This window comes from Bradyrhizobium sp. 14AA (assembly GCF_054185205.1).
The window spans coordinates 57,395-172,737 of sequence record NZ_JAVAYM010000008.1 but is presented as its reverse complement, the minus strand read 5'-3'; the positions used below and the strand labels follow the sequence as shown (position 1 = coordinate 172,737).

97 protein-coding genes and 1 pseudogene (2 of these 98 running past the window's edge) are annotated in these 115,343 nt (G+C 64.7%); 55 read left to right on the top strand and 43 right to left on the bottom strand.

The window, feature by feature from the left end; translation table 11 throughout:
- Together RAD15_RS17000 and RAD15_RS16995 are read left to right on the top strand one after the other, a co-directional pair.
- Positions 1-974, top strand: partial view of a carboxylesterase/lipase family protein gene (locus RAD15_RS17000; RefSeq protein ID WP_458179285.1) — the 3' portion only. Its footprint begins 505 nt before the window's first position; only the last 974 of its 1,479 coding nucleotides appear in the window; its start codon lies off the left edge, out of view; the stop codon is at positions 972-974.
- A 24-nt stretch (positions 975-998) separates the two neighbouring features.
- Positions 999-2,663, top strand: a complete 1,665-nt coding sequence (locus RAD15_RS16995; RefSeq protein WP_458179284.1) for a carboxylesterase/lipase family protein — start codon at positions 999-1,001, stop codon at positions 2,661-2,663.
- A 39-nt stretch (positions 2,664-2,702) separates the two neighbouring features.
- Here RAD15_RS16995 and RAD15_RS16990 read toward each other — a convergent pair whose 3' ends face one another.
- Positions 2,703-3,539, bottom strand: coding sequence for a transporter substrate-binding domain-containing protein (locus RAD15_RS16990; protein WP_458179416.1), 837 nt, complete (start codon positions 3,537-3,539; stop codon positions 2,703-2,705).
- Positions 3,540-3,665: 126 nt separating this feature from the next.
- Here RAD15_RS16990 and RAD15_RS16985 point away from each other — a divergent pair, with 126 nt between their 5' ends.
- From RAD15_RS16985 to RAD15_RS16960, 6 genes are all read left to right on the top strand, one after another.
- On the top strand, positions 3,666-4,583 hold the full coding sequence (locus tag RAD15_RS16985; protein WP_458179283.1) for an NAD(P)-dependent oxidoreductase: 918 nt from the start codon (positions 3,666-3,668) through the stop codon (positions 4,581-4,583).
- A gap of 147 nt (positions 4,584-4,730) precedes the next feature.
- Complete coding sequence (locus tag RAD15_RS16980) at positions 4,731-6,392, top strand: thiamine pyrophosphate-binding protein (protein WP_458179281.1); 1,662 nt, start codon at positions 4,731-4,733, stop codon at positions 6,390-6,392.
- A gap of 3 nt (positions 6,393-6,395) precedes the next feature.
- Positions 6,396-7,661 carry an NAD(P)/FAD-dependent oxidoreductase gene (locus tag RAD15_RS16975; RefSeq protein WP_458179280.1) on the top strand — a complete coding sequence of 422 codons (1,266 nt, stop codon included), beginning with the start codon at positions 6,396-6,398 and terminating at the stop codon, positions 7,659-7,661.
- A gap of 9 nt (positions 7,662-7,670) precedes the next feature.
- Complete coding sequence (locus tag RAD15_RS16970; RefSeq protein WP_458179279.1) at positions 7,671-8,414, top strand: aspartate/glutamate racemase family protein; 744 nt, start codon at positions 7,671-7,673, stop codon at positions 8,412-8,414.
- 100 nt (positions 8,415-8,514) lie between these two features.
- Complete coding sequence (locus RAD15_RS16965) at positions 8,515-9,228, top strand: GntR family transcriptional regulator (protein ID WP_458179278.1); 714 nt, start codon at positions 8,515-8,517, stop codon at positions 9,226-9,228.
- 312 nt (positions 9,229-9,540) lie between these two features.
- Complete coding sequence (locus tag RAD15_RS16960) at positions 9,541-10,323, top strand: SDR family NAD(P)-dependent oxidoreductase (RefSeq protein WP_458179277.1); 783 nt, start codon at positions 9,541-9,543, stop codon at positions 10,321-10,323.
- Between the two features lie 184 nt (positions 10,324-10,507).
- Here the strand turns inward: RAD15_RS16960 and RAD15_RS16955 are convergent, their stop codons facing one another.
- From RAD15_RS16955 to RAD15_RS16945, 3 genes are read right to left on the bottom strand one after another with little or no spacing between them, the layout of a single operon-like run.
- The gene (locus RAD15_RS16955) at positions 10,508-11,302 is read right to left on the bottom strand and encodes an IclR family transcriptional regulator (protein WP_458179276.1); all 795 of its coding nucleotides are present in this window, start codon (positions 11,300-11,302) and stop codon (positions 10,508-10,510) included.
- A gap of 18 nt (positions 11,303-11,320) precedes the next feature.
- A complete protein-coding gene (locus tag RAD15_RS16950) occupies positions 11,321-13,054 on the bottom strand; it encodes an FAD-dependent oxidoreductase (RefSeq protein ID WP_458179275.1) in 1,734 nt (577 codons plus the stop codon).
- A 7-nt stretch (positions 13,055-13,061) separates the two neighbouring features.
- Complete coding sequence (locus tag RAD15_RS16945) at positions 13,062-14,276, bottom strand: ABC transporter substrate-binding protein (RefSeq protein ID WP_458179274.1); 1,215 nt, start codon at positions 14,274-14,276, stop codon at positions 13,062-13,064.
- A gap of 372 nt (positions 14,277-14,648) precedes the next feature.
- Between RAD15_RS16945 and RAD15_RS16940 the strand changes: the two genes are divergently transcribed.
- From RAD15_RS16940 to RAD15_RS16900, 9 genes are all read left to right on the top strand, one after another.
- Complete coding sequence (locus RAD15_RS16940) at positions 14,649-15,950, top strand: MFS transporter (protein ID WP_458179273.1); 1,302 nt, start codon at positions 14,649-14,651, stop codon at positions 15,948-15,950.
- 314 nt (positions 15,951-16,264) lie between these two features.
- Complete coding sequence (locus tag RAD15_RS16935; RefSeq protein ID WP_458179272.1) at positions 16,265-17,614, top strand: ABC transporter substrate-binding protein; 1,350 nt, start codon at positions 16,265-16,267, stop codon at positions 17,612-17,614.
- Between the two features lie 77 nt (positions 17,615-17,691).
- Positions 17,692-18,588: an ABC transporter permease gene (locus RAD15_RS16930; RefSeq protein ID WP_458179271.1), complete on the top strand. Its 897-nt coding sequence runs from the start codon at positions 17,692-17,694 to the stop codon at positions 18,586-18,588.
- Complete coding sequence (locus RAD15_RS16925; RefSeq protein WP_458179270.1) at positions 18,585-19,475, top strand: ABC transporter permease; 891 nt, start codon at positions 18,585-18,587, stop codon at positions 19,473-19,475. The genes RAD15_RS16930 and RAD15_RS16925 overlap by 4 nt, the downstream gene beginning before the upstream one ends.
- 18 nt (positions 19,476-19,493) lie before the next feature.
- Positions 19,494-20,600, top strand: coding sequence for an ABC transporter ATP-binding protein (locus RAD15_RS16920; protein WP_458179269.1), 1,107 nt, complete (start codon positions 19,494-19,496; stop codon positions 20,598-20,600).
- 21 nt (positions 20,601-20,621) lie between these two features.
- A complete protein-coding gene (locus tag RAD15_RS16915) occupies positions 20,622-21,113 on the top strand; it encodes a (2Fe-2S)-binding protein (protein ID WP_458179268.1) in 492 nt (163 codons plus the stop codon).
- 2 nt (positions 21,114-21,115) lie between these two features.
- Positions 21,116-23,503 carry a xanthine dehydrogenase family protein molybdopterin-binding subunit gene (locus tag RAD15_RS16910; RefSeq protein ID WP_458179267.1) on the top strand — a complete coding sequence of 796 codons (2,388 nt, stop codon included), beginning with the start codon at positions 21,116-21,118 and terminating at the stop codon, positions 23,501-23,503.
- Positions 23,504-23,514: 11 nt separating this feature from the next.
- The gene (locus RAD15_RS16905; RefSeq protein ID WP_458179266.1) at positions 23,515-24,312 is read left to right on the top strand and encodes an FAD binding domain-containing protein; all 798 of its coding nucleotides are present in this window, start codon (positions 23,515-23,517) and stop codon (positions 24,310-24,312) included.
- Between the two features lie 17 nt (positions 24,313-24,329).
- Positions 24,330-25,820, top strand: a complete 1,491-nt coding sequence (locus RAD15_RS16900) for an amidase (RefSeq protein WP_458179265.1) — start codon at positions 24,330-24,332, stop codon at positions 25,818-25,820.
- A 165-nt stretch (positions 25,821-25,985) separates the two neighbouring features.
- Here RAD15_RS16900 and RAD15_RS16895 read toward each other — a convergent pair whose 3' ends face one another.
- Positions 25,986-26,885, bottom strand: coding sequence for a LysR substrate-binding domain-containing protein (locus RAD15_RS16895; protein ID WP_458179264.1), 900 nt, complete (start codon positions 26,883-26,885; stop codon positions 25,986-25,988).
- A 213-nt stretch (positions 26,886-27,098) separates the two neighbouring features.
- Between RAD15_RS16895 and RAD15_RS16890 the strand changes: the two genes are divergently transcribed.
- The 3 genes from RAD15_RS16890 (at position 27,099) to RAD15_RS16880 (ending at position 28,868) form a co-directional block, all read left to right on the top strand.
- The gene (locus tag RAD15_RS16890; RefSeq protein WP_458179263.1) at positions 27,099-27,896 is read left to right on the top strand and encodes a fumarylacetoacetate hydrolase family protein; all 798 of its coding nucleotides are present in this window, start codon (positions 27,099-27,101) and stop codon (positions 27,894-27,896) included.
- A 44-nt stretch (positions 27,897-27,940) separates the two neighbouring features.
- On the top strand, positions 27,941-28,321 hold the full coding sequence (locus RAD15_RS16885) for a hypothetical protein (RefSeq protein ID WP_458179262.1): 381 nt from the start codon (positions 27,941-27,943) through the stop codon (positions 28,319-28,321).
- A 133-nt stretch (positions 28,322-28,454) separates the two neighbouring features.
- Complete coding sequence (locus tag RAD15_RS16880; RefSeq protein WP_458179261.1) at positions 28,455-28,868, top strand: hypothetical protein; 414 nt, start codon at positions 28,455-28,457, stop codon at positions 28,866-28,868.
- Between the two features lie 10 nt (positions 28,869-28,878).
- Here the strand turns inward: RAD15_RS16880 and RAD15_RS16875 are convergent, their stop codons facing one another.
- The 4 genes and pseudogenes from RAD15_RS16875 to RAD15_RS16860 all read right to left on the bottom strand — a co-directional run bounded on the left by RAD15_RS16875 (position 28,879) and on the right by RAD15_RS16860 (position 32,194).
- Positions 28,879-29,622 (bottom strand): IclR family transcriptional regulator, encoded by a 744-nt coding sequence (locus tag RAD15_RS16875; protein ID WP_458179260.1) that lies wholly within the window; start codon positions 29,620-29,622, stop codon positions 28,879-28,881.
- Between the two features lie 21 nt (positions 29,623-29,643).
- Positions 29,644-30,495 carry an HpcH/HpaI aldolase/citrate lyase family protein gene (locus RAD15_RS16870; protein ID WP_458179259.1) on the bottom strand — a complete coding sequence of 284 codons (852 nt, stop codon included), beginning with the start codon at positions 30,493-30,495 and terminating at the stop codon, positions 29,644-29,646.
- Positions 30,495-30,962 (bottom strand): annotated as a pseudogene (locus RAD15_RS16865) (MaoC family dehydratase); the annotation flags it as partial. The gene RAD15_RS16870 and the pseudogene RAD15_RS16865, both read right to left, overlap by 1 nt.
- Positions 30,963-30,991: 29 nt before the next feature.
- Entirely contained in the window at positions 30,992-32,194 is a 1,203-nt protein-coding gene (locus RAD15_RS16860) for a CaiB/BaiF CoA transferase family protein (protein ID WP_458179258.1), read from the bottom strand.
- Positions 32,195-32,422: 228 nt separating this feature from the next.
- Here RAD15_RS16860 and RAD15_RS16855 point away from each other — a divergent pair, with 228 nt between their 5' ends.
- From RAD15_RS16855 to RAD15_RS16830, 6 genes are read left to right on the top strand one after another with little or no spacing between them, the layout of a single operon-like run.
- The gene (locus RAD15_RS16855; protein WP_458179257.1) at positions 32,423-33,451 is read left to right on the top strand and encodes a TRAP transporter substrate-binding protein; all 1,029 of its coding nucleotides are present in this window, start codon (positions 32,423-32,425) and stop codon (positions 33,449-33,451) included.
- A 28-nt stretch (positions 33,452-33,479) separates the two neighbouring features.
- A complete protein-coding gene (locus RAD15_RS16850; protein WP_110117381.1) occupies positions 33,480-34,034 on the top strand; it encodes a TRAP transporter small permease in 555 nt (184 codons plus the stop codon).
- A gap of 12 nt (positions 34,035-34,046) precedes the next feature.
- Entirely contained in the window at positions 34,047-35,336 is a 1,290-nt protein-coding gene (locus tag RAD15_RS16845) for a TRAP transporter large permease (RefSeq protein WP_458179256.1), read from the top strand.
- A gap of 36 nt (positions 35,337-35,372) precedes the next feature.
- The gene (locus RAD15_RS16840) at positions 35,373-36,539 is read left to right on the top strand and encodes an acyl-CoA dehydrogenase family protein (RefSeq protein ID WP_458179255.1); all 1,167 of its coding nucleotides are present in this window, start codon (positions 35,373-35,375) and stop codon (positions 36,537-36,539) included.
- Positions 36,540-36,563: 24 nt separating this feature from the next.
- Positions 36,564-38,117 carry a class I adenylate-forming enzyme family protein gene (locus tag RAD15_RS16835; RefSeq protein WP_458179254.1) on the top strand — a complete coding sequence of 518 codons (1,554 nt, stop codon included), beginning with the start codon at positions 36,564-36,566 and terminating at the stop codon, positions 38,115-38,117.
- 7 nt (positions 38,118-38,124) lie between these two features.
- A complete protein-coding gene (locus tag RAD15_RS16830; RefSeq protein ID WP_458179253.1) occupies positions 38,125-39,372 on the top strand; it encodes an acetyl-CoA hydrolase/transferase family protein in 1,248 nt (415 codons plus the stop codon).
- Between the two features lie 2 nt (positions 39,373-39,374).
- Here RAD15_RS16830 and RAD15_RS16825 read toward each other — a convergent pair whose 3' ends face one another.
- The 3 genes from RAD15_RS16825 to RAD15_RS16815 form a co-directional block, all read right to left on the bottom strand.
- A complete protein-coding gene (locus RAD15_RS16825; protein WP_458179252.1) occupies positions 39,375-39,911 on the bottom strand; it encodes a hypothetical protein in 537 nt (178 codons plus the stop codon).
- A gap of 13 nt (positions 39,912-39,924) precedes the next feature.
- Positions 39,925-41,244 (bottom strand): hypothetical protein, encoded by a 1,320-nt coding sequence (locus tag RAD15_RS16820; protein WP_458179251.1) that lies wholly within the window; start codon positions 41,242-41,244, stop codon positions 39,925-39,927.
- Between the two features lie 61 nt (positions 41,245-41,305).
- Positions 41,306-43,720 (bottom strand): hypothetical protein, encoded by a 2,415-nt coding sequence (locus tag RAD15_RS16815; protein WP_458179250.1) that lies wholly within the window; start codon positions 43,718-43,720, stop codon positions 41,306-41,308.
- Between the two features lie 513 nt (positions 43,721-44,233).
- Here RAD15_RS16815 and RAD15_RS16810 point away from each other — a divergent pair.
- Positions 44,234-44,932 carry an RNA polymerase sigma factor gene (locus tag RAD15_RS16810; protein WP_458179249.1) on the top strand — a complete coding sequence of 233 codons (699 nt, stop codon included), beginning with the start codon at positions 44,234-44,236 and terminating at the stop codon, positions 44,930-44,932.
- 141 nt (positions 44,933-45,073) lie between these two features.
- A complete protein-coding gene (locus RAD15_RS16805; protein ID WP_458179248.1) occupies positions 45,074-45,898 on the top strand; it encodes a flagellin in 825 nt (274 codons plus the stop codon).
- A 20-nt stretch (positions 45,899-45,918) separates the two neighbouring features.
- On the opposite strand, the gene RAD15_RS16800 is transcribed toward RAD15_RS16805, so the two are convergent.
- Positions 45,919-46,170, bottom strand: coding sequence for a hypothetical protein (locus tag RAD15_RS16800; RefSeq protein WP_458179247.1), 252 nt, complete (start codon positions 46,168-46,170; stop codon positions 45,919-45,921).
- On the opposite strand from RAD15_RS16800, the gene fliD reads away from it, so the two are divergent.
- The 9 genes from fliD (at position 46,109) to RAD15_RS16755 (ending at position 54,390) form a co-directional block, all read left to right on the top strand.
- Positions 46,109-47,680, top strand: coding sequence for a flagellar filament capping protein FliD (gene fliD, locus RAD15_RS16795; protein ID WP_458179246.1), 1,572 nt, complete (start codon positions 46,109-46,111; stop codon positions 47,678-47,680). The genes RAD15_RS16800 and fliD overlap by 62 nt on opposite strands.
- The gene (locus tag RAD15_RS16790; protein ID WP_458179245.1) at positions 47,680-48,108 is read left to right on the top strand and encodes a flagellar export chaperone FliS; all 429 of its coding nucleotides are present in this window, start codon (positions 47,680-47,682) and stop codon (positions 48,106-48,108) included. Before fliD ends, RAD15_RS16790 begins: the two co-directional genes overlap by 1 nt.
- Positions 48,109-48,279: 171 nt before the next feature.
- On the top strand, positions 48,280-48,552 hold the full coding sequence (locus tag RAD15_RS16785) for a hypothetical protein (protein ID WP_458179244.1): 273 nt from the start codon (positions 48,280-48,282) through the stop codon (positions 48,550-48,552).
- 419 nt (positions 48,553-48,971) lie between these two features.
- On the top strand, positions 48,972-49,640 hold the full coding sequence (locus RAD15_RS16780) for a flagellar hook assembly protein FlgD (RefSeq protein ID WP_458179243.1): 669 nt from the start codon (positions 48,972-48,974) through the stop codon (positions 49,638-49,640).
- Positions 49,641-49,672: 32 nt separating this feature from the next.
- The gene (flgE, locus tag RAD15_RS16775) at positions 49,673-50,938 is read left to right on the top strand and encodes a flagellar hook protein FlgE (RefSeq protein WP_458179242.1); all 1,266 of its coding nucleotides are present in this window, start codon (positions 49,673-49,675) and stop codon (positions 50,936-50,938) included.
- Positions 50,939-50,941: 3 nt separating this feature from the next.
- A complete protein-coding gene (locus tag RAD15_RS16770; protein WP_458179241.1) occupies positions 50,942-51,202 on the top strand; it encodes a hypothetical protein in 261 nt (86 codons plus the stop codon).
- Between the two features lie 12 nt (positions 51,203-51,214).
- Positions 51,215-51,673: a flagellar protein FlgN gene (locus RAD15_RS16765; RefSeq protein ID WP_458179240.1), complete on the top strand. Its 459-nt coding sequence runs from the start codon at positions 51,215-51,217 to the stop codon at positions 51,671-51,673.
- Positions 51,674-51,690: 17 nt separating this feature from the next.
- Positions 51,691-53,466 (top strand): flagellar hook-associated protein FlgK, encoded by a 1,776-nt coding sequence (flgK, locus tag RAD15_RS16760; protein WP_458179239.1) that lies wholly within the window; start codon positions 51,691-51,693, stop codon positions 53,464-53,466.
- Positions 53,467-53,478: 12 nt separating this feature from the next.
- A complete protein-coding gene (locus RAD15_RS16755) occupies positions 53,479-54,390 on the top strand; it encodes a flagellin (RefSeq protein WP_458179238.1) in 912 nt (303 codons plus the stop codon).
- A gap of 7 nt (positions 54,391-54,397) precedes the next feature.
- Here RAD15_RS16755 and RAD15_RS16750 read toward each other — a convergent pair whose 3' ends face one another.
- From RAD15_RS16750 to RAD15_RS16740, 3 genes are all read right to left on the bottom strand, one after another.
- Complete coding sequence (locus RAD15_RS16750; RefSeq protein ID WP_458179237.1) at positions 54,398-55,972, bottom strand: AMP-binding protein; 1,575 nt, start codon at positions 55,970-55,972, stop codon at positions 54,398-54,400.
- Positions 55,973-56,005: 33 nt separating this feature from the next.
- Positions 56,006-56,641 (bottom strand): uracil phosphoribosyltransferase, encoded by a 636-nt coding sequence (gene upp, locus RAD15_RS16745; RefSeq protein WP_458179236.1) that lies wholly within the window; start codon positions 56,639-56,641, stop codon positions 56,006-56,008.
- A 70-nt stretch (positions 56,642-56,711) separates the two neighbouring features.
- Positions 56,712-57,452 (bottom strand): crotonase/enoyl-CoA hydratase family protein, encoded by a 741-nt coding sequence (locus tag RAD15_RS16740; protein WP_458179235.1) that lies wholly within the window; start codon positions 57,450-57,452, stop codon positions 56,712-56,714.
- An 88-nt stretch (positions 57,453-57,540) separates the two neighbouring features.
- Here RAD15_RS16740 and RAD15_RS16735 point away from each other — a divergent pair, with 88 nt between their 5' ends.
- Positions 57,541-58,122, top strand: coding sequence for a TetR/AcrR family transcriptional regulator (locus RAD15_RS16735; protein ID WP_458179234.1), 582 nt, complete (start codon positions 57,541-57,543; stop codon positions 58,120-58,122).
- Here RAD15_RS16735 and RAD15_RS16730 read toward each other — a convergent pair.
- From RAD15_RS16730 to RAD15_RS16720, 3 genes are read right to left on the bottom strand one after another with little or no spacing between them, the layout of a single operon-like run.
- Positions 58,119-58,250, bottom strand: a complete 132-nt coding sequence (locus RAD15_RS16730; protein WP_458179233.1) for a hypothetical protein — start codon at positions 58,248-58,250, stop codon at positions 58,119-58,121. The genes RAD15_RS16735 and RAD15_RS16730 overlap by 4 nt on opposite strands.
- A gap of 6 nt (positions 58,251-58,256) precedes the next feature.
- Positions 58,257-58,448: a hypothetical protein gene (locus tag RAD15_RS16725; RefSeq protein WP_458179232.1), complete on the bottom strand. Its 192-nt coding sequence runs from the start codon at positions 58,446-58,448 to the stop codon at positions 58,257-58,259.
- A 27-nt stretch (positions 58,449-58,475) separates the two neighbouring features.
- Entirely contained in the window at positions 58,476-58,940 is a 465-nt protein-coding gene (locus RAD15_RS16720; protein WP_458179415.1) for a hypothetical protein, read from the bottom strand.
- Between the two features lie 599 nt (positions 58,941-59,539).
- On the opposite strand from RAD15_RS16720, the gene RAD15_RS16715 reads away from it, so the two are divergent.
- The 6 genes from RAD15_RS16715 to RAD15_RS16690 all read left to right on the top strand — a co-directional run bounded on the left by RAD15_RS16715 (position 59,540) and on the right by RAD15_RS16690 (position 67,692).
- The gene (locus tag RAD15_RS16715; protein WP_049823729.1) at positions 59,540-59,629 is read left to right on the top strand and encodes a K(+)-transporting ATPase subunit F; all 90 of its coding nucleotides are present in this window, start codon (positions 59,540-59,542) and stop codon (positions 59,627-59,629) included.
- 112 nt (positions 59,630-59,741) lie between these two features.
- Positions 59,742-61,445, top strand: coding sequence for a potassium-transporting ATPase subunit KdpA (gene kdpA, locus RAD15_RS16710; protein ID WP_458179231.1), 1,704 nt, complete (start codon positions 59,742-59,744; stop codon positions 61,443-61,445).
- Between the two features lie 18 nt (positions 61,446-61,463).
- Entirely contained in the window at positions 61,464-63,578 is a 2,115-nt protein-coding gene (kdpB, locus tag RAD15_RS16705; RefSeq protein ID WP_458179230.1) for a potassium-transporting ATPase subunit KdpB, read from the top strand.
- 58 nt (positions 63,579-63,636) lie between these two features.
- A complete protein-coding gene (locus tag RAD15_RS16700; protein ID WP_458179229.1) occupies positions 63,637-64,242 on the top strand; it encodes a K(+)-transporting ATPase subunit C in 606 nt (201 codons plus the stop codon).
- A gap of 40 nt (positions 64,243-64,282) precedes the next feature.
- A complete protein-coding gene (locus RAD15_RS16695; RefSeq protein ID WP_458179228.1) occupies positions 64,283-67,006 on the top strand; it encodes a DUF4118 domain-containing protein in 2,724 nt (907 codons plus the stop codon).
- Complete coding sequence (locus tag RAD15_RS16690; RefSeq protein ID WP_458179227.1) at positions 67,003-67,692, top strand: response regulator; 690 nt, start codon at positions 67,003-67,005, stop codon at positions 67,690-67,692. The genes RAD15_RS16695 and RAD15_RS16690 overlap by 4 nt, the downstream gene beginning before the upstream one ends.
- A 130-nt stretch (positions 67,693-67,822) precedes the next feature.
- Here RAD15_RS16690 and ku read toward each other — a convergent pair whose 3' ends face one another.
- On the bottom strand, positions 67,823-68,710 hold the full coding sequence (gene ku / locus RAD15_RS16685; RefSeq protein ID WP_458179226.1) for a non-homologous end joining protein Ku: 888 nt from the start codon (positions 68,708-68,710) through the stop codon (positions 67,823-67,825).
- A gap of 119 nt (positions 68,711-68,829) precedes the next feature.
- On the opposite strand from ku, the gene ligD reads away from it, so the two are divergent.
- A complete protein-coding gene (gene ligD / locus RAD15_RS16680) occupies positions 68,830-71,502 on the top strand; it encodes a DNA ligase D (protein ID WP_458179225.1) in 2,673 nt (890 codons plus the stop codon).
- Between the two features lie 122 nt (positions 71,503-71,624).
- Here the strand turns inward: ligD and RAD15_RS16675 are convergent, their stop codons facing one another.
- A complete protein-coding gene (locus RAD15_RS16675; protein ID WP_007595743.1) occupies positions 71,625-71,789 on the bottom strand; it encodes a DUF3309 family protein in 165 nt (54 codons plus the stop codon).
- A gap of 179 nt (positions 71,790-71,968) precedes the next feature.
- On the opposite strand from RAD15_RS16675, the gene RAD15_RS16670 reads away from it, so the two are divergent.
- A complete protein-coding gene (locus RAD15_RS16670) occupies positions 71,969-72,283 on the top strand; it encodes a polyhydroxyalkanoic acid system family protein (protein WP_458179224.1) in 315 nt (104 codons plus the stop codon).
- A 3-nt stretch (positions 72,284-72,286) separates the two neighbouring features.
- Here the strand turns inward: RAD15_RS16670 and treY are convergent, their stop codons facing one another.
- The 6 genes from treY to RAD15_RS16640 are packed head-to-tail and all read right to left on the bottom strand — an operon-like array spanning position 72,287 to position 86,299.
- Positions 72,287-75,073 (bottom strand): malto-oligosyltrehalose synthase, encoded by a 2,787-nt coding sequence (treY, locus tag RAD15_RS16665; RefSeq protein ID WP_458179223.1) that lies wholly within the window; start codon positions 75,071-75,073, stop codon positions 72,287-72,289.
- Position 75,074: 1 nt separating this feature from the next.
- Positions 75,075-76,829 carry a malto-oligosyltrehalose trehalohydrolase gene (gene treZ / locus RAD15_RS16660; protein WP_458179222.1) on the bottom strand — a complete coding sequence of 585 codons (1,755 nt, stop codon included), beginning with the start codon at positions 76,827-76,829 and terminating at the stop codon, positions 75,075-75,077.
- Positions 76,826-78,904, bottom strand: a complete 2,079-nt coding sequence (gene glgX, locus RAD15_RS16655; RefSeq protein ID WP_458179221.1) for a glycogen debranching protein GlgX — start codon at positions 78,902-78,904, stop codon at positions 76,826-76,828. Before glgX ends, treZ begins: the two co-directional genes overlap by 4 nt.
- A 3-nt stretch (positions 78,905-78,907) precedes the next feature.
- Positions 78,908-81,055 (bottom strand): 1,4-alpha-glucan branching protein GlgB, encoded by a 2,148-nt coding sequence (glgB, locus tag RAD15_RS16650; RefSeq protein ID WP_458179220.1) that lies wholly within the window; start codon positions 81,053-81,055, stop codon positions 78,908-78,910.
- Positions 81,048-84,341, bottom strand: a complete 3,294-nt coding sequence (gene treS / locus RAD15_RS16645) for a maltose alpha-D-glucosyltransferase (RefSeq protein WP_458179219.1) — start codon at positions 84,339-84,341, stop codon at positions 81,048-81,050. Before treS ends, glgB begins: the two co-directional genes overlap by 8 nt.
- Positions 84,342-84,352: 11 nt before the next feature.
- Positions 84,353-86,299, bottom strand: a complete 1,947-nt coding sequence (locus RAD15_RS16640) for a maltotransferase domain-containing protein (protein ID WP_458179218.1) — start codon at positions 86,297-86,299, stop codon at positions 84,353-84,355.
- A 204-nt stretch (positions 86,300-86,503) separates the two neighbouring features.
- Here RAD15_RS16640 and malQ point away from each other — a divergent pair, with 204 nt between their 5' ends.
- A complete protein-coding gene (gene malQ / locus RAD15_RS16635) occupies positions 86,504-88,465 on the top strand; it encodes a 4-alpha-glucanotransferase (RefSeq protein ID WP_458179217.1) in 1,962 nt (653 codons plus the stop codon).
- A 29-nt stretch (positions 88,466-88,494) separates the two neighbouring features.
- Positions 88,495-90,294 (top strand): glycoside hydrolase family 15 protein, encoded by a 1,800-nt coding sequence (locus tag RAD15_RS16630; protein WP_458179216.1) that lies wholly within the window; start codon positions 88,495-88,497, stop codon positions 90,292-90,294.
- 4 nt (positions 90,295-90,298) lie between these two features.
- Here the strand turns inward: RAD15_RS16630 and RAD15_RS16625 are convergent, their stop codons facing one another.
- Genes RAD15_RS16625 through RAD15_RS16600 form a run of 6 tightly spaced genes read right to left on the bottom strand, consistent with a single transcriptional unit; the run spans position 90,299 to position 97,800 of the window.
- On the bottom strand, positions 90,299-91,111 hold the full coding sequence (locus RAD15_RS16625; RefSeq protein ID WP_458179215.1) for an HAD family hydrolase: 813 nt from the start codon (positions 91,109-91,111) through the stop codon (positions 90,299-90,301).
- Between the two features lie 21 nt (positions 91,112-91,132).
- Positions 91,133-91,663 carry a gluconokinase gene (locus RAD15_RS16620; protein WP_458179214.1) on the bottom strand — a complete coding sequence of 177 codons (531 nt, stop codon included), beginning with the start codon at positions 91,661-91,663 and terminating at the stop codon, positions 91,133-91,135.
- Positions 91,650-92,399, bottom strand: coding sequence for a 6-phosphogluconolactonase (pgl, locus tag RAD15_RS16615; protein WP_458179213.1), 750 nt, complete (start codon positions 92,397-92,399; stop codon positions 91,650-91,652). Before pgl ends, RAD15_RS16620 begins: the two co-directional genes overlap by 14 nt.
- Positions 92,399-93,910 (bottom strand): glucose-6-phosphate dehydrogenase, encoded by a 1,512-nt coding sequence (zwf, locus tag RAD15_RS16610; protein ID WP_458179212.1) that lies wholly within the window; start codon positions 93,908-93,910, stop codon positions 92,399-92,401. The genes pgl and zwf overlap by 1 nt, the downstream gene beginning before the upstream one ends.
- A 28-nt stretch (positions 93,911-93,938) precedes the next feature.
- Positions 93,939-94,937, bottom strand: a complete 999-nt coding sequence (gene gnd, locus RAD15_RS16605; protein ID WP_458179211.1) for a phosphogluconate dehydrogenase (NAD(+)-dependent, decarboxylating) — start codon at positions 94,935-94,937, stop codon at positions 93,939-93,941.
- Positions 94,938-94,950: 13 nt separating this feature from the next.
- A complete protein-coding gene (locus RAD15_RS16600) occupies positions 94,951-97,800 on the bottom strand; it encodes a bifunctional transaldolase/phosoglucose isomerase (protein WP_458179210.1) in 2,850 nt (949 codons plus the stop codon).
- A 300-nt stretch (positions 97,801-98,100) separates the two neighbouring features.
- Between RAD15_RS16600 and RAD15_RS16595 the strand changes: the two genes are divergently transcribed.
- The 4 genes from RAD15_RS16595 (at position 98,101) to RAD15_RS16580 (ending at position 103,840) form a co-directional block, all read left to right on the top strand.
- Complete coding sequence (locus tag RAD15_RS16595; protein ID WP_458179209.1) at positions 98,101-98,754, top strand: STM3941 family protein; 654 nt, start codon at positions 98,101-98,103, stop codon at positions 98,752-98,754.
- 298 nt (positions 98,755-99,052) lie between these two features.
- Positions 99,053-100,996, top strand: coding sequence for a PrkA family serine protein kinase (locus tag RAD15_RS16590; protein WP_458179208.1), 1,944 nt, complete (start codon positions 99,053-99,055; stop codon positions 100,994-100,996).
- A gap of 31 nt (positions 100,997-101,027) precedes the next feature.
- On the top strand, positions 101,028-102,305 hold the full coding sequence (locus RAD15_RS16585; RefSeq protein ID WP_458179414.1) for a YeaH/YhbH family protein: 1,278 nt from the start codon (positions 101,028-101,030) through the stop codon (positions 102,303-102,305).
- Complete coding sequence (locus RAD15_RS16580) at positions 102,302-103,840, top strand: SpoVR family protein (RefSeq protein WP_458179207.1); 1,539 nt, start codon at positions 102,302-102,304, stop codon at positions 103,838-103,840. The genes RAD15_RS16585 and RAD15_RS16580 overlap by 4 nt, the downstream gene beginning before the upstream one ends.
- 265 nt (positions 103,841-104,105) lie before the next feature.
- Here RAD15_RS16580 and RAD15_RS16575 read toward each other — a convergent pair whose 3' ends face one another.
- The 6 genes from RAD15_RS16575 to RAD15_RS16550 all read right to left on the bottom strand — a co-directional run bounded on the left by RAD15_RS16575 (position 104,106) and on the right by RAD15_RS16550 (position 106,925).
- Entirely contained in the window at positions 104,106-104,549 is a 444-nt protein-coding gene (locus RAD15_RS16575) for a DUF1801 domain-containing protein (RefSeq protein WP_458179206.1), read from the bottom strand.
- 13 nt (positions 104,550-104,562) lie between these two features.
- Entirely contained in the window at positions 104,563-104,766 is a 204-nt protein-coding gene (locus RAD15_RS16570; protein ID WP_458179205.1) for a hypothetical protein, read from the bottom strand.
- Positions 104,767-104,813: 47 nt separating this feature from the next.
- Positions 104,814-105,245, bottom strand: coding sequence for an SRPBCC family protein (locus RAD15_RS16565; RefSeq protein WP_458179204.1), 432 nt, complete (start codon positions 105,243-105,245; stop codon positions 104,814-104,816).
- The gene (locus RAD15_RS16560; protein WP_458179203.1) at positions 105,242-105,565 is read right to left on the bottom strand and encodes an ArsR/SmtB family transcription factor; all 324 of its coding nucleotides are present in this window, start codon (positions 105,563-105,565) and stop codon (positions 105,242-105,244) included. The genes RAD15_RS16565 and RAD15_RS16560 overlap by 4 nt, the downstream gene beginning before the upstream one ends.
- A 258-nt stretch (positions 105,566-105,823) precedes the next feature.
- Positions 105,824-106,273 (bottom strand): DsrE family protein, encoded by a 450-nt coding sequence (locus RAD15_RS16555; protein WP_458179202.1) that lies wholly within the window; start codon positions 106,271-106,273, stop codon positions 105,824-105,826.
- Positions 106,274-106,301: 28 nt separating this feature from the next.
- Positions 106,302-106,925 (bottom strand): hypothetical protein, encoded by a 624-nt coding sequence (locus RAD15_RS16550; protein WP_458179201.1) that lies wholly within the window; start codon positions 106,923-106,925, stop codon positions 106,302-106,304.
- A 207-nt stretch (positions 106,926-107,132) separates the two neighbouring features.
- Here RAD15_RS16550 and RAD15_RS16545 point away from each other — a divergent pair, with 207 nt between their 5' ends.
- The 3 genes from RAD15_RS16545 (at position 107,133) to RAD15_RS16535 (ending at position 110,033) form a co-directional block, all read left to right on the top strand.
- Positions 107,133-107,702: an STM3941 family protein gene (locus RAD15_RS16545; RefSeq protein ID WP_458179200.1), complete on the top strand. Its 570-nt coding sequence runs from the start codon at positions 107,133-107,135 to the stop codon at positions 107,700-107,702.
- A 307-nt stretch (positions 107,703-108,009) separates the two neighbouring features.
- Positions 108,010-109,572, top strand: coding sequence for an SUMF1/EgtB/PvdO family nonheme iron enzyme (locus tag RAD15_RS16540; RefSeq protein ID WP_458179199.1), 1,563 nt, complete (start codon positions 108,010-108,012; stop codon positions 109,570-109,572).
- Between the two features lie 17 nt (positions 109,573-109,589).
- Entirely contained in the window at positions 109,590-110,033 is a 444-nt protein-coding gene (locus RAD15_RS16535; protein WP_458179198.1) for a DUF4399 domain-containing protein, read from the top strand.
- Here the strand turns inward: RAD15_RS16535 and RAD15_RS16530 are convergent, their stop codons facing one another.
- From RAD15_RS16530 to RAD15_RS16515, 4 genes are all read right to left on the bottom strand, one after another.
- Entirely contained in the window at positions 110,034-111,089 is a 1,056-nt protein-coding gene (locus RAD15_RS16530; protein ID WP_183244867.1) for a 2-oxoacid:ferredoxin oxidoreductase subunit beta, read from the bottom strand.
- Positions 111,086-112,933 (bottom strand): 2-oxoacid:acceptor oxidoreductase subunit alpha, encoded by a 1,848-nt coding sequence (locus tag RAD15_RS16525; protein ID WP_458179197.1) that lies wholly within the window; start codon positions 112,931-112,933, stop codon positions 111,086-111,088. Before RAD15_RS16525 ends, RAD15_RS16530 begins: the two co-directional genes overlap by 4 nt.
- Entirely contained in the window at positions 112,903-114,702 is a 1,800-nt protein-coding gene (locus RAD15_RS16520) for an FAD-dependent oxidoreductase (protein ID WP_458179196.1), read from the bottom strand. Before RAD15_RS16520 ends, RAD15_RS16525 begins: the two co-directional genes overlap by 31 nt.
- A gap of 351 nt (positions 114,703-115,053) precedes the next feature.
- On the bottom strand, positions 115,054-115,343 hold the 3' portion of the coding sequence (locus RAD15_RS16515; RefSeq protein WP_458179195.1) for a hypothetical protein. 388 nt of this gene lie beyond the right edge of the window; only the last 290 of its 678 coding nucleotides appear in the window; its start codon lies beyond the right edge, outside the window; its stop codon occupies positions 115,054-115,056.

Below are 115,343 nucleotides of genomic sequence, written 5' to 3'. Positions count from 1 at the left end.
TCACGCTGTCGGGCCAGTCGGCCGGCGCCTCCATGGTGATCGCGCTTGCAACCCTGCCTGAAGCCAGAGGCAAATTCATCCGCGCCCTCGCCCTGAGTGCACCCGGGCGCAACATCATGCGCGCGGATCACGCCGACGAGGTCGCGCGCCGCGTGCTCGACGAGCTCGAGCTGGCGCGCGATCCCGGCGCGATCGCTTCCGTGCCTCTACCAGACCTCTTCGCGGCGGTGGAGCGCGTCGGACGGAGGCTCGCGGACGAGACTGAGTCGGGCACCGTGTTCGGGCCGGTGCTCGACGGCACCGTGATCCCGCGCGAGCCGCGCGATGTCTTTGCCGACGGCGGTTTGCGCGACATTCCGCTCTGGCTCGGCTCCTGCCGCGACGAGATGGCGCTGTTCCTGAAGAGCACGCCGCCGGCGGCGATGATCCGCACCACCGAGCGTCAGGTGCGCGCGGCATTCGGCGATGTCGGCTGGGAACGCCTGCTGTCCTGTTACCGCGCCACGGCGCGCACCGATGAAGATCCGTACGAGGCGCTGCTCTCGGATGCGTTCTGGCACCGCCCGATGGCCGATCTGGCGCGGCTTCATGCTGCCGCTGGCGGCGCGGTTTGGCTGAGTCGGTTCGACCATCGTCCGTCGCTTGAGCCGTTCCTGTCGCAAGGGCCGACCCATGGCGCCGACAATGCCTGCCTCTGGGCGCATCTGCCCGACTTCATCGATCGCCCGATCCTGAAACGGAAGGGCGGACCGATGACGCCTGCCGATATCGACGTCGCGGCGCGCTTTCAGGCCAATGTGCTGCGCTTCGTCACGACCGGCATGCCCGATATCGCGGAAGCCTGGCCAGGGTTTGAACCGGGCCAGGAGCCTCTCGCAATCCTCAGTCAGCCGTTTCATATTGTGCCGCTCAACGACGGCGCGCGCCTCCGGATGTGGGCGGAACTGACCGCCCGTCCCGAAGCGGTCGTCTGACAAGAAAAGCAAAGGGGAGATCAGATGAGCGTTTCGGACAGCGGGCGCGCGCTCTCGCGCACGGTTCTTGCGATGGCTTCAATTCTCTCTTTGCTGGCCGTCGTGCCGTCGGCGGCGCAGATCGTCGCGACGCCGGTCCCCGAAGACCCCGTCAGCATCGATAGCGGTGCGATCTCCGGCAGGGTGCTGGCGTCCGGCGTGAAGGCTTACTCCGGGATTCCCTTTGCCGCGCCGCCGCTCGGAGACCTCCGCTGGCGCGAACCGCAGAAGGTCGAGGCCTGGAACGGCGTCTATCACGCCGACCGGCTGGCGCCCGAGTGCATTCAGGTGCTGCGCCGGCACAATCTCAACCACTATTTCGGCGAGGAAGCGACCAGCGAGAATTGCCTCTATCTGAACGTCTGGGCGAGCCGGGACGCGAAATCGGGCGCTAAGCTGCCGGTGGTGGTCTGGATCTACGGCGGCGGCTTCACGCTCGGCTCCAGCGGCATGGCGATGTATGACGGCGAAGCCGTTGCGAAGAAAGGCACGATCTTCGTCAGCTTCAATTACCGCGTCGGCATTTTGGGCAATCTCGCCCATCCCGAGCTGACCGCGGAATCGCCGCACCATGCCTCCGGCAATTACGGCTTGATGGACCAGATCGCCGCGCTGCAATGGATCAAGCGCAACATCGCGCTATTCGGCGGCGACCCCGACAACGTCACCATCACCGGGCAGTCTGCGGGCGCCATGTCGGTGTCCGCGCTCGAAGCAAGTCCGCTGGCGAAAGGCCTGTTCAATCGCGGTTTCGCGATGAGTCTCAGCATGTTCGACAGCCGTTTCAAATTCCCGGCGCTGCCGGCGGCTGAGAAGATCGGCCTCGAGGTGCAGTCGGCACTGGGCGCGTCCTCGCTCGCCGAGATGCGGTTGATCCAGGCCGACAAGGTTTTGGCGATCCAGAAGGATTGCCAGCTTGGATGTGCCGGCACGATCGCCGTCACGCCGGATATCGACGGCTACGTCCTACCCGACACCGTGCCGAACATTTTTGCGGCAGGCAAACAAAACGACGTCGCGACGGTCGCGGGTTTCACCAGCGACGAAAGTTCGAATGATCTACGCACCGCTGGAAATCTCGAAGCCTATCTCGCCGCTGCAAAGAAGCTCTATGGTGACCAGGCCGATCGCTTCCTCGCGCTCTATCCGGCGAAGACCGACGACGAGGCCAAGGCGATGGGCCTGCTCGCCGCGCGTGAGGGCCTCGTCGAAGCCGGCACGCGCAACTGGGCCATGGCGCAGACAAAGACCGGCAAGGCACCGTTCTACATGTACATGTTCTCCCGCGTGCACCCCTTCGCGAAGGACGTCCAGTTCTTCGACAGTCCACAGAAGATCGGTGCCTATCACACCTCCGACGTGCCTTACTGGTTCGGAACCCAGGACGCCTTCGACAAGTTCCGTACCACGCGGCTCTGGACCGAGTTCGACCGCGCCTTGTCCGATCGGATGATGGACACGCTGGTCGCATTCGCGAAGACCGGAAATCCGGCGACATCGGCGACGCCGTGGCCGCAATGGAATCAGGGCGCGCAGAACTATGTCGAGTTCGGCGACGAATCCGGTGTTCGCGAGGAGAGCCGCGCGCGTCTGGATTTCCACACACCGGCGAACGTCACGCCCTCGACGCCGCGCGTGTCGCGTGATTGAACGTGTCCTAAAGCTCGCCGTGCAGCCAGAGCGCGGGGGTCAGAACTGGATCTCGGGAGGTATATCGTCCGCACCGAGGCCAACGGCCTCAAAACCCTTCAGCATCCATTCGCGGGTCTGGCCCAGCGCACGGTTATAGTCGGCCCAGGCGCTGAGGAAATCCTTGTAGCGACGATCGCCTTCGGCGCGGATGCCCAGATTGGTCGGCAGCGTCAGCAGCGGGCGGGGGACTGCGAGCTCGCCGAGCGTCGGGTTCTTCTTCAAGGTCGCGACCGAAAGCACGGCAAGCGAAATGTTGCAGTCCGCCCGTCCGGTGGACACGGCGAGGATCGCCTCGTTCCGCTCCTTGAAGCCGAGGATCGTTGCCTTTGAGCAATAGCGGCGCGCGATGGTCTCATGCGTGGAGCCGATGTCGACGGCGATCTTGACCTCGGGCTTGTTGAGCTCGGCCCAGGTCTGCGGCTTGGCAAAACCCTTCTTGGTGATGACGGTGAAGGAGTGCACCAGGATGGGCGAGGAGAAGTCGATGACCAGCGCGCGCTCGGGCGTCGGATTGACGGCGAAGGCAAGATCGATCTTCTCGGCCTGAAGATCCAGGATCTGGTTGCCCCAGGTTGATTCCAGCGGCTCGACCTTGGCGCCGAGCTTGCCGGCGATGTCGTTCGCCATGTCGATGCAGGCGCCCGACCATTGATTGGTCGTGAGGTCCTTGTGGAAATAGGGATCCTGGCCGGCGATGACGGCGATCCGCAGCACACCGCTCTTTTTGATGCGGTCGAGCGTGGAGCTCGGCGCGGTGTCGGCTTTGGCCGAGGTGGCTGCGGCCATCGCAGCACCGGCGAGGGCGACAGTGGTGAGTGCGTCCCTGCGATTCATGGCAGTTCCCATGGCAGTTCTCCTGGGCAGTCGCTTTTTAGACATTCAAACCCGGCGTCTGGACTATTTCTGTATTCAGACTAAAATGCAATACGGTATTTTAGATTGGACAGGACAGACAAGCACGTGCGCGCTCTCTTCGTCGACGCCAACGACACCCTTGCCGCGGTGACTGAAAAGCTGCTGCGCTCCCAGGACCTCCCGGTCGGCATCAACCGCAACCCCTCCATCAAGCCCGACGATTTGCCCGGCCTGCTCGGTGACGCCGAGATCATGATCGTCGATCATACCGCGGTGCCGACGGCGATTGCCACCAAATGCGCTGCCCTGAAGCACGTCGTCTTCCTCGGCACCGGTGCGCGCAGCTACATGGATCCGGAAGAGCTTGGCCAGCGCGGTATCTCCGTTCACACTATCAAGGGCTATGGCGACACCGCGGTCGCCGAATGCGCGATCGCGCTGATGTGGGCTTCCGCCAAGAGCTTTGGCGAGATGGACCGCGGCATGCGCGAGGGCAACTGGCTGCGTCGCGACGCGATGCAGCTCACCGGCAAGACGCTCGGCCTGATCGGCTTCGGCGGCATCGCCGCGGAAGCCGCGCGCATGGCCGCGGGCTGTGGCATGAAGGTGATCGCCTGGAACAGGTCGCCGAAGACGCATCCGGGTGTCGAGTTCGTCTCGCTGGAGAAACTGCTCGCGGAGAGCCATGTCGTTTCGCTGCATCTGCTCCTCAATGACGAGACCAAGGGTTTCCTGTCGCGCGAGCGCATCGCGATGATGCGCAAGGGCAGCATCCTGATCAACACCGCGCGCGGCGCGGTCGTCGACGAGGACGCGATGCTGGACGCGCTGCGCTCGGGTCACATCGCCCATGCCGGCCTCGACGTCTTCACCGTCGAGCCGCTGCCACCGGGCCATCCGCTGACAAAGCTGCCGAACGTGACACTGTCGGCGCATTCGGCGTTCCGCACGCCGGAGGCAAGCGACAACCTCATCGGCGCGGCGCTCGATCATTGCCGCCGCATCATCGCGAATGGGCGGTAGTGCAAACAGCAGGGGCGGGCATGTCGCCTGCGCAGGGTACGCAAAGCCTTTCGATCTTGCGCGCCCTGTCGGCCTGTCCTACGCCACCTCCGAACAAAATTTGCGCGAAGCCATGAAGCGCATCGCCGAAGCCTCGAGGGAGCCGTCATGACCATTCGCAACACCCGCACCGGGGGCCAGATCCTGATCGATCAGCTCGTCGCCCAAGGCGTCGAGCGCGTCACCTGCGTGCCGGGCGAGAGCTATCTGGCGGCCCTCGATGCGCTGCATGACAGCCCGATCGACGTCATGATCTGCCGCGCCGAGGGCGGCGCCGCGATGATGGCGGAAGCCTATGGCAAGCTCACGGGCCGGCCCGGAATCTGCTTCGTCACCCGCGGCCCCGGCGCGACCAATGCCAGCCACGGTGTCCACATCGCGATGCAGGATTCGACGCCGATGATCCTGTTCGTCGGCCAGGTCGACACCGGCATGCGCGAGCGCGAGGCGTTCCAGGAGCTCGACTACAAGGCGGTGTTCGGCACCATGGCGAAATGGGCGGTCGAGATCGATCGCCCCGACCGGATTCCGGAACTCGTCGCGCGCGCCTTCCGCGTCGCCATGCAGGGCCGGCCCGGTCCCGTGGTGATCTCGCTGCCGGAGAACATGCTGACGGAAACCGCCGCCGTTGCCGATGCGATGCGCATCGAGCCGGCGGTGAGCTGGCCGGCGCCCGCTGACATCGAGCGTGTCGGCGCCATGCTCGCGAGCGCCAAGGCGCCGCTCGTCATCCTCGGCGGCTCGCGCTGGACCGATGAGGCGACCAAAAGCATCGCGCGCTTTGCCGAGCGCTTCGACCTGCCGGTCGCAACCTCGTTCCGCCGGGCCTCGCTGATCGACGCCGATCATTCGCATTACGCCGGCGATCTCGGCATCGGGCCGAGCCCGGGCCTGAAGGCGCGCATCGATAACGCTGACGTCATTCTGCTGATCGGCGGCCGCATGTCGGAGATGCCGTCCTCGTCCTACACGCTGTTCGACATTCCGACCCCGCAGCAGAAGCTGATCCATGTGCATCCCGGCTCCGAAGAGCTCGGCCGCGTCTATCAGCCGGCGCTGGCGATCCAGGCGACGCCGGCTGCGTTCGCCGCCGCCGTCGAGACGCTGAAACCGGCCGGGTCGGTTGCCTGGAAGGGCGAGGCCGCCAAGGCGCATGCCGATTACCTCGCCTGGACCGAGAAGGCGCGCGAGCTGCCGGGCACGTTCCAGTACGGCCAGGTGATGACCTGGTTGCGCGACCGGCTGCCGAAGGACGCGATCGTCTGCAACGGCGCCGGCAACTATGCCGGCTGGATCCATCGCCATCACCGCTTCCACAGCTTTGCTGCCCAGCTCGCGCCGACCTCGGGCTCGATGGGCTATGGCGTACCGGCAGCGGTGCTCGCCAAGCGGCAATATCCGGATCGCACCGTCGTCGCCTTTGCCGGCGACGGCTGCTTCCTGATGAATGGCCAGGAATTCGCGACCGCCGTGCAATATGACGCACCGCTCGTCGTCATCGTCGTCGACAATTCGCAATACGGCACCATCCGCATGCACCAGGAGCGCGACTATCCCGGTCGCGTCGTCGGCACCCAGCTGAAGAACCCGGATTTTGCGATGTACGCAAAAGCGTTCGGCGGTCATGGCGAGCGCGTCGAGCGCACGGAGGAGTTCGCGCCGGCCTTCGAGCGCGCGCTGGCCTCGGGCAAGCCGTCGATCCTCCACTGCATCATCGATTCCAGGGCGATCTCGGTCGGCAAGGATTTCGCTCCCGCGGTGAAGGCGTAAGCGATGCCCGCCGGCCGCCACGTCGCGATCATCGGCGCCGGCGCGGTCGGCGTGATCAGCGCCATCGAGGCGCTGCGCGAGGGCCATCGCGTCACGCTGATCGATCCTGGCGAGCCCGGTGGCGAGCAGGCGGCGAGCTACGGCAATGCCGGCTGGCTCTCCTCGCATTCGGTGATCCCGCCGGCCGAGCCGGGCATCTGGAAGAAGGTGCCGTTCTATCTCATGGATCCGCTCGGGCCGCTCGCGATCCGCTGGTCCTATTTGCCGAAGGCGTTGCCCTGGCTGATCAAGTACCTGCTTTCGGGCTGGACCGAGGCGCGGGTCGAGACAACCGCCTTTGCGCTGCGCGATCTCCTGAAGGACGCGCCGCTGCTGCACAGGAAGCTTGCGGAAGAGGCCGGTGTGCCCGAACTGATCGAGCGCAACGGCGTGATGCATGCCTTTCCGTCGCGCGGCAATTTCGACAACGATCTCGGCTGGCGCCTGCGCAAGAAGGTCGGCGTCGAATGGCTGGAGCTCGACGCCGACGAGATGCGTCAGCGCGAGCCGGATTTGCATCCGCGCTACACCTTTGGCGTGATGGTGGAAGAGGCCGGGCGCTGCCGCGACCCCGGCGCCTATGTTGCAGCGCTTGCGCAACATGCTTTCGCAAACGGCGCCAAGCTGGTGCGGGCCAAGGCGACAGGCCTCAAGCTCTCCGGCAACAAGCTCGTTGCCGTCCTCACCGAGACCGGCGAGATCCCTTGCGATGCCGCGGTGGTTGCCGCGGGGGCGCGGTCGAAGCAGCTCACCGCATCGGTCGGCGATCCGCTGCCGCTCGAGACCGAGCGCGGCTATCACGTCATGATCGAGAAGCCTGAATCAGGCCCGCGCAGCTCGATCATGGCGTCCGACGCCAAGATGGTGGTGAACTGGACCGACAAGGGCCTGCGCGCAGCCGGTACGGTCGAGATCGCCGGCCTCGAAGCCGAGCCGAACTGGAAGCGCGCCGAGATTTTGCGCAATAACCTCCTCAGCATGTTCCCGAAACTGCCGAAGGACATTCCAGCCTCGCGCATCAAGACCTGGTTCGGCCATCGCCCGAGCATGCCTGACGGACGTCCCTGCATCGGCTACGCACGCGCCTCGCGCGACATCGTCTATGCCTTCGGCCACGGCCATGTCGGCCTGGTCGGCTCGGCCCGCACCGGCCGTCTCGTCGCCCAGCTGCTGAGCGGCAAGACGCCGGAGATTCCGCTCACCCCGTTCGCGCCCGATCGTTTCCTCTGAGATCGCACCATGACCCATCCAGCCAATTCGCCCTCCCGCATCGCCCGTGGCGGCAAGGCCATCTATGGCGCGCCGCTCGGCATTCTGATGCTGGAGGCGCGCTTTCCGCGCATTCCGGGTGACATGGGCAACGGCACCACCTGGCCTTTCCCGGTGCTCTATCGCGTGGTGAGCGGGGCCTCGCCGGAGAAGGTGGTGCTGAAGGGCGCGGCCGGGCTGCTGCCTGATTTCATCGACGCGGCCAAGGACCTGGTGCGGCTGGGCGCCGAGGCCATCACCACCAATTGCGGCTTCCTCTCGCTGTTTCAGAAGGAGATAGCGGCCGCCGTCGGCGTTCCCGTCGCGACGTCGTCGCTGATGCAGGTGCCGTGGGTGCAGGCCACCTTGCCGCCGGGCAAGCGGGTCGGTCTCGTCACGGTGTCGGGCTCGACCCTGACGCCGGCCCATCTCGAAGGCGCCGGCGTGCCGCTGGACACGCCGCTGGTCGGCACCGAGAACGGCAAGGAGTTTTTCCGCGTCTTGATCAAGGCCGAGAAGGACGACATGGACATTGCGCAGGCCGAACGTGACGTCGTCGAGGCCGGCAAGACGCTGGTCGCGAAAAACCCTGATGTCGGCGCTATCGTGCTGGAATGCACCAACATGCCGCCCTACGCGGCGGCGCTTCAGGCCGAGGTAGGCTTGCCGGTCTACGACATCTATTCCATGATCACGTGGTTTCATGCTGGACTGCGCCCGCGCGTCTTTGCTTGATTCCGGTCGTCGCAAAGTCTTGAACAATCTCTGATAGCTCTGTCGTCTGCATTGCCTTCGTCCCCGCAGCCCCGGTATATTCGGCTGTGTTCGAGCATGAATGCAGCATATGAAGAGCAACGTGGAACTGGCTTCCGATAGCATCGTCGATCGTGTCTATGAGCAGCTCAAGGCGATGGCCGTGAGCTATGAATTCAAGCCGGGCGAACGGCTCAACGAGGGCGAGCTGGCAAAGCGCCTCGGCGTCAGCCGCACGCCGCTGCGCGAAGCGCTCAACCGCCTCAACACCGAGGGCTTCCTGCGCTTCACGCCGGGCAAGGGCTTTTTCTGCCGCGAGCTCGACGCGCACGAGATCTTCGATCTCTATGAGCTGCGCAAGTCGATCGAGGTCGCCTCGGTCCGCCTCGCCGTCAAGCGCGCCAAGGATGAAGACATCGACGCGCTGCTCAAATTCCTCGAAGCCACCGGCCCCGATCCCGGCGAGCGCTCCTCGGTGGAACTGGTCGAGCTCGACGAGACCTTCCACGAGCGGCTGATGAGGATGTCCGACAATGCCGAGATGCTGCGCGTGCTCCGCAACGTCAACGCCCGCATCCGCTTCGTGCGCTGGATCGACATGGACCGCATCAACCGCTCCAACACCCAGGCCGAGCACCGTGCCGTCGTCGAAGGCCTGATGGCGCGCGACGAAGAGGCTTGCGTCTCGGTGCTGGAGAAGCATATCGACCGCCGCCTCGACCGCATCACCGCGGCGATCAAGGAAGGCTACGCGCAGATCTATATGCCGGCCGCGGTGAGATCCGCGGCGAACTAAGTTAGCCTGAGCGACGGTGCCCTTCCTTCTCCCCTTGTGGGAGAAGGTGGCGCGAAGCGCCGGATGAGGGGTATCTCTCCGCACATACGGATGCGCATGAGTGCGCGGAGACAGACCCCTCACCCAAGTGAACTCGGGTCTCCCTGCGGAGATGCCCTCTCCCACAAGGGGAGAGGGCGCAGCAACGTGCATCGCGCCGACGCGGTCTTTATCAAATGCTGGTTCCGTGCTCATCTCCGCTTCGCGGTGGCCTAAGTCGGAGTCCTCACCCGGCGTGGAGTCCGCCGCGAAGAGCCATTCTGGAGTTGGACCATGAAACTATCCGGTAAGGTCGCCGCCATCACTGGCGCGGCGCGCGGCATCGGCAAGGCCTGCGCGAAGAGATTTCTGGACGACGGTGTCAAGGTCGTCATTTCGGATGTCGATGCCGAGGGCCTCGCCGCGACGGCCGCCGAACTGGGGCGGCCGGACGCCCTGCGCACTGTCGTCGGCAATGTCGCAAAACGCGCTGATGTCGATCAGTTCGTCGCCACCGCCGTGAAAGAGTTCGGCCGGCTCGACATCATGGTCAACAATGCCGGCGTCGCCCGCAATCGGGACATCCTCGAGATTTCCGAAGAGGAATTCGATGAAATCATCGGCATCAATCTGAAGGGCGCATTCTTCGGCGTGCAGGCGGCGGCGAAGCAGATGATTGCGCAAGGCAGCGGCGGCGGGGTCATCATCAACATGTCCTCGGTGAACGCGCTGCTGGCAATCCCGGCGCTTGCGACCTACGCGATGTCCAAGGGCGGCATGAAGCAACTGACCTCGGTTGCGGCTGTTGCGCTGGCCCCTCACAACATCCGCGTGGTCGCGGTCGGGCCCGGCACGATCCTGACCGACATGGTGGCCTCCTCCATCTACACCTCCGAGGACGCGCGCAAGACCGTGCTGTCGCGCACGCCAGCTGGCCGCGGCGGCGAGCCGAGCGAGGTCGCCTCCGTCGTCGCATTCCTCGCCAGCGACGATGCGTCCTATATCACCGGGCAGACGATCTATCCGGATGGCGGCCGGCTGATCCTGAACTACACGGTACCGGTGAAGGAGAATTAGGGGAACGAAGCAGCCGCCCCGTTTTCGATGTCGTCCTGGCCTAGTGCGCAATTGCGCACGGGGAGCCAGAACCGTTACCACAAGACGTGGTTTGACGAAGACTCGTGGTTGCCAGCTTGGTCGACAATTTCCGCCTGGGGTAATGGGTCCTGGCTTTCGCCAGGACGACTCGGGGAAATAGCTCTCACTCCGCCGCAACCGTCATCCCGTAACCCAGCCGCTTCGAAATGCCGCCGGCGCAGTCGCTTAAGGCATGTGCGATCGGGCTGTCCCAGCGGGCATCGAACGTCCCCTCCGGCCCCATCGCGGTGATGACCAGCGCGACATGGCCGGAATGGTCGAACACCGGCGCCGAGAACGCATTGACGCCGGGCAGGGGATCGCCGAGCGCGCGGGCGAGGCCGTGCTTGCGGACCTCCGTGAGCATGTCCGCAACCTTCGTACCCTTCACCGCGCGCTTCGGATTGTAGCCGACGCCGTGACGATCGAGGCCACTTTCGAGCGCGGCATTGATGGTCTTCTCCGGCAGGAAGGCTGCAAAGGCGCGCCCCGTCGCCGTCTCCAGCAGTGCCATCACCGAGCCGGCGCGCATCACGATGTGAACGGGCTGGGCCGGCTCTTCGAGCTGCACCACGGTCGGGCCGTGCGTGCCCCAGACCGCAAGCGAGACCGCATGTCCGATCTGGCTCGCCAGCGCTGCGATCTTCGGCCTTGCGATGCGCACACCGGAGAGGCGGCGCAGGCTGATCAGGCCGAGCTCCAGCGCCAGCGCGCCGATCTCGTAGCGGCCGGTGGTCTCGTCCTGCTCGATCAGCCCGATGCGCGAGAAGCTGGCGAGATAAGGATGCGCCTTGGCCGGCGTCATGCCGGCCTCGCGCGCGAGATCGCGCAGCATCATCGGCTCGCCGCATCTGGCGAGCGCGCGGAGCAATTCTCCGCCGACCTCGATCGACTGGATGCCGCGGCTTTCTCTCTTCATGCGCCTCCTGGCGTTAGGCTATGCCGCGTCGCGCTTGGCGGCGCTGTCGGCGAGATGGCGGCCGGCAATGTAGCCGAAGGTCAGCGCCGGCCCAAGCGTGATGCCGGCGCCGGGATAATTGCCGCCCATGATGCTCGCCATATCGTTGCCGGCGGCATAGAGCCCGGGGATGACCCGGCCCTCGGCATCGAGCGCGCGCGCGTTGTCGTCGGTGACGATGCCGGCATAGGTGCCGAGATCGCCGACCACCATCTTGACGGCGTAGAACGGGCCGTTCTCGATCGGTCCGACACAAGGGTTGGGACCGTGCAGCGCGTCGCCCTGGTAGCGGTTATAGGCCTTCGAGCCCTTGCCGAAGGCGGCGTCCTGCCCTTGCGGCGCCGTCGCATTGAATTGCCTGACGGTCTCGACGAAGGCATGGGCATCGATCCCTGCCTTCGCCGCCAGCGCCTCCAGCGTGTCGCCGCGCATGAGATAGCCGGTATTGAGGTGATGGCCCGTCGGCATCGGGAAAGGCGGCACGCAGCCGAGACCGTACTTCCGGAGCGTCTTGTGATCGCAGACGAGATAGGCAGCAATTTCTTCGCCGGGCTTTGACGCCTTGACCATGGCCTGGATGAAGTCGTGATAGGAATTGCCTTCATTGGCAAAGCGCCTGCCGTCGCGCATCACCGCGATCACGCCCGGTTTGGCGCGGTCGATGAAATGCGGCATCACGCCCTTCGAGCCGTCCTTGCGCGTGGTCAGCGACACCGGCACCCAGGCGGCGGCGTTCGGCAGTCGATCCTCGACATGCCCGCCGGCGCTTTCGGCAAGGCGCAAGCCGTCGCCGGTGTTGCCGGTGGGGCCGGGCGAATAATGCTCGTTGCCGGTCGGCGCATGCGGAAACATTTTCTTGCGCCGCTCGATATCGTGCGGGAAGCCGCCGCAGGCGAGCACGACGCCCTGGCGCGCACGGACGCGCACCTCGCGGCCCTCACGCGAAACCACCGCACCGGTGACGGCGCCATTCTCGATCGTCAGCTCGCGCACCGGCGAGGATAGCCACATCGGAATCTTGAGATCGAGCGCGGATTTTGCGAGCCGCCCCGCGAGCGCATTGCCGTTGGTCAGGGTCATGCCGCGGCCGTAGCGCAGCACGTCCATGAGGTGGCGCGACAGGCGTTTTGCGACATAGACCGCCGACGTCACCGACTTCGTCGCGCGCATGAAATGGACGATGTCCTTGCCGGATCCGAGCATCATGCCGAACACGGTCAGCTCGGGCAGGGGCATTCCGAGCGTCTTGATGTGGTCGCCGAGCTCGCGGCCGTCGAACGGGCGCGCCACCATGGAGTGGCCACCCTGGGTGCCGCCGGGCGCCTCGGCGTGGTAGTCCGGGAAGACCAGCGGCATGTCGAAGCGCAGCGCTGTCCTGGTGGTGAAGAAATCGACCGCCTCGGGGCCGGCGCTCAAAAATGCGTCGACGCGCGCGGCGTCGTAATTGTTGCCGGCTTCATGCCGCAGATAGGTGCGGGCCTGCTCCGGCGTCTCCGTGATGCCGTAGGCCCGCGCCAGCGATGTCCCGGGAATCCACAGCCAGCCGCCGGAGCGCGCGGTGGTGCCGCCGAAGCGCGGTTCCTTCTCGACGATCAGCACGTCGAGGCCGCGGGAGCGCGCGGTGATCGCGGCCGACATGCCGGAGGCGCCCGATCCGGCCACGAGCACATCGCACTCGTAAGTCTCAATTGCGGTGTGCTCGATGCCGGTCATGCGGGCCTCACTTCTTCAAGAGCGGACATTTGGACTCGGAGACCGGGCGGAAGGCGTCCTCGCCCTTCACGGTCTTGACGATGTCGAGATAGTCCCAGGGTTCCTTGGACTGTTCAGGTGACTTGACCTTGGCCAGATACATGTCGCGGATGACGCGGCCGTCCTCGCGCAACTTGCCACCATGGACGAATGTATCCTCGATCGGCAACTCGCGCATCTTGGCCATCACCTTGGCCGGATCGTCGGTGCCGGCAGCCTTGATCCCTTTCAGATAATGCAACACCGAGCCGTAGACGCCGGTGTGGATCATGGTCGGCATCACCTTGGTGCGCTCGTAGAATTTCCTGGACCAGGCGCGGGTCGCCTCGTCCATGGCCCAGTACGCCGCCGTCGTCATGTAGGTGCCCTGCGCGGCCTTGAGGCCGACCGCGTGCACGTCGGTGTCGAACATCAGGAGGCCAACGAGCTTCTGGCCGCCCTGGACCAGGCCGAACTCGCCGGACTGCTTGATCGCATTGTCGGTGTCCTGGCCGGCATTGGCGAAGGCGACCACGTCGGCTTTCGAGCTCTGTGCCTGCAGCGCGAAGGAGGAGAAGTCCGCGGTGTTGGTCGGGTGCTTCACGCCGCCGAGCACCTTGCCGCCCATCTCGTTGATGAAGCGCGTGGCGTCCTTCTCGAGCTGCTGGCCGAAGGCATAGTCGGCGGTGATGAAGTACCAGGACTTTCCGCCTTCCTTGATCACGGCGGAGGCCGTCACCTTCGACAGCGCGTAGGTGTCGTAGGTGAAGTGCACGGTGTTGGGGCTGCACAGCTCGTCGGTCAGCGAGCTCGCGCCGGGGCCGGAGAGCAGGGCGATCTTGTTGCGCTCGCGCACCATGTTGTGCACGGCAATGGCGATGCCGGAATTGGGAATGTCGACGACGGCGTCGACCTTGCCGTTGTCGAACCAGCCGCGCACGATCTGCACGCCGACATCGGTCTTCATCTGGTGGTCGGCGCTGATGATCTCGATCGGCTTGCCGAGCACGGTCGGCCCGAATTCCTCGACCGCCATTTTCGCGGCCTCGACCGAGCCCGGCCCACTGTTGTCGCGGCCCCAGCTCGACAGATCCGTCAACACGCCGATCCGGACCGCGTCGTCGGAGACTTGCGCGGTGGCAGCATTGGTCATGGCAGCCGAAGTCGTGGCCGCGAGCATGGCGCAGGCCAAAAGCCCTCTCATCGTCGTTCCCTCTCTTTTTATGAGCCGTCTGATACGGCCGGTTATTTCTGGCGGGAAGTTAGATATTAGCTAATTAGTTTGTCAATAACGAATGTCAGTGGAGGACCGGGTTCCGCCATTGCGGCGACGACGTTGCGAAGATGTGTGCGCAACTGTCGCCACCCCCGTCATTGCGAGCGCAGCGAAGCAATCCAGAGCCTTTCCACGGAGGCAGTCTGGATTGCTTCGTCGCAAGAGCTCCTTGCAATGACGGGTGTTGCGACACCCGCGCACAAAATCCCGCGTTGTTATCTTGTGAGAGCCATCACTCCCGCAGGTTGCAACCCTCCACGCGATTGGCCATGATGCCCTCCGGAATCTTTGGGGCATGGCATGACGGCAGCAACGGCGGTCTCTGCTTCGGCGGAGAAATCGACCACGGCGCATGTGGTGTGGGCGAGTGCGCTCGGCACTGCGATCGAATGGTACGACTTCCTGATCTACGGCACGGCGGCGGCGCTGGTGCTCAACAAGCTGTTCTTTCCGAGCTTCGATCCCTTCGTCGGCACGCTGGCAGCGTTCTCGACCTATGCGGTCGGCTTCGTCGCCCGGCCCATTGGCGGCGCGATCATCGGGCATTATGGCGACCGGCTCGGCCGCAAGAAGATGCTGGTCATGACCATGATCGCGATGGGGCTCGGCACTTTCCTGATCGGCTGCCTGCCGACCTACAGCCAGATCGGCGTCTGGGCGCCCATCTTCCTGGTCATCCTGCGCTTCATCCAGGGCATCGGGCTCGGGGGCGAATGGAGCGGCGCGGTCGTCATGGTGGTCGAGCACGCCGGCAACCGCCGCGGCTTCTACGGCAGCCTGGTGCAGATCGGATTTCCCGTCGGTGTCGCCGCCTCCACCGGCATCTTCGGCCTGATGACGCAGCTGCCCGAGGCAGACTTCCTGAGCTGGGGCTGGCGAGTGCCGTTCCTGATCAGCATCCTGCTCGTCGGCGTCGGCTTCATCGTGCGGCTCAAGCTTGCGGAGACGCCGCACTTCAAGGAAGTCGTCGAGCGGAAAGAAGTGCTGGCACAGCCGGTGCTGGAAGTGCTGCGCCGCGACTGGCGCAGCTTTCTGCTGGCGATCGGCATCACGGTGTCGGAAGTCGGTCTCGCTTATCTCCTCACCGTCTTCACCGTGGTCTATGCCACGACAAAGCTCGGCCTGCCGCGGCAGGTGATCCTGAATGCGGTGGTCTATGCCGCGGTCGTCGAGTTCGCGACGCTGCCGCTCGCCGGTTGGCTCTCCGATATCTTTGGCCGCAAGGCGCTGTATCTCGCCGGCGGCGTGTTCTCGGTCGCGCTGGCGTTTCCGCTGTTCTGGTTCCTCGACACAAAAGAACCGGCGCTGATCACGCTCGCGCTCGTCGTCACGATGACGCTGACGCACGCATTGCTGTTCGGCCCGAAGGCTGCGTTCATGCCCGAGCTGTTCCGCACCCAGGTGCGCTACAGCGGCGCGTCGCTGGGGGCCAATGTCGCAGCCGCGCTCAGCGGCGGCTTCTCGCCGCTGATCGCAACCGCGCTGCTCGCCTGGGCCGGCTCGTACTGGGCGGTGTCGGTCTACATCATCGCGCTCTCGATCATCACGATCATCGCCACGCTGATCGCGCCGGAGACGGCACGGGACACGCTGAAGTCCTGAGAAATTCGGCGGCGCGCTGCCTTCGCAGGCGCGCCACCGTTGCAGCAATCCGCATCGCAACCTGATCATGCTGCTGCACGAACGCGCCCGCGCGGTCCGGCGCATAGCCTTGTATGCACGTCCTGATGCCTTCTTATGCGGGCTGCCGAAAGCAAATGCAGTGGCCCGATCCATTAGCCGCGTTTATGCAGCGAATTTTTACTTCCAATTTTACTTCACAGAATCTCAGCCATAGCCTCGCGCGCAACTGATCACACCCGCAGCCGGTCAATGGCGATCGGTGCGAGCGTTCATCGTAACCAGCGAGGGTTGCCATGTCTGATGGTGCTAAGGGGACGTCCACTTCCGATCCGGCGGGAACGGAAGCGGGACCTGCGAAAAAGCTGAGCCGGCGCACGCTGTTGAAGGGGGCGGCCGCGGTTGCGGGCGCTGCCGCAGGGGCGGATGCGATCGGCGGGTTCCCGACCATCTGGGCGCAGGAAATCAAGGACATCGAGCTTCGCCATGTCGGCGTGTCCTATTCGGTGGTGAAGGCGATCGGCGACCAGGCCGCCAAGGATCTCGGCTTCAAGGTGACGATGCAGAACCTCGACACTTCCGCGGCCATCAATCGCTTCATAAGCCAGCCTAATACGGTCGATATCGCCGATCTCGAGGGCTGGCAGGCCAAGCTGGCGGCGAAGCGCGGCGTGATCCAGGGCATCGAGGTCAAGAAAATCAAGGAGTTCGACAACATCCTGCCGATCTTCACCAAGGGCGAGATCGACGGTCACAAGATTCCGCGCCAGGGCATTTCGCCCTATGAGGCCATGTACATCGCAAAGCCCGACGCCACCGATCTCAACGATGGCGTCACCGACTGGGCGACCTTCCTGCCGCAGGTCTACAACGCCGATTCCATCGGCTATCGCCCCGACCTCGTCGGCCACGAGGTGACCGAGTGGAAGGATTTGATCGATCCCAAGTTCAAGGGCAAGGCCGCGATCCTCGACGTGCCCGCGATCGGCATCATGGACGCTGCGCTCTGCTTCGAAAGTGCCGGCCTGATCAAGTACGGCAACAAGGGCAACATGACCAAGGAGGAGATCGACTTCACCTGCAACAAGCTGATCGAGCTGAAGAAGCAGGGCCAGTTCCGCGCGACCTGGACCACCTTCGACCAGTCGGTGCAGCTGATGGCGGCGGGCGAAGTGGTGATCCAGTCGATGTGGTCGCCGGCGGTCGCGGCGGTGCGGGTGAAGGAGATCCCGTGCGTCTATGCGCCCGTCAACGTCAAGAACGGCAAGGAAGGCTATCGCGGCTGGTGCAACGGCATGGGCCTGATGAAGCATCTCTCCGGCAAGAAGCTCGACGCCGCCTACGAATATCTCAACTGGTACCTGTCGGGTTGGCAGGGCGGCTTCGTCGCGCGCTACGGCTATTACAGCCCAGTGCCGTCGACCGCGAAGAAATTCCTGACGCCGGCCGAATGGGTGTTCTGGTACGAGGGCCAGCCCGCGCCGGAGGTGGTCAACGATCCCTATGGCGTGCCGATGGAGAAGGCCGGCACCAAGCGTGACGGCGGCTCGTTCCTCGACCGCGTCAAGAACATCTCGTGCTGGAACACGCTGATGGACGAGGCCGCCTACATGAACAAGCGCTGGAACGACTTCAAGGTGGCCTGAAACCTGCTTTCCCTGACGACAGGCGCCGGCGCGGCGACGCGCCGGCGGGTGAGACCGAGTTCGAGGCGTTTGCCGACATGCAGCCAAGTCCAAGCCCAAGCCCAGCTCAAATTTCATCGCGCGCCAATCTCGCCGGCTGGCTCTACGTCTCGCCGCTGGTCCTGGTGCTCGTGCCGTTCTTCGTGGCGCCGATCCTGGTCGTGCTGGCGGCCAGCTTCTTCGCCACCGACGGCTTTGGCGGGCTGACGCCGGGCTTCACGCTGGCAAGCTACGTCGAGGTGCTGCACTCGGCGCTGACGCTGAAACTGTATCTGGCGACGATCAAGTTCACGGTGCTGACGTGGATGTTCACGCTCATCATCGGCTTCTTCGTCGCCTACTTCCTGGTGTTCCACGTCCGCAACCAGCTGCTGGCGATCGGCTTGTTCCTGCTCTGCACGGTGCCGTTCTGGACCTCGAACATCATCCGGATGATTTCCTGGATCCCGCTGCTCGGCAAGGAAGGCCTGATCAACCAGGTGCTGCTAGCGCTCGGCGCGATCCGCCAGCCGCTGGAAGTGCTGCTGTTCTCCGACCTCGCGGTGGTCATCGCCTATGTCCACCAGCTCACGATCTTCATGATCGTGCCGATCTTCAACTCCATGGCGCGGATCGACAAGAAGCTGATCGAGGCCGCGATCGACGCCGGCGCCAGCCGGTTCGACATCATGCGCCTGATCGTGGTGCCGATGTCCAAGAGCGGCATCGCGCTCGGCACCATCTTCGTGGTCTCGATCGTGATGGGCGATTTCTTCGTGGTGAAGGTGATGTCCGGCGGCGGCTCGGCCTCGGTGGTGAGCGCGTTCTACGAAGACGTCGGCGTGCTGCAATATCCGACCGCGGCGGCGAGCGCCGTGCTGCTGACGCTGGTGCTGGTCGCGATCGTCTCGCTGATCCTGCGCACCGTCGACATCCGGCAGGAGATCACGCGATGAGCGCGGTTCTCGCCGACATGCCCGAAACGGCCGCGCCCGCGACGACCAAGGCGATCGCGCCGAGCCGCGGGCAGCGGCCCTGGACGTTCTACGTGCTGGCGACGCTGTTCTCGCTTTACGTGATCGCGCTCTACGGCCCGATGTTCTGCATCTACATCCTGTCGTTCCAGGACATCCGCGGCGGCCTCGTCTTCCCGATGAAGGGCCAGTCGCTGCACTGGTTCGTCGATCTCTTCACCCAGGTGCGAACCGGCGACGTCAAAGGGTCGTTCGACCGCTCGATCAAGCTCGCCGTGATCGTCACCATCATCACGGTGGTGGTGTCGTTCCTCGCCGGCCTCGGTTTCCGCAAGCGCTTTCGCGGCGACACGGTCGTCTTCTACACGATGATCGGCAGCCTGGTCGCGCCGGGCCTCGTGCTCGGCCTCGGCACCGGCCTGCTGTTCCAGGCGCTCGGGCTGAACGCGAGCTGGTACACTTCGGCGCTCGGCGCCCAGCTGTCCTGGACCCTGCCGTTCGGCGTGCTGGTGATGTTCGCGGTGATGTCGCGCTTCGACCACGTCTGGGAGGAGGCGGCCCACGATCTCGGGGCCAGCCGCTGGCAGTCGATCCGGCTGGTGATGATCCCGGTGCTCGCACCCGGTCTCGTCGCGGTCGCGCTGTTCGGGTTCACGCTCTCCTACGACGAATTCGCGCGCAGCCTGCAGACCGCGGGCTCGCTGAACACGCTGCCGCTGGAGATCTGGAGCATGACGCTGAACGTCACCTCGCCCTCGCTCTACGCGCTGGGCACCGTGACCACCATCGTCTCCTTCATCGTCATCGGCGCGAGCCTCGGCAGCATCGTGCTGATCCAGAAGAAGCGCGGCAGCCGGGTCAAGGGTTGAGCAAGGGTTGATTTCGGAATGAAAAGCGATCGCGGCGATATCGAACTGGCAGGCGTCTGCAAGAGCTTTGACGGCGTCACAAATGTGGTCGACGGCGTCAACCTCAGGATCGCCGACGGCGCCTATTGCTGCTTCATCGGCCCCTCCGGCTGCGGCAAGACCACGATCCTGCGCATGATCGCCGGTCATGAGGATCCGACTGCGGGCGAGATTATCATCGGCGGTCAGAATGTCGTCGGGCTCGCTCCGGTGCAGCGGCGCACTGCGATGATGTTCCAGTCCTACGCGCTGTTCCCGCATCTGACCGTGCGCGACAACATCGCCTTTGCGCTGCGCGTCCGCGGCATGTCCAAGGCGGACCGGCTGCGGGCAGCCGATGCCATGATCGAAAAGGTCCGGCTGACGCAATTCGCCGACCGCCTGCCGGCGCAACTCTCCGGCGGCCAGCAGCAACGCGTTGCGCTGGCGCGTGCGGCGATCACCGAGCCGCGCGTGCTGCTGCTCGACGAGCCGCTGTCCGCGCTCGACGAGCAGCTCCGCGTCCAGATGCGCCAGGAGCTCAGGCGGATGCAGCAGGAGCTTGGTATCACCTTCATCCACGTCACCCACACCCAGCTCGAGGCGATCGCACTCGCGGACCTCGTGGTGGTGATGGAGCAGGGCAGGATCAAGCAGGCCGGGGCGGCGCGCGATGTCTATGCCCATCCGCATGATCGTTACGTTGCCGAGTTCATGGGTGGGCAGAACGTGCTGTCGGGCCGGGTCGAGAAGGTCAATGGGGCGAGCTTTACACTCGGACAGGCCGCGCCTGATGGCATCGAGGTGCCGATTCAGGCTCGCCCGACCGTCAGCGTCGGGGACAAGGTCGATATCGCCGTGCGCCGCGATGACGTTGCGCTAGTGAGGCCAGGAAGGGAGCTGCCGCCGGGCTGCTCCACATCGCTGCCCAGCCGCGTGCTCGCGATCGAATATCAGGGCTATTTCGTCAAGGTCATGCTCGACGCCGTGTCCGATGACGAGTTCGTCGCCTATGTGCCGGAAAAGACCTTCTTCGCAGATCCCTTCACCGTCGGCGATGTCGTGATGGCCACATGGGCCACCGGCAGCGCCCTTCCGCTCGCCTAAAGACCCGTCGCGCACAGGAGTATGACCGTGCAGATATCCTTCACACTCAACGGCCGGCCAACCACCGTGGACGTCGAACCGGCGACGCTGGTCGCCGAGTTGCTGCGCGAGCAGCTCAACCTCACGGGCACCCACATCGGCTGCGACACCAGCCAGTGCGGCGCCTGCGTGGTGCATCTCAACGGCCTGCCCGTGAAGAGCTGCACGCTGCTGGCGCCCGCGCTCGACGGCGCAAGCCTGCTCACGATCGAAGGACTGCAGGGCGCGCCCGGCTCGAACCAGATGCATCCGATGCAGGAAGCGTTCCGCGAGCATCACGGCCTGCAATGCGGCTTCTGTACGCCCGGCATGCTGATGACCGCGGTGGCGCTGGCTACCGAGAAGCCTGATCTGACCGAGGCCGATGTCCGTCACGGCCTCGAAGGCAACATCTGCCGCTGCACCGGCTACCAGAATATCGTCATCTCGGTGATGGCAGGCGCGGCCGCCATGAACGCCGCCAAGGGAGAGTGACCATGGGCAATGTGATCGGCATCGGCGCCGCGCCGAAGCGGAAAGAGGACCAGCGCTTCCTCACCGGTCGCGGCAACTACGTCTCCGACATCAAGCGTCCGGGCATGACGGCCGGCGTATTCGTGCGCTCGCCGCACGGCCACGCCGTGTTGCGTGGTGTCGACAAGAGCGCGGCGCTGGCGGCGCCCGGCGTCATCGCGGTCCTGACCGGGGATGACGTCGCCGACGATGGACTGGGTTCGCTGCCCTGCGGCTGGGGCATCACGGACGCCAAGGGCGTGCCGATGAAGGAGCCGCCGTTCCCGATGCTGGCGCAGGACAAGGTGCGCTTCGTCGGCGACATGGTGGCCTTCGTCGTCGCGGAGACACCGGAGCAGGCCAATGCCGCGGCCGAGCTGCTGAAGGTCGATTACGAGGTGCTGCCGTCGGTCGTCGGCGTGCTCGAAGCCGTCAGGCCGGATGCACCGCAATTGTTCGACGATGTGCCGAACAACATCTGCTGCGACTGGGAGCTCGGCGACAAGGCCGCGGTCGAGACCGCGTTCCGGAAAGCCGCGCACGTCGCAAAGTTGAGCCTCGTCAACAACCGCCTGATCGGCAATCCCATGGAGCCGCGCGCGGCGATCGCGGAATACGAGCCCGGCACCGATCGTTTCACGCTGTGGACCACCAGCCAGTTTCCCCACGTCGTGCGCTTCCTGATGGGTGCGTTGGTGCTGAACATTCCCCAGCACAAGCTGCGTGTGGTTGCCCCCGATGTCGGTGGCGGCTTTGGCGTCAAGCAGTTCCACTACGGCGAAGAGGCTGTGATCACCTGGGCGGCCAAGCGCGTGATGCGGCCGGTGAAATGGGTGGCGAGCCGCTCGGAAGGCTACGTCTCGGATCGCCACGGCCGCGATCACGTCACCGAGGCCGAGCTCGCGCTCGACGAGACCGGGAAATTCCTCGCCTTCCGCGTCAACACGCTCGCCAACATGGGCGGCTATCTCTCGACCTTCGGGCCGAACATCCCGACCAATCTCTATGGTCCCTTGCTCGGCGGCGTCTACACGACGCCCGCGATCTACTGCAATGTGAAGGTGGTCTTCACCAATACCGTGCCGGTCGACGCCTATCGCGGCGCGGGCCGGCCCGAGGCGACCTTCGTGCTGGAGCGCATCGTCGACGTCGCGGCCAGCGAGATGGGCATCGACCGCGTCGAGCTTCGCCGCCGCAACATGATCCCCAAGGAGGCCTACCCGTATCAGACGCCGGTGCTGGTGCAGTACGATTCCGGCGATCCCATGGGATGCCTGGACGGCGCGCTGGTCGCGGCCGACGTCAAGAATTTCGGTGTTCGCAAGGCGGCTTCGGCGAGCAAGGGCAAATTTCGCGGCCTCGGCTATTCGACCTATGTCGAGGCCTGCGGCCTTGCGCCCTCGCGCTTCGCCGGACGGCTCGGTGCGCGCGGCGGTCTCTATGAGAGCGCCACGGTGCGCGTGCATCCGACCGGCCAGGTGACGGTCATGATCGGCACCCACAATCACGGCCAGGGCCACGAGACGACGTTTGCGCAGATCGTCTCGGACAAGCTCGGGGTCGCCTTCGAGAATGTCGACATCGTGTTCGGCGATACCGACCGCGTGCAGTTCGGCATGGGCACTTATGGATCGCGCTCCCTGGTGGTCGGCGGCGCGGCGCTGTCGAAGGCGACCGACAAGGTCATCGTCAAGGGCAAGAAGATCGCGGCCCATCTGCTCGAAGCGGCCGAGGTCGATATCCAGTTCGAGGCCGGCAAGTTTTCCGTCGCGGGTACGGACCGCTCCAAGACCTTCGAGGAGATCGCAGGCGCGGCGTACGTGCCACATGACTATCCGCTCGAAGTGCTGGAGCCGGGGCTGGAAGAGCAGGCCTATTACGACCCCGTCAACTTCACCTATCCGGGCGGCTGCCACATCGCGGAGGTCGAGGTCGATCCGGAGACCGGCACCGTGACGCTGGTCAACTACACTGCGGTCGACGACGTCGGCACCGTCATCAACCCGATGATCGTCGAGGGCCAGCTGCATGGCGGCATCGTGCAGGGGGTTGGTCAGGCGCTGTTCGAGAACGCGGTCTACGATGAAGGCTCGGGCCAGCTGCTGTCGGGGTCGCTGATGGATTACTGCATGCCGCGCGCCGATCATCTGCCGATGATGAAGGTCGCGACCCACTCGACGCTGTGCACGCACACGCCGATGGGCGTGAAGGGGTGCGGCGAGGTCGGCACCATCGGCTCGCCTGCCGCGGTCATCAACGCGGTGGTCGATGCGCTGTCGCATCTCGGCGTCACCCATGTCGACATGCCGGCCACGCCGAACCGGATCTGGCGCCTGCTCCAGAACGCGTCGCTGCCGGTCGCCGCGGAATAGGGAGGACAACAATGAAACCGTTTGCCTATCACCAGCCAAATCAGATTCCCGATGCCGCGAAGCTCCTGACCTCGATCGAGGACAGCAAGCTCGTCGCCGGCGGCATGACGTTGATCCCGACGCTGAAGCAGAGGCTCGCCAGCCCGGTCGCACTGGTTGACCTGTCGAAGCTCGGAAACCTCAAGGGCATCACCGACGATGGCGCGACGATCACCATCGGCGCGATGACGCCGCATGCCGTGGTGGCGGCCTCGAAGCTGGTGCAGGCAAAAATCCCCGGGCTCGCGGCGCTGGCCTCGATGATCGGCGACCCCGCCGTGCGCAGCCGCGGCACCATCGGCGGCTCCGTTGCGAATAACGACCCAGCGGCGGATTATCCCGCCGGCGTACTCGGCCTTGGTGCCACCGTTATCACCAGTACGCGCGAGATCGCGGCCGACAAGTTCTTCCTCGGCCTGTTCGAGACCGCGCTTGAGGTCGGCGAGATCATCACGGCGATCCGCTTTCCCGTCCCGCTCAAGACGGGCTATGCCAAGTTCAAGGCGCCGGCGTCGCGCTACGCGCTGGTCGGCGTGTTCGTCGCGAAATTCGCCGATGGCGTCCGCGTCGTCGTAACCGGCGCGGGACCCGGTGTGTTCCGCGTGCCGCCGATGGAGGCGGCGCTGTGGGGCAATTTCGATCCATCCGCGATCGCCGCGATCAGGATCGACACCGACGGTCTCACCTCCGATATCCATGCCGAAGCCGACTACCGCGCGCATCTCGTCACCGTGATGGCCAAGCGCGCCGTCGACGCGGCGCTCAGCTAGCTCTTTTAGGTTTGATGATGACTGATGGTTCCGGCCGAACGGCCTTCCCGCCGGCGCCGACTGGCCTTGGCGCGCTCTCTGCAACCGAGATCATGGCCGGCTACCGGCGCAAGGCATTCACGCCACGCGATGTCGTCGACGATACCATCGCCGCGCTTGAGGCGACGAACGAGGCCTGCAACGCGGTGGTGACGCCGATGTACGAGCAGGCGAGGGTAGAGGCCGATCGTCTCACCAGGGAGATGCGTGCGGGCGAAGCCAAGGGGCCGCTCGCCGGGGTGCCCGTCACGATCAAGGATCTCGTCTTCGTCGCGGGCGTGCCGGCCTATGGCGGCTCGCCGATGAACAAGGCCTTTGTGCCCGACGTCGACGCTGCCGTGGTGTCCGCGTTGAAGGCATCAGGCGCGATCATCACCTGCAAGACCACGACTTGCGAGTCCGGCTACAAGCTGACGGCCGACAGCCCCGTCACCGGTACCACGCGCAATCCCTGGAATCCCGGCCGGACCAGCGGCGGCTCGAGCGGCGGTGCGGCGGCCGGCGTGGCCGCGGGCTGCGGCCCGATCGCGATCGGCACCGACGGCGTCGGCTCGATCCGCGTGCCCTCGTCGTTCTGCGGCGTGTTCGGGCTCAAGCCGACCTTCGGCCTCGTGCCGCGTTCGCCAGGTTTCTCGCCGCCGTCCTGGGCCTCGCTCGCCCATACTGGGCCGATCACGCGCACCGTTGCGGACGCCGCGCTGACACTGGAGATCATCGCTGCTTACGATCTGCGCGATGCCGCAAGCCTTCCCGTGTCCGCGCGCCGCTTCAATACGGATGCAGGGCGCCTGGACGGCATTCGTATCGGCGCCAGCGCCGATCTCGGCTATGCCGCCGTCAGCCCTGACGTGTGCGCCGCCTTTGGCAAGGCGCTGGCCATTCTCGATTCCTGCGGCGCGCAGGTCACCATGGACGGCCCGGGCCTCGATCCTGGAATCCTCGAGCATACGCTGAAGCCGATTGCCTTCACCGAACAGGCGGCCGCGGTCGCGACCAAGACCATCGCCGATCTCGCAGGCTCCGAAGCGGACTATCGCGACGTCGTCAGCGCCGGTCGTCACTACAGCGGCACGGACTATATCGAAGCGAGTTACCGCCGTGGCCAGGCGCGCAGTGCCTTCGTCAAACTGTTCGAACGCGTCGATGCGCTGGTGACGCCGACCGTCGCGGTAACCGCGTTCGAAGCCGGACAGCTCGGCGTCGACACGATCGATGGCCGCAAGGTCGATCCGCATCTTGGCTGGTCGCCGTTCACCTGGCCGATCAACCTCGCCGGCCTTCCGGCCGCGACGCTGCCCTGCGGCTTCGATCGCGACGGCATGCCGATCGGGCTTCAGATCATCGCGCCCTGGCTCGACGAGCCGACGATCTTCCGCATCGCCGCGGCGTTCGAGCAGGCGCAGCCCTGGGCGAAGTTCTGGCCGCAGCTGGCGTTACGTGAGGGGAGTGGAGGGCGCGCCAAGGGGTGAAGCGGCCATCATGCAATAGTGCCGGTGTTTTGCCCGACGTGTCAAATCCCTCGAGCGTGATCCGGAATCGTGCGTAGCGGTTCTCGGAAGAATCGCGCGAAAAAATCCCTTTGCTGACAAGGCCATCTCTACTGTGCATGGGGTTGTTTTCGAGTTCGTGTGGGCCTAGCCCAGCTCGATCGGTGCGCCGCGGCCGCTCAGCTCTTCGTCGAGGCGCAGATAATGCGCGAGATAGTCGTGCAGCGCGGTGGCGGCCTTCGAGGTGGCGCCGCTCGATTTGTAAAGCAGCAGCTCGATCTTCGGCAGCGGCGGCAGGCCTTCGTTCGGTCCGATCTCGCGCATCGCCGGCACCAGCGCGCTGCGGCCGAGCACGGTGACGGCCATGCCGGCGAAGGCGGCGGCTTGCAGGCCGCCGACACTTTCGCTGACGCAGGCGATGCGCCAGCGCAGGTTTGCGCGCTCCAGCGTGTCGATGGCGTAGTCGCGATAGATGTTGCCGGGCGGCAGGAGTGCGAGCGGGATCGGGCGCTCCTGGTGCGCGGCGGATTGCTCGCCGGTCATCCACACCAGCTGCTCGCGCCGCACCACCTGGCCGCCGGTGAAATCGTTCATGCGGGTGACGAGCGCGATGTCGACATCGCCGCGTTTGACGAGGCCTACAAGCGGGGTCGACAGCGCGCAATTGAGCTCGACCTGCACGCGCGGAAACGATTTCCGAAACACGCTGAGGATCTGCGGCAGCATGAAGGCCGCATAGAGGTCGGGCGTGCCGAGCACCACCTGGCCTTCGATCTCCTGCGAGGCCAGTTGCGAGATCAACTCGTCATGCAACCTCAGGATGGATTTGGCATAGGTGAGAACGGTGGTGCCGTCCTCGGTCAGCGTCAGCCTGCGGCCGGCGTGCTCGAACAATTGCTTGCCGGTCAGCTCTTCCAGCCGCTGCAATTGCAGGGTGATCGCCGGCTGGGTGCGGCCCAGCCGTCGCGCGGTCTCGGTGATGCTGCCGGTCTCCACCACCGAGATCAGCGACCGGAGCATGCGGATGTCGAGACTGATGAGGTTCATGCGGCGTCCATGTCGCCCAGAATTTATGCAAGTTCCATGCTAGGGGCTGGCGAACCGGCTTGGAAGGCTCAGCCGCAGGGCGCCCTGTTCTCATCAATAAGACGACGTCGCGCCGCGCCCGTCCAGCGTTGCTGGCATACGGAATATCGATTATCAGCCGGTACGGCGTGCATGAAGCTGCCTAAGGAAGCCGAAAAAGGGGAGCCCCATAACATGAAGAAAACCTCACCAACGCGACGGGACCTGCTTGCGACTGCCGCGGCGGCAACCGCAGCTTCCATCGCCGAAGTTGCGCCGGCCGCAGCGCAAGCCGGGCCGAAGCCGATTTTCGCGGTGCCGATGGTCGCGATCCCCATTGTCGGCGAAACCCAGGTATTTCAGGTCCGCCGCATCTACTGCATCGGGCGCAACTACGCCGCGCACGCGATCGAGCGCGGTTCGGACCCGAACCGCGAGCCGCCGTTCTTCTTCCAGAAGCCGACTGACGCGATCCAGAACGTCGCGATCGGCGCGGTCGCCGATCATCCCTATCCGTCGCTGACCAAGAATTATCATCACGAGGTCGAGCTGGTCGCCGCGCTGAAATCCGGCGGCACCAACATCCCGGCCGAGAAGGCGCTGGAGCATGTCTATGGCTACGCGCTCGGTCTCGACATGACCCGGCGCGATCTCCAGAACGGCATGGCCGCGGAGAAGAAGCCCTGGGAGATCGGCAAGAGCTTTGACCATGCCGCGGTGATCGGACCGATCCACCCGGCCAGCAAGACCGGGCATTTCGAGAAGGGTGCGATCTCGCTCGCGATCAATGGCACCGTCAAGCAGAGCTCGGATCTCAGCAAGATGATCTGGAGCGTCGCCGAGCAGATCGCAAAGCTCTCGGAAGCGTTCGAGCTGAAGGCCGGCGACATCATCTATTCCGGCACGCCGGAGAATGTCGGCCCCGTGGTGAAGGGCGACGTGCTGCTGTGCAAGCTCGATGGCCTGCCCGACATATCGATCAAGATTGTGTAGCGGCGGCAGCTTTCTTTACCTCTCCCCGTAAGAACGTCGCCTATATGAGTGGCTATCTCGTGCGTGCCGGTTCGGACATCCGCGCCGTTGCGGACGTCGATCGCGCCGGAATGCGCGTCGGTTGCATCGAGGGGACGTCGACGTCTCTGAAGCCCGACGAGGCGGCCGAGTTGATTGGCAAGGGCGAGCTCGATGCGCTCGCGATGGGGATGGGCGCCCTGGAAGATCTCTCGCGAAAACTGCCGGGAACGAAGGTGCTGGATGCGGTGATCCAGTCGACCGGGGTTGTCGTGGTCGTACCCAGGGGAAGACTCGGGCAAAAGTCTGGGCGGCACATTTCCTGGATGAAGCCAAGGCTGACGGCACGGTACGTCGCGCGCTCGACCGCAACGGGTTCACCGGCGACAAGGTCGCGCCTTAGTTGAGCCGGGCGGCTTCCGCTGGACTGCGCCCTTATATTGCCGGAGTTCCATCGGCGATTGCCCCGTGTTGGGCAACGAACAAACGTCCTGCGGCCATATTTGGGTAAGAGTGATCTCCCCTGAGGGAGGCGCTCTGATGAACAAAGCTCTGATCACTGCCGTCGTGATGCTGGTTGGCGTGCCCGCGAGCGCCGTCGCGCAGGAGCGCGCTGGCGCTGCGGCGATAGGAGCCGTGTCGGGCGCCGTGGTGCTGGGTCCGATCGGTGCCGTTGCGGGCGCGGTGGTCGGCTATACCGCTGGACCTGCCATCGCCCGGTCCTGGGGCGTGAGAGAGCGGCGCTCGGCGCGACATCGGCAGCCGCCGCGTCGCGAGGCGTATCGCGCAGCCGGCGCACCGCCGCGCACGCGCCAGGCGATGGATGCCAACGGTCAGATGAGAGCCGCCAGCAATCCGCCGCCGGCTCAAGCTGCGCCTGCGGTGCAGCCCGTTCAAGCAGCTCCCGCGGAGCCGGAGCAGACTTCGGCGCCGCCCATTCAAGGATTTGAATGAGGCCTCGGCTTCAGGCTGCGGACGTCTTTGGCCGCAGCCGGTCGACGGACCGCGCGATCAGTGCGGCCACCTCCGGCACCTTCGGCCCAATCCGAAACTCCGGCCCCGCGACGACGACGGAAAGCCTGCGATCGCCGATCGGCAGCGGAATCGCGGCACCGGCGAGGTCGCGGCTGTAATCTGCAAAACTCTGGCAATAGCCACGCGAGATCGAGTTGCGCAGCTCGGTCTCGACGGCGTCGATGCTGATCGGCGTCGACGGGCCGTACTGCTTGAACTCGATCTTGCGATAGACGGAGTCGCGCTCCTCCTGCGAGTATTGCAGCAGCAGCGCGCGGCCGCTCGCGGTGGCGTGGATCGGCACGCGGTGGCCGATGGTCGCGAAATAGCGGATCGCCGCCTGGGACTCGACGACATCGATGAACACCGCCATCACGCCGGCGGGCGCCACGATGGACGCCGTCTCGCCGGTCTCGGCGGAGAGATCGGAGATCAGCTGATGCGTCCAGGGCGGCAGCGGCTCGACCTCCGAGATCATCCGCGCCATCGCCAGCCACCGCGGCGTCGGATAGAATCCGGCGCGCGGGCGCGGCTCATAGAGATAGCCCTTCTCCGACAGCGTCGCGAGCAGGTTGAAGGTCGACGAGCGCGGCCAGCCGAAATGATCGGCGATCTCCGCAAGCGTCGCCGGCTTCCTCGTTTGCGCGAAGAATTCCATGATCTCCAGGACGTTTGCGGCTTGGCGAACGATCATGGCGAAGCTTTTCGTCCTTATCTAGGGTTGACCCAGAATTTTCTTCGCGGCGCGAAGATGCGGCTTGTCGATCATCTGGCCGTCGAGCCGCAGCGTGCCGGAATTGGGATTGGCCGCGAACGCCGCGATGACCTTTTCCGCCCAAGCGCGCTCGGCGTCCGTCGGCGCGAACGCCGCATTGACGACGTCGACGTGTTTGGGATGGATCAGTGCCTTCGCCGAAAAGCCGTCGCGCCGCGCCGCGCGCGTTTCCTGCTCGAGGCCCGTGAGATTGTCGATGTCGGTGTAGACGGTGTCGATCGGTGCAACCTCCGCCGCCGCCGCTGCCATCAGGCAGAGGTCGCGCGCGAGACGATAGGGGCTGTGGAAGACACCGCCCGATGATTTTTCGGTGGCGCCGAGCGATGCCGAGAGATCCTCGGCACCCCACATCAAGCCGGCGAGGCGAGGGGAGCAGCCCTTGTAGCTGCCGAGTCCGAAGATCGAGCTTGCCGTTTCCGTGGCAACGCAGACGATACGCGTCGCGCCGACCGTGATACCGGCCGCAGCCTCAAGCGCTTCAAGCCAGGTTGCGACCTGCCGCACGTCGTCACCGCCTTGCGATTTCGGCAGCACGATGCCGTCGGGCTTTCCGGGCATGACCGCGGCGAGATCGGCGAGCGTCATGCCGGTGTCGAGCGCGTTGACGCGGACATAGAGCTGATGCGGACCGGGCCGGCCCTTCAGCATCGCAAGCGTGAGCCCGCGCGCCTCTTGCTTCTTCTCGGTGACGACGGAATCTTCGAGGTCGATGATCAGCGCGTCGGCCTTGCCTTCGCTCGCCTTCTCGAATTTGCGGGGGGAATCGCCCGGCACGAACAGCATCGAACGCATCAGACCGGCCTCTTGTGCATCATCGCCATGCGGCGGCATTTTCCTACGATCTCGTCGTTCTGGTTCAAGGCGTGGTGCTCGAACTCGACGATGCCCGCCTTGGGGCGCGATTTGGATTCCCTCAACGAAAGCACCTTCGTCGTCGCCCGCAAGGTGTCGCCATGGAAGACCGGCTTTGGAAAAGTCACGTCGGTCATGCCGAGATTGGCGACGGTGGTCCCCATGGTCGTATCATAGACCGTCATGCCGATCATGATGCCGAGGGTGTAAAGGCTGTTGAAAATGCGCTGGCCGAACTCGGTCTTTTCCGAGAAATGCGCGTCGATATGCAGCGGCTGCGGATTGAGCGTCAGCAGGCTGAACATGGTGTTGTCCATCTCCGTGACGGTCCGGGTCAGCGGATGCCTGAACTCCTGGCCCACGGAAAAGTCCTCGAAATAAAGTCCGGCCATCGCGGTTTCCTCCCTGTATTGGTGCGATTTGGCCCGCGCTGCCGTTAAGGGGGCGCGGCCAGATGAACTGCTTTTTGCTCTGCGAGTTGCTCGATCTCGTCCGCCGAGAAGCCGGCCTCGCGCAGAATGTCGCGGCCGTGCTCGCCGAGCGTCGGTGCGGGCCCGGCGGCTTCCGGCTGGGTCGCGCTCCAGGTCGAGGGCACGCGCATCTGGCGAATGCGGCCTTCCACGGGGTGTTCCACCGTTTGGAAGAAGCCGACCGCCTCGAGATGCGGATCCTCCAGGATCGTCTCCAACGTATGCATCGGCATCACCGGAATGTCGGCGCGCTCCAGCAGTTCGCGCCATACTGCGGTGGTACGCGTTGCGAAGATGTGGCCGATCTCCTCGTAGATCTCGTCGATGTGCTTGGTGCGCGCGGCGTGGTTGGCAAAGCGCGGCTGCTGCAAAAACTCCGGCCGCCCGATCGCCTCGAAAAAGCTGCGCCAGTGCTTGTCGTTGTAGATGAGGACACAGAGATAGCCATCGCTGGTCTTGTAGGGGCGGCGATAGCGCGAGAGCAGGCGGGCGTAGCCGCCATGGTCGAGCGGCGGATCGTAGGTGAGGCCGCCCAGATGATCGACCAGCACGAACTCCGCCATGGATTCGAACATCGGCACGTCGATGCGCTGGCCCACACCTGTGCGCTGCTGGTACATCAATCCGCCCATGATGGCGTTGACCATCATCAGGCCGACGATGCGGTCGGCGATCGTGACCGGAACGTAGCGCGGTGTGCCGTCGCCGGCCGCCGCGAGCAGCGTCGGAATGGTTGCGGCGCCCTGGATCAGATCGTCGTAAGCGGGCTTTGCGGCGTAGGGACCGGACTGGCCGTAGCCGAACGCGCCGACATAGACGAGGGCGGGATTGATTGCGGCAAGCGTCTCGTAGTCGAGGCCGAGCCGCGCCATCGCCTGCGGGCGCACGTTGTAGACGAGCGCGTTGGCGCGCTTGGCGAGCCGCAGCAGCGTGTCGCGCCCTTCGGGATTCTTGAGATCCAGGACGATGCTGCGCTTGCCGCGATTGGCATTGAGGAACATCCCGCCCATGCCGGGCGTGCGGCCGGGACCGATCTGGCGAACGATGTCGCCCTCGGGGCTTTCGACCTTGATGACGTCGGCGCCCATGTCCGCCAGCACCTGGGTGCCGTAGGGGCCCATCAGCACCGAGGTCAGGTCGAGGATGGTGACGCCGGCGAGTGGTCCCATGGGGCCTCGTGGGATGAATTCATATACGTGGAGTTAGAGTTCAGAAAATGGCGGTGTCAATTCGACGCTTCCGCCTTTGCGCGCATAGCTGCATACATAGTTCATATACTTGACATATAAATTCACATATATGTACATTTTCCTCAAGCAAGAATTGGAGTGAGGGCCGGACGGTGCTGCAGCGATTGGCTGCCGCCTTCGGCGTGGGGACGCGTCAAGGAGAACGAAATGAAGAAGAATTGGGTCTGGGCCGCAGCCGCGCTCGCTCTCACGCTGCCCGTCTCGACGATGTCGGCGCAGGCGCTCGAGCTGAAAGTCGCCGATAGCTTCCCCGCCGGTCACTATCTCGTCCGCCTGATGCTCAAGCCCTGGATGGACGACGTCACCAAGCGCACCAACGGTGCGGTGACCTTCACCTATTATCCGAACCAGCAGATCGGCAAGGCAGCGGACATGCTGCGGCTGACGCAGTCCGGCGTGGTCGATATCGGCTACATCGGGCCGTCCTACGTGTCCGACAAGATGCCGCTGTCGGAAGTCGCGCAATTGCCGGGCGCGTTCGAGACCGCCTGCCAGGGCACGCTGGCCTATTGGAAGACCGCGCGCGAGGGTCTGCTGGCCAAGCAGGAATACGCGCCCAACAAGATCAAGCTGCTGATCGCAGTGGTGCTGCCGCCCTATCAGGTGTGGACCGCCAAGCAAAAGGTCGAGACGACCAAGGACATGGGTGGCCTGAAGCTGCGTACCACGGGCGGTGCGCAGGACCTGACGCTGCGCGCGCTGAGCGCCGTGCCTGTGCGCATGGCCGCGCCCGATGCCTATGAATCGCTGTCGCGCGGTACCATGGACGGGCTGCTGTTCCCGATGGAAAGCGTCGTGGCCTACGGTCTGGAAAAACTCGTCAAGCACGCGACAGAAGGCGTCAGCTTCGGCAGCTTCATCGTCGCCTATTCGATCAACCAGTCGGTCTGGGACAAGCTGCCCGAGGACGTCAGGAAGGCCATGAATGAGGCCTCCGACGCAATCGAGCCGACGGCCTGCGCCCAGGTCGACAAGGAAACCGAGGCGACCAAGAAGCACCTTCAGGACCAGGGCGTCAGCTTTGATCCGCTGCCCGAAGCCACGCGCGCCGAGATGAAGGACAAGCTCAAGGGCGTCGGCCAGGAATGGGCCACCGGCCTCGACAGCCGCGGCAAGCAGGCTACCGCCGCACTGAAGGAATTCGAAGGTCTGCTCGCCGCCGGCGGCACGAAGTAATCCGACATTCCAGAGGGAGGCACGAGACGTGATCAAGAGGGCAGGAGATGTGCTCGGCGCGCTGGAGCGCGCGCTGACGGTGATCGCGGTGGTGTTCCTGTTCGTGATCATGCTGCTGGTCGTGACCGACGTGTTCATGCGCTACGCGCTGAACCGTCCGTTCGCCTTCACCTACGATCTGATCGGGCTTTATCTGCTGGCCGGCGTGTTCTTCTTCACGCTGTCGGACGGCTTGCGCGAGCATGCGCATGTCGGGGTCGACATTCTGCTGTCGCGCTTCTCGCCGGCGGGGCGGCGGCTGTCCGAGATCATCACAGCGCTGGCCGGCCTGTTCGTGTTCGTCCTGATCTGCAAGGTCGGATTCGAGCGCGCGCTGGAGAACTACGAGCAGCACGACGTGCTGGCGGGCGCGATTGCCTGGCCGACCTGGATCTCGGCGGCCCTGGTGCCGTTCGGCTGCGGCGTGCTGGTGCTGCGGCTGGCGCTTCAACTCGTCGGCAATGTGCTGAGCCTCGTCAGCGGCCGCGACCTCTATCCGCTGCCGCCGGTGACCGGCGTCGGTGAAGCCAGAAGCTTCGAGTAACGGCAGGCATCCATGACACCTTTCATCGTTCTCGCCCTGCTGTTCGGCCTGCTTGCGCTCGGCACGCCCGTCGGTTTCGCCATGGCCTTCTCCGGCTCGGTCGGCCTCGTCATGGTCGGCGGCTGGGGCACGCTGTTCGGCATCTTGCAAACCGCGCCGCTCTCGACCGTCTCGTCCTACGAGTTGATCACCATCCCGATGTTCCTCTTGATGGCGGACCTCGTGCTGCTCTCGGGCGTCGCGGATGATCTGTTCAAGACGGCCTCGGCTTGGGTCGGCCGCATTCCCGGCGGCCTCGGCATGGCAACGGCACTGGCCGGCGCCGGCTTTGGCGCGATCTGCGGCACCTCGACGGCGTCAGCCGCGACGCTGTCCTCGACCAGCCTGCCGGCGATGATCCGCCAGGGCTATGAGCCGAAGATGGCCGCCGGCGTCGTTGCGATCTCCGGCACGCTGTCGATGCTGCTGCCGACCAGCGTCGCGCTCGTCATCTTCGGCCTGCTGGCGGAGGTGAATATCGGCAAGCTCCTGATCAGCGGCATCATCCCCGCGATCCTCGTCACCATCACCATCATGGCCACCATCTATTTCCTGGTCTGGCAGGATCCCTCACGCGCGCCGGCCGCAAAATCGGTGCCGTGGCGAGAAAAATTCGCGCTGCTGTGGCAGGTCTCGCCGATGGTGGTGCTGTTCTCGATCGTGACAGGCACGATCTATCTCGGCGTCGCGACGCCGACGGAAGCCTCCGCCTTCGGCGCGTTCGGCGCCTTCCTGCTCGCGATCGTCAAGGGCAAGATCACGCCGTCCTCGCTCTACCACACGCTGCTGCGCGCCTGCCACGGCACCTGCATGATCATCATGATCCTGGTCGGCGCTTCGATCTTCGGCTATTTCTTCACGCTCACGCATGTGACGCAGGATCTCGTCGCCTGGATCGGCTCGCTGCCGGCCTCGCGCTGGGTGATCATCACGCTGATCCTGTGCGGCTACATCGTGCTCGGCTCCTTCATGGACCAGATCGCGATCCTGGTGCTGACCGTGCCGATCGTGCTGCCGCTGATCAAGACGCTCGGCTTCGATCCGATCTGGTTCGGCGTCATCAAGATCGTCACCGCCGAAGTCGGCATGATCACGCCGCCGGTCGGGCTGAACTGCTTCATCGTCGCCCGCTACGCCAAGCGGCCGGTCGCGGAGGTATTTCACGGCACCTTCCCGCACTTCATCGCGCACCTGATCGCGATTGCGATTCTGGTGGCGTTTCCGTCTATCATCCTCTGGCTGCCCTCGCAGATGGGGCGCTAGGATCGGAGCTCGGCTCCCAATAAGGAGATCAAGAACATGGATTTCGCGCTCACCGATCAGCAGGAAGCCATTCGCGACGCCATCGCAAAGATCTGCGAAGGCTTTCCCGACGCCTATTGGCTGAAGAAGGACCACGACGGCGGCTTCCCGCATGATTTTCACAAGGCGCTCGCCGACGCCGGCTGGCTCGGCATCTGCGTGCCGGAGGCCTATGGCGGCTCCGGGCTCGGCATCACCGAAGCTGCGATCATGATGCGCACCATCGCGGAATCCGGTGCCGGCATGTCGGGCGCCTCCGCAGTGCATATCAACGTGTTCGGTCTCAATCCGGTGGTCGTGTTCGGCACCGAGGAGCAGCGCAAGCGCATGCTGCCGCCGATGGTCGAGGGCCGCGAGAAGGCGTGCTTCGCGGTCACCGAGCCCAACACCGGCCTCAACACCACGCAGCTCAAGACCCGCGCGGTCGCCAAGAACGACCGCTACATCGTCAACGGCCAGAAGGTGTGGATCTCGACCGCGCAGGTCGCGCACAAGATCCTGCTGCTCGCGCGCACCACGCCGCTGGAGGAGGTGCGCTCGCCCACCCACGGTCTCAGCCTGTTCTACACCGATTTCGACCGCAACAAGATCAAGGTCCACGAGATCGAGAAGATGGGCCGCAAGATCGTCGATTCCAACGAGCTGTTCTTCGAGGACTTTGAAATTCCGATGGAGGACCGGATCGGCGAGGAAGGCAAAGGCTTCCAGTACATCCTTGAAGGCATGAATCCGGAGCGAATTCTCATCGCGGCCGAGGCGGTCGGTTTGGGAAAACTCGCGCTGTCGCGGGCGACCGAATACGCCAAGACGCGCGTGGTGTTCAACCGCCCGATCGGCAAGAACCAGGGCATCCAGCATCCCCTCGCGGTGAACTGGGTCGAGCTCGAAGCGGCCTGGCTGATGGTGATGCAGGCCGCCTGGCAATACGACAAGGGCTTGCCGTGCGGGGCCGGCGCGAATGCCGCAAAGTATTTCGCAGGCGAAGCAGGGTATCACGCCTGCGAGCAGGCGGTGATGACCCATGGCGGCTTCGGCTACGCAAAGGAGTTCCATGTCGAGCGTTATTTGCGCGAAGTCCTGATCCCGCGCATCGCGCCGGTCAGCCCGCAGCTCGCGCTCAGTTTCATTGCGGAAAAGGTGCTGGGACTGGCGAAGTCGTACTAGCCTCAGCCCTCGGGGAGGATCGCCATGAACCTCGCTCATCATCTCCTGCGTGCTGCCAAAGTCGACGCCTCGGCGCCGGCGCTGTTCAAGGGGCTGACGCCGGTCGCGGACTACGGCCAGCTCGCCGCGACGACGGCGTCGCTCGCCGCAGCGCTGCAGCAGCGCTTGGGTCTTGCCAGGGGCGACCGCGTCGCGCTGCTGATGAAGAACGTGCCGGATTACGTCGCCTGCCTCTATGCCTGCTGGCACGCCGGGCTGGTCGCCGTTCCCATCAACGCAAAGCTGCACCCGCGTGAGGTCGCGTTCATTCTCGACAATTCGGGGGCCGCGGTCGTGTTCGTGACTGAAGACATGGCAAGTGTGGCCTCGGAAGCGCTGACGCTGAGTACGGTCAAGCCGCGGATCGTCGAGATCGGCTCGGCGGAGCACCGCGGCCTGGAGAGAGCTGAAGGTATCGCCATCGCCGACGTCGTGGCCACCGACCCGGCTTGGATCTTCTACACCAGCGGCACAACCGGCAGGCCCAAGGGCGCGGTGCTGAGCCATCGCAATCTGCTTGCGATGTCGCTGAACTATCTCGCCGAGATCAATCCGATGGCGCCGGGCGAAGCCTTGCTGCACGCGGCGCCGATGTCGCACGGTTCCGGCCTCTACATGGTCCCGCACGTGCTCGGCATGGGCGCACAGATCATTCCGGAAAGCGGCCGCTTCGAGCCGGACGAGATCCTGGAACTGACGGCCAAGCGCGAAAACATCTCCTTCTTCGCCGCGCCGACCATGGTGCGGCGCCTGACGGTTGCGGCGGAAGCTTCCGGCGCGACGGCACCGGGGCTCAAGACCATCATCTATGGCGGCGGCCCCATGTATGTCGCCGATTGCAAGGCCGCGCTCGCGGTGTTCGGGCCGAAGCTGGCGCAGATCTATGGTCAGGGCGAGACGCCGATGACCATCACTTACTTGCCGAAATCCATGCATGTCGACGCCGGCCATCCGCGTCACGAGGAGCGTCTGGCCTCGGTCGGCATCGCGCAGGGCATCGTGCAGGTGCGCACCGTGGATGAAGCGGGACGGGACGTTGCGCCGGACGAGATCGGCGAGATCATCGTGCGCGGCGACACCGTGATGTCCGGCTACTGGCAGAACCCGGACGCCACCGCGACCACGCTCCGCGACGGCTGGCTTTACACGGGTGACATGGGCGCGTTCGACGCCGACGGCTTCCTGACCCTGAAGGACCGCTCCAAGGACGTCATCATCTCCGGCGGCACCAACATCTACCCGCGCGAGGTCGAAGAAGTGCTGTTGCGACATGAGGCCGTTGCCGAAGTCTCGGTGATCGGCCGGCCGCATCCGGAATGGGGCGAGGAAGTCGTGGCGGTTGTCGTTCCCGTGGCGGGCAGGGCGGTCTCGCGCGACGAGCTCGACCAGATGTGCAATGCCTGGATCGCGCGTTTCAAGCGGCCGAAGCATTACTACGTCACGGGCGAGCTGCCGAAGAACAGCTACGGCAAGATCGTGAAGACGGAGCTTCGCACGCTGCTGGCTGAGTCCTCCGCGCGCCTCAAGCCGATGGACTGAAGCGGCGATGGCCGGGCATGCGGCGCCGATCGATTTTTCTGGCCTGATCCGGGACGGCGATCTTGTCGTGTGCGGGCAGGCGACGGCCGAACCGGTCACGCTGACAGGCGCGCTGATGGCGCAAGCCGGGCATCTGCCTCCGTTCCGTATGATGGTCGGGCCGGTCTTCTCGGACACATTCCCCGTGGCCTGCGCTCCCACCGTGTCGTTCCAGAGCTATGGCGTGATCGGCAATGCGCGGCGGCTTGCGAAGGCCGGGCGGCTCGATGTGATCCCGAGCAATTACAGCGCCTTCTGTGCTGACTTCGCAGCGGGCCGCCACAGGGCCGATGTCGTTCTGGTGCAGCTTGCGGAGTCCGAGGGAAGGCTCAGTGCCAGCCTCTCCAACGACTATGTCATCGATGCCGCCCGCGGTGCACGCCTCGTCATCGCGGAGATCAATCCGGACGCACCGTTTACGTTCGGGGCTGAATGGCCGGAGGATGTGCCGATCCATCTGCGCGTAGCGGCGCGCCGACCGCCGGTCGAACTGGCGTCGACGCCGCTCGATGACATCTCGCGTCGTATCGCGGGGCATGCGGCGAGCCTGATCGCCGACGGCAGCACGCTCCAGTTCGGCGTGGGACGGATTCCGGACGCGATCCTCTCCTCGCTGTCGCATGCACGCGATCTCGGCATCCATTCCGGCCTGATCAACGACGCTGTGGTCGATCTGATCGAGCGCGGGGCGGTGACGAATGCGGAGAAGGGGATCGATCCCGGAGTCACGGTCACCAACCAGGTGATCGGGACGCAGCGCCTCTATCGCTTCGTCCACGAGAACAAGGCGGTCGCGGTGCGGCCGACCTCCTACACGCACGGCCAAGGCGTGATGGCGCGGATCAACAGGCTGGTCGCGATCAATTCGGCGCTCCAGGTCGGGCTCGACGGCAGCGTGAACGCCGAGACGCTGAACGGCGTCGCGATCGGTGCGATCGGCGGGCAGCTCGATTTCGTGCGCGGCGCCAACGCGTCGCCCGGGGGCAGGGCGATCATCGCGCTGCCGGCGACGGCATCCGACGGGACCAGCCGGATCGTCGCTGACGTCGAGACGGTGACGACGCCCCGCGCCGATGTGGATGCCATCGTCACCGAATGGGGCGTCGCGGAGCTGCGCGGCTGCGGCCTTGCCGAGCGTGCGTGCCGTATGATCGCGATCGCTGCGCCAGAGCACCGCGATGCTCTGTGGGCACGGTGCCGCGGCTCCTCCGGCTAGCCTCAGTGCATCATCGCAAGCGTCGGACGCTGGCTCTCGCCGGAACCGATGATCCCGGGAAGATCAGTCGCCTCGCCCGCGATCATGCCCGACATCTGCCAGAACAGGTGCGCAAGCCGGGAGAACACCTGCCGCTCGCGCTCGGCCGCAACCGTGCCGTCAGGGATCGTCACGGTTTCCAGGCCGACCACTTTCTTGAAGTCCGGCCAGATCGTCATCGACTGCGCAATGACGGAATAGCAGCGCGGATCGTCATCGCTCTCATCGGGCGCCGACGGAAGGCCCGGATACTGAACCGGCGCCGCGAAAAACTTGTAGGCGCCATAGCCGAGCTGGAGCAGGAATTTTTCGGAGACGGCGACGTCGGCGGCAAAGGAGACCAGACGCGCCTCGCTCAGCACGTCCGGGTCGATCGCGCTGAGGTCGGATGCGCGCAGCGCCGAGCAGAAGGACAGATCGGGATTGTGTTCCCGGAGCAGATTGGCGAGGGGCTGCTGCTGTTGCACGGTGTCGGTGAGCAGGATGATGGTCTTGAGCATCGTGTGATATCCGTCAGGGGAAAAGGTGTCGCGCGGTCATCACCGCATCGTCGGTGGCGTGGGCGGCAAAGAAATCGTTGGCGATGCGCTGTCCCGGCGCGATCTCCAGGATGCGGTAGCGTGCCTGCGCTGCGGCTTCACGTGCGGCGCCGACGTCGTCCTGCCAGGCGCAGAGCGACAGCTCGAGCCGACCGTATCCGCCGCAATCAGCGGCATAGGCACCGGTCACCGCTTCCACCGTCGCGGCCACTGCACCCGCGTCGCTGGCGGAGACGTCGCGCAGGATCACGGCGATGCCGTTGCCGGTCTCTGCTTTCGAGGTCATCACCATGAAGGCGTCGCGGGCGCCGGTGCGGCCGGCACGGCGGGCCGTGCGCACGATGCTTGCGAAGCCGAGATCGGGGCCGAGCTCCAGCGTCGTCGTCTGCTGGTCGTGCAGGATCGTGGCGCGCATCGCGCCGAGATCGCCCTTCAGCGCGTGATAGGACCGCGGCAGCCACACGGTGTCGAGCGGCACCTGCGACGACGTCAGGCTCCAGGCCTGATCGAGCAGATAGCCCTCCCAGATTGCGGGATAGGAGGCAGCAAACTGCTGCCAGGCGCGGAGCAGTATCTCCGCGGCCCTGGTGCGGCCGAGATAGAGCGTGCGTGCCGACATCTCCCAGCGATTCCATTTGTGGAGGGCGACGTCGCAACCGAGGAAGGACGGCAGCAGCGGGGCTTCGCGCAGGCTCGCGCCGGCCTCGAGGAACAGCAGCGGCTCGCGATATTTGTTCCACATCCGCATCATGAACTCCGCCTTCTCGAAGCAAAGGATGCGGTCATCAAATTCGGTCTCGATCGACTCGATATGGCAAGCGAGGCCAAACCGCTCCAGCGAATGCCGCAAGGCGTGGGCCGCGGTCGGATCGTCGGCGCGCGGATGGCAGGAGACGATCCGCGGCCGGGTCACGGATGCGTCGGCGGCGGTGAGGAATTTCGACCAGCCGATGCCGCCCCACCACATTTCGTGCGGGCCGTCCGCGCCGCAGGGGCCGACGGTTCCGAATTCGGTCAGCTTGGACTTGAGGAAATCGAAGCCGGGATTCTCGCTTGCCGGAATGACGACGGCGCAGCCGGGCGTGAGCGAGCGATAGAACAGCTCGGCCGCCGCGCCGCTCGGTGGCTCCCTGAGGATGACGACGCCGTTCCGCCTGATGTCGCTGACACCGTCGAGCGCCGGCGCACCGTACTGGCTGACCAGCCAGCCCAGGCGGTCGTGCTGAGCCCGGGCGAGCCGGATGCCGCCTGTTAGCAGCAGCCGATCAAGATTCGCGTGCGTCTCGTCCGTCAATTCCGTGCCCCTCGTGCCAACCCCTTGGACTTCAACGGTCGGGGCGGCGCGATCAGGCGCACTATTTGGGGCCGGATCTGAGCGGCGTGATCGCGACGGAGTAGACCGCAATGTCCTGCGTCATCGGAGCGGCCGGGATCAGGAGGCAGCCGTCCTCGGTTTCAGCGCGATAATGGCTGCCGGTCCGCTGCAGACCGGCGAAGATCAGGCTGTCATCCGCAAGGCCGGTGACGTCCTGGTTCTCGGCGGCGTCGCGAAGGTCATCGCCCTGCTGCACGGTCACGCCGTGAAGGAGGCCCTCAGGCGCGAATTTCGCAAGCGGCAGCGCGATCGTGGCGACCGCCATGCTCCGCGACAGGGGAATGCGCAGGCGCAGCTCGCCGAGGCCATTGCGATAAACGGTGACCGGTTCCAGCGTCGCATCGCCGCCGGCATGGAACAGTCCGACCTGAACAGGGCCGCAGGGCCGTTCCTCGAAGACGTCGGCGGGCAGGCGGTTGGCGCCGAACAGCACATAGAGATAGCCGTGGGACGGCGACAGGCCGGCAAAACTGCCGGCGAGCCACATCGGCGGCGCGGCGGCGGTGCAGGCAGCCGAGAGCCCACGGGCGGTGATCTGGTCGCGCACGAATCGTTCGTCGCGCAACGGCGCGAGCGCGTGGGTGCCGAGATTGACATCGTGCTTCAATGTGCCGAGCAGCGCCAGCTCGTCATGGTCAGGCAGCAGCAGAAGACGCGCCAGCGTCGCCGCACACCAGCGCGCGGCGACATCGGGCGCAGCATAGGGAGCAAGGTCATAGTCGAGCGCAACGCCGTCCGCGCTCTCTGCGAAAGCCAGCGCGCCGGACTGGATCTCCGCGGCCAGAGCCAGCTGCTCCGCAGGACGTGGATTGATCTCGCGCAGCACGCCGCCGCCGTCGTAGTCCCGCACCGAGCCGTCGGCGGAGCAGCAGGCCTGCTCCAGCAGCGCGACGTTGCGGATCAGCATGCGCTTGACATGGGGCGTGACCACCAGGTCGGAGACGAAGCCTGCCGCGCTGTCCTGCTCGGCTATGTCGTCGAAGGCGTCGTCCAGCGACATCAGATAGGCGCCGTGGAGGCGAATCTTGATGCCTTCCAGGTCGAAGACGCGGCGCAGCGCCTTCTGCACGCTGCCGGAATAGCCGAGATCGGCGAGGACGAGGTCGGTACAGTCGTCGAAGCCGGGGATGGCATGGCGCAGATAAGCCAGCAGCCGGGCGCGCAAGCCTGCGCCGAGTTCGACGATTTCGGCCGGGTCCATCAGTCCGGGAAGCGCCTCGGCGAGCGCTTCGCCGGGGACGATGCCGCCGGGAAAGCCGGCAAAGAAGGTCGCGACCTTTGGCGGCATGATCTTCACCATGTCGCCAAAGGTCGGTGCGTCGATCTTGAAGACCTTGCTGAGGAGATCGACCAGCGGCTGCATCGTGTCGGCCGAGGCGATCAGGCTGACGCGGCGGTTGATCTCGATATAGGCCGCCGTCCCGCCGTGCAGGTCCCGCCAGATCCGGTGCGACAGGAAGCCGTCGCGGCCGAGAAAGCCAAGGGCGACCTGCCGGCCGGGGCCTGCAATTTCTTCGCAACGCCTCGCCACGAAGGCGTCGAATGCCGCCATCACCGGGCCGAGCACGGTCAGTCCCAAATGGAAGGCAGGAGACTTCTCGGCGCTGCGCGCGGCGACCACGCGCCGCAAGGTGCGCGCGCCGCGATCGAGCCGCGACGGTGCGCCGTGGCAGAGCAACTCGTATAGTGCGGTCTCGCGCTGAAATTTCGATGCCAACTGCGCAGTCGCCTGCGGATAGTAACGCGGCCGAATGCCGTGGCGCCGCGCGCCGGTGATGTCGGCGCGCTCATTGTCGCCGACGTGAAAGGAGGTCGCGGCGTCGATGCCCTGCTCGGAGAGATATTTGGCGAAGAGTGCTTCGCTCTTGCTGCTGCCATGGTCGCAGGACGCGTAGAGGAAGTCCCATGTCAGCCCGGGACGGCAGGCCCGCAGCAGCCGCGCCAGCCGGTCGGAATCCCAATACGTATCGGAGATGAATCCGACACGATGGCCGGCCCGATTCATGTCCAGATATTGCCGAAGCATGTCCGCGTTGGCGCGGCACAGCTCGAGCTCCGCCGAGAATTCCGATTCGACCAGGCGGCTCAGATCACGGCGTGTGAGACCGAACAGGTTGAACGGAAAATAGGAATAGATCTCGTCGATGTGAACTTCGCTCGAGCCGCGCTTGTCCTTCGCGGTCCTGCGCGCTCTCGCTTCGGCCTGGATTCGATGTTGAACGAAACTCACAGAAACATTCGGACAAGTTTTTGAAATGCCAGATAGCTCGTAAGTCCTTTCAAATACGCCATCCGGCGTCGTGCACGCGCGAAGCAGAAATGTATCGAAAACATCGAAAGACCAAGCGGAAACAATTCGCGTCCGGCGTTCCGCATCGGCCGTTGTGATCGTCATGCTGCAATTTCCCGTCCACCAGCATGATTAACGTGCGCATGCGCGGAGTCAGGCGCCACGGATGCGAAAAAAGTTCACGCGCGATTCAAAATCGCGTTCGTCGCGACTGACAGATTCAAAAAAATCGCTAGGTTCGAAAAAGGTGATTCGGAAAAAATTGCCGGGTGCGGAAGTCGTCTCGCGTTCATTCACACTCGGAAACAATCGCTTCTCGACGTGCTGCGCGCGCGTCGCGCTCGATCACCTAGTGCCGCGTAATGTCAGCGTTTTCCCACGACTGCATCTGTTCAGGATGGATGATCCGCCATGGCGCGAGACGATGTGATGATTGCAGGCGTGAGGCGCGAGATGATCGCGCGGTCGGCAATTATTGCCCGACACCCGGCAAAAACGACCGGCTAACATCTTGAAAAATAACAAAAATTCTTCGCCTGGATTGTTTTGGCCCCGCGTTCAACGCCTGGAAGCCGTGTGGCATGTGCGCACCCGGCATTGCGGGTTGGAGGTTGCGGGATGAGTTACGCTGCTGATGTCTGGGCTCCCGCCGAGACCGAGATCACGACGACGGTGCCGGTCGATGCGATCGTGCCGGTGACGCCGTCGGTGCCGCTCGCGCCGGACAGCACGCCTGTTGCCGCCGAAATCGTCTACGATGAGGACAGCGAGCTCCTCGACAGGCTCGCTGCCAACGACGAGGCGGCGTTCCGCATGCTGGTCGAGCGCCACATCGACCGCGCCTACGCGATTGCGCTGCGCATCGTCGGCAATGCCGCCGACGCCGAGGACGTGGTGCAGGACACCATGCTCAAGATCTGGAGCCATCGCGGGCGCTGGCAGCACGGCCGCGCCAAATTCTCGACTTGGCTCTACCGCGTCATCTCCAACCGCTGCATCGACCTGCGCCGCAAGCCGCGCAACGAGAATGTCGAGACCGTGCCGGAGGTCGCCGACGCCCAGCCCGGCGCGGTCGAGATCATCGAGCGCAACGAGTTGAACGACATGCTGGAGCTCGCGATGCAGCGCCTGCCCGAGCAGCAGCGCATCGCGGTGATCCTGTCGTACCACGAGAACATGAGCAACGGCGAGATCGCCCAGGTGATGGACACCACGGTGGCCGCGGTCGAGTCCCTGCTCAAGCGCGGACGCCAGCAGCTGCGCCAGCTGCTGCGCAAGCACGAACGCGACATCCGCACCGCGTTTACCGACTGCTAACCATAAATTTGGCCTCGCGAAAATTTTCGCGCCTGATCTCTCTGCGCTCCGACGTTTGAGCGAACGGACGGGGCTGCGGTCCGCGTCGTCAATCGTCTTCAACGATGCGGCACGCCATGCCCATCAGCACAGGAGCTTCCGATGCCTGCAATCAATACCAACACCGCCGCGAACTCCGCGGTGCGCTACCTGAACATCAATTCGGCGCAGGAGAGCAGCTCGCTCGCGAAACTGTCGAGCGGCTCGCGCATCACCTCGGCGTCGGACGACGCCGCCGGCCTCGCCATCTCCACCCGCATCTCCTCGGACGTCACCACGCTCCAGCAGGCTGCGACCAACGCCTCGCAGGCGACCGCGATCCTCCAGACCGCCGATGGCGGCGCCTCGAACATCTCCGACATCCTGGCGCGCATGAAGTCGCTGGCCTCCGAGTCCGCCTCGGGCACCACGACCGATTCCAGCCGCGCCTACATCAACTCGGAATTCACGCAGCTCACGAGCGAAATCGATTCGATCGCCAGCGGCACGCGCTATTCCAGCCAGAGCTTGCTCGACGGCACCAGCGTGTTCTCCTCCGGCGTCTCGGTCCTGGTCGGCTCCTCCGGCTCTGACACCATCACCATCACCCTGACTAGCCTCAAAGCATCCTCGCTCGGCGTCTCCTCGCTCGACGTGAGCTCGCTGTCGGACGCGACCTCGGCGCTGACCGCGCTGGATACCGCGATCGACACCGTTTCGGCCGCCCGCGCCAGCATCGGTGCCCAGGAATCGCGCTTCAACTTCTCGTCGGACTCGATCTCGACCCAGACCCAGAACCTCCAGTCCGCGAACTCGGCGATCAAGGACGTCGACATCGCATCCGAGCAGGCCAAGCTGTCCTCCGCCGAGGTGAAGACCCAGGCGGCGGTGTCGGCCGAATCCGCGGCGAACCAGATGCCGCAATATCTGCTCAAGCTGCTCGGCTAAGGCACTGGCCTCAACGACCGTCATCCCGGGCCGGCGTGGGGCCGGCCCGGTCCACCTCGCGATGGATCGGGCAGCAAAGTGACCAGCGTCAGTTCGAGCACCAGCAGCACGTCGACGGCCAGCTCGACATCGTCGAGCAGCTCCTCGGTCACCACGACCGGGACCACCACGTCGACCAGCGTCGATTGGAGCGCGCTGATCACCGCGGCGGTGAACGCCAAGCTGGTCCAGGCGACCACGATCTCGACCACGATCACCAACAACGAAGCCAAGGTCTCCGCCTACGAGACGCTTCAGACCGATCTTTCCACGCTGTCGAGCGGCCTGTCGTCGCTTGCAACCTCCGTCATCAATTCACTGGCGACCAACGCCTTTGCTACCCGCGCTGCAACCATCAGCACGACCGGCGACGTGAGTGCGTCTTCCGCGCTGTCGATGTCGGTCAGCAATGGCGCCGCGACCGGCGACCACACGCTGACGATCAGCCAGATCGCGACCGCGCAGAAGGTGGTCGGCACCTCGCAGTCGAGCCAGACCGACGAACTCGGCTATTCCGGCGTGTTTTCGATCGGCCTCGAGGGCGGCACCACGTCCGACGTCACCATCACCAGCACGATGTCGCTCCAGGACGTCGTCGACAGCATCAACGCCCAGACCTCGACCACCAACGTCCAGGCCTCGATCGTGCAGGTGTCGAGCGGGTCCTACGAGATGGTGCTGACCGGGACCGAGGACGCCGCCGACATCACCTATTCCAGCACCTCCGGCGACGACATCCTGAACAAGCTCGGCGTGACCGACAGTACCGGCGCCTTCGCCGACGTCCTTCAGACGTCGCAGGCGGCCATCTTCGCCCTCGACGGCATCTCGATGACCCGGGATACCAACGACATCACCGACGTGCTCACCGGCGTGACGTTCAACCTGCTCCAGGCCACGCCTGACGGGGCGACGGTGAACATCAGCATCGAGCCCGACACCAGCCAGATCGAGACGGCGGTCGAGAACCTCGTCACCAACTACAACACGTTTCGCGATGCCGTGATCGCGCAGCAGGCGACCGGATCGGACGGCACGGCGGATTCGAGCGCGGTGCTGTTCGGCGACGGCACCATGCGCGACATCATGGACGCGCTCCAGAACGCCATGAACAGCACCGTCGGCGGTCTCACCATGGCCGACCTCGGCCTGTCCTTCAACGAGAAGAACGAGCTCGAGCTGGATACCTCGACGCTGTCCGAGATCCTCAGCACGAATCTGAGCGGCGTCACCACGCTCCTGTCGGCGCAGACCAAGACGTCGTCGAGCCAGCTCACCGTCGTCAACACGGGAACGTCGCCGCAATCCTTCACGCTGGACCTCACGGTGGATTCCGACGGCAATCTCTCCTCCGCCTCGGTCGGCGGCGATTCCTCGCTGTTCACGGTGAGCGGCACGACGATCATCGGCGCTGCCGGAACCGCCTATGCCGGCATGGCCTTCACCTATTCGGGCTCGACCTCGCAGTCGATCACGGTGACGTCGACCTCGGGAATCGCCACGCAGCTCTACCAGCTCTCCAAGACCTACTCGTCGAGCTCGGGCGCGTTGCAGACGCTGATCACCAATCTGACCGATCGCGACAACGAGCTTCAGCAGAAGGTCGACGACGTCGAGAGCGCCGCGTCCGCCTATCAGACCCAGCTCCAGACGCAATACGCAAGCTACCAGGCCGCGATCGAGAGCGCCAACAACACGCTCACCTATCTCAAGGCCCTGCTCAACTCCAGCTCGAGTGATTGATGATGCATAATCCGATGGCGTACATGGCCAACCAAGCCTATCGGGGCGCCGCCACCAGCGTGCCGCCGCTCAAGGCGATCTCGATGCTGCTCGGCGGGGCGATCACCTTTCTCCAGAAGTCGCTGGCCGCGCAGGAAGCACGGCGCTTCGAGGAGGGGCATGAATATCTGATGAAGGCGACCGCGATCCTGCGCGGGCTCAGCCACAATCTCGATTTCACCAAGGGCGGCGCGGTGGCGGAGCGGCTGTTCCGGACCTACAACAGTCTCATCCTGGCGAGCCACAAGGCGTTCGGCCGGCCGCATGCCCGCGCGAGCTTCGGGCGCATCGTCGCAGCGCTCACTGAGCTGCGGGAAGCCTGGGAGCATGTCGATGCCACAGTGCGCGGCGGCAAGGCCGCGCCGGCCGATTCGACCCGCAAGGGCTGACGACGCCCGCCTCTCCGCGCCGCGGGAAGGGGAGACGTGAAGGCGGCCGGCCGTTTCGGCCGCTTTCCGTAATGCTGCGGGCGGTTTTGGCGCCTCAGTCCGCCGAAATCCGGTTTCCGCGACGCCTGCAATGCTTTATGACGGGCCTGACCGAGGCGGGATCGGCGGGCGATGGACGTCACCGAGTTTGAGGAACTGATCGATCGGCTGGGCGAGGATCTCTCCCTCTGGCCCGACGACCGACGTTTGCCCGCCGAAGAGTTGCTGGCACGATCGCCTGCCGCGCAAGCCCTGCTCGACGAAGCGCGCGCCTTACGTCATGCGCTCGCAGCGCCACCGGTCCGCGCGCCTGCGGGCCTCGCCGATCGTATCGTTGCTGCTGCTGCGAAAATGAAGAGCGACACCGCCGAGCCTCGCACCGAAGGCGAGACGGCGGGGAGCTGAGCGGCTTTTCTGATATCGGCCACGAGACGCCGTCATGCCCGGGCTTGTCCCGGGCATCCACGTTCTTCGTGCCGCGCGGCGAGGCGTGGATGGCCGGGACATAGGCGCGCGGGAGCGACGCCGTCCTTCAGACGGCTATGCCCGGCCATGACGCTGTGGAGGCGTCGGCGCCCGCAATGCTCGCCTCATGCGCGGTGACTTTGCCGCACGCGAAGCGAGAGAGTGCAGCTCGATCGCCACGACAGATCAACCTGATATCTCGCATCCCCTAACGCTCACGCGGCAGTTTTTGCCGTGTCGAAAGCTGCTTTCGCGCGCGTGAATTGCCGCCTGAATCCGCACGCCCACCCGTTTCATCAGCACACAGATTTCAAGCGCCGCCAACCGACGCCGGCAGCGCAGGAAAGCCGGAGTTTCTGATGACCGTATCCGCCACGAGTTCTGCAACGACTGCGACCACGACGACATCGTCATCGTCGAGCACGTCGTCCAGCTCGACGCTGACATCCAGCGATTTCCTGACCCTGCTGGTCAGCGAGCTCCAGAACCAGAATCCGCTGGATGCAACCTCGACCACCGACCTCGTCAATCAGCTCACCTCCTACGCCAATTTCACCTCGCAGCAGTCGATCAACTCCAATCTGAATTCGCTTGCGAGCTCGTTCTCGAGTCTGGTGACGCTCAACTCGGTCAACTATATCGGCCACACCGTCGAGGCGAAGTCCGACACGTCGACCTTGAGCAACGGCTCGGCGACGTTCGGCTACACGCTGTCCTCGGCGGCCTCGAACGTGTCGATCAGCATCTCGGATTCTTCCGGCAATGTTGTCTACACCGGTACCGGAACCGGCAATTCCGGCTCAAACAGCTTCACCTGGGACGGTAAGGACTCCAGCGGCACCCAGCTCTCCGACGGCGGCCAGTACACCATCTCGGTGACTGCGACGAACTCCGCCGGCAATTCGGTCCTCAGCTACACGACCGTCACCGGCACGGTGACCGGCATCGACACCTCGACCTCCACGCCATCGCTCACGGTGAACGGCGTCGCTGTCAGCGCCGCCAACATCCTCGGCGTGACGTCCTGATCTCAACGCCCTGATTTCCTCGGAGTTTCATCATGAGTCTCACCGGTGCATTGTCTTCGGCAATCTCGGCGCTCAACGCCCAGAGCCAGTCTTTGTCGATGATCAGCGACAACATCGCCAATTCCGACACGACCGGCTACAAGACGACGTCGGGGATGTTCGACGCGCTCGTGACCGCGTCGAGCAACACCACATCCTATGCGTCGGGCGGCGTCACCATCTCGGGCCGCGCCAACATCACCCAGCAGGGCCTGCTCGCCGCGACCTCCAACGCCACCGACGTCGCGATCCAGGGCACGGGCTTCTTCGTGGTGACCAGCGCCGCGTCGGGGGGCATCACGTCCTACACCCGCAACGGCGCCTTCACGATCAACAATGCCGGCTATCTCGAGAACAACGGCAGCTATCTCGAGGGCTGGCGCACTGACGCGGACGGCAATGTCATCGGCAGCGAGTCGGCCAGCAACCTTTCGGCCATCAACACCCAGGTCGCCTCGACCAGCGGCAGCGCCACCACCAAGACCACGATCGCGGCCAACCTGCCGTCGGATGCCGCGACCGGCGACACCTATACCAGCTCGATGACGGTGTACGACTCTCTCGGTGCTGCAAACACGATGCAGATCACCTGGAGCAAGACCGGCACCAACACCTGGAGCGCGAGCTTTGCCAATCCAACCTCGTCGTCGGACACCACGACCGCAACAGGCACGGCCTCCGGCACGATCGACATCACCTTCAACAGCGACGGCTCGCTGGCCAGCACCAGTCCGGACCCGGCAACCGTCTCGATCACCGGCTGGACCGACGGCGCAGCCGACAGCACCGTCACCATGGACCTCGGCACGGTCGGCGGGACCGATGGCCTGACGCAATATGCCTCCGGCGAGACGACGCCTTCGGTCAACGTCACCAGCGTTGATTCCGATGGCTTGTCCTACGGCAAGCTCTCCAGCATCTCGATCGGCAAGAACGGCGTTGTCGACGCCACCTATTCCAACGGCGAGACCATTGCGATCTACAAGATCGCGGTGGCGACGTTCGCCGATCCCAATGGTCTCTCCGCGGCCAGCGACGGTCTCTACTCGGCGACCGTGACGTCGGGGAACGCCTCCTTGCAGGCTTCCGGCGAGAACGGTGCGGGCACGATCTACGGCAGCGAGCTGGAATCCTCGACCACCGACACCTCCAGCCAGTTCTCGAGCATGATCTCGGCGCAGCAGGCCTATTCCGCCGCGTCCCAGGTCATCTCCACCGTCAACAAGATGTACGACACCCTGATCTCGGCGATGAGGTGAGCGATGCCCGGTGAAAGAACGAGTGCCGCCGGAGAGGCACTGCTGCGCCGGCTCAAGCGGCTGACGGCACGGGCCGCGACCGCCAGGAGCAGCGACCGCAAGCAATTGCTCGCATTGCTGGACGATGTCGAGACGACCCGGCGTGGTCTCCTGCGGGAATGCGCGGAGATCGAGGGTGAGATGAGGCAGGCAACCGTCAGGGCGACCGCGATCGGCGCTTATTTGCGCAATTCGCAGACGGGCCGCGGCAAACGGCATAACTAGAAGGCGATGAACATGACTGCAGCCCAAGCCAAGACGACGAACGCCGCAGGTGGCGACGCCCGGATCAAGTCGCTGATCACGCTGATCGACACGCTGACCGCATTGGTGGCGGAGGAGAATGCCGAACTCGCCAAGGGGTTGCCGGCCTCGCGCCTGAAGCAGGTGGACGAGAAGAACCGGCTGGCGGAAATTTTCGAGAGCATAGTCGCCGAGTGCGCGGCAGGCTCGACCAGCCTGCACGTTCGGGACCGGCTCCTGCGCGAGCAGCTGATGGAGCGGATCCTGAAGCTGCGTGTGGCGATGGACGAGAATCTGGTTCGGCTGCGCGCGGCGATCGAGGCCAGCAACCGCCGGATCGAGGCCGTCATGCAGGCGATCCGCGAGCAGATCGCGGCGGTGTCGCCTTATGGCGCGTCCGGTCGCGTCGCCGCCGGCCGCGCCGTTTCCAGCGGCACCAGCCGCAGCGCCTGACCAACGAGGAGCCGCCCGTGTCGCTCGATATCGCACGATCGATCGCCTTCAGCGGACTGTCGTCGACGTCCGTGCAGATCAGCGTGACGTCGTCGAACATCTCGAACGCCGACACCACGGGCTATACCAAGAAGACCGCGGACCAGTCGAGCAGCGTCACCAATGGCGTCGGCACCGGCGTCACGGTGACGGGCATCACCTCGACGGTCGACAAGCTGCTGCTGAAATCGCTGATCTCGGCGACCTCCGACCTCGGCTCGGCCGACACGGCCAACACCTATCTGACGTCGCTCGAGAAGCTCTACGGATCGACCAGCAGCACCGACGATTCGTCGACCGGAACCTCGCTTGCCAACAGCATTGCCTCGCTGGAATCGGCATTGTCGTCGCTGGCGAGCACGCCCAGCAGTGCCTCGCTGCAATCCAACGTCGTCAGCGCGCTCGACGACGTCGCGAGCCAGTTGCGCGAGACCTCGAGCGGCATCCAGAAGCTCCGTTCCGATGCTGATCAGGACATCGCGTCCTCGATCGACGACGTCAATACGGACCTGCAGCAGATCGCGGACCTGAACGCCCAGATCAAGCAGACGGCGGCGGCGGGCCAGTCGACCGCGGACCTGGAGGACCAGCGCAACACCGCGCTCCAGGACCTCGCGTCCAAGATGAACATCAGCTATTTCACGGCGTCGAACGGCGACCTCCAGATCTACACCAAGTCCGGCCAGGCGCTGGTCGACAGCTCCGCGCACACGATCAGCTATACTGCCGCGGCCAATGTGACGGCGGCGACGACCTACACGGCCGGTTCCTCGTCGAGCGGTTTCAGCGCGATCACCGTAAACGGCGTCGACATCACCTCGCAGATATCAGGCGGCGACATCGGCGCGCTCATCACGCTCCGCGACACGACGCTGCCGTCGGCGCAGTCTCAGCTCGATCAACTCGCCCAGCAGCTCGCATCGGCGATGAACAGCGTCTCGAACAGCGCCTCCGCAGTGCCGGCGCCGACGAGTCTCACCGGTACGACCAGCGTCACCAGCAGCACGGCGCTCTCCGCCACCGGCACGGTGCGTCTTGCCGTGACCGACCAGAGCGGCGATCTGGTCTCCTACGGCGATCTCGATCTGTCGTCCTATGCCACCGTCGGTGATCTCGTCACCGCCATCAACGGCATCTCCGGATTGTCGGCCTCGGTCGATGCGGACGGCCATCTCTCTGTCACGGCGACCGGTTCGGGCAACGGCGTTGCCGTCAACGAGATGACGAGCTCGGTGGGCAGCTCGAGCGAAGGGTTTTCGGACTATTTCGGCCTGAACGACCTTGTGACCGGTACGAGCGCGGCGGACATCGCGGTCAACAGCAAGATCCTGTCGGGCACGAACGAGCTACAGCTCGCGACGCTGGATTCCTCGTCCAGCCTGACGGTGGGCAGCACCGTGCTGTCGTCGGGATCCGCTACCGTGGTCAACGCCTTCTACGATGCGCTGACGGACTCCCGGACCTTCGCCTCCACCGGGGGCCTCGCGGCCACCACCGGCTCTCTTGCCGATTATGCCTCGGCCATCGTTTCGGATGTCGCAAGCAAGGCGTCCCAGGCCTCGACGAGCTACACTGCCAAGGAGACGACGCAATCGACCTACGCGAGCTCGCTGTCGTCGCAGTCCGGCGTCAACCTCGACGAGGAATCCGCCAAGCTCAGCACGCTCCAGAACAAATATTCCGCGGCGTCCGCGTTGATCCAGGCCATCAACTCCATGTACTCGGCGCTGCTCACCGCCGTGCAGTCGACCTAAGAGGGGCAGGCCATGGTAGCGATGCGTGTGGCGACCTTCGCGCAGTCGAACAAGATGATCGCCGATGCGATGCGCGTCGAGACGGTCATGGCCAACAAGCAGATCCAGGAATCCTCGGGTGTCATCTCGACCGATTTCGGCGGCTATGGTGCGGATGCCCAGCATGTCGTCAACCTCCAGGTCTCGGTGACGCGCGCGCAATCCTACATCGATGCGGCAACCCTCGCCGACAGCAAGGTCCAGGTGATGTATTCGGCCGTCGGCTCGATGACCGACATCCTCACGCAGCTCCGCTCCCAGCTCAGCGCCGCCTCGACCGGCAGTTCGACCGAGTCAAATGCCGTGATCTCGACCGCGCAGCAGGTGCTGGAGGAGATGGGCTCGCTCATGAACACGCAATATGACGGCCAGTATGTCTTCGCCGGCGGCAAGACCGACACGGCGCCGGTCGATCTCACCAGCTTCTCGTCCGGTACCGGCTCCACCACGACGGCCGATACCAGCTACTACAACGGGGACGACGAGATCGCTTCGGTGCGCGTGGCCTCGGACGAGACGGTGTCGTACGGCGTTACCGCCGACAATTCGGCGTTCGAGGAGGTGATGCGGGTGCTGAAGTTCGTCGCCAACAGCACCTCGCTGTCGTCCTCGGACATCACCAGCGCGCTCGATCTCGCCAGCACCGCGCTCGACGACACCGCGGCCGTGCAGGCAAAACTCTCCAGCGCGGCGTCGTCGATCGAGACAGCAAGCTCCCGCCAGACCGACTACAAGAGCTATGCCGAGAGCCTGTCGAACGACCTCACCGGCGTCGATGTCGCGGCGATCACGGCGCAGCTCTCGACCTACCAGGCGCAGCTCACCGCATCCTATTCGGCGCTTGCCAAGATCCTGAGCATGAATCTCGCGAGCTACCTGAAATAGGCGGAGCCTATTCGGCGGCGATCCGCTCCATCGCCGTGGCGCGAAGCCTGGCACGCTGGATCTTGACGCCGTTGGCGCTGTCGGTGACAGGGAAGGCGTCCACGACATAGATCCGGGCCGGCACCTTGTAGCCGGCGAGCCGCTCGCGCAGGCGCGCGGCCAGCTCGTCCTGTCGTGGCGGCTCGCCGACGGGGATCACGAAGGCGACGCAGCGCGCCTGGCCCTTCAGATCGACGGCAACCACCTGTGCATCGGCAACACCTGCGCAAGACTTGAGTTCGTCCTCGATCTCGCCGGGCGCGACCAGAAAGCCGCCGAGCCGCATGGCATCGCCCGCACGGGTCTCGTAGACGAAGGAGCCGTCGCCGCGCAGGCGGCCGATGTCGCCGGTGCGGAAGAAGCCATCCGCGGTGATGGCATCGCGCGTCGCGTCCGGATTGTTGAAGTAGCCGAGGAAGCACGACGGTGTGCTGATCTCGATCTCGCCGGAGACGCCTTGGGCCGCAAGCTCGCCGGTTTCGGTGTCGCGCACGCGCACATTTGCCACCGGCGACATCGGCCAGCCACCGCCTTCGATGCGGTCGGCGAAGGCGTCGGTGGTTCGGGCGATCGAGAACAGCGCCTGCACCTCGCTCGAACCGTAGAGGCCGAACAGCGGCAGGCCGCGCGTCTCGGCCTCCGCGGCCAGTTCACGCCAGCCCGGTTGGAACGCGGCGAAGCCGCAGATCTCGAGATGCGGGAACGGGCGTGGGGCACTGGTGAGGGCGAGGATACGCCGGAACATCTCGTCAGAGCCAAAGGAGTGCGTGATCTTGCGCTCGCTGAGAATTTCCAGCGCAGGCGCCGCTTCGAAGGCGTCGAGCACATGGACGGTCGCGCCCGCCGCGATGAAGCCGAGCAGGCTGGTCATGCCGAAGGTACCGCAGAACGGCAGCATGGCCAGCAGCGAATGACGCTGCGGCGAGAGTTTCAGCGCCTTGGCGACGGAGGCGGCATGCGTGGCCAGCGTCCGCTGCGAATGCGCGACGAGTTTTGGTCCCTTGGTCGTGCCCGATGTCGTGTAGAGCAGGACCGGCAGGTCGATCTCGCCCTGGTCCATCGGGGCTGGGGGACAGGGCTTCTCGAAGGCATCAAAGCGCACGCACGGCCATTGGGCTGGGATCGCGTCGGCCCCAACCACCGCGAGCTTCTGCATCGCAGGCACCTCGTCCCTGGGCACGCCAGCAAGAATGGCGGCAAAATCGATCGAGCGGAACACGGCCTCGACGACCATCAGCTTCGCGCCGGACACTTTGAGCAGATGCGCGACGTCCGCGCTGCGGTAGCGGGTATTGACGGCGGCGACGATCGCCCCACACCGGCCAGCGGCGAACAGCAGCGCGATCCATTCGATCCGGTTGATGAGCCAGACCGCAACCACATCGCCCTTGCCGATGCCTTGCGCGGCGAGCCAGGCGGCGGTCTGCTCGATCTTCGCAGAAAACTCCGCGCGCGAGACCGGCGTGCCGTCGAACACGAAGGCAGGATCGGTGGCGGTGTCGCCCCGGATCAGCGATTGCAGCGAGAATTCGTCGGTCGGCATGGCAACCGGAGTAACCCGATCGCGCGAACCTGTCTACTTGGTGCCGAACATCCGGTCGCCGGCGTCGCCCAGGCCCGGCACGATGTAGCCGTGGTCGTTGAGCCGCTCGTCGATCGCAGCGGTCCAGACCGGCACGTCGGGATGCTCGTTCTCGAACTGCGCGATACCCTCGGGCGCGGCCAGAAGGCACACGAAGCGGATGTCGCGGGCGCCGCGGGCCTTGAGCAGGGATGCGCCCGCACAGGCCGAGTTGCCGGTCGCCAGCATTGGATCCATCAGGATGACGGTGCGGTCGGACAGGTCCTGCGGCGCCTTGAAGTAATATTCCACGGCCTGCAACGTCTCGGGGTCGCGGTAGAGCCCGATATGGGCGATGCGCGCCGAAGGCATTAGCGCCAGCATGCCGTCGAGGAAGCCGACGCCGGCGCGCAGGATCGGTGCCAGCGTGAGCTTCTTGCCGGCGATCTTCGGCGCCTGCATCGCCGCGATCGGCGTTTCGATCTCGACCAGCTCCAGCGGCAGATCGCGCGTCACCTCGTAGCCGAGCAGCATCCCGATCTCGTTCAGGATCTCGCGAAAGCTCTTGGTCGAGCGATCCTTCTCCCGCATCAGGGAGAGCTTGTGCTGGACCAGGGGGTGGGCGACGACGTGGACGTTGCTGGTGCTCATGAAACCGCTCTACACGGTTCCGCGAAATTGCGCCAGATCGGACCGGTCTTTTCCGTGGGGTTACGCGGCCTCAACCGGGCATTGCGACCGCGCTGCGCGCCCGGTTGCTCGCCTCATAGGCAGCCATGGTCAATTCACGGTCGATTGCCGCTCGCATGGCGTCCATGGCTGGCCGGCGCAGGCGCTTCTTTGCGGTCGCATGCGATGGCTTGTGGATGGCGCGTAACGCGGCGACGATCTCCGCAAGGGTGCCGTCGATGGCTTCCGGCGCAACCAAGCGATCGAGGAAACCGGCGGTCAGTGCGTCCTCGGACCCGTACATCTCACCCAGCGTGGCGGTGCGGCTGAGCCAGGCCGGATGCACGCGGCTGCGTGCGAGCTCGATGGCAAAGCTCGGCGGCGCGATGCCGATCGCGACCTCGTTCAGCCCCATGCGATGCGGCCCTCGCGCGCCCAGCCTGACATCGCAGGCGAGCAGCAGGAACGTTCCCATCGGGAAAGCGTGGCCCTCCATCACGCCGATGATCGGATGCGGAAACAACATCAGCCGCAGCGCAAGCTCCGCGCCGGCCCGCACCATGTCGAGGCTCCTGGCGGCATCGCCCGATGCGAACACCTTCAGATCGAAGCCGGCCGAGAAGATTCCCGGTCGTGCCGAGCGCAGCACCACGATCTCCGCCTCCTGCTCGGCCCGGTCGAAGGCGGCGCCGATCTCGGCCAGCATCGCAGTCGACATCACGTTGACCTTGCCGTCGTCGAGCTCGATCCGTGCGACGCCGTCATTCAGCTCGTAGGTCACTCGCTTTGGCATCCTGTCTCTCCCTGCCGTTGTGATGCCTTGACTGTCGGAGGCTGATGTAGACCAATCAATATAGTTTTTCTGACCGGGGAGGGGCGCCATGCCGGCCGTGCCAAAACACCGCCAGCCGATCATCAACGCGGCGGTGACCCTATTCCGCCGCCAGGGATATTCACGCACCGGCCTCAACGACATCGTCGACGTCAGCGGCGCGCCGAAGGGCTCGCTCTACCACTACTTTCCGGACGGAAAATCCTCGATCGCGGTGGCCGCGGTCGAAGAGGCAGGCCGTCGCGTGGCCGATACCGTCGCCAAGCTCGCCGGCGAGTGCGCTTCGACCGGCGAACTCCTGCGCGCGCATGCAAGGCTGCTGGCGGGCTGGATGCAGGGCTCCGGCTTTCGCAATGGCTGCCCGATCACCACGGTGCTGCTCGAACTTGCGCCGCGCGAGCGCGCGGTCACCGACGCCGGTCGCAAGGCCTATGCAGCGCGGATATCGCTGCTGCGCGACAAGCTGCTCGCCGATGGTTTTGCCCGGCCGCGGGCGGAGGCGCTGGCCGTGCTCTGCACCTCGGCGCTCCAGGGCGCGCTGATTCAGGCCCGCGTCGAGCGTAGCGGCCGGCCGATCGAGGTCACGGCGGCGGAACTGGCGCGGCTGATCGAGGCGGAAGCGAGCAGCTAGACGCCGAGGCCGCGCGCCACGAGCGTGATCACGAGCGTCAGGATACCGCCCCAGATCAGGCTCAGCGTCATGGTCAGGATGGTCACGGTGACCGCCTGCTCCAGATTTGCCTTGAAGGGCATGGTCATGATGCCTCAGGCGTGAAGATGCCAGACATAGATCGCGGTTCTCAGCGCGATGAGCACGGTGAGCACGCTGCCCATCGAGAGCAGGGTCAGCGCGCTCACGGCGAGGCGCTTCAGCCGGACCTTGCGCGCCGTCGACATCCGCGCCGGGCGTTCCTTCCACAGAACGGGCTGCTCAAAACCGTGTGTCAGCATCGACATTGTCTGGTGTTCCTTTGCTAAATGGGTCTAATCGATATTGTCGCAGGCGAGCGGTTCGTAGAGCGGATCCGCGCAGCGAACGGAAGGAACGCTCGGCCGCGCCATGTCCACGGCCAGGGCCTGGACCTCGATGAAGGCCGACAACAGAGCCGTTGCGAGATCGGCGTGGCGCGCCTCGGTCGCGGCGTCCAGCCAGTCCGGCAGCTCACGCTCGCGCGAGAGTGCGCAATGCCACTCGCCTTCGTCATAGGCGATGCGACGGACCTGCCACATCGGCAGCTCGAGCTCCAGCAGCGCCAGCGCAGCATCGGCCCAGGCCTCGACGTCGATCAGGCGCATAATGCGTGCGGTGCGTGCGCTTTGGCCGAGCGAGGGAATGCGCCGGCAAACGTGGGCGATGATGTCGAGCATCAACGGCCGTGTCATCGCTTGCGCGTTGCGCAGGCGCTCGCCGAACGAGGATGGATCGCAGTGTCCGAGTGCGGCGGTAATGTCAGGCCTCCTGGAATTGGCGTCGGTCAGACGGCCGGCCGCACCAAGATGGCCAAAGCGGCATTTGAAAACGAGATGAGGAAGAGGCGCGAGATATAGGGATTTCATAAGTGTGGAATGGGACGGGTCCGCGCTGGTGGAAGGCTCGGTCTCTTCCATTCTCCGCTGTCGTCCCGGCGAAGGCCGGGACCCATAGCCACGCAAGATGGTTTGGCGAAGATTCTTCGCTACGAGCTTCCCGTCGCAACTACTTCCTGGGGGTATGGGTCCCGGCCTTCGCCGGGACGACGCCGACTGCGCGAGCACCACCCTCCGCCTTTATGAGATTCCTATAACGTCGCCATAGCCCTCATCTCGAAAACCTATGGCCATGATGGCACTTCAGCACGGTCAAAAGTCCCGGCTGGCGCCCGTGGAAATGCCGTTGCGTTTCCTTCACGAGCCCTCGCCGGGTTCCTGAGAAACGGTTGCGCCGGACATGAGGGCGCAACGAGGAGCATCGCCATGATGGACATTCTGATGCTGGCGCTGGGCATCGGCTTCTTCGCCCTCGCGATCGGCTACACCTACGCCTGCGAACGGCTGTGACGGAGCGGATCATGATCTTCGATTACGCACTCGCCGGTGCCGTCTCGTTCGGCCTGCTGGCCTATCTCACCTACGCGCTGCTGCGGCCCGAGCGGTTCTGACCCGTGCTGCTGCTCCTTGAATTGCTGTTCGCCGACGCCGTGCTCGTCGCGGGCCTGCTTGCGCTGCTCCTGCCGCTTTTGCGCCGGACCCAAAGCCTGAAGGGTTAATGCCATGACTATGATCGGTTGGCTCCAGATCATTCTTTTCTGTGTCATCATCGTCGCGCTGACCAAGCCGCTCGGCTGGTACATGACGCGCGTGTTCAACGGCGAGCGGACCTTCCTGTCGCCGGTGCTGCGCCCCATCGAGGCCGGCATCTACTGGTTCTCCGGCGTCGACGAGAAGCGCGAGCAGCATTGGCTGACCTATACGGTCGCGATGCTGCTGTTCCATGTCGGCGGCTTCCTGATCATCTACGGCGTAATGCGGCTCCAGGCCGTGCTGCCGTTCAATCCGGCCGGGCAGGGCGCGGTCGCGGAAGATCTCTCCTTCAACACCGCGATCTCCTTCATCACCAACACCAACTGGCAGAATTACGGCGGCGAGAGCACGCTGTCATATCTCGTCCAGATGCTCGGCCTGACGCACCAGAACTTCCTGTCGGCCGCCACCGGCATCGCGCTGGCGGTCGCGCTGATCCGCGGCTTCTCGCGCGCTTCGGTGCGAACCGTCGGCAATTTCTGGGTCGATGTCACCCGCACCACGCTCTACGTTCTGCTGCCGATCTGCGTCGTCTACACGCTGTTCCTGGTCTCCCAGGGCATGCCGCAGACGTTGGGCGACTACGTCGAGGCGACCACGCTCGAAGGCGCCAAGCAGACCATCGCGGTCGGCCCGGTGGCCTCGCAAGTGGCGATCAAGATGCTCGGCACCAATGGCGGCGGCTTCTTCAACGCCAATGCGGCGCATCCCTTCGAGAACCCGACCGCACTGTCCAATTTCGTGCAGATGCTCTCGATCTTCGCGCTCGGCGCAGCGCTGACCAACGTGTTCGGCCGCATGGTCGGCAACCAGCGCCAGGGCTGGGCGATCCTGGCGGTGATGGGCGTCCTGTTCGTCGCCGGTGTCGCCGTCACCTACTGGGCGGAAGCGAACGGCACCTCGACGCTCCACGCTCTGGGCCTGACCGGCGGCAACATGGAAGGCAAGGAGGTCCGCTTCGGCATCGTCGCGTCCTCGCTGTTCGCGGTCATTACCACTGCCGCTTCCTGCGGCGCGGTCAACGCCATGCATGACAGCTTCACCGCGCTCGGCGGCATGATCCCGCTGATCAACATCGAGCTCGGCGAGATCATCGTCGGCGGCGTCGGCGCCGGCATGTACGGCATGCTGCTGTTCGTCATCCTCGCCATCTTCGTCGCGGGGCTGATGGTCGGCCGCACCCCGGAATATGTCGGCAAGAAGATCGAGGCGCGCGAGGTCAAGATGGCGATGCTGGCCATCCTGGTGCTGCCGCTGATGATCCTCGGCTGGACCGCCGTCGGCGTGGTCTATCCGGCGGCGGTCGCCTCGATGGCGAATGCCGGACCGCACGGCTTCACCGAGGTGCTCTACGCCTTCACCTCGGCGACCGGCAACAACGGCTCAGCCTTCGCAGGGCTCACCGGCAATACCTTCTTCTACAATCTCACGCTCGCATCGGCGATGTTCGTCGGCCGCTTCTTCATGATCGTTCCGGCGATGGCGATCGCGGGCTCGCTCGCCGCCAAGAAATCGATCCCGCCGTCGGCAGGCACTTTCCCGACCACGGGCGGGCTGTTCGTCGGCCTCGTCGTCGGTGTGATCCTGATCATGGGCGGCCTGACCTTCTTCCCGGCGCTCGCACTCGGCCCGATCGTCGAACATCTGGCGATGAACGCCGGAAACCTCTTCTGATTGTCTGGAGTGACCTCCATGGATACGATGAAACTGCAAAAACGTGCCCCGATGTCGGCGATGCTCGATCCCAAGATCGTGGTGCCCGCGATCCGCGCCTCCTTCGCCAAGCTCGACCCGCGGCTGATGGTGAAGAACCCCGTGATGTTCGTGGTCGAGGTCGTGGCCGCGCTGACCACCGTGATCTTCCTGCGTGATGTCCTTACGGGAGGTTCTGGCCTCGGCTTCACCTTCCAGATCATCCTCTGGCTCTGGTTCACGGTGCTGTTCGCCAATTTCGCCGAAGCGGTCGCCGAAGGCCGCGGCAAGGCGCAGGCTGAATCACTGCGTAAGACCCGTACCGAAAGCCAGGCCAAGCTTCTGACCGGCGCCGGTCAGGCCTTCAAGCTGGTCCCGGGCACGAGCCTCAAGGTCGGCGACATCGTGCTGGTCGAGGCCGGTGACACCATTCCCTCCGACGGCGAGGTGATCGAGGGCGTGGCTTCGGTCAACGAGGCGGCCATCACCGGTGAATCCGCGCCTGTGATCCGTGAATCCGGCGGCGACCGTTCCGCCGTGACCGGCGGCACGCAGGTGTTGTCCGACTGGATCCGCGTCCGCATCACGGCAGCGCAAGGCTCGACCTTCATCGATCGCATGATCAAGCTGGTCGAGGGCGCCGAGCGGCAGAAGACGCCGAACGAGATCGCACTCAACATCCTGCTCGCCGGCCTCACCATCATCTTCGTGTTCGCCACCGTCACCATCCCGAGCTATGCGGCCTATGCCGGCGGCTCGATCTCGGTGGTCGTGCTGGTTGCGCTGTTCGTGACGCTGATCCCGACCACGATCGGCGCACTGTTGTCGGCGATCGGCATTGCCGGCATGGACCGCCTGGTGCGCTTCAACGTGCTGGCGATGTCCGGTCGCGCCGTCGAGGCCGCCGGCGACGTCGACACGCTGCTGCTGGACAAGACCGGCACGATCACGCTCGGCAACCGGCAGGCGACCGCCTTCCGCCCCGTGCGCGGCGTGACCGAGCAGGAACTGGCCGACGCGGCCCAGCTCGCCTCGCTCGCGGACGAAACTCCGGAAGGCCGCTCCATCGTCGTGCTGGCGAAGGAGAAATACGGCATTCGCGGCCGCGACATGGCCGAGCTCGGTGCGACCTTCATTCCGTTCACGGCGCAGACCCGCATGAGCGGTGTCGATGCCGGCGGCTCCTCGGTGCGCAAGGGCGCGGTCGACGCCATGCTGAATTATGTCGGGGGCGGTGCGCTGTTGGCCGTTGCCTCAGGCAACACCGCGCGTGCCATCCAGCCCGCCGGGCTCTCGGACATCGGCCGTGAGATCCAGACCATTGCCGATGAGATTTCGAAGGCCGGCGGCACGCCGCTGGCCGTTGCCAGGGACGGCAAGCTGCTCGGCGTCATCCAGCTCAAGGACATCGTCAAGGGCGGCATCCGCGAGCGTTTTGCCGAGCTGCGCCGCATGGGCATCCGCACCATCATGATCACCGGCGACAACCCGATGACGGCCGCCGCGATCGCCGCGGAAGCCGGCGTCGACGACTTTCTGGCGCAGGCAACCCCCGAGGACAAACTCAAGCTGATCCGCGACGAGCAGGCCAAGGGCAAGCTGGTCGCCATGTGCGGCGACGGCACCAACGACGCGCCGGCGCTGGCGCAGGCCGACGTCGGCGTCGCCATGAACACCGGCACGCAGGCGGCCCGCGAGGCCGGCAACATGGTCGACCTCGATTCCAACCCGACCAAGCTGATCGAGGTGGTCGAGATCGGCAAGCAGCTCCTGATGACGCGCGGCGCGCTGACGACGTTCTCGATCGCCAACGACGTCGCCAAGTATTTCGCGATCATCCCGGCGATGTTCCTGGCGTTCTACCCCCAGCTCAACGTGCTCAACGTCATGAACCTGTCGAGCCCGCAGAGCGCCATCCTGTCGGCGATCATCTTCAACGCGCTTGTTATCATCGCGTTGATTCCGCTGGCGCTGAAGGGCGTTGCCTACCGCGCGGTGGGTGCCGGCGCGCTGCTCCGCCGTAACCTCCTGATCTACGGTCTCGGCGGCATCGTCATTCCCTTCATCGGCATCAAGGCGATCGACCTCGTCGTCACCGCCTTGCACCTGGCTTGAACCGTCGGCGCGCGGCGCAACACGCCGGGCGCAACGACGAAGACTTAGGAGACCTAACATGCTCAGAGAAATCCGCCCCGCCATCGTTCTCCTTCTGGTGCTCACCGCCATCACGGGCCTCGCCTATCCGCTGGCGATGACGGCCATCGCCGGCACGCTGTTCCCCGCGAAGGCGCAGGGCAGCCTGATCGAGAAGGACGGCAAGGTGATCGGCTCCGCCCTGATCGGCCAGGAGTTCAAGGACGACAAATATTTCCACGGCCGCCCCTCGGCGACGCTCGCACCCGACCCCAATGACTCGACCAAGACGGTTTCGGCGCCCTACAACGCCGCCAATTCGGGCGGCTCCAATCTCGGCCCGACCAGCAAGGCGCTGGCCGACCGGCTGAAGGAAGATGTGGACAAGCTCAAGGGTGAAAATCCGAACGCGGCCGTGCCGGTCGATCTGGTGACGACGTCGGCCAGCGGCCTCGATCCCGACATCTCGCCTGAAGCGGCACAATTCCAGGTGCCGCGCGTGGCCAAGGCCCGGAATATGCCGGAGGACGCCGTGAGGCAGATCGTGGCGTCCAGCGTCGAAGGCCGTTGGCTCGGCCTGCTCGGCGAACCCAGGGTCAACGTATTGACGCTGAATCTCGCGCTGGATCGCGCCGCCGCGAAGTAGTGGTCTAGGCTCCCGGCGCGCAGACGATTATATTGGCAACATGGTCCGAGAGCGCCGCGATTCCGAACAACGTCCGTCTCCCGAGGCGCTGCTGGAAGCTGCGCGCCGGGAGGAGAGTGCGAGCGGCAAGCTGAAGATCTTCGTCGGCGCCGCTCCCGGCGTCGGCAAGACCTACGAGATGCTCCAGAGCGCCCATGCCAGGCGCAAGGCCGGCATCGATGTCGTGGTCGGCTTCGTCGAGACCCATGGCCGCGCCGAGACCGAGGCGCTGGTGCGCGACCTCGAAGTGATCCCGCGCAAGCGGCTGGATTACCGCGGCCAGACCGTCGAGGAGATGGACCTTGATGCCGTGATCGCGCGGCGGCCGCAGATCGCGCTGGTCGACGAGCTCGCCCACACCAACGCCGCAGGCAGCCGCCATCCGAAACGCTATCTCGACGTCGAGGAGCTGCTGTCCCACGGCATCGACGTCTACACCGCCGTCAACATCCAGCACATCGAGAGCCTGAACGACGTCGTCGCCCAGATCACCCATGTGCGGGTGCGCGAGACCGTGCCGGATTCGGTGTTCGACCGCGCCGACGCCATCGAGCTGATCGACCTCACGCCCGACGACCTGATCCAGCGGCTGAGGGAGGGCAAGGTCTACGTCCCCAAGCAGGCCGAGCGGGCGCTGGAGCATTATTTCTCCCCGGGCAATCTGACTGCGCTGCGCGAGCTTGCGCTGCGACGTACGGCCGAACGGGTCGACGAGCAGCTCCTCCATCACATGCAGGCGAACGCCATCGCGGGGCCCTGGGCCGCGGGCGAGCGCATCCTCGTCTGCGTCAGCGAGGAGCCGCGCGCGGCCGGCCTCGTGCGCTACACCAAGCGGCTGGCCGACCGGCTGCATGCGCCGTTCACCGCGATGTCGATCGAGACGCGGCGATCCCTGCAATTGTCCGACGAGGAGCGCGACCGGCTGGCCGATACGCTGCGGCTCGCCGAATCGCTGGGCGGCGAGGCGCTGACGATTCCCGCCGTCGGCCGCCGCATCGCCGACGACGTCGTCAATTTCGCGCAAGGCAACAACGTCACCCAGATCGTGATCGGCAAGTCGACACGCTCGCGCTGGTTCGAGATGACGCGCGGCTCGGTCGTGCACGACCTGGTGCGCCGTGCCGGCAACATCACGGTTCATGTCATCGCCGGCGACGACTTGCCCGGAGAAGCGGCGCCGAAGACGGCGGTGCAGACCGCCGCGCGGTCGGAGCCGTTCAATCCGCTGCCCTACCTGAAGGCGCTCGGGATCGTCTTGATCGGTCTGGGTGCCGCCGTATTGCTCCAGCCGCGGTTTGGAATCGAGAATGTCGATCTCGTGCTGTTGACGGCGGTGGTCGCGGTCGCCGTGCGGTATGGATTGTGGCCGTCATTGCTTGCGAGCATCGCAGCCTCGCTGGCCTACAACTTCTTCTTCCTTCCGCCGGTCTATACTTTCACAATCACCGATCCGACCAACGTTGCGGCGTTCTTCTTCTTCATGCTGATCGCTATACTGGTCTCCAACGTTGCGGCGCGCGTGCGCACGCAGGCGGATGCCGCCATCGGCCGGATCAGGATGACCGAGCAGCTCTACGCCTTCAGCCGCAAGCTCGCCGGCACCGCTACGCTGGACGACGTGCTGTGGGCGACGGCGTACCAGATCGCGTTGATGCTGAAAGTCCGGGTGGTGCTGCTGCTGCCGGAAGAAGGCCTGCTCACGGTCAAATCGGGCTATCCGCCCGAAGATGACCTCGACCAGGCTGATCTTGCCGCGGCCAACTGGGCCTGGAGCAACGATCGCCCCGCGGGCCGCGGTTCGGACACGCTGCCGGGGGCGAAGCGCCTGTTCCTGCCGATGCGCACCGGTCGGGGTCCGATCGGGGTCATCGGCATCGACAACGACCGCACCGGCCCGCTGCTGACGCCGGACCAGCGCCGGCTGCTGGACGCGCTGGTCGACCAGGGCGCGCTCGCGATCGAGCGCGTGCTGCTGGTCGAGGACATGGACCGCGTCAAGCGCACCGTCGAATCCGAGCGGCTCCGCTCGGCGCTCCTGACCTCGATCTCGCATGATTTGAAGACGCCGCTCGCCTCCGTGCTGGGCGCGGCCTCGACCATGCGCGATCTCGCCGGCGCGCTCTCCGACACCGAGAAGCGCGACCTGCTCGCTACCGTGATCGACGAGTCCGAGCGGCTCAACCGCTTCATCGCCAATCTGCTCGACATGACCAAGCTCGAATCCGGCGCGATCGTACCCAACACGGCGCTGCACGATCTCGGCGAGATCGTCGGCAGCGCGCTCCGCCGCGCGAGCAAGATCCTCACGGCCCACAAGGTCGAGCTGGTGCTGGCAGCCGATCTGCCGATGCTCCAGCTGGACGCCGTGCTGTTCGAGCAGGTGCTGTTCAACCTGCTCGACAATGCCGCCAAATACTCGCCGCCCGTCACCACGGTCTCGATCCGCAGCCGGCGCGAGAGCGATCATGTGGTGCTTCAGGTCGCGGACGAGGGTGACGGCATCCCGCCCGACGAGCTCGAGAGCGTGTTCGACAAGTTTTACCGCGCGCAGAAAGGCGATCACGTCCGTCCCGGCACCGGGCTCGGGCTCGCCATCTCCCGCGGTTTTGTCGAGGCCATGCGCGGGTCGATCTCCGCCGCCAACCGCAGCGACCGGAGCGGGGCGATCCTCACCGTCCGTCTGCCCGTTCCGGCCCAGACCCACGCATTGGATACCGCCGCATGAGCGCTGCCGCGATCAAGGTCCTGGTCATCGACGACGAGCCGCCGATCCGCAAATTGTTGCGGATGGGATTGACGACGCAGGGCTATGAGATCCTGGAGGCGTCGAACGGCAAGACCGCTCTGGAGAAGCTCGTCGAAGAGCCCGCGCTGATCATCCTCGATCTCGGCCTGCCCGACATCCAGGGCCATGAGCTGCTGCGCACCATCCGTGCGCGCAACGAGAGCGTGCCGATCGTGGTGCTGTCGAGCCGGGGCGACGAGGCCGGCAAGGTGCAGGCGCTCGATCTCGGCGCAGACGACTACCTGACCAAGCCGTTCGGCATGGACGAGCTTTTGGCCCGCTTGCGCGCGGCGCTGCGGCACCAGCTTCAGGTGCAGGGCGAGCGCCCGATATTCCGCACCGGCGATCTCTCCGTCGATCTCGTGCGCCGCATCGTCAAGCTCGGCGAGCGTGACGTGAAGCTGTCGCCGAAGGAATATGATCTGCTGCGCGTGCTGGTGCAGCACGCCGGCAAGGTGCTGACCCACAGATTCCTGCTCAAGGAGCTCTGGGACGAATTGACCGATGCGCAATACTTGCGCGTCTATGTCCGTCAGCTCCGCCAGAAGATCGAATCCGATCCCGAGCGGCCGCAATATGTGCTGACCGAGACGGGGATCGGCTACAGGCTGAAGGCGGGGGATTGACTTCTACAGACCTATAGGGTGGGCAAAGGCGCAAAGCGCCATGCCCACCATTTCGGTCGCGGTGCGCACGGTGGTGGGCACGCTCCGCTTTGCCCACCCTACGATATCGAATACTAGGCAGGCAGCCTCTTCAGCTCGCCTTCCGGTGTCGCGCCGTCGATCGGTGCGTCTTCTTCGCCGCCCGCTGCCGTCCGGTCGCCCGCCGCGCATGGGACTTCGCCGCCGTCTTCTTCCCGCCGCCGCGTCCCTTCAGGCTCTGCTTCAGCGCATCCATCAGGCTGACGACGTTGCTCGGCCGTTCCTCCGGCTCCGGCAGCTCGATCTTCTTGCCGCTCGCCTTGCGCTTCACCAATGCCTTCAGCGCGGTCTCGTACTCGTCCTTGAACTTGCCGGGATCGAAATGCGCCGCCTTGGTATGCAGGATGTGGCCGGCAAGCTCGACCATGTCCCTGGTGATCTTCGGGCTCTTGATGTCGTCGAAGAACTGGTCTTCGTCGCGCAGCTCGTAAGGGTAGCGCAGCGTCGTACCGAGCAGGCCCTTGCCGAGCGGCTCGATCGCCATGATGTGCTCGCGGTTGGTGAGCACGATCCTGGCGAGCGCCACGCGCTCCTGGTCCTTCATGGCGTCACGGATCACCGCGAAGGCGTCGATCGCGGCCTTGCCGTCGGGCGCGATGTAATAGGGGTGGTTGAGATAGCGCTGGTCGATTTCCTCGCTCGGCACGAAGCTTTCTATGTCGATGGTGTGGTTGCTCTCGATCTGGACCGCATCGAGCTCTTCCGGTTCGATCTCGACATATTTGCCCTTGCGCAACTCGTAGCCGCGCCCCTTCTGGTCGCTCTCGACCACGTCGCCGGTCTCGGAATCGATCATCTGTTGCTTGAGCCGGTTCCCGGTCTCGCGGTTGATCAGATGAAACCGCGTCTTCTCGGCCGCTGTGGTCGCGGGATAGAGCACGACCGGGCAGCTGACCAGCGACAGTTTCAACGTTCCTTTCCAATAGGCACGCGGGGCCATTCCATTCTCCAGCGTTTTCAAGACGTTTTGGAACCCCAACCTCGCGATCGGGTTTTGGTTCCGGATGGGACTTTGGCCGTGTTAGGCTTCCAACGCGATTAGAGAATGCGGGACCGGTCGTGCTGCGAAAACTCTTGACCTATCGACAGAAGCGGGATTTCGAAATCACGCCGGAGCCGTCGGGAAAGACGGAAGTGGCGCCGTCGAAGCAGCGGCGTTTCGTGATCCAGAAGCATGATGCCACCCGGCTACACTACGACTTCCGCCTCGAATTCGACGGCGTCTTCAAGTCCTGGGCGGTAACGAAGGGTCCTTCGCTCGATCCGCACGACAAGCGCTTGGCGGTCGAGGTCGAGGACCACCCGCTCGACTACGGCGATTTCGAAGGCACGATTCCGGAAGGGCAATATGGCGGCGGCACGGTGATGCTGTGGGATCGCGGTACCTGGGAATCGGAAGATCCGGAAGCCGGCTTCAAGAGAGGCGATCTGAAGTTCACCCTGCATGGTGACAAGCTACATGGAAGCTGGGTGCTGGTGCGAATGCGCAACGACCGCACCGGCGGCAAGCGCACCAACTGGCTGCTGATCAAGCATCGCGACGACTATGCCAGCGAGAGGGAGGACGTTCTCAGCGAGGACAAATCGGTCGCCTCCGGCCGCGCGATGGATCAGATCGCCGAAGGCAAGGGCCGCGCACCAAAACCCTTCATGTTGGCGAAGGGCGCCAAGACCAAGGCCGATGCGGTCTGGCAGTCCAACCGCGCGGAGGAGACGAAAGGGCGCACCGTCAAGCCGGCGCCGCGCGCAGCGTTGAAAGGCAGCGCGACTGCAAAGAGCAGGGTCACGAAGAAGAAGGCAACGACGGCGACGAAGGCCAGCAAGGTTTCTGAAATGCCGGACTTCGTGGCGCCGCAGCTCTGCACGCCGGTCGAGCGCCCGCCGGGCGGGGACGGTTGGTGCCATGAGATCAAGTTCGACGGCTATCGTGTGCAGCTGCGCGTCGAGAACGGCGAGGCGACGCTGAAAACGCGCAAGGGTCTCGACTGGACTGAGAAGTTCGCGAGTATCGCGAAGGAGGCAGTGTCGCTGCCGGACGTGATGATCGACGGAGAGATCGTCGCGCTCGACCACAACGGGGCGCCGAATTTCTCCTCGCTCCAGGCAGCGCTGTCGGACGGCAAGACCGAAGATTTGATCTTCTTCGCCTTCGACTTGCTGTTCGCCGAGGGCCTCGACTATCGCCGCCTGCCGCTCCGCGAGCGCAAGGAACGGCTGAATGCGTTGCTGAAGGCGCGCAAGAAGACGAGCCAAGTCCGCTATGTCGAGCATTTCGAGAGCGGCGGCGATGCGGTGCTGCAATCGGCCTGCAAGCTCGAGCTCGAAGGCGTGGTCTCGAAGAAGCTCGATGCGCCGTACCGGTCGGGGCGCACCGAGAGTTGGACCAAGGCAAAGTGCCGCGCGGGCCATGAGGTCGTGATCGGCGGCTGGAAGACCACCAACGGCAAATTCCGCTCGCTGATGGCCGGCGTGCATCGCGGCGATCATCTCGCCTTCGTCGGCATGGTCGGCACCGGATTTGGCGCCGACAAGGTCAAGCGCATCATGCCGTCCCTGAAGGCCATGGAGGCCAAGGAAAGCCCCTTCGGCGGCAAGAACGCTCCGAAGAAGACCCGCGACGTGCACTGGCTGAAGCCGGAGCTCGTCGCCGAGATCGAGTTCGCAGGCTTCACCGCCGACGGCAATATCCGCCAGGCCGCCTTCAAGGGCCTGCGACAGGACAAGCCGGCCGAGGAGGTCGAGGCGGAGACGCCGGCGGCTACCAGGCTGGCCGAGCCGTCGCCTAGGACGCGCGCCAAGCCGAAGGCCGCCAAGCGGAAGGACGCAGGCACGGCCGAAGTGATGGGCGTCGTCATCTCGAAGCCGGACAAGGCGCTGTGGCCGGATGGCGGTGACGGCGTGACGAAACTCGATCTCGCCCGCTATTTCGAGGCGATCGGTGCCTGGATGATCGGGCATATCAAGGGCCGTCCCTGCTCGATCCTGCGCGCGCCTGACGGCATCGGCGGCGAGAAGTTCTTCCAGCGTCATGCCATGCAGGGCACGTCGAACCTGCTCGAACTCGCCAAGGTCTCCGGCGATCGCAAGCCTTACTTGCAGATCGACCGCGTCGAGGGGCTTGCCGCGGTCGCGCAGATCGGCGGCGTCGAGCTGCATCCCTGGAATTGCGCGCCTGATGCCTATGACACGCCGGGCCGGCTGGTGTTCGATCTCGACCCGGCACCGGATGTCGATTTCGCCGATGTCGTCGAGGCGGCCAAGGAGATGCGGCAACGCCTCACTGACGTCGGCATGGAGAGCTTTTGCAAGACCACCGGCGGCAAGGGCCTGCACGTGGTGGTGCCGCTGCTCTGCGGTGCACGCGACAAGGTGAGCTGGAAGGAAGCCAAGGCGTTCGCGCAAGGCATCTGCCAGTGGATGGCCGACGACGATCCCGAGCGTTACCTGCTCAACATGTCCAAGAAGCTGCGCAACGGGAAGATCTTTCTCGACTATCTGCGCAACGATCGCATGTCGACGGCGGTCGCTCCGCTGTCGCCGCGTGCGCGGGATGGCGCCACCGTGTCGATGCCGTTGACCTGGGCGCAGGTGAAGAGTGATCTCGATCCGAAGCGGTACACCGTGCGGACGGTGCCGGGCCTTTTGCCGCGATCGAAGGCGTGGGAGGACTATGACGATGCGGCGGCGTCGATCAAGGCTGCGATGAAGAAACTTGCGGGGAAAATGAAGTAGGGTGGGTTAGCCGAAGGCGTAACCCACCTCTTTGGTTTCCGCAAACACAGAAGTGGTGGGTTACGCTCGCGGAGCGCGCGTCGCGCGACCGCGCGCTAACCCACCCTACGCAGTTGTGCTTGCTAGATCCGTCCCAGTAGCAACAAGATCAGCAGGATGACGATGACGAGCCCGAGGCCGCCGCCGCCGTAATAGCCGGTGCCGTAGAACGGACCGCCGCCGATGCCGCTGAAGCCGCCGAGCAGGGCGATGACCAGAATGATCAAAATGATCGTACCGATTGACATGCGAATCTCCTCAGCCCTTTGTTGAAAGGGTCGTTGCACCTGTCCCGTTGTGCGAGGGCAACTTGCCGCAGGTTTTAAAGTTCCGGTTTTGAAACGGGGCGACAAGTCCCAGTTGCATGGAACCTTTGCCCGTCCGACCGGCATGATTATGTGAGGACCAACCAACACGGGGCAGGACCATGTCAGCACCGCTTGTCGTTTCCATTCCGCATCGTCTCGGCCGCGAGGAGGCGGTGCGCCGGCTGAAGACCGGACTCGGACGTGCCGCGGCCAGCATTCCCGTGATGCAGGTCGAGGAGGAGCGCTGGAGCGGCGACAGCATGAATTTCCGGATCCGCGCGCTCGGGCAGATCGCGACGGGGCAGGTCGACGTTGCCGACGATCATGTCAAGGTGGAGGTGGTGCTGCCCTGGCTGTTGCAGCGCTTTGCCGAGATGGCGCAGGCCACCATCCGCAAGCGCGGGCAATTGCTGCTGACCAAGGACGGGAAATAGCTCTCAGGCGCGCACGCGCTGACGCGCCGGCCTGACGGCGCCTGCTATGCTTGCCTCGATGACCGCAGCAGGAAAATCACGGAAAGCCTGTGCCAGCGGCCATTCGTTGCCCGCAAGGCCGGGCGCGGTGTAGCCGGTGATATCGACGGTTGCGTCGAAGCTCTCCAGCGCCGGCCATTCCCGGCCCGCCTGGGTGAACGGTGCAAATTGGCGTCCGACCACGACGATTGCTGCGGTCCGGCCATGGCGGCGGGCAAAGGCAACGACATGGTCGGAATGCGCGCCCCGCACGTCCAGCGGCCGGTAGTCGCCCAGCGCGAAGACGTCGGCAAGCTCATTGCGGAGCTTGAGAAGGTGTCGCGTCCACGCCAGCTTGAGCTGGCCATCCGGCCAGGACGTCGTCAGGCCGTTCCAATCCGGACTGTCGAGCGCGTCCAGCGCCGCTTGCCGCGTGGTAAAATCGACGGGGCGGCGATTGTCGGGATCGACCAGCGAGAGGTCCCAGAATTCGGTGCCCTGGTAGAAGTCGGGAACGCCCGGCAACGTTGCCTTGAGCGTGAGTTGACTCAGCGCGTTCAGCGCGCCGAGCAGCGCGACGCGGCGTGCCAGGGTTTGCAGCGCGTCCAAAAATTCGCCGGACAGCGCGGGATCGAGGATCTTTGCGATGAAGCTCTGGACGCCGTTCTCATACGCTTCGTGCGGATTGAGCCAGCTCGTCTCTTCCTTGCCCTCGCGCGCGGCCTTCAGCGCATAGGCCTGGATGCGCTCGACGAAGCCGGCATCGAGCGGCCCCTGGAGCGGCCAAACCCCGAGCAAGGTCTGGTAGAGCATGTATTCGAACGTGGCCGAGGGCGCGCGCAGATTGCCGCTGAGTGCGAGGTGCGGCGCGTTCAGCACCTTCCAGCGCGCCACCGCACTGGTCCATTCGCCGGTGATCTCGCTGAGCGCTGCGATGCGCGTGCGGGCGTCCTCGCCGCGCTTGGTGTCGTGGGTCGCCGTCGCCGTCATCCCTTGCGGCCACTCCTTGGCCCGGGCCTGCATGGCCTCGTGGAAGGCGGGAATGGTGAGGCCGCGGCTTGCGGGGTCGCCGCCGACCTCGTTCAGCGCGAGCAGCCGGTGGAATTGATAGAACGCGGTGTCCTCCAGCGACTTCGCCATCACCGGTCCGGTGAACTGCTGCACTTTCAGCGCGAAGCGGCGCACGCGCGGGACGCTGTGCGGAGGACGTCCGGGCTTGAGCAGGTCCATGGTGAGCGCGTCGCGCAGGAAGTCGAAAATGCCTTCGTCCGCGGCGAACCATTCCGCGCGGGCGCGCGCGATGGTGTCGTCGATCAGCTTGCGGTCGTGTGCCGTCGGCGCGCTCGTCGTCAGGTAGGTGCGGTACACCGGAAAATGCAGCACATAGAGCTCGAGCGCCTGCCGCAGGCTGTCGGCGGAGAAATCGCGCGTCGAATAGTGACCGTTGGCGATGCGCGCGAGCAGGCGCGTCAGCACCGTGAATTCGCTTGTGAGCAGCGTCTCCAGCACGCGCCGCTTGGCGTCCTTGACATACGGTGCGAGCCGCGGCGGCCGGTTGCTGATCTGCCGCCAGGTCTCGTCCAGCGCCTCCAGTCCCCTGGCATCGCCCAGAACCTGGGTGATGACGTTCATCCACTCATAGCCGGTGGTGCCCTGAACGCCGGCGAAGTGCGGCAGGCGTTCGTGCTCGCACAGGATCTTCTCGATCACCGTATAGAACGGTTTTGTGTTGCCTTGCGCGTCGCGCACCAGCCGGCGCAGCCGCTGGCAATATTGTGCGGGATCACGCAGGCCGTCGATGTGATCGAGGCGGATGCCGTGCAGCCTGCCGTCGGCGACGAGCTGCTTCACCAGCCGGTGCGTCGCCGCAAATGTGCCGGGATCCTCGACGCGCAGGCCTGCGAGCCCGTTGACGTCGAAGAAGCGGCGATAATTGATGTCGCTGGAAGCGAGTCGCCAGTGCCCGAGCTTGTAGTGCTGGCGCTCCAGCAGATGATGCAGCGCCAGCGTCTGTGCGGGACGATCTTTTGCCGCACGATAGGCAGCGAGGCCGCGCTCGATGATGCCGGCGCTGCCGGCGATCTCCTTGAGCTCGGCCTTGAAGGCGGGGGCTTCCTTGCGGTTGGGGCGACGCAATCCCGTGTAGCGTGCCGCGAGCGACAGCAGGTGCTTGCCGGCCTCGGTCTCGGCGGCGTCCGCCTCCTTCACGGCCATGCGCAGCATTTCGCCGTAGCGCTCGGGCGCGACGGGCAGGCGATGCTCGAAGTACCAGGCGGAAAAGCTGCCTTCGTCGGGATCGTAGCGCAGCTCGATCTCGCCGCGCTCCAGCGCCTCGCCATAGGGCGCGCCGAGGATCGGAAGCAGCACGCCGCCGCGGGCGCGGTAGGCCAGTTGATCCCAGTCGATGTCGAAGGAAACCGCATGCGGTGAGGCCTGGCCCCACTCCAGCACGTCGAGCCACCAGGGATTGTCGGCAAAATGCACGCCGACATGGTTCGGCACGAAATCGATGATGAGACCGATATCGTGCTCGGTCAGCGCCTCATTCAGCCGGGCAAAGCCGGCCTCGCCGCCAAGCTCGGGATTGAACTGGCTGTGATCGACGGTGTCGTAGCCATGCGTCGAGCCCTTGCGCGCCTTCATCACCGGCGAGGCATAGAGATGCGTGATCCCGAGCGACTTGAGATAAGGCACGACCGCCGCGGCCTTGTCGAAGTCGAAATCCGCGGTGAGCTGAAGCCGGTAAGTCGCAACGGGAATGGCGGGAGGCATGCTAACCTCCGAGGCGCCAGACCACCGACCAGGGCGAAAGCCGGCCGCCGGTCTCGCGGCCCCAGATCAGCGTGCCCGCAGCGTCGCTGGAATGCGCGACGTCATTGTCCGAGAGATTGGCGGTCAGGCGCAGAATCATGCCGTCTCCCATCCGCCATAGCGCGGTGAGCAGGCCGCTGTCAGCCGCCTCGGCCTTGCCGAAGGTCGCGCCTTTCAGGCGGGGCATGATGTCCTTGCGGCGACGCGTGAGCAGGTCGCGCACCAGCGCGAGTCTGGTATCCTGCGCGGGCGTGCGGCCGGACCAGTCGAGTACGGCCGATTGCAGCGTTCCGGGATCGAGCGGGTCGGGCACCTCGTCGCCGTATTTCTCGTAAGCCCAGGCATATTCCTGCTTGCGCCCCTTGCGCACGGCATCGGCAAGCCGGCCCTGGAAATCGCAGAAGAAGGGGAAAGGCACGGTCGAGCCCCATTCCTCGCCCTGAAACAGCATCGGCACCATCGGGGCGAGCAGCGTTACGGCGAGTGCGGCCTCGATCTGCTGCGGCGATGCCAGGCTTTCGAGCCGGTCGCCCAGCGGACGGTTGCCGATCTGATCGTGGTTCTGGAGAAAATTGACGAAGGTCGCGGGCGGCAGCTCGCCGCTCGGCTCGCCGCGCGGCTTCTTGCCCCAGAACTCCGAAATCTCGCCCTGATAGACGAAGCCGGAGGCGAGCGCGCGTGCCAGGTCCATGCGCGGCGTCTGGTAGTCGCCATAGTAGCCCGCGAGCTCACCGGTCAGCATCACGTGCCAGACGTGGTGATAGTCGTCGTTCCACTGCGCGCGATATCTGCCGTTCGGCGGCTCCTGCGCGGCATCGAGCAGGCTGGCGCGATTGTCGCCGTTCTCCAGCACGAGATGGATGTGGCGTCCCGTTGCCTTGGCGAGCTCGCCCGCGGCGACGCTGAGGTCCTGCAGCATCGATTGCTCGCCGGGAATCGCCATGATGTGGTTGGCGGCGTCGAGCCTCAGGCCGTCGAAGCGGTAGTCGCCGAGCCAGGACAGCGCGTTCTCGACCGCGAACGCGCGCACCTGCGGCACGCGATAATCGATCGCGCTGCCCCAGGGCGTGTGCGCGTCGGTGAAGAAGGCTGGCGCATAACGGCCGAGGTAATTCCCTTCGGGGCCGAAATGATTGTAGACGACGTCGAGAAACACCATCAGCCCGCGCAGATGGGCCTCGTCGATCAGCGTCTTCAGGTCTTCGGGCCGGCCATAGGCGCTGTCGGGCGCGTACCACAGCACGCCGTCATAGCCCCAGCCGCGGCGCCCCGCGAAATCGGCCAGCGGCATCAATTCCAGCGCGGTGATTCCGGTCGCTGCGAGATGATCGAGCTTGTCGATCATGGCGCGATAGGTGCCCTCGGCAGTGAAGGTGCCGACATGGGTTTCGATCAGCACGGTCTCTTCCCAGGGACGGCCGCGCCAATTGCGCGCGCGCCAGGCGAAGGCGTCGTGATCGATCACCTCGCTCGGGCCGAACACGTCATCGGGCTGGAAGGCCGAGGCCGGATCGGGCACGTCGATCTCGTCGTCGATCCTGAACTTGTAGGGACTGCCGGCGGGCAGGCCGAAAATTTCCGCGACGTACCAGCCGTCCTGCCGGCGTTGCATCGCATGTCTTCGGTCGAGCAGGAGGTCGACACGGCGCGCGGCGGGCGCCCACAGGCGGAACGACACCCCATCCTTCGTCGGCTTCGCCCCGAAGGATGGCCTCATAGCGCCCCCGCGAAGGCGAGCACGGAGCGCGGCGGTGCCTTGCTGTCGCTTCCGGGCGGGAAGTCGACCGTGTTCAGCTTGGCATCGGTCGTGTTCAGGATCTGCTGCCAGCTGTTGTATTCGGTCATTTTGGGCAATTTGAATGCGATCTCTTCGGGGGCGGCGTTCAGTACGATAAAGATCGCAGCCCCGCCCGGTTCCATCGGTCCCATCACATAGGAGAGAAACCGCCCATCCGGGAATGTCCAGTCGTTCTCCGTCATCTCGTTGCCTTCAGGCGTCAGCCACAGCGCGCCGTAGGAGAGGCCATCCGCAGGCCCTCCGTCGAGCCAGCGATGGCTGCGAAGCTGCGAGAACCTTCGGCGGATGTCGGCGAGACCTGAGACGAAATCGACCATGTCGTCGCCTTCCTTGCCGAGATTGTCCCAGCCGATCCAACCGATCTCGTTGTCCTGGCAATAGGCGTTGTTGTTGCCGGATTGCGAGTTGCCGACCTCGTCGCCGGCGAGAAGCAGCGGAACGCCCTGCGCCAGCATCAGGCAGGCCAGCACGTTCTTGCGAAGCTGACGGCGCAGGCTGATGATTTGCGGATCGTCGCTCGGCCCCTCGACACCGCAATTGTTGCTGTGGTTGTCGTTGGAGCCGTCGCGATTGTCTTCGCCGTTGGCCTCGTTGTGCTTCTCGTTGTAGCTGAAGAGGTCGGCGAGCGTGAAGCCGTCGTGGACGGTGATGTGGTTGATGCTGGCGCGCGGTCGCCGTCCGTCGTGGTTGAACAAATCGGAGGACGCCGTCATGCGGCTGGAGATGTCGCCGATCAGGCTGCCTTCACCACTCCAGTAGCGGCGCATGGCGCTGCGATAGCGGTCGTTCCATTCCGACCATTGCGACGGGAATGCGCCGACCTGGTAGCCGCCGAGGCCGAGATCCCAGGGCTCGGCGACGAGCTTGACGCTCGCCAGTACCGGATCCTGCCGGATCGCGGTCAGGAACGAGATGCCGCGATCAAAGCCGTTCGGGCCGCGCGCCAGCGTGGTGGCGAGGTCGAAGCGGAAGCCGTCGACGTGGCAGACCTCGACCCAGTAGCGCAAGGAATCCATCACCATCTGCAGCACGCGCGGATGGGTCAGGTTCACCGACGAGCCGCAGCCGGTGAAGTCGTCGTAGTAGCGCGGGTTCTCGCGGTTCAGCCAGTAATAGGAGGCGTTGTCGATGCCGCGGTAGCACAGCGTCGGGCCGAGGTGATTGCCTTCGGCTGTGTGGTTGTAGACGACGTCGAGCATCACTTCGATGCCGGCATCGTGCAGGCGTGCGACCGTGGTACGGAAGGAATCGAGCGCGTTGTCCTGGGCATAGCGCGGCTCGGGCGCGAAGAACGACAGCGAGTTGTAACCCCAATAATTGGCGAGCTTCTTCTCCACCAATATGCGGTCATCGACGAAGCTGTGGATCGGCAGCAGTTCGACCGTGGTGACGCCGAGCTTCTTCAAATGCTCGATCATCGCCGGCGAGGACAGGCCACCGTAGGTGCCGCGCAGGTTGGGCGGCACGTCGTCGCGCTTCTGCGTCAGGCCCTTGACGTGGGCCTCGTAGATGATCGTGTCTTCCCAGGGGATGTTCGGGCGGATCTCGCGACGCCCCCAGTTGAAGGTCTCGTCGACCACGACGGCCTTGGGCATGCCGCGCGCGTTGTCGCGCCGGTCGAAGGAGAGATCCTCGCGCGGGCTTCCGGTGCGATAGGCGAAATGCGCATCGCTCCAGACCAGCCGCCCGGCGAGCCGTTTGGCATAGGGGTCGAGCAGCAGCTTGTTGGCGTTGAAGCGGTGGCCTTGCTCGGGCTCGTAGGGGCCGTGCACCCGGAAGCCGTAGAGCTGGCCGGGCGAGACGTCGTTGAGATAGCCGTGCCAGACGTCCTCGGTTCTTTCAGGTAGCTCGACGCGTTCCAGTTCGCGGCGTCCTTGCATGTCGAACAGGCAGAGCTCGACCTTATGCGCGTTGGCGGAGAACAGCGCGAAATTGGTGCCGCGTCCGTCCCAGCTTGCGCCGAGGCGTGCGGGCGATCCAGCAGTCAGGCGCATCGGTCAGCTTTCCGGAACGAGAAAGATCGCGGCGAGCGGCGGAATGGTGAGGCGTAGCTCGGGCGTCTTGCCGTCAACGGCATGAACCTCACCGATGTTCCCGACGTCGCTGCCGCCGTAATGGGCGGAGTCCGAATTGAGAACTTCCTTCCACTTGCCGGCAAAGGGTACGCGAACGCGATAGTTGCGATAGACGTTGGGTGAGAAATTGACGATCACCAGGCAGCGTGCACGCTCGTCAAATCCCTTGCGCAGCCAGGCGAACACGTTGCGGTTGGCGTCGTCCGTGATCAGCCACTCGAAACCGGCCTGGTCGCAATCCATCTGGTGCAGCGCCGGCACCGCGCGATAGAGCCGGTTGAGGTCGCGGATCAGGGACTGGACGCCGGAATGGACCTTGTATTCGAGCAGGTGCCAGTCGAGCGACTGGTCGTGATTCCATTCGCGGCTCTGCGCGATTTCTCCGCCCATGAACAGCAGTTTCTTGCCGGGGTGACCGAACATGAAGCTGTAATAGGCGCGCAGATTCGCAAAGCGCTGCCACTCGTCGCCGGGCATGCGGCCGAGGATCGAGCGCTTGCCGTGCACGACCTCGTCATGCGACAGCGGCAGGATGAAGTTTTCCGAGAACGCGTAGTGCAGGCCGAACAGGATCTCGCCGTGATGGTGCTTGCGGTGAACAGGATCCTTGCTGATGTAGTTCAGCGTGTCGTGCATCCATCCCATGTTCCACTTGTAGCCGAAGCCGAGTCCGCCGAATTCGACCGGGCGTGAGACCTGCGGCCAGGCGGTGGATTCTTCGGCAGCCGTGGTCGCCTGTGGGAAGCGGGCGAAGACCTCGGTGTTGAAGCGGCGCAGGAAGTTGATCGCCTCGATGTTCTCGCGGCCGCCATACTGGTTCGGGATCCAGGCCCCGGGCGGCCGGCTGTAGTCGAGATAGAGCATGGACGCCACGGCATCGACGCGCAGCCCGTCGATCGCGTAGCGCTCCATCCAGAACAGCGCGTTCGACACCAGGAAGTTCGTCACTTCGGTGCGGCCGTAATTGTAGATCAGCGTGCCCCAGTCGAGATGGCGGCCCTGCAGCGGGTTGGCGTGCTCGTACAGCGCCGTGCCGTCAAAGCTGCCGAGCCCGTGCGGGTCGTCGGGGAAGTGACCGGGCACCCAGTCGAGCAGCACGCCGATGCCTTCGCGATGGCAGGCATCGATCAGCGCGGCGAAATCCTCAGGGCTCCCGAAACGGCTGGTCGGCGCGTAGAGGCCGGTCGGCTGATAGCCCCATGAGCCGTCGAACGGATGCTCGCTCACCGGCAGGAATTCGAGATGGGTGAAGCCCATGTCGCGGGCATAGGCCGGCAGCTGCTCGGCGAGTTCGCGATAGGTCAGCCATTCATCGCCGTTCTTGCGCCGCCACGAGCCGAGATGAACCTCGTAGATCGACATCGGTGCCGACAGCGCGTTGATGCCGTCCGGCGCCGGGCGAGGGCGCGGCAGATGCGCCTCGTCGAACACGATGGACGCCGTCTTCGGCCGTACCTCGCTCGCAAACGCCAGCGGATCGGACTTCAGCGGGAGCAGATGGCCATGCGGGCCGACGATCTCGAACTTGTAGTGATCCCCTCGCTTCGCATGCGGAATGAACAATTCCCAATATCCGGCACCGCGCACCCGCATCGGATGGCGCCGCCCGTCCCAGAAATTGAAATCGCCGACCACGGAGGCGCGCCGCGCGTTCGGTGCCAGCATCACGAAGCCGATACCGTCGATGCCGTCGAGCGTCATCGGATGCGCGCCGAGCTTGTCGTAGAGGCGCTGATGGGTGCCTTCGCCGAGCAGATAGAGGTCGAAATCGGTCAGGATCGGCGGAAAGCGATAGGCGTCCTCGAACTCGACGACGTCGTTGCCGAATTTCGCGCGCAGCTGGTAGTGCTTCGAGCCGTTCGGCAGGGCGCCGATGAACAGGCCGGAATCGTGGACGCGGTCGAGCGCAGCCACTTCGCCATGTTCGCCGATCGCCTCGACATTGGAGGCCTCGGGCAGGAAGGCGCGCACCACGCTCTTGCCGCCCTCGGGATGCAGCCCGAGATAGTGGAAGGGGTCGGAGTGGCGGCCCTCGATGATCGCATAGGCCTCGGCAGGAAGTTTAGGCATGGGCTTCGCTCTCGGCACTGGACAGAATGCGAAGCAGTCCGGTCAGCGGCGCATGGAGCCCCTCGGGCCGGTGGGACAGCTCGTACTCTACTTCGTCGAACGCTTGATCAAGCAGGAAAAACCTTAACAGGCCTGCCGCAGATTGCGGATCTTCCGGCCAGAGCCGCCGATCGGACATGGCTTCGCGATAGGCTGTGAGGAACGTTGCGGTGGCTCGCTCGCGCCATTCGTCGAGCGCTGCCGTCAGCCGGCCCTGCTCGTCGGCGCCGCCCGAGAGCGCCCGGTTGAGCGCCGCGTTAACCGAAAGATCAATCGAGCGGAGCAGGCCGGCGACATCGCGCGCGGCAGGCAGCTTGCGCCGCTTGTCGGCCAGCGGCAGACGCGGATCGCCGTCGAGGTCGATGATGAAGATGTCGTCCTTCACGATCAGAGTTTGCCCGAGGCGGAAGTCGCCATGATGACGGATGTTCAGCCCGCCGATCCCGGAAGGCAATAGTGCATTCAGGTGGTCGGGCAGGGTTGCGCGCAGCGCGGTGAGCCGGTCGACCAGCGGCCGGTCCGCCTCCCGCAGCCCGTCCCGGCTATCGGCCAGCCGCTGGAGAACCCGCTCGGCACGCGCCCTGAGGTCGGAAACCCCGTGCTCGACGTGTGCGGCGCTGATCGGCTCCGGGGCGAGATCGTCCGGCTTGGCCGCGGCCAGAGCGACATGCAGCTCGGCGAGCCGCCGGCCGATCTGCGCGATGAAATGCAAATACGGTGCCTGCTCCTGGGTCCCGCGGGGCGTTTCGCCGGCCGACAGGACGCGCTGCTCGTCGATGTAGCGGTCGAGGTAGCCCGTGGTCACCGCCCAGCCGTCGCCCTGGTTCTCGACATAGGCGTGCAGCACGCCGAGCGCGCTGCGCCGGTTGCCCTCGACCAGCTCGACGCTGCCGAGCAGCGCCGGTGTATTGGCGAAGCGGGCGATTTCGGTGAGGTAGTTGCCGATCTCGATCTCGGGACTGATGCCGCTTTCGAGCTGGCGATAGATCTTGGCGACGTACTGATTGTCGACCAGCGCGGTGCTGTTCGACTGCTCGACCGCGCGGATTCGCTCGGGCTCCTTGATGGGGTAGTCGGCGAAGCGGCTGGTGGCCTTGAACTCGAGCCGCAGATTGTTCTCTTCCACCACCAGGTTCTGCGACAGGTTGCGCAGGAACAGGCCGATGAAAATCTGGTCGGTCGCGACGTCGAGCAGCGTGCCTTCGCGCGCACCCTGACGCACGGCGGCGAGCGCCTTCGGGTTGAAGCGTTCGCGATCGAAGCGCACCCATTCGATCTGCATCGGCAGCACGAAGCGCGCGGCGACGTCCTGCTGCGCCGTCTCGAAGAACGCGATCCACGGCCTGTTGTCGCCGATGTCGCAGAACGGCACCGCCGAGGTCAGCGTGGCTTCGATGTGCTTGGGATTGTGCTCGGGATACCAGCGTGTCCGCGACAGGAAGCCCGGCAGCACGTCGCGTTCGAACACGCCGCGCTCGCGCGCGAGCGACACCCAGTTCGAATTGACCGGCACCACCAGCGTCTCGAATTCCGGCACCGCGCGCGGTGTCACCGGCTCGGACTTGTCGCGCTCGGTGAGCTGGAACCAGTAGAAGCCGTAGGGCCCGAGCGTGATCATGTAGGGCAGTTCGCCGATCGGCGGAAAACGCGTGCGGCCGAGCATCTCCTGCGGGATGCGGTCCTTCCAGGGCGACAGGTCGAGCTCGGTCGCTTGCGCCGCGCGCGAGAGATTGGCGACGCACAGGATCACCTCGTCGCGGTATTGCCGGACATAGGCCAGCACGGCGCGGTTGGCCGGGCGGATGAAGGTCATGGTGCCGCGGCCGAAGGCCAGCGTCGACTTGCGCACCGAGATCAGGCGCTTGGTGGCGCTGAGCAGCGAGGACAGGCTGCGCGACTGCGCCTCCACGTTCACGGATTCGTAGCCGTAGACGGGGTCCATGATCAGCGGCGCGTAGAGACGGGCCGGGTCGCAGCGCGAGAAGCCGCCGTTGCGGTCCGGGCTCCACTGCATCGGCGTGCGGACGCCGTTGCGGTCGCCGAGATAGATGTTGTCGCCCATGCCGATCTCGTCGCCGTAATAGATGATCGGCGTGCCCGGGAAGGACAGCAGCAGCGAGTTCATCAGCTCGATCTTGCGGCGGTCATTGTCCATCAGCGGCGCGAGGCGCCGGCGGATGCCGACGTTGATGCGCGCGCGGGGATCGTTGGCGTAGGTGGTCCAGAGATAGTCGCGCTCGACGTCGGTGACCATTTCGAGCGTCAGCTCGTCATGATTGCGCAGGAACAGCGCCCACTGGCAGCTCGCCGGGATGTCCGGCGTCTGGCGCAGGATGTCGGTGATCGGGAAGCGGTCCTCCTGCGCGATCGCCATGTAGATGCGCGGCATCAGCGGGAAGTGATAGGCCATGTGGCACTCGTCGCCACGGCCGAAATATTCCTGCACGTCCTCCGGCCATTGATTGGCCTCGGCCAGCAGCAGCTTGCCCTTGGAATAGGAATCCAGCTCCTGGCGCAGCCGCTTGATGATCGCATGCGTCTCGGGAAGGTTCTCGTTCGAGGTGCCCTCGCGTTCGCAGAGATAGGGAATCGCGTCGAGCCGGAAGCCGTCGACGCCGGCATCGAGCCAGCGCTTCATCACCTGGATGAGTGCGCTGACCACGCGCGGATTGTCGAAATTCAGATCCGGCTGGTGCGAGAAGAAACGGTGCCAGTAGAAGGCGCCGGCCTCGTGGTCCCAGGTCCAGTTCGACTTCTCCGTGTCGGTGAAGATGATTCGCGTGCCCTGGTACTTCTGGTCGGTGTCGCTCCAGACATACCAGTTGCGGGCGCTGGAGCCCGGATGGCTGCGCCGCGCGCGCTTGAACCATTTGTGCTGGTCCGAGGTGTGGTTGACGACGAGCTCGGTGATGACGCGCAGGCCGCGCTTCTGCGCTTCCTGGATGAAGCGCTTGAAGTCCTTCATCGTCCCGAAATCGGGATTGACCGAGCCGTAGTCGGCGATGTCGTAGCCGTCGTCGCGGCCGGGCGAGGGGTAGAACGGCAGCAGCCACAGCGCGGTGACGCCGAGCTCCTGCAGATAGGGCAGCTTCTCGGTCAGGCCGGCGAAATCGCCGATGCCGTCATGGTTGCTGTCGGCAAAGGCCTTGACGTGAAGCTGGTAGATAATGGCGTCCTTGTACCAGAGCTCATCCACGATCTCGGCAGCCTCAGCTTTCTTGGTGTCGACGGAAGACAGAACGTTCATGGCGTGACCCCCTACGCCAGGCAGCGGAACAAGAGCGCCGGATCGCAGTCGGGATCGATACGCAACCTGATCCCGCCCCATTCGACGCGGGACTGCTCGCCGGTGATGAGGTTTTCGAGCGTGGTGACATGGTGTGGCTGCCCGCCGGCGTCAACCGTGACGTCGCCGAGCGGCAGCCAGAATTCGCGCGCATGGCGCGAGAGCGCGATCACGACCACGACCGTGTTGGCGGGATCGACAGCCTCCTTGATGAAGGCGATCGTCTCGCCGTCTTCGATGCCGAGGAAACGCAAGTTCGCGGTTTGCTGAAGCGCCGGGTTTTCGTTGCGGATGCGATTGAGCTCGGTGATGTCAGGCTTGATGCTGCCGGGCTTGTTCCAGTCGCGCTGCCTGATCTGGTATTTCTCGGAATCAAGATATTCCTCATGGCCGGGGATTGCCTGGTGCTCCAGCAGTTCGAATCCGCTGTAGATGCCGAAGCTGCCCGATAGTGTCGCCGCCAGTGCAACGCGCGACTTGAACGCCCACGGCTCGTCGCTCTGGAGATGATAGGGCAGCAGGTCGGGCGTGCTCACGAACAAGTTCGGGCGATAAAAGTCCCGCTCTGGGTAGCGCGTGAGTTCGCCGAGATATTGCTCCAGCTCCCACCTCGAGGTGCGCCAGGGGAAATAGGTGAAGGATTGCGCAAAGCCGAGCTTGGCGAGGCCCTTCATCAGCTTCGGACGGGTGAAGGTTTTTGAGAACAGGATCACCTCGGGGTGCCGGCGGCGGATGTCGCTGATCAGCCACTCCCAGAACGCAAGCGGCGCGGTGTCGTGATTGTCGATGGCGAAAATGGTGACACCATGATCGATCCAGAACAGCATGGCATCGCGGAACGCGTTCCACAGCCCGACCCTGTCGACGGAGTTGAAATCGGGGATGACGATGTCCGAATAGGGGCCATCCGCCGTCCGCACCGAGCGGTCCGGCCGCCACTTGAACCATTCCGGATGCTGCGTCAGCCAGGGATGGTCCGGCGAACACTGCACGGCGAAGTCGAGCGCGAGTTCAAGGCCGTACTCCAGGCAGGTTGCGACCAGCGCCCGAAAGTCCTCGATGGTGCCGAGTTCGGGATGCAGCGCATCGTGTCCGCCCTCGGCGGCGCCGATCGCATAGGGCGAGCCAGGATCGCCGTCGCTTGCCACCGGCGCGTTGTTGCGGCCCTTGCGGCGGGTGTGGCCGATCGGGTGGACCGGCGTGAAGTAGAGCACGTCAAAGCCCATCGCGGCGATGTCGGGCACGCGCGCGATGCAGTCGCGGAGCGTGCCGTGCTGGTCGGCGATCGGGCTCTGGCTGCGTGGCATCATCTGATACCAGGCACCAAAGCGCGCCTTGTCGCGGTCGATGATGAGCGGGAAGGGAGCCGAGCGCGTCAGGTCGGGCCGCGACTGGCTCTCGGCCATGGCTTTGCCCAGCTCGGTTGCCAGCAGCGAAGCGACGTCGCCGTTCCTCAGATAATCCTCGCATTGCCTGACGATGACGGCCGCGGCGTCCTGCCGCGCGCCGTGCGCCTTGGTCAGCAGGCCGGCGCCCTCGATCGCATCGAGGCTGACATCGGCGCCTGAGCGCTGCTTGCGCGCGACGCCGTGCGACCAGGTGGCGAATTCGTCGGTCCACGCTTCGATGGCGTAGACATATTGGCCCGGCTCGACGGGGGTGAACGCGCCGCACCAGCGGTCATTGCCGTGATGGATCATCGGCTCGCTCTGCCAGTCCCGGTCCTGCTCGCGGCGCCAGATCAGCGCGGCACCGACCACGGCGTCGCCGTCGCGATAGACGTCGGCCCAGACCTCGACCCGTTCGCCCGCGATCCGCTTCACGGCGAAACGGCCGCCGTCGATCGAGGGATAGACGTCCTCGACGAGGAAAGCGCTGCCGGCTGCGGCACTCTCGACAGTTTGAATTGTCTTGTTCACGGTGATGCCATTGACAAGAAAGCAGGAGCCCGTTTCCCTTGTCGGGAACCTACGCTTGGTACCACTATAGAAAGCCGCTTGTGTGTCATTGGTTCCCCTGGGAACAGCAGGCGCGGTTTGCGAGTTACCCTTGACTAACCTCTTCCGCGACCTCGTTAAAATCGATGCCCCCGGCCAAACAATGGCCTGCAAGCTGCGTGCCGAATGGATCTTTTAGCTCAAGCCCGGATCAAGGGCGTTCAGTCCGAATTCGTCGATGCCCTCGGAAAGCTGCGGGTCACCGACCCCGTGGCCCTCAAGTCTATCCTCGATGCCCTGCCGGAGAAACGGGTCTACCGCTTCGTCAGCGGGCCGGTCGTGGTTCGGGCGCTGGGACATCCGCGCACCGAATTGGTGACAACAGGCGCCCCGCCCCTGCAATGGAAATTGACCGCAAACGGCGATGTGATCGCGCAAGGCGCGACGCGCGAACCCGTGATCGCCTGGCCCGCCGGCCTGCCGCTTGGTTATCACCGTTTGACCCTGACTGATGCCGAAGGTGTGACGGAAGAGGTGCCGATGATCGTGGCGCCCGAGCGCGCCTTCGGCGGCGATTTCGACCGCGGCTGGCTGCTCGCCGTGCAGCTCTACAGCGTCCGTTCGGACCGCAACTGGGGCATCGGCGATTTCACCGACCTGGCCGGCCTTGTCCGGCTCGCCAAGCAGCTCGGGGCCGACGGCGTCGGCCTCAATCCGCTGCATGTGTTGTTCGACGACCACCCGGCCGATTGCAGCCCGTACTCGCCGAACAGCCGGCTGTTCCTCAACCCGCTCTATATCGACGTCGAGGCGATTCCCGAATTCTCGCCGGATCTCGTGCCCGACGCAGCCGCGACCGCCGCGCGGCTGCGCGAGGGCGACCGTGTGCCCTATGCCGACACGGCGGCGCTGAAATGGCTGGGCCTGCGCGCTGCCTATAACAGCTTCGTGACAAGCGCGAGCGAGGCGCGCCGCAAGGAGTTCGACGCATTCCGCGCGGCGCGCGCGCCGCTGTTGTCACGCTTTGCCTGTTTCGAGGTGCTGCGCCATCGCTTCACCGGGCCCTGGTGGGAATGGCCGGTGGAATGGCAGCAGCCGGATGCGACCAAATGCGCCGGGCTGCGCAATGGCCCCGATAAGCGCGAGGTCGAGTTCGTCGAATTCGTGCAATGGACGGCTGACAGCCAGCTGCATGCCGCCAAGGAACTCGCCGGCCAACTCGGCATGCGGGTCGGGCTCTATCTCGACGTCGCCGTCGGTGTGCAGTCCAACGGCTTCGATGCCTGGAACGAGCAGACGGCGATTTCCCGCCATCTCGCCGTCGGCGCGCCGCCCGACGTGCTCAACACCATCGGCCAGGACTGGGGCCTCGCCGGCTTCAACGCCGGCGGCCTCGAAGCCCAGTCCTTCGTGCCGTTCGCCGACATGCTGGCGGCGTCGATGCGCCATGCCGGCGCCATCAGGCTCGATCATGTGCTCGGCCTGAAGCGGCTTTATCTCGTGCCACGCGGCTTCAAGCCGGACAACGGCGCCTATGTGCAGATGCCGTTCGAGGCGCTGCTTGCGGCGGTGGCGCGGGAGAGCGCGGCCAATAAATGCATCGTGATCGGCGAGGACCTCGGCACCGTGCCGGAAGGTTTTCGCGAGACCATGCAGGATTTCGGCATCTGGTCCTATCTCGTCATGATGTTCGAGCGCGACGATGGCGGCCATTTCCGCAATATCGACCACTACCGGCCCAATGCGCTGGTTACGCTGAACACGCATGATCTGTCGACCTATGCCGGCTGGCGATCCTTCAGCGACCTCAAGATGAAGCGCTCGCTCGGGCTCGATCCCGGCGAGGACGACCAGGCGCGCTGGGACGCGCTCGGCAGGCTCGACGAGATTTTGCAGCAGAACGGCATCAACGCCAACGACCTCTATTCCGTGCTCGCCTTCCTGTCGCGCACGCCGTCCCGGCTGCTCGCGGTGTCCATGGAGGATCTGCTCGGCGTGATCGACCAGCCCAACATTCCCGGCACGATCGACGAGCATCCGAACTGGCGCCAGCGCCTTCCGGTCGCGCTCGACAAGATCGCGGGCAAGGTCGACCTCGCGGCCTTGAAGGCCGCGACGCGGGAACGTTCGCTGCCCGGCGGGAGTTAATCGCCGGGGCCTCCCGGGCTCGGAAAACATTGTCTCAGAGGATCGAAGACTATGCGCTGATCGGCGATTGCGAGACCGCGGCGCTGGTCGGGCGCAACGGCTCGATCGACTGGCTGTGCTGGCCGGCCTTCGATTCCGACGCCTGCTTTGCCGCGCTCCTCGGCACGCACCGGAATGGACGCTGGCTGATCGCACCGGCCGAGAACGTTACCGCGACCTCGCGCCGCTATCTCGGCAACACGCTCATCCTGGAAACGCGTCTCGAAACGAAAAGCGGCACGGTTGCGCTGATCGATTTCATGCCGCCGCGCGGCAAGGCATCCGACATCGTGCGGCTGGTGCGCGGCGTTGATGGCACGGTGAAGATGCGGATGGAGCTCGTCATCCGCTTCGGCTTCGGCGTGGACATTCCCTGGGTGCGGCGGATGGATCATTCGCTGCTCGCGATCTGCGGCCAGGACATGACGGTGCTGCGCACGCCGGTCAAGACCCGCGGCGAGGACCTGACCACAATTGCAGAATTCGAGGTCGGGGCCGGCGAGACTGTGCCGTTCGTGTTGACCTATGGCCCCTCGCATCTCGATCCGCCCGCGCCGATCGACCCCGAGCTCGCGCTCGAGGAGACCGAGAAATTCTGGCAGGAATGGTGCGGTCATTGCACCCGCGACGGCGACTATCACGATCTCGTCGTGCGGTCCCTGATCACGCTGAAGGCGCTGACCTTCGCTCCCACCGGCGGCATCGTCGCGGCGCCCACCACCTCCCTGCCGGAGAAACTCGGGGGCGGCAGGAACTGGGACTACCGCTTCTGTTGGCTGCGCGATGCCACCTTCACGCTGCTGGCATTGATGAACTCGGGCTATACCGAGGAAGCCTCCGCCTGGCACAATTGGCTCTTGCGCGCCGCTGCCGGCTCGCCGGCGAACATGCAGATCATGTACGGCATCTGGGGGCAGCGGCGGCTGCTGGAATGGGAGGCGGGCTGGCTCGACGGCTATGAGGGCGCCCAGCCGGTGCGCGTCGGCAATGCCGCGCATGCGCAGCTCCAGCTCGACGTCTATGGCGAGTTGATCGACGCGTTCCACCAGTCGCGCATGGCCAAGCTCAAGCTCGACGAAGAGAGCTGGGCGCTGGAATGCAACGTGCTCAACCATCTCGCAGAGGTCTGGGACCAGCCCGATCACGGCATCTGGGAGCGGCGCGGTCAGCCCAGGCATTACGTCTTCTCGAAGGTCATGGCCTGGGTCGCCTTCGATCGCGGCATCAAGAGCGCCGAGACCTTTGGCTTCAAGGCGCCGCTGCTGCATTGGCGCACCCTGCGCGAGGCCATTCATCGCGACGTCTGCAACAGGGGCTTTGCCGCGGAGGAAAACGCCTTCGTCGAATCCTACGGCTCGAAATTGCTCGATGCCAGCGTGCTGCTGCTGCCGGCCGTCGGCTTCCTGCCGCCATCGGACCCGCGTATCCGCGGCACCATCGCTTCTGTCGAGAAATGCCTGATGCGCGACGGTTTCGTGCTGCGGCACGATCCGCGCGAGCTGCCCGCGGGGCAGCCGCCGCTCGAAGGCGCGTTCCTGGCCTGCAGCCTGTGGCTCGCCGATGCCTACGTGCTGTCGGGTGATCTCGACAAGGCGCAAGTCTTGTTCGATCGTGTGGTGGGCATTGCGAACGATGTCGGGCTATTGGCCGAAGAATATGACTCAACCGCCCGGCGCCAGACCGGCAATTTCCCGCAGGCGCTGACCCACATCGCGCTGATCAACACGGCGCACAATTTGTCGGCGGCAAGGCAGGAGAGCGAGAAGCCGGCGGTGCAGCGGTCGAAGTAGTGACTTAGCCCACCCCATTCCGCTTCAAGATCATCTCCATCGCCTCCGCAAAGCCGTCCTGCTCGTTGCTCGCGGTGACGTGGGTGGCCTGGTCCTTGACGTTGTCGGTGGCGTTGCCCATCGCGATCGAGACGCCGCTGACGCGGAACATGGCGAGGTCGTTCTGCATATCGCCGATGGTGGCGACCGCGTCGGTCGCAATGTCGAGGCGCTTGGCCATCGCCTGCACGAATGTGCCCTTGTCGAATCCGGGCGGGGTGATGTCGAGATAATAGGTCTGCGAGCGCACGGCTGTCGCCTCAACGCCGAGCGCTTCCTGCATCGCCTTTTCGCAACGCTCGAGCCCGGCGGCATCGGCGCTGGCGCCGACGATCTTGCAGGCGCTCGCGAGATAAGGCGAGAAGTCCGTCACGATGGTCGGGTCGGAGCGGATCGTGTGCTGCTCATGCGCGACGTATTTACCATCGGGATTATCGATCAGCCATTTGTCGGTGGTGAACAGCCAGATGTCGGCGCCGAACTCGCGCAGGATCTTCAGGGACCGCTCGGCCGCGCTCGCCGGGATCAGGTGCTGCTCGACCGGCCTCATCTCGGGATCGACGATCGAGGAGCCGTTGAAGGGACCGACCGGCAGCCAAAGCGCCAGCGGCTCGATCAGGAAACGCATGCCGATCGCGGGGCGGCTGGAGGTGATCGTGAAGCCGATGCCGGCCTGGTGCAGCCTCTGCACTACGCTTCTCGCGCGCTCGGTTAGCGTCTTGTCCTTGGTCAGCAGCGTTCCGTCGACGTCGGACACCACAAGGGAGATTTTCGTCATGGCAGGACCCTGTTTTTGGCCTCAGCGTTTCGTTCCGCCCAGTTTCAGCTGCCGCACCACGCCGTCCACGATCGCCTCGACGGATTCGTCGATCGAGACGGTGACGACGTGCTCGCCCACCTCCGGTGCTTCCAGCGTGTTGAACTGGCTTGTCAGCAGCTCCGGCGGCATGAAATGGCCCTTGCGCAGCGCGAGCCGTTCGGCGATCAGCTCCTTGGTGCCCTTCAGGAAGACGAAGCGGACGTCGTCGCGTCCGCGCAGCAGCACGTCACGATAGGTGTGCTTCAGCGCCGAACAGGCGATGATGACATGCCCGCCGCTCTTGCACACCCGCTCGATCTCGTCGGCGATGGCGTTGAGCCAGGGCCAGCGGTCCTCGTCGGTGAGGGGATGACCAGCCCGCATCTTCGCGACATTGCCGGCGGGGTGAAAGCTGTCGCCGTCCTCGAAGCGCCAGCCGAGCCGTTCGCCGAGTGCTTCCGCAACCGTGCTCTTGCCCGAACCCGACACGCCCATCACGATCAACGCACAAGGTGCTTCAACGCCCGCCACGAATTTCCTCCGAAAGCGCGGCCTGGTCGACCAGCCAGACGGTCTCACCATTCGAGCGCGCGCGTACAGCCGGCAGATTCTCGCCATTGAGCAGGCGCGTCAAGATCGGCTGCTTGTCGTGCCCGGCAATCTCGAACAGCATTTCGCGGCAGGCGGCCAGAGCGGGCAGGGTGAGCGAGATCCGCGGCACGAAAGGCGCGACATTGGCTTTGGGCACGCCCACCACCCAGCGCTCGGTCTCCTCGATCGCGGGGTAGCCCGGGAAGAGCGAGGCGGTGTGACCGTCCGGGCCCGCGCCCATCAGGACCATGTCGAACAGCGGCCGTGCCGGATCGAGGCTTTCAGCGCCGTAGAAGGCCTGCAGCTCGCGCGCATAGGCGGCGGCGCCTTGATCCGGATTTTCAGCCGTCGTCGGGATCGGATGGATATGGCCGGCGGGCGCGCTGCGATCGAGAAAAGTCGCGCGCGCGACCGCCATATTGTTGAGGGGATCGCTCTCGGAGACGAAACGCTCGTCGCCGATGAACCAGTGCACGCGGTCCCACGGGATCCTGCCACGCCAGGCGTCGCTGCCGAGCAATTGATAGAGCTTTTTCGGGCTGGAGCCGCCGGTCAGGCAGATCGCAATGCGGTCGGGGTTGGCGTCGATCCGCGCCATCACCCGTTCGGCGGCGGCCTGTGCCAGGGCCTCGGCGTCGGCCGCGACGATCAGCTTCGGCGTGTCGGCCGCAGCCATCACGAGAACTTCCGCCAGCTTCGTCCGTCGCGCCGCAGCAGCTCGTCGGCGCAGGCCGGGCCGTCGCTGCCGGCCTGATAGGTCTCGATGCCGTTGGTGCCGGCGGTCTTCCAGGCGTCCAGGAAGGGCTGCACGGCCTGCCACCCGGCCTCGATGCCGTCGGCGCGCTGAAACAGGATGTTGTCGCCGATCATGCAGTCATAGATCAGCGTCTCGTAGCCGGTCGAGGGATCGGCGCGGAAATAGTCACCGTAGCGGAATTTCATCTCGACGCCGTCGATGGTGATGCTCGGCCCCGGGATCTTGGCGTTGAACTGCAGCTCGATGGTCTCCGTCGGCGCGATGCCGATGGTCAGGAAATTCTGCGACAGGCGGTCGATGTCCGTGCCTGAAAACATCGACAGCGGCGCCTGCTTGAACTTGATCGCGACCTCAGTGCGCTTGTGACCCAGCGCCTTGCCGGTGCGCAAGTAGAAGGGAACGCCGGCCCAGCGCCAATTGTCGATCATCAGCTTCAGCGCGACAAAGGTCTCGGTGGTGCTGCCGGGCTTGACGTCCTCGGTCTTGCGATAATCCGTGATCGCGTCGTCGCCGATGCGGCCCGCCAGATATTGTGCGCGCACCGAATTTTTCAGCGCCTCTTCCTGGCTTGGCTGCTGGATCGAGGTGAGCACGTCGGCCTTCTCGGAGCGCACCGAATGCGCGTCGAACCGCGCAGGGGGCTCCATGGCGACCAGCGACATCAGCTGGAACAGATGGTTCGGCACCATGTCGCGCAGCGCGCCGGTGGCATCATAGAAGCCGCCGCGATGGCCGACGCCGAGCTTCTCCTCCACCGTGATCTGGATGTGGTCGATGTGGTTGCGATTCCAGATCGGCTCGAACATGCCGTTGGCAAAGCGCAGCACCAGGATGTTCTGCACGGTCTCCTTGCCGAGATAATGATCGATCCGGTAGATCTGGTGCTCGTCCATGATCTTCAGCAACTCGGCGTTCAGCGCCTTGGCCGAGGCGAGGTCGGTGCCGAACGGCTTTTCGATCACCAGCCGCCGCCAGGCGCCATTCTCCTTCATCATGCCGGTGCGGCCGAGCTCGCGCGCCGTCGGTGCGAACGCAGTGGGCGGCGTTGCCAGATAGAACAGCCGGTTGCCGCCGGTGTCCTGCGCGCATTCCAGCGAATCCAGATGTTCGCGCAGGCGATCGAAGGAGGGGGGATCGTTCGGATCGGCCTCGACGAAGGTCACGCATTCCAGCAGCTTCTTCGCGATGTCGTCGTCCACGGGACGGGTCGCGAACTGGCGCAGTCCCTTCAACAGGCTGTTGCGCAGTTCGTCATCCGACTGACCCCTGCGGGCCACGCCGACGACGCAGAACTTTTCCGGCAACAGGTGCTCGGCCGCCAGATTGTAGAGCGAGGGCATCACCAGGCGGTGGGTGAGGTCTCCGGTCACGCCAAAGATGACGAAGGCGCAATTTTCCGGCTTGCGCTTGGCTTGCGGGTCTTTTGTCACGAACGATCGGCCTTCGTTTTGCTGCGTCTTATTTGGGCTTCGAAGCATCCGGCTGCTTCGGCTCCTTGTGGCCGCCGAACCCCGCGCGCATCGCGGAGAGAATTTTTTCGGCGAAGGTGTGTTCCTGACGGGAACGGAAACGTGTGTAGAGTGCCGCGGTCAAAACCTCCGCCGGCACGGCCTCGTCGATCGCCGCGTTCACGGTCCAGCGTCCTTCGCCGGAATCCTCCACGAAGCCGGAATATTCCGCGAGCTGCGGGCTGTCGGCCAGCGCGGTCGAGGTGAGGTCGAGCAGCCAGGACGGGATCACCGAGCCGCGCCGCCACACCTCGGCGATGTCGGCGAGATCGAAATCGTAACGATGATCAGCAGGCAGCGCCTCGATATTGGCGTTCTTGAGGATGTCAAAACCTTCGGCATAGGCCTGCATCAGGCCGTATTCGATGCCGTTGTGGATCATTTTCACGAAGTGGCCGGCGCCGACCGGGCCGGCATGAATATAGCCCTGCTCGATGCGGGGATCGCGTCCGTCGCGTCCCTCCGTGCGCGGAATGTCGCCGGCACCGGGCGCGAGCGCGGCGAAGATCGGATCGAGCCGGTCGACCACCTGCTTCTCGCCGCCGATCATCATGCAATAGCCGCGGTCGAGGCCCCAGACGCCGCCGGAGGTGCCGACGTCGACATAATGAATGCCGCGCGCCTTCAGCGCCTTGCCGCGGCGGACGTCGTCCTGCCAGAAGGTGTTGCCGCCGTCGATGATGACGTCGCCTTCCTGCATCACGCCCGCGATCGTGTCGATCGTGGTCTCGGTGATGTGGCCGGCCGGCAGCATCACCCAGGCCGTGCGCGGCCGTTCGAGCTTCGAGATGAATTCCTCGAGCGTCGCAGAGCCCACGGCACCGTCCGCGGCAAGGCCCGCGACGGCCTTGGCGTCCTTGTCATAGACCACGGTCGAATGTCCCTGGCGCATCAGGCGGCGAACGATGTTGCCGCCCATCCGGCCGAGGCCGATCATGCCGAGTTGCATGTGAGAGATTCCCTTAATTCAGTGCGTCGTTGAGCGCGGCATTGAGCGCCGCGAGACCTTTCTTGAGCCCGCCCTTGAGGTGGACGCGGAGCGCACGCCGGCCGCGCTCGGTGAGCACGTCGAAATCGCCGCGTGCCTGCGCCGCCTTGATCACGCCGAAGCTCGCTTTCTGGCCGGGCACCGCAAGGTCCTTGGCATCGTCGGCGGTGATCTGGAGGAACACGCCGCTGTCGGGCCCGCCCTTGTAGGCCTGACCGGTCGAGTGCAGGAAGCGCGGACCGAATTCGGCGCAGGTCGCGACCTGACGCTTCTCGCGCACCTCGAGCCGCATGGCCTGGAGCGCGTCGATCGTGGCCTTGTCGCGCGCGATGTAGCCGAGCAGCGCGACGTAGTCGCCGTCGCCCGAGCGCGACAGATGCGCCTTCAGCCACGAGGTGAGGTCGCCGTTGGCGCCGGCGGCGCGCAGCGCCGTGGCGTTGGCCTCGTCGGTGTAGAGATCGGCCTCATCGGTGCTCACCACCGGCTGCTCCGCCGGCAATGCGCCGGTCTTCTCGAACGAGGCCGTGAGCTCGCGGGTCTTGATCTTGGCCGCTTCCACGTCGGGCTGGTCGAACGGGTTGATGCCGAGGATGCTGCCTGCCACGGCCGTCGCCATCTCGAAACGGAAGAACTCCTGACCGAGATGGTCGATCGACTTCATGACGATACGCACGACGGGATGGCCGGCGGCTTCGATCGCGGCAAGCTGCGAGTCGTGTGCGGCATCGGCTTCGCCTTCGATGCGGATGTCGATGAAGAACCGGTCGTTGCCATAGACCGAAGGATCGCCCAGCGGCTCGCCGTCGATCGGGATCAGGCCCTTGCCCTCCTTGCCGGTTGATTCCGCGATCAACTGCTCGGCCCAGGCGCCGAAATCGGCGATCTTCTCTGACGACAGGATCGTCACCTTGTCGCGGCCTTCGAGGCCCGCGAGACCCATGGCGAGGCCGAGCTGCACGCCGGGGTTCTCACTCGGCGGCACGTCCGGCCCGCAGGAGCGGGCCATCGCCAGCGCATGCTTGACGAAGGTCTTGACGTCGATGCCGGCGGTTGCCGCCGGCACGAGGCCGAACGGCGACAGCACCGAATAGCGGCCGCCGATCGAGGGCTCGCCATGGAAGATGCGCGCATAGTTCAGCTTCTTCGCCGCCTTCTCCAGCGACGAGCCGGGATCGGTGACCGCGATGAATCGATGGCCGGTCTTCACCTTGGGGCCGACCGCCTGCGCCACGCGTTCATGGAAATAGTCCTTCATCGCGTTCGGCTCGGTGGTGCCGCCGGACTTGCTGGACACGATGAACACGGTGTTGGCGATGTCGATCCTGGCTTCCATGGCCCGCACCTGCGCCGGGTCGGTGGAGTCAAGCACATGCAGCTTCGGGAAGCCGGACTTTTTCCCAAAAGTCTCGGCCAGCACCTCGGGTCCGAGGCTCGATCCGCCCATGCCGAGCACGACGGCGTCGGAGAACTTCTGCCCCTTCACGCGCCCCGCATAGTCCTCGTAGTCGGCGACGTCGGCTTTTGCCGCGCTGTCGAGCCAGCCCAGCCATTTGTTCTCGTCCGCGCCGGTCCAGACCGACTTGTCGCGCTGCCAGAGCCTGCGGATCTTGGCGGACGCCCGCCATTCCTCGGTGCTCTTGGCCACCGCCTTGCCGAGCCCATCGCCGAGCGACAGGAGCTGGCGGTCGATTGCCGGCCCGAGCACGGTGGCGCGCTTGTGGGCGACGGCGCCGTAGAGCTTGTCGGCGGCGTCGGCGAACAGCTTGACGCCGTCCTTGACGAGCTCCTCGGTGATGGCATCGAGCGAAATGCCCGAGCGCTCCAGTTCCTCCAGCACGCGGCGGGCGTCGTCGACATTCTCTTCCAGGCTGTCGCGCGGTTTGCCGTGGTCGCGGAACGCATCCAGCGTCGCCGGCGGCACCGTGTTGACGGTGTCGGGGCCGATCAGCTCCTCGACATAGAGGACGTCGCTGTAATCCTTGTTCTTGGTGCCGGTCGAGGCCCACAGCATGCGTTGCGGCTTGGCGCCCTTGGCGGCGAGCTTCTCCCAGCGCGGGCCGGAGAACAGGCGCTTGTAGTCCTGGTAGGCGACCTTGGCGTTGGCGATCGCGACCTTGCCCTTGAGCGCGGCGAGCCGCTCCTTCTCGGACGGATCGTTGGCGCGGGCGATCTTGTCGTCGAGCTGCTTGTCGACGACGGAATCGATGCGGCTGACGAAGAAGCTCGCGACGCTGGCGACATGCGACGGATCGCCGCCGCCTGCGACGTATTTCTCCAGACCGGCGAGATAGGCCTCGGCGACCTCCAGGTAGACCGCCTTGGAGAACAGCAGCGTGATGTTGATGCTGATGCCGTCGCCGATGAGCTGCTCGATCGCCGGCAGGCCCTCCGGCGTCGCCGGCACCTTCACCATCAGGTTCTTGCGATTGACGTCCTTCCAGAGCCGCCGCGCCTCGGCGACCGTGCCGGCGGTGTCCATTGCCAAATAAGGCGAGACTTCGAGGCTGACATAGCCGTCGCCGCCCTTGAGGCGGTCATAGACCGGACGGAGCACGTCGGCCGCGTTCTGGATGTCCTCGACCGCGACGGCCTCGAACAGGTCGGCGACCGACCGATCGCCGCGCTTCAGCGCCTTGCCGATGGGCGCGTCATACTCGTCCGAGCTGCCGATCGCCTTTTCGAAGATGGACGGATTGGAGGTGACGCCCTTGACGCCATCGGTCTCGATCAACCGTTTCAGGTCGCCCTTGGCGATGAAGCCACGGGCGAGGAAGTCCAGCCAGACGGCTTGTCCGTGCTTTTCCAGTTCTTTGACGGGATTCATGATGCTTATTTATCTCCAAGCCTGCGGGCGAGGGGTTTCCGCGCCGGTCCTGACGCGCTATCCTCTAGCTTACATGCTTCCTTGAGGGAACCAATCAAGGGTATGGGCGTCATACCTTCCAGTGTAACTCCGTCGCGATCATGGCGATCCAGGCGGTGGAGTTGTGTTCCGTAAAAGGCGTGGCCGTGAGAATTCGGCTCGGGTGTCGTTGCGTATCGGCTGCTTTGCTTCGTCGCCAGTGGCTGCGGAGCGCCGGTCGGCGGATTCCGGTTCGCCTGATGCATCGTGACTTGGTCGCGAATGGCCATGCTGGGGGAAAGCATGCACGCACATCGTGACGGCCTGGCGCTCGCCGTCGCCGACGGTCCGCGATCGGCCGCGCCGGCCGGATGCACCGACACGTTCCATGACCTCGAAATCAGTCCGTGTACGACCCTGATGCGGCTGCTGGTCGGGGCCGGCTTTGCCATGACCCTGCTCAGCGCAAGCCTCGCGTTCGACTGGTGGGATGGTCTCGGCGACTACGATACGGTGGTCGGCTATGTCGGCGTCGTGCTGTTCGCCCTGCTGACCAGCCGGCTGATCTGGATGCTCCCGGCCGAGCGGGGGCCGGTGGTGGTCGTCACCCCCTACGGCATCCGCGACCTCCGTATCGGCAATGAATTTCTGCTCTGGGACTCCATTGCGGAGATTTCGGCTGAAGAACACCGCGGCCGCAAGATGATCGTGCTGACGCCGACGCCGGCCCTGCAGCGGCAGCTTTGCACGATCCGCGCCTTGGCCCGTTGCGTGCGGGACGATCGCATCGTCATCCGGTCGGAGGGGCTGGCGACCGATTTTGACACACTGCTGCGCGCTTGCCGCGACCGTCACGCCGCTGCCGGCAGTCCGCGCGCCGCATTGCAGCAGGAAGATGAACACGGCAAGCAAGGCTTCGCCGTACAAGGGTCATAAGATCGCCGCTCGCGGATCGCTATGCTGCGGCGCCGGATGAGCCTCATCCCCGGTAATGCCCGGATGTTGCGAGCGAGTGACATTTTCTGGAAATGAGCCAATATAGACATAGATTCGCACAAATTACGGGCATGTGCCTGTTCGTAACTCAGCGAGTGCCTACGTTGTGCGTTGCGTCGAGTTGGCCCCAGGGTGTCCAATGATCGTCATGTGCTCACGCTGATTCGAAACGGCCTGAGGAACGGTCCGGTAACTGCTTTCGTTTCAGCTTGTAGCGGAACTCACGCGGAGAGGGATCATGTATAACGATTCTCTATTCAACGCTTTCGCTCGGTCGTTCGAGGCGAGAAGCCAGCACGACATGTCGATGGCGGAATATCTGGAATCGTGTCGAAGCGATCCCATGAAATACGCGAACGCGGCCGAGCGACTGCTAGCAGCGATCGGTGACCCCCAGACGATTGACACGGCCAAGGATACCCGCCTTGGCCGTATTTTTTTGAACCGTACGATCCGTACCTATCCGGCCTTCGCCGGGTTCTACGGCATGGAAGAAACCATCGAGCGCATCGTCGGTTTCTTCCGCCACGCGGCGCAGGGTCTCGAAGAGCGCAAGCAGATCCTCTATCTGCTCGGCCCGGTCGGCGGCGGCAAATCCTCGCTCGCCGAGCGGCTGAAGTCGCTGATGGAAGTGCAGCCGATCTACGTGCTCAAGGCGGGCGATGAACTCTCGCCCGTGTTCGAAAGCCCGCTCAGCCTGTTCGATCCCGATCATCTCGGGCCGATGCTGGAAGAGAAATACGGCATTCCGCGCCGGCGCCTCACCGGCCTGATGAGCCCGTGGTGCTACAAGCGCCTCGAAGCCTTCGGCGGCGACATCTCGCAATTCCGTGTCGCCAAGATCCAGCCGTCGCGGCTGCGCCAGATCGCGGTCTCCAAGACCGAGCCCGGTGACGAGAACAACCAGGACATCTCCTCGCTGGTTGGCAAGGTCGACATCCGCAAGCTCGAGACCTACGCGCAGAACGATCCCGACGCCTACAGCTATTCCGGCGGCCTCAATCGCGCCAACCAGGGCATCCTTGAATTCGTCGAGATGTTCAAGGCGCCGATCAAGATGCTGCACCCGCTGCTGACCGCGACGCAGGAAGGCAACTACATCGGCACCGAGAATATCGGCGCCATTCCCTTTACCGGCGTCATTCTCGCGCACTCCAACGAGGCGGAGTGGTCGAGCTTCAAGGCCAACAAGAACAACGAGGCCTTCATCGACCGCATCTGCGTGATCAAGGTGCCCTATTGCCTGCGGATCACGGAGGAGCAGAAGATCTACGAGAAGCTGATCCAGGGTTCCGAGCTCGCGGCCGCGCCGTGTGCGCCCTCGACGCTGGAGACGCTGGCGCGGTTCTCGGTGATGTCGCGCCTGCGCAAGCACGAGAATTCCACGGTGTTCGCCAAGATGCGGGTTTACGACGGCGAAAGCCTGAAGGAATCCGATCCGAAGGCGCGCAGCGTGCAGGAATACCGCGATGCCGCCGGCGTCGACGAGGGCATGGACGGCGTCTCCACCCGCTTTGCCTTCAAGATCCTGGCCGCGACCTTCAACCACGATCCGCAGGAAGTCGCCGCCGACGCCGTGCACCTGATGTACGCGCTGGAGCAGTCGATCCGCCGCGAGCAGCTGCCCGAGGAAGTCGAGAAGCGCTACCTCGAATTCATCAAGGCGGATCTGGCGCCGCGCTACGCCGAGTTCATCGGTAACGAGATCCAGAAGGCTTATCTGGAATCCTACTCGGATTACGGCCAGAATCTGTTCGACCGCTACGTCGATTATGCCGATGCCTGGATCGAGGATCAGGATTTCAAGGATCCTGACACCGGCCAGCTGCTGGATCGCGAGCTTTTGAACCAGGAACTGACGAAAATCGAGAAGCCGGCGGGCATCGCCAACCCCAAGGACTTCCGCAACGAGGTCGTCAAATTCTCGTTACGGTCCCGCGCTCAGAACGGGGGCAAGAATCCGACCTGGACCTCCTACGAGAAGATTCGCGACGTGATCGAAAAGCGGATATTCTCCCAGGTCGAGGACCTGCTTCCGGTCATCTCCTTCGGGTCGAAGAAGGACGGCGAGACGGAGAAGAAGCACGGCGAGTTCGTCGCACGCATGGTGGAGCGCGGCTACACCGAGCGTCAGGTTCGCCGGCTCGTCGAATGGTACATGCGTGTGAAGCAGGCCGGTTGAGGCGGGATGGGAGGCGAATGGTACAGTGCCCATTCACATTATTGACAGGCGCCTGAATCCAGGCGGCAAGAGTCTTGAGAACCGCCAGCGGTTCTTGCGTCGGGCCAAATCCCTGGTGCAGGGCGCCGTCAAGAAGACCTCGCAGGAACGCGACATCAAGGACGTCCTGGAGGGTGGTGAGGTCACCATACCGCTCGACGGGATGCACGAGCCGCGCTTCCGCCGTGAAGGCGGAACGCGCGACATGGTGCTGCCCGGCAACAAGAAGTTCATCGAGGGCGACTATCTCCAGCGCTCGGGCCAGGGCAGCGCCAAGGATTCCGGTCCGGGCGAGGGCGACAGCGAGGACGCCTTCCGCTTCGTGCTGAGCCGCGACGAGTTCGTCGATCTCTTCCTCGACGATCTCGAGCTGCCGGATCTCGCCAAGCGCAAGATCGCTCAGACCGAGAGCGAGGGCATCCAGCGCGCCGGCTACACCACGTCAGGCTCGCCGGCCAATATTTCGGTGAGCCGGACGGTGCGGCTCGCGCTTGCGCGCCGCATCGCGCTCAAGCGTCCCCGCAAGGAGGAGATCGAGGAGCTGGAAGCCGCGATCGCCGCGTGTACGGACGAGGACGAGCGCGTGGAGCTTCTCGCCCAGCTCGAGAAGCTGAAGGCGAAGTCCAAGCGCATTCCCTTCATCGATCCGCTCGACATCCGCTACCGCCGCTTCGAGACGGTGCCCAAGCCCGTGGCGCAGGCGGTGATGTTCTGCCTGATGGACGTCTCCGGCTCGATGTCCGAGCACATGAAGGATCTGGCCAAGCGTTTCTACATGCTGCTCTACGTCTTCCTGAAGCGCCGCTACAAGCATGTCGAGATCGTCTTCATCCGCCACACCGACCGTGCCGAGGAAGTCGACGAGCAGACCTTCTTCTACGGCCCGGCCTCGGGCGGTACGCTGGTCTCCAGCGCGCTGCAGGCGATGCACGAGATCGTGCGCGAGCGCTTCAACCCGTCGGACTGGAATATCTATGCCGCGCAGGCCTCCGACGGCGACAATTCCTATTCCGACGGCGAGCTCACCGGGCTCCTGCTGACCGACAAGATCCTGCCGGTCTGCCAGTTCTTTGCCTATCTCGAGGTCGGGGAATCAGGCGGCAGTGCCTTCGATCTCTCCGACTCCTCGCTCTGGACCCTCTATGAGCGCTTGCGCAACAGCGGCGCACCGCTCTCGATGCGCAAGGTCAGCGAACGCAGCGAGATCTTCCCGGTGTTCCACGACCTGTTCCAGCGCCGCGATACTGTTCAGGAGAAAGCCGCTCCATGACGGAACGATTGTTCGAGGGCGCCGATTGGGATTTTCACACCTTGCAGCGCATCACCGATGCCTGCGAGGCGGTGGCGATAAAGGATCTCGGGCTCGACGTCTATCCGAACCAGATCGAGGTCATCACCGCCGAGCAGATGCTGGACGCCTACTCGTCCGTCGGCATGCCGCTGTTCTACAAGCACTGGTCGTTCGGCAAGCAATTCGCGTTCCACGAAGCGTCCTATCGCAAGGGTCTGATGGGGCTCGCCTATGAGATCGTGATCAATTCCTCGCCTTGCATCTCCTACCTCATGGAGGAGAACACGGCGACGATGCAGACGCTGGTGATCGCGCACGCCGCCTTCGGCCACAACCACTTCTTCAAGAACAACTATCTGTTCAAGCAGTGGACCGACGCCGACGGCATCCTGGATTATCTCGACTTCGCCAAGACGTATGTCATGCAATGCGAGGAGCGCTACGGCCGCGTCGAGGTCGAGCGTACGCTCGATGCCGCGCATGCGCTGATGTCGCATGGCATCGACCGCTATCCCGGCAAGAAGAAGCTTGACCTGCGCGCCGAGGAGAAGCGGGCAGGGCGCCGCCGCCAGCACGAGGAGGAGGTCTTCAACGACCTCTGGCGTACCGTGCCCAAGGGGGCGTCCAAGACCCGCGCGGCGCTCAGCATCGAGCGGCGCCGCAAGCTGCTCAGCCTGCCGCAGGAGAACCTGCTCTACTTCCTGGAGAAGAGCGCGCCGCGGCTGGCGCCCTGGCAGCGCGAGCTCTTGCGCATCGTCCGCCACATCGCGCAGTATTTCTATCCGCAGAGCCAGACCAAAGTGATGAACGAGGGGACGGCGACCTACGTCCACTATCGCATCATGACCCAGCTGCACCAGCAGGGCCGCATCACCGACGGCAACTTCCTCGAATTCCTGGGATCGCACACCAACGTGGTGTTCCAGCCTGAATTCGACGATCCGCGCTTCTCGGGCTTCAACCCCTATGCGCTCGGCTTCGCCATGATGCAGGACATCGAGCGCATCGTCACCAATCCGGAAGACGAGGACCGCGAATGGTTCCCCGACATCGCCGGCAAGAACGACGTGATGGGCGTGCTGCGCGACGTCTGGGCCAACTACCGCGACGAGAGCTTCATCGGCCAGTTCCTGAGCCCCAAATTGATGCGGCAACTCCGCATGTTCCATCTGCACGACGATCCCGAGGAGCGCGCCGGCATCAGGGTCGATGCCATCCACGACGAGCGCGGCTTCCGTCGCGTGCGGCGCGAGCTGGCGCGGCAGCACGATGTCGGCTACATCGACGCCAATATCGAGGTGGTCGACGTCGATCTCTCCGGCGACCGCCGGCTGGTTCTGCATCACCACGTCATCAAGGGCGCGCAGCTCAACGAGACCGACGCCAAGCGCGTGCTGCAGCATCTGGCCGATCTCTGGACCTACGACGTCGCGCTGATCGAGGTCGATGCCAACGACAAGGTCCTGCGCGAATATGTCGTGAGCCCGCGCCCGATCCCGGCGGCGGTGGCCTGAGGCTGTCGGCTATGCGGGCAATAAGGCGAGATGTGCGTTGATGTGCCCTCGCCCCTTGTGGGAGAGGGCAGCGACGACGGCAGACACAAGCTCACTTGGGTGAGGGGTATCTCTCCACGCCTTCCCCTGCCGATAGAGACCCCTCATCCGGCGCCATAGCCGAAGCTTTGCTTCGGCGTTCTTAAGAACGGCGGCCGGCGGCCGGAGGCCGCCTATGCCACCTTCTCCCACAAGGGGAGAAGGAAGGCACTGCACTGCGGCTGTTCTATGCCGAGCGCTTTACGGGCTTCTTCTTCACCTTCGACGCGTTCAATTCCACCGCCGCGCGGATCAGCGCCTTCAACGCTTTCTCGTTGATCTCATCGCCTTCGCGAATATCGATCGCGCGCCGCACATTGCCGTCGAGGCTGGAGTTGAACAGGCCAGTCGGATCATCCAGCGCGGCGCCTTTGGCAAAGGTCATCTTCACCACGGCCTTGTAGGTCTCGCCGGTGCAGATGATGCCGTCGTGCTCCCAGACGGGAACGCCGCGCCATTTCCACTCTTCGATCACGTCAGGATCAGCCTGCTTGATCAGGCCGCGGATCCGCCCCAGCATCTCGCCGCGCCAGTCGCCGAGCTCCCTGATCCGGCCGTCGATCATCTTGGAGGGCGACGCGCTGCTCGCGTCCTTTGCACCGGCCTTCTTCGTCGTCACGGCTTTCTTCACGATCTTGCCTCGCTCACGCGTTGCTGCGACTGACATAGGGCAGCGCGAACAGATAGAGCCCGGTCGCCAGCAGCGGGATCAGCGGAACGAGCGCCAGGAAGCCAATCCACATGGCCTGAAGCTGCATGGTCATTGCGACGATGTTCGCGACGACGGCGAGCGTGAAAGCGATCGAAAGCCAGCGGTGAATCTGCCGAATCCACATGTTCGAGTTCATTGGGACCTCCTCTTGAAAATTTTTGAAATGGACGGCTGGCGGCGCGCTCAATCCGGCCGCGCCAGCAGCTCGTCCAGCTTGGTGAGAAACTGCTTCCAGCCCGCATGCGCGCCGCCAAAAGCCTGCTTCTGCGTCGGGCTGAAACCCGCCTGCTCGACGCGCAGATGCGTGCCCGCGCCCGTCGGCGTCAGCGTGAAGGTCACGACGCTTTTCAGATCGAACGCCGCGTCCTCATGCGAGAAGTTCCAGGTGTAGGCGAGCGTCTTCTGCGGCTCGATGGTGAGCACCTCGCAGTCCAGCACGCCGCCCCATTCGCCCCGCAGATTGAAGCGATGGCCGATCACGGGTTTGAAGTCGTTCTTCATCAGCCATTCCTCGATCAGATGCGGCTGCGTCAGCGCGCGCCAGATCCGCTCGGCCGGAAAGGCAAATTCGCGCTCGATGACGACTGAGCGTTTTTCGGTCACGGCTTCGTTCATTGGTCCATCCTCTTCAGGAGATCGTCGAGTGCGTCGAGCCGGTTCTGCCAGAACCCGGTCATCTGGCTGGTCCAGTCGAGCAGCGGATTGAGCGCGCCGGGCTGCGCGCTGTAATGGGTCTGGCGCCCCTCATGCCGGTCGCGCACGAGGCCCGCCTGCTTCAGCGCGCCGAGATGTTTCGAGACCGCCGGCTGGGAAACGCCCGACTGCGCCGTCAGTGCCCCGACCGTCTGCTCGCCCTCGCGGCACAGCCGCTCGAAGAGTGCCCGCCGGGTGGGATCGGCGAGCGTTCGGAACAGGAGGTCGGGGGCGGTGGACATGCCAAAATCCATAACTCAAGAGTTATGGATAAACTCATAACTGTAGAGTTATAGATAAGTCAAGAGCGGTGGGAGGATTGGTTTGGAAGGAGGCTCCGCGGGCTCCTCTTACCTCTCCCGCTTGCGGGAGAGGTCGGCGCGAAGCGCCGGGTGAGGGTTCTTTCCTCTTGGGGGCTCTCGATTGTGGAGACACCTCTCCCCAACCCTCCCCCGCAAGCGGGCGAGCGAGCGCACCACCTCCGCGGTTACCGACGTGATCTACGGGCGCAAATACAGATACCCCTGCGACTGCAACTCGGCCAACCGGACCACGCCGCCCTTTTCCGCGCTGACGAAGCCCGGCAGCAGATCCGTCAGCGTGACGTTCTGCGCCTTCATCGTGTTGCCGCAGGCGGAGAGCTCGACGCCGTCCTTGGAGAAATCGCCGACGCGCTTGCTGATGTCAGGGTTGGCCTGCGCCCAGTGAAACGCCTTCAGCGCCGGCCCGTGGATCACGAGCGCGATCGTGACGTGGTCGGGGCCACCGACGCCGTCGATGTGGTTCTGGATGTTGCCGAGCACGAAATTGACCTTCTCGGCGTCGCTGAGGTGATAGACCACCTTGAGCTTGTTCGACGGCGCGGCCTCGGTCGCGGCTTTCGCGCTGGAGGCGCCAAACGCAGCTCCGAGCGCGGATACGGCGCTCCACAAGATGTTCCGGCGGTTCATGGCGATCTCCCTAACCTCAGGAGACATATCATTTGTGACGGAGCGCGGCGAGTTCCTTGCGGTCGGTCACGAGCGAGGCGCACTCGCTGGTGTCGGTGCGACCAAGCCGGAAGATCTTGTCGTCGGCGCCGGCGACCAGCGACCGCTCGGCGTCGTCATCCGGCTTGTTGTTCTGCCAGACCCGGATCTGCACGAGGCGGATGATCGCCGACTTGTCGTCCTTGGACAGCCCCACTTCGATGCCGCCGCCCTCGCAGTCGACGCCGCAGCCCATGCGGACTTCGTCGCCCTGACTGAGAAGCACCGCGTGGCTGCCGCACGACCCGCTGGAGTCGAAATCGCCGCTGCGATGGCGATAGCGGAAGCCAAGGCGGAACGAATTGTGCAGCTGCTTGTCCTCCTTGTCGGTCTCCGCCGAGATCAGCAGCTTCATGGACGCGACCTTCTGCTTGGGGTGGTGCGCCAGATGCTCGGCGTCGTAGCGCCGGACGAAGCAGGCATAGGCCTTGTCGCCAGGCGCCCCCGCATAGACTCGCGCCGTGAAGGCCTCCGCTTCGGCCTTCGTGGTCTCCCGGACCTTGTCGGCCTCGTCGGCGTGAGCGATGCCGGCGAAGGCGGCAAGGACGAGCGGCAGGAAAAGAGCAAGCTTCATGATCGCACCGGGCACGTGAACCACCGTCAACCCGCAACGCGCAGGCGGGGGCGGACTGGCTGTTAGTCGCAGGCGGCGAACGGCGCGTTCAAGCACTGCTGGCCCCACGCCTTGCGGGCAGCCCCGCGCAAGGTTCCCGTCTTAACAATTTCGAAGGAGGGGCGTTGGTAAACCCCTGGTTGTTGCAGATGACCGGTGGCGGTCGAAATGTCCGTAAGTCAGAACTTGCCCAACCTTGCGATTGGCTATTCCCTTGCGCGGCTGTTCAAGTTGTTGGGAGCCGGCCTGTTGGCGACGCTGCTGTGCGGCGCGCTCGCATTCAGCTGGCACTCTAGCAAGGACATCGCCACGATCCAGATCGCGCTCTGTTATTTCGGCATCGTGTTTTTCGGCTTCGCCACCTGCAAGACGCTCTGGACGTTGATCTCCGCCAGGGAGCCGGTCCTCTTCATCACCCGTGTCGGCATTCGCGACACCAGGATCGCCGATGACACCATCTCGTGGAGATCGGTGAGGGACATCTCGATCTTTCGCTATCGCAGCCAGAAGATCGTCGTTCTTCAGGTCGATCCTCTTCTCGCCGAGCGGTTCGAAGGCGGCTTTCTGAAGCGCGTCTTGTCGCTGCTGAACAAGCCCATTGGCGCGGACGGCGTGCTCGTCACGGGCGGCCTGACCATGGACGGCGAAACGCTGTTCGAGACCTGCAAGCAATACTGGACGGCCGGACGGCTGGCATATACGGCCCGTCCCGTGACGGAGCCAGAGCCCGTCAGCTAGTCCAGGCCGCAGTCGAGGCGGACAGCATTGCTTTCACGAAACACTGCGTGTTGGCAGTCGCCGCATGCGTGACGCGTTCAACTCGCTTCCACGCGCAGAGCGAAGCGAGGCGGCCTGGTTCCATGTGCGGCTTTAGTCGAACCTCAAGCCAGGAAGGTTCAATCGGCACGGGCCTTCGTTTTTTGGGAACTCGATGCCGTCAGTCATTCGACATTGTCCCCATTCGTCGATGTGATAGCCTTCACAGGCGATTGCTCTTGGCAGTCGTAGAGTGGGGCCGCCTCTCGTCGCGCGTGGAGTCCCCGCAATGGGCGAAATTCGCAACTTCAGATCCGGAAATCAGGACGGGCCGCCTCCACATGGCCCCATGCCTCGTCGTCTCGCGGCGATCATTGTCGGCGACATCGCTTCCTACAGTCGCATCATGCAGGCCGACGAGGAGGGAACGCATGTCCGCGTCAAGCGGATCGAGCGGGATATCATCCAGCCCAGCATCGTCGAGCACCATGGCACGCTGGTGAAGACGACGGGCGACGGCTTTATCGCCATCTTCGATAGCCCGGTCGAGGCCGTTCGATGCAGCATCGTCATCCAGCAGAATCTCCTCGGCCGCAACGCCCCGCTTCCCAAGCATTCACGGCTCGAATACCGGATTGGCGTCAATCTCGGCGACGTCATCGTGGAGCCGGACGATGTCTACGGCGACGGCGTCAACATCGCCACACGCATCGAAGGCATCGCGGAGCCCGGTCAGGTCTATATCTCGGGTGCGATCTACGAGCAGATCAAGCACAAGGTCGTATGCGGCTATGAATCGCTCGGAGACCGCAAGGTCAAGAACATCACCGATCCGGTGCGGGTCTATCGCGTGCTGCCGGACGCAGACGCAGTCGGCAGGACGCGCGGCCGGCGCGAGAGCGTCCTGCTCTTTCTTCTGATCATGGCATTGCTGGTGATCGCCGGCTACGTGCTTTGGTACGTGCTGGTGCAGCACCGCAGCCAGGTGGGGCAACAGGCTGCCGCTCCTCCCGCGGCGCCGTCAGCTTCGCCGATGCCGCAATCCGTTCCATCGTTACCGCGACCGGCGGTACCGGCGCCTCAAGCTGCACCCGCGGCTCCGCCGTTACCCACCACGACGCCATCGCCCGCCGCATCGCCTTCACCATCTCCGGCATCCGCTCCATCGGTGACGGCGGTCCGAGAACCCGAGATGATCGCCGTTCGCGGCGGCAGCTTAGCCATGGGAAGCAATGACGATCCGACGGAGCGCCCGGTCCACCAGGTCACGATCAAGCCGTTCTCGATCGGCAAATATCCGGTGACCGTGCAGGAGTGGAACGAATGCGCCGATGCAAAGGCGTGCTCCTTCACGGCCACCGGCAAAGACGACGCGCCGGTCAGCAATGTGAGCTGGACCGACGCGCAACAATATGTGGCGTATCTCTCCCAGGCGACGAAGAAGCCGTATCGGCTTCCGAGCGAAGCCGAATGGGAGTACGCGGCGCGCGGCGGAACGCAGAGCAAGTATTGGTGGGGTGACAAGCTGCAGCCGGGCATGGCCGGCTGCAAGGATTGCGGCAACCTCGCCAGCGAGCAGCCGACGAAGGTCGGCAGCTTCAAGCCAAACCCGTTCGGCCTGTACGACATGGGCGGCGGGATCGACCAGTGGGTCGAGGATTGCTGGCACAAGAGCTATCAAGGCGCGCCCGGCGACGGCTCGGCATGGACCGGCGCCGACTGCTCCTCGCACGTCCTGCGCTCAGGCTCCTGGAAGAACGATTCGCGATATGTGCGGCCATCCAACCGCGATGGTTACGACACCAATGTCCGTTATCCCACGCATGGATTCCGCGTCGCGCTTAGTCCGTAAGTGCTGGAGTGGATTTGATGAAGATCATTTTTTGCGCCGCATTGGCGGCGGCGATAGCATTGCCTCCCGGCGGAGCCTGCGCGCAGGGCAAGACCGCGCCTAAGGACGCCAAGCTCTATTTCATCAGTCCGCGTGACGGGCAGAAGCTTCGCGGTGCATTCTGGGTCCGGTTCGGTTTGCGCAACATGGGCGTGACGCATGCCGGCGACGACTACCAGAACGCCGGCCATCACCATTTGCTGGTTGACGTCAACGACGCCATCGATCCCAAGGAGCCAATTCCGCAGGACAAGTCGCATCTGCATTTCGGCGCCGGGCAGACCGAAACCCAGCTCGAACTTGCACCCGGAACGCACACGCTGCAACTGGTCCTCGGCGACGCCAAGCACTATCCGTTCGAGCCGCCCATCGTGTCAGAGAAGATCACCATACGTGTCAGGCAACCAGTTGCCGGCAAGTGATCAGCGCAGGCTGGCGTTGATCTTGTCCAGCACCGCCGAGCCCGGGCACAGCGTGTCCGCTTCCAATGTGTTGAGCGGCGTCTCGACCGTGTTGAGATGCTCGTGCAAATCTTCCGCGTCGGGATCGACGTACAGAAGACCGGTGACGATCTGCCCCTTGGCGGCGTGCCGCGCGAGGAAGGTCTGGGCCCCCAACCGGTCATGCGGATCGTAATCGGCGTCGATCTTGCGCAGCGCGATCTTGCTGCCGTCATGCTGCTCGACCACCTGCACCGTGCCCGGCGCGTAGTCCACGGCGATCGGATCGCGGCCGACCAACACGTCGAGCCGGTTCACGGCGTCGTTGTGCTCGCGGACATAGTCGAAACTCTTGGTCGAGCCGGCGTGGTTGTTGAAGGCGATGCAGGGGCTGATGACGTCGATGAAGGACGCGCCCTTGTGGCCGATCGCGGCCGCGATCAGCGGCACCAGCTGGCTCTTGTCGCCGGAGAACGAGCGCGCCACGAAGGTGGCGCCGAGCTGCAGCGCGATGGCGACGAGGTCGATGGCGTTGTCGGTGTTGGTGACACCCTTCTTGCTCTTCGAGCCGCGGTCGGCGGTCGCCGAGAACTGGCCCTTGGTCAGGCCGTAGACGCCATTGTTCTCGACGATATAGGTCATGTTGACGCCGCGCCGGATCGAATGCGCGAACTGGCCGAAGCCGATCGAGGCGGAATCGCCGTCGCCCGAGACGCCGAGATAGATCAAATCGCGGTTGGCAAGGTTGGCGCCGGTCAGCACGCTGGGCATGCGGCCGTGCACGGAGTTGAAGCCGTGCGAATTGCCGAGGAAATAGTCCGGTGTCTTCGACGAGCAGCCGATGCCGGAGATCTTCGCCACCCGGTGCGGTTCGATCGAGAGCTCGTAACAGGCCTCGATGATCGAGGCCGTGATCGAGTCGTGGCCGCAGCCGGCGCACAGCGTCGAGATCTTGCCCTCGTAGTCGCGATGCGTGTAGCCGAGCTCGTTCTTCTTGAGGCCCGGGTGATGAAATTTCGGCTTGGCAATATAGGTCATGACACGGCCTTGCGGAGCGGGGTCACCTTGAGGTGATCCTGGTGGTCGCCAATGGCTTTTGCGATGAAGCGGGCGGTGATCGGGGAGCCGTCATAGTGCACGATCGGCACGAGGCGCACCGGGTCGATGCCGTTCTCGTTGACGATGAGCTGGCGGAGCTGGCTATCGCGGTTCTGCTCGACGACGTAGACGAAATCGTGCTCGGCGAGGAAGCTCGCCACGCTCGAGTGGAACGGGAAGGCGCGGATGCGCAGGCGGTCGAGCTGATGCCCGCGCGCCTCGAGTAGCCCGATCGCCTCGTCCATCGCCGGCGAGGTCGAACCGAAATAGATCACGCCGTATTTGGTCGGCCGTTCCGCATTGGCCTGCAGCGGCCGCGGCACCAGATCCTGCGCGGTCTCGAACTTGCGCATCAGGCGCTGCATGTTGTCGGCGTAGACCGAGCCTTCCTCTGAGTAGCGCGCATAGCGATCACGCGAGGTGCCGCGGGTGAAATAGGAGCCCTTGGTCGGATGCGTGCCGGGATAGGTGCGATAGGGAATGCCGTCGCCGTCGACGTCGAGGTAGCGGCCGAAGTCGCGCCCCTCTTCCAGCATCTCCGCGGTCATCACCTTGCCGCGGTCATACTGCTTCGCGTCGTCCCACTTCAGCGGACGGCAGAGCCGGTGGTTCATGCCGATGTCGAGATCGAGCATCAGGAAGATCGTGGTCTGCAGCCGCTCGGCAAGATCGAACGCGGCTGCCGCGAACTCGAAGGCCTCGGCCGGGTCTTCCGGGAACAGCAGCACATGCTTGGTGTCACCGTGCGAAGCATAGGCGCAGGCGATGATGTCGCATTGCTGGGTACGCGTCGGCATGCCCGTCGAGGGGCCGGCGCGCTGGATGTTCATGATCACGGCCGGGATCTCGGCAAAATATGAGAGGCCGATGAACTCGGTCATCAAGGAGATGCCGGGGCCGGAGGTCGCGGTGAAGGCGCGGGCGCCGTTCCAGGAGGCGCCGATGACGATGCCGATCGAGGCCAGCTCGTCCTCGCCCTGCACGATCGCGTATTTCGCCTTGCCGGTCTCAGGGTCGTGCCGGTACTTCTTGCAATGGGCGGTGAAAGCCTCCGCCACCGACGAGGACGGCGTGATCGGATACCAGGCGCACACGGTCGCGCCGCCATAGACGGCGCCGAGCGCGGCGGCGCTGTTGCCCTCGATGAAGATGCGGTCACCGACCTTGTCGGACTTCTTCACCCGCAGCCCGATGGGGCATTTCAAATTCTGCAGCGCCCAGTCGCGGCCGAGATGCAGCGCGTGGACGTTGGAGGAGAGCAGCTTCTCCTTGCCCTTGTACTGCTCGCCGATCAGCTGCTCGATCAGCCTCGGATCCATGTCGAGCAGCGCCGAGAGGCTGCCTAAATAGATGATGTTCTTGAACAGCTGGCGCTGGCGCGGATCGGTGTAGGTTGAATTGGTGATCGCGGTGAGCGGCACGCCGATCACGGTGATGTCGTCGCGGAATTTGGTCGACGGCATCGGCTTGGTGGAATCGTAGAACAGGTAGCCGCCGGGTTCGATGCCGGCGACGTCCTTGTCCCAGGTCTGCGGATTCATCGCGACCATCATGTCGACGCCGCCGCGGGCGCCGAGATGGCCGTCTTCGGTCACCCGCACCTCGTACCAGGTCGGCAGGCCCTGGATGTTGGAGGGGAAGATGTTGCGTGGGGAGACCGGCACGCCATGGCGCAGGATCGCGCGGGCGAACATCTCGTTGGCGCTGGCCGAGCCCGAGCCGTTGACGTTGGCGAAGCGGACGACGAAGTCGTTTACGCTGCTGAGCGGCTTTTTGTCGGGCATGTCGAACCTGCGTGGGTCATCTCGATGAAATATTTCTGCATGTCCCAGGCGCCGGTGGGGCAACGCTCGGCGCACAGCCCGCAATGCAGGCAGACATCCTCGTCCTTCACCATCACGCGTCCGGTCTTGAGGTCGCTGGAGACGTAGAGGTCCTGGTCCGGATGGGGCGAGGGCGCCTTCAGGCGCTGGCGCAGATCGCTTTCCTCGCCATTGCCGGTGAAGGTGATGCAGTCCATCGGGCAGATGTCGGCGCAGGCATCGCACTCGATGCAGAGCGAGGTCGAGAACACGGTCTGCACGTCGCAGTTCAGGCAGCGTTCGGCTTCGCCCAGCGCGAGCTTGACGTCATAGCCCAGCTCGACCTCGGCGCGGATGTCCTTCAGCGCGATCACCTTGTCGCGATGCGGCACCTTGAAGCGCTTGTCGTTGGAGATGTCGTTGTCATAGCTCCATTCGTGGATGCCCATCTTCTGCGATGAGACCTGCACCTCCGGGAGCGGTCGCTCGGTGATGTCCTCGCCCGAGAGCAGTCTGTGGATCGAGAGCGCGGCATCATGGCCGTGCGCGACCGCCCAGATGATGTTCTTGGGCCCGAAGGCGGCGTCGCCGCCGAAGAACACTTTCGGGTTGGTGGATGCGAACGTCTTCGGATCGACCTTGGGCATGTGCCATTTGTCGAACTCGATGCCGCAATCCTGCTCGATCCAGGGGAAGGCGTTCTCCTGGCCGACGGCGACCAGCACGTCGTCGCAGGGAATGGTCTGATCGGCGTCGCCCGAAGGCACGAGGTTGCGGCGGCCTTTGGCGTCATATTCGGCTTTGACGTGCTGGAAGGTGACGCCGATGAGCTTGCCCGCGACATGCTTGAATGCCACCGGCACCATGTAGTTGAGGATCGGAATATCCTCGTGGATCGCGTCCTCCTTCTCCCACGGCGAGGCCTTCATCTCCTCGAAGCCGGAGCGCACGATCACCGTGACCTTCTCGCCGCCGAGCCGGCGCGCGGTGCGGCAGCAATCCATTGCGGTGTTGCCGCCGCCGAGCACGATCACGCGCTTGCCGATCTTGTCGACATGGCCGAACGACACGTTGGCCAGCCACTCGATGCCGATATGGATGTTGGCGGCGGCCTCCTTGCGGCCGGGAATGTCGAGCTCGCGGCCGCGCGGCGCGCCGGAGCCGACGAAGATCGCGTCGTACTTTTGGGCGAGCAGCGATGTCATGCTGTCGATGCGGTGCCCGCCCTTGAACTCGACGCCCAGACCCAGGATGTAGCCGGTCTCCTCGTCGATCACGGAATTGGGCAGGCGGAACTTCGGGATCTGCGTGCGCATCATGCCGCCGGCTTCGGGATCGGCATCGAACACGGTGCAGTGATAGCCGAGCGGCGCGAGATCGCGCGCCACCGTCAGCGAGGCCGGGCCGCCGCCGACCAGCGCGACGCGCTTGCCGTTCTTCGGCGAGGGGCGCGGCAAGCGCTGCTTGATGTCGTCCTTGAAGTCGGCCGCGACGCGCTTGAGGCGGCAGATCGCGACCGGCGTCTCCTCGACGCGTCCGCGGCGGCACGCCGGCTCGCAGGGACGATCGCAGGTGCGTCCCAGAATTCCGGGAAACACGTTCGATTTCCAATTGATCATGTAGGCGTCGCTGTAGCGGCCTTGGGCGATCAGTCGGATATATTCGGGAACCGGGGTGTGTGCAGGACAGGCCCACTGGCAATCGACTACCTTGTGAAAGTAGTCGGGGGCCGCGATATCGGTCGGTTTCATTCCTACCCTGTCCGCGCAGGCTCAAAGACCCGGCGGCCTCTTCTGAGCTTGGCGAACGCTTAATATGCGTCGATCTGGTTTCTGAATGACGTCATTGGGTTAGCTTATTAGAACGGCTCCGAAGTACAACGGCAAATTTGGGCGATCACCTGCTTTCATAGGAGCTGCGCGCGCATAGCATTAACGCACCGCAGGATCATGCGGCGGTGCAGCATCGCACTGCGCTCCATCCCCGTCATTGCGAGGAACTCTTGCGACGAAGCAATCCAGACTGTCTCTGAGGAGGGATTCTGGATTGCTTCGCTACGCTCGCAATGACGGCGTTGGCGGCAGCGCAGCAATCTCCTCGCGTCAGCTGTGTGCGATATCGCTCTTCGCGAGATCCCACATCAGGCTGTAAGTGCCGACGGAGACTGGCAGCGGGAGGGGCGCCGCGGCGGGGCCGGTGAAGCGTTCGGCAATGACGGCCGAGACCGCGCTGACATGCGTGCCGTCGATCAACACGAACCAGTCGCGTGCGCCTTCGTTACGAACCGCCGGAATGCCGGCGGTCGCGCCCGACAATTCCGGCTCGCTTTCGAGCAGATGCATCGAGATGATGCCGTCGCGCTTTTCCGGCGCCAGCTTTTCTTGCAGTGCAT

Bases quoted from the DNA above. Each gene is read 5' to 3' on its own strand.
- RAD15_RS16995 (WP_458179284.1), top strand. From the start codon at position 999: ATGAGCGTTTCGGACAGCGGGCGCGCGCTCTCGCGCACGGTTCTTGCG.
- RAD15_RS16990 (WP_458179416.1), bottom strand. From the start codon at position 3,539: ATGAATCGCAGGGACGCACTCACCACTGTCGCCCTCGCCGGTGCTGCG.
- RAD15_RS16980 (WP_458179281.1), top strand. From the start codon at position 4,731: ATGACCATTCGCAACACCCGCACCGGGGGCCAGATCCTGATCGATCAG.
- RAD15_RS16975 (WP_458179280.1), top strand. From the start codon at position 6,396: ATGCCCGCCGGCCGCCACGTCGCGATCATCGGCGCCGGCGCGGTCGGC.
- RAD15_RS16970 (WP_458179279.1), top strand. From the start codon at position 7,671: ATGACCCATCCAGCCAATTCGCCCTCCCGCATCGCCCGTGGCGGCAAG.
- RAD15_RS16965 (WP_458179278.1), top strand. From the start codon at position 8,515: ATGCAGCATATGAAGAGCAACGTGGAACTGGCTTCCGATAGCATCGTC.
- RAD15_RS16960 (WP_458179277.1), top strand. From the start codon at position 9,541: ATGAAACTATCCGGTAAGGTCGCCGCCATCACTGGCGCGGCGCGCGGC.
- RAD15_RS16955 (WP_458179276.1), bottom strand. From the start codon at position 11,302: ATGAAGAGAGAAAGCCGCGGCATCCAGTCGATCGAGGTCGGCGGAGAA.
- RAD15_RS16950 (WP_458179275.1), bottom strand. From the start codon at position 13,054: ATGACCGGCATCGAGCACACCGCAATTGAGACTTACGAGTGCGATGTG.
- RAD15_RS16945 (WP_458179274.1), bottom strand. From the start codon at position 14,276: ATGAGAGGGCTTTTGGCCTGCGCCATGCTCGCGGCCACGACTTCGGCT.
- RAD15_RS16940 (WP_458179273.1), top strand. From the start codon at position 14,649: ATGACGGCAGCAACGGCGGTCTCTGCTTCGGCGGAGAAATCGACCACG.
- RAD15_RS16935 (WP_458179272.1), top strand. From the start codon at position 16,265: ATGTCTGATGGTGCTAAGGGGACGTCCACTTCCGATCCGGCGGGAACG.
- RAD15_RS16930 (WP_458179271.1), top strand. From the start codon at position 17,692: ATGCAGCCAAGTCCAAGCCCAAGCCCAGCTCAAATTTCATCGCGCGCC.
- RAD15_RS16925 (WP_458179270.1), top strand. From the start codon at position 18,585: ATGAGCGCGGTTCTCGCCGACATGCCCGAAACGGCCGCGCCCGCGACG.
- RAD15_RS16920 (WP_458179269.1), top strand. From the start codon at position 19,494: ATGAAAAGCGATCGCGGCGATATCGAACTGGCAGGCGTCTGCAAGAGC.
- RAD15_RS16915 (WP_458179268.1), top strand. From the start codon at position 20,622: ATGACCGTGCAGATATCCTTCACACTCAACGGCCGGCCAACCACCGTG.
- RAD15_RS16910 (WP_458179267.1), top strand. From the start codon at position 21,116: ATGGGCAATGTGATCGGCATCGGCGCCGCGCCGAAGCGGAAAGAGGAC.
- RAD15_RS16905 (WP_458179266.1), top strand. From the start codon at position 23,515: ATGAAACCGTTTGCCTATCACCAGCCAAATCAGATTCCCGATGCCGCG.
- RAD15_RS16900 (WP_458179265.1), top strand. From the start codon at position 24,330: ATGACTGATGGTTCCGGCCGAACGGCCTTCCCGCCGGCGCCGACTGGC.
- RAD15_RS16895 (WP_458179264.1), bottom strand. From the start codon at position 26,885: ATGAACCTCATCAGTCTCGACATCCGCATGCTCCGGTCGCTGATCTCG.
- RAD15_RS16890 (WP_458179263.1), top strand. From the start codon at position 27,099: ATGAAGAAAACCTCACCAACGCGACGGGACCTGCTTGCGACTGCCGCG.
- RAD15_RS16885 (WP_458179262.1), top strand. From the start codon at position 27,941: ATGAGTGGCTATCTCGTGCGTGCCGGTTCGGACATCCGCGCCGTTGCG.
- RAD15_RS16880 (WP_458179261.1), top strand. From the start codon at position 28,455: ATGAACAAAGCTCTGATCACTGCCGTCGTGATGCTGGTTGGCGTGCCC.
- RAD15_RS16875 (WP_458179260.1), bottom strand. From the start codon at position 29,622: ATGATCGTTCGCCAAGCCGCAAACGTCCTGGAGATCATGGAATTCTTC.
- RAD15_RS16870 (WP_458179259.1), bottom strand. From the start codon at position 30,495: ATGCGTTCGATGCTGTTCGTGCCGGGCGATTCCCCCCGCAAATTCGAG.
- RAD15_RS16860 (WP_458179258.1), bottom strand. From the start codon at position 32,194: ATGGGACCACTCGCCGGCGTCACCATCCTCGACCTGACCTCGGTGCTG.
- RAD15_RS16855 (WP_458179257.1), top strand. From the start codon at position 32,423: ATGAAGAAGAATTGGGTCTGGGCCGCAGCCGCGCTCGCTCTCACGCTG.
- RAD15_RS16845 (WP_458179256.1), top strand. From the start codon at position 34,047: ATGACACCTTTCATCGTTCTCGCCCTGCTGTTCGGCCTGCTTGCGCTC.
- RAD15_RS16840 (WP_458179255.1), top strand. From the start codon at position 35,373: ATGGATTTCGCGCTCACCGATCAGCAGGAAGCCATTCGCGACGCCATC.
- RAD15_RS16835 (WP_458179254.1), top strand. From the start codon at position 36,564: ATGAACCTCGCTCATCATCTCCTGCGTGCTGCCAAAGTCGACGCCTCG.
- RAD15_RS16830 (WP_458179253.1), top strand. From the start codon at position 38,125: ATGGCCGGGCATGCGGCGCCGATCGATTTTTCTGGCCTGATCCGGGAC.
- RAD15_RS16825 (WP_458179252.1), bottom strand. From the start codon at position 39,911: ATGCTCAAGACCATCATCCTGCTCACCGACACCGTGCAACAGCAGCAG.
- RAD15_RS16815 (WP_458179250.1), bottom strand. From the start codon at position 43,720: ATGACGATCACAACGGCCGATGCGGAACGCCGGACGCGAATTGTTTCC.
- RAD15_RS16810 (WP_458179249.1), top strand. From the start codon at position 44,234: ATGAGTTACGCTGCTGATGTCTGGGCTCCCGCCGAGACCGAGATCACG.
- RAD15_RS16805 (WP_458179248.1), top strand. From the start codon at position 45,074: ATGCCTGCAATCAATACCAACACCGCCGCGAACTCCGCGGTGCGCTAC.
- RAD15_RS16790 (WP_458179245.1), top strand. From the start codon at position 47,680: ATGATGCATAATCCGATGGCGTACATGGCCAACCAAGCCTATCGGGGC.
- RAD15_RS16785 (WP_458179244.1), top strand. From the start codon at position 48,280: ATGGACGTCACCGAGTTTGAGGAACTGATCGATCGGCTGGGCGAGGAT.
- RAD15_RS16780 (WP_458179243.1), top strand. From the start codon at position 48,972: ATGACCGTATCCGCCACGAGTTCTGCAACGACTGCGACCACGACGACA.
- flgE (WP_458179242.1), top strand. From the start codon at position 49,673: ATGAGTCTCACCGGTGCATTGTCTTCGGCAATCTCGGCGCTCAACGCC.
- RAD15_RS16770 (WP_458179241.1), top strand. From the start codon at position 50,942: ATGCCCGGTGAAAGAACGAGTGCCGCCGGAGAGGCACTGCTGCGCCGG.
- RAD15_RS16765 (WP_458179240.1), top strand. From the start codon at position 51,215: ATGACTGCAGCCCAAGCCAAGACGACGAACGCCGCAGGTGGCGACGCC.
- RAD15_RS16755 (WP_458179238.1), top strand. From the start codon at position 53,479: ATGGTAGCGATGCGTGTGGCGACCTTCGCGCAGTCGAACAAGATGATC.
- RAD15_RS16750 (WP_458179237.1), bottom strand. From the start codon at position 55,972: ATGCCGACCGACGAATTCTCGCTGCAATCGCTGATCCGGGGCGACACC.
- upp (WP_458179236.1), bottom strand. From the start codon at position 56,641: ATGAGCACCAGCAACGTCCACGTCGTCGCCCACCCCCTGGTCCAGCAC.
- RAD15_RS16740 (WP_458179235.1), bottom strand. From the start codon at position 57,452: ATGCCAAAGCGAGTGACCTACGAGCTGAATGACGGCGTCGCACGGATC.
- RAD15_RS16735 (WP_458179234.1), top strand. From the start codon at position 57,541: ATGCCGGCCGTGCCAAAACACCGCCAGCCGATCATCAACGCGGCGGTG.
- RAD15_RS16730 (WP_458179233.1), bottom strand. From the start codon at position 58,250: ATGACCATGCCCTTCAAGGCAAATCTGGAGCAGGCGGTCACCGTGACC.
- RAD15_RS16725 (WP_458179232.1), bottom strand. From the start codon at position 58,448: ATGTCGATGCTGACACACGGTTTTGAGCAGCCCGTTCTGTGGAAGGAA.
- RAD15_RS16715 (WP_049823729.1), top strand. From the start codon at position 59,540: ATGATCTTCGATTACGCACTCGCCGGTGCCGTCTCGTTCGGCCTGCTG.
- kdpA (WP_458179231.1), top strand. From the start codon at position 59,742: ATGACTATGATCGGTTGGCTCCAGATCATTCTTTTCTGTGTCATCATC.
- kdpB (WP_458179230.1), top strand. From the start codon at position 61,464: ATGGATACGATGAAACTGCAAAAACGTGCCCCGATGTCGGCGATGCTC.
- RAD15_RS16700 (WP_458179229.1), top strand. From the start codon at position 63,637: ATGCTCAGAGAAATCCGCCCCGCCATCGTTCTCCTTCTGGTGCTCACC.
- RAD15_RS16695 (WP_458179228.1), top strand. From the start codon at position 64,283: ATGGTCCGAGAGCGCCGCGATTCCGAACAACGTCCGTCTCCCGAGGCG.
- RAD15_RS16690 (WP_458179227.1), top strand. From the start codon at position 67,003: ATGAGCGCTGCCGCGATCAAGGTCCTGGTCATCGACGACGAGCCGCCG.
- ku (WP_458179226.1), bottom strand. From the start codon at position 68,710: ATGGCCCCGCGTGCCTATTGGAAAGGAACGTTGAAACTGTCGCTGGTC.
- RAD15_RS16675 (WP_007595743.1), bottom strand. From the start codon at position 71,789: ATGTCAATCGGTACGATCATTTTGATCATTCTGGTCATCGCCCTGCTC.
- RAD15_RS16670 (WP_458179224.1), top strand. From the start codon at position 71,969: ATGTCAGCACCGCTTGTCGTTTCCATTCCGCATCGTCTCGGCCGCGAG.
- treY (WP_458179223.1), bottom strand. From the start codon at position 75,073: ATGCCTCCCGCCATTCCCGTTGCGACTTACCGGCTTCAGCTCACCGCG.
- treZ (WP_458179222.1), bottom strand. From the start codon at position 76,829: ATGAGGCCATCCTTCGGGGCGAAGCCGACGAAGGATGGGGTGTCGTTC.
- glgX (WP_458179221.1), bottom strand. From the start codon at position 78,904: ATGCGCCTGACTGCTGGATCGCCCGCACGCCTCGGCGCAAGCTGGGAC.
- glgB (WP_458179220.1), bottom strand. From the start codon at position 81,055: ATGCCTAAACTTCCTGCCGAGGCCTATGCGATCATCGAGGGCCGCCAC.
- treS (WP_458179219.1), bottom strand. From the start codon at position 84,341: ATGAACGTTCTGTCTTCCGTCGACACCAAGAAAGCTGAGGCTGCCGAG.
- malQ (WP_458179217.1), top strand. From the start codon at position 86,504: ATGGATCTTTTAGCTCAAGCCCGGATCAAGGGCGTTCAGTCCGAATTC.
- RAD15_RS16625 (WP_458179215.1), bottom strand. From the start codon at position 91,111: ATGACGAAAATCTCCCTTGTGGTGTCCGACGTCGACGGAACGCTGCTG.
- pgl (WP_458179213.1), bottom strand. From the start codon at position 92,399: ATGGCTGCGGCCGACACGCCGAAGCTGATCGTCGCGGCCGACGCCGAG.
- gnd (WP_458179211.1), bottom strand. From the start codon at position 94,937: ATGCAACTCGGCATGATCGGCCTCGGCCGGATGGGCGGCAACATCGTT.
- RAD15_RS16600 (WP_458179210.1), bottom strand. From the start codon at position 97,800: ATGAATCCCGTCAAAGAACTGGAAAAGCACGGACAAGCCGTCTGGCTG.
- RAD15_RS16595 (WP_458179209.1), top strand. From the start codon at position 98,101: ATGGCCATGCTGGGGGAAAGCATGCACGCACATCGTGACGGCCTGGCG.
- RAD15_RS16590 (WP_458179208.1), top strand. From the start codon at position 99,053: ATGTATAACGATTCTCTATTCAACGCTTTCGCTCGGTCGTTCGAGGCG.
- RAD15_RS16580 (WP_458179207.1), top strand. From the start codon at position 102,302: ATGACGGAACGATTGTTCGAGGGCGCCGATTGGGATTTTCACACCTTG.
- RAD15_RS16570 (WP_458179205.1), bottom strand. From the start codon at position 104,766: ATGAACTCGAACATGTGGATTCGGCAGATTCACCGCTGGCTTTCGATC.
- RAD15_RS16565 (WP_458179204.1), bottom strand. From the start codon at position 105,245: ATGAACGAAGCCGTGACCGAAAAACGCTCAGTCGTCATCGAGCGCGAA.
- RAD15_RS16560 (WP_458179203.1), bottom strand. From the start codon at position 105,565: ATGTCCACCGCCCCCGACCTCCTGTTCCGAACGCTCGCCGATCCCACC.
- RAD15_RS16555 (WP_458179202.1), bottom strand. From the start codon at position 106,273: ATGAACCGCCGGAACATCTTGTGGAGCGCCGTATCCGCGCTCGGAGCT.
- RAD15_RS16550 (WP_458179201.1), bottom strand. From the start codon at position 106,925: ATGAAGCTTGCTCTTTTCCTGCCGCTCGTCCTTGCCGCCTTCGCCGGC.
- RAD15_RS16545 (WP_458179200.1), top strand. From the start codon at position 107,133: ATGTCCGTAAGTCAGAACTTGCCCAACCTTGCGATTGGCTATTCCCTT.
- RAD15_RS16540 (WP_458179199.1), top strand. From the start codon at position 108,010: ATGGGCGAAATTCGCAACTTCAGATCCGGAAATCAGGACGGGCCGCCT.
- RAD15_RS16535 (WP_458179198.1), top strand. From the start codon at position 109,590: ATGAAGATCATTTTTTGCGCCGCATTGGCGGCGGCGATAGCATTGCCT.
- RAD15_RS16530 (WP_183244867.1), bottom strand. From the start codon at position 111,089: ATGACCTATATTGCCAAGCCGAAATTTCATCACCCGGGCCTCAAGAAG.
- RAD15_RS16525 (WP_458179197.1), bottom strand. From the start codon at position 112,933: ATGCCCGACAAAAAGCCGCTCAGCAGCGTAAACGACTTCGTCGTCCGC.
- RAD15_RS16520 (WP_458179196.1), bottom strand. From the start codon at position 114,702: ATGAAACCGACCGATATCGCGGCCCCCGACTACTTTCACAAGGTAGTC.